Source organism: Neobacillus niacini (assembly GCF_023715785.1).
Classification (GTDB): Bacteria; Bacillota; Bacilli; order Bacillales; family Cytobacillaceae; genus Neobacillus; species Neobacillus niacini_E.
This window is the reverse complement of the sequence record NZ_JAMBOX010000009.1, coordinates 1-112,857: the sequence shown is the minus strand read 5'-3', so window position 1 is coordinate 112,857 and position 112,857 is coordinate 1. Positions and strand designations below refer to the sequence as shown.

The window sequence follows — 112,857 nt, the reverse complement described above, 5'->3', positions numbered from 1 at the left end:
CTATGGTGAATTGTACCAAGGCATCTTTCTTTTTATCATGGGCAATCAGTGCAATATTCATCTTGTGGCTCCTACTCCAATATATTTTCAAGACCGTACACAAAGGTATTTTGTTTCATAACCGTTTCAACGGCCAATTTGACTCCTGACATAAACGATCCCCTGTTGTAGGAATCATGGCGAATCGTCAACGTTTGTCCATCAGAACCGAACAACACCTGTTGATGGGCAATTAAACCAGGCAATCGGACAGAATGAATGTGCATCCCATCTATATCAGCACCTCTAGAGCCCGGTAATGTTTCCTTTTCATTTGGATGCCCCTGCTTCTTAGGGTCCCTGACTGAAGAAATCAATTCGGCGGTTTTTACGGCAGTTCCAGATGGTGCATCCAGCTTTTGATCATGATGCAGTTCAATAATTTCGATATCCGTAAAGTATTTTGCGGCCATTTGCGAGAATTTCATCATTAGGACAGCACCTATTGCAAAATTGGGCGCAATGATACAGCCAAGCTCTTTTTCACGACAAACCTGTTCAAGCTCAGCCAGATTTTCCTTTGTAAAACCTGTTGTCCCGACAACTGGACGGACATTGTATTCCAACGCAGTTTTTGCATGTCGCATGCCTGTTTCAGGCACGGTTAAATCAATCAGTACATCAGCAGTTACATTTTCGAGGCAGTCTTTAATGTCGCCATAGATTGGGACATTGCCGACTGTTTGAAAGCCAGGCAAATCGCTCAGCATTATTCCGTCGTGCTTATAGTCGACAGTGCCAACAAGCTCAAAATGTTCTGTACTGGTTACTAGTTTGACTGCCTCGCTGCCCATACGACCCCTAGGACCGGCAATAATAATTTTAATGGTTTCCAACATATTCACTCCTAGCTTTCTTGATCAATTTTTGTCCAACGATCCTTGTCTCTGGTGTTGAATTTGTTCATCACAAGATCATGGGCCTGTTCCAAATCAATATGTAAGGAATTTGCCAGACAAATGACGACAAACAGGAGATCCCCCAATTCTTCCTCAATGGCCTTTTCCGTCTCAGAAGACTTCTTTGGTTTTTCCCCATAATGGTGGTTTATTTCCCTTGCCAGCTCGCCAAGTTCTTCAGTAAGCCGCGCGAGCATGGCCAAAGGGCTGAAATATCCTTCTTTAAATTGACCTATATATGTATCAACCTCTGACTGAAGCTGTTTCATGGTTTTCCCGTCTTTCGCCATATGCATCACCTCAAAACTATCGATTTTGTTCCATTTTTCTCTATTAAAGCCGAAGCTTTTCTCTTTTACATGTTAGCTAAAAAAAAGGCGATTTACAAATGTTTTCAATTAAACGACAAGTTTTTGCCGACAATTGCCCATCATTACATTATTCGATATAATTAATTTCGCTGTGGATGTGAAAAATATGGAAAAGGGGGGAATTTAAGTGATTTTGGGACTGAAGATAAAAAATATTTTATTTATATTATTGGGTACTGCCATATTTTCTTTTGGCCTGGTTCATTTTAATATGCAAAACAAGCTTGCGGAAGGAGGATTTACGGGAATCACACTCCTGCTTTATTTCTTGTGGAAATGGGACCCTTCCTATAGCAACTTGATTCTTAATATCCCTTTATTTTTTCTAGGATGGAAATGGTTAGGCCGTAATGCTTTTTTCTATACAATTATTGGAACGATAGGGGTTTCCATTTTTTTATGGATCTTCCAGCGGTATTCAATTGTAATGCCACTAGAACATGATTTGGCTCTTGCTGCATTATTTGCCGGTGTGTTTGCCGGAATTGGCCTCGGAATTATTTTTCGTTACGGCGGTACAACTGGTGGTGTAGACATTATCGCCAAATTGGTGCAAAAGTTTATCGGCTGGAACATTGGAAAAACCTTTTTCATTTTTGATGCATGCGTCATTACTTTGTCTTTACTGACATATCTAAATTATAAACAGGCGATGTACACCCTTGTGGCTGTCTTTGTCGGGGCAAAGGTGATAGATTTTATTCAAGAAGGAGCCTATTCGGCACGGGGAGCGATGATTATATCTGAAAAAAATGAGCAAATCGCCCAAAAAATTATGGAAGAAATGGACCGCGGCGTAACTGCACTCAGGAGCTATGGTTTCTATACAAAAAAAGAACGGGATGTACTGTATTGTGTTGTTGCCAAAAATGAAATCATGCGGTTAAAAACGATCATCACCTCTGTCGACCCACATGCATTTATCTCGATTTCCATTGTCCATGATGTTCTAGGCGAAGGCTTTACCCTTGATGAAAATAAAATGCCGATAAAGGAATAGAGAAAAAAAAGACGCGATTTGCGTCTTTTTTAGTCCTCGCTCCTATTCATTCCTGTAAAGATCAACACCAGTCTTAACAATTCAAGAACGGCTACAGCGGCCGCGGCCACATAGGTCAAGGCTGCTGCGTTTAAAACTTTGCGGGCCTCCCGTTCTTCCCGATTGGCAATAAGACCAAGTGAAATAACCTGATCCATTGCGCGGCTTGATGCATTAAATTCAACCGGCAGGGTGACCACTTGAAATAGGACGGCTGCCGCCATAAAGATAATTCCTAATAACAACATGCCGCTCGCATGAAAAACTATCCCTAACATAATCAGGATCCATGAAGCATTTGATCCCAAGTTTGCGACGGGAACAAGCGCATGGCGAAACCGTAAAAACGCATATCCTTCACCGTCTTGAATGGCATGTCCGACTTCATGAGCCGCAACTGCGGCAGCAGCAATCGAATGTCCATGATAATTTTCCGGTGACAACCGAACCGTTTTTGTCCGGGGATCATAATGGTCACTTAAAAACCCCCGCCCTTCCTCAACACCGACATGAAACAACCCGTTTGCGTTCAAAATTTCTCTGGCTACTTCAGCACCGCGGCGATGTGTCGATGTAGGGACCTGGGAATACTTTTTAAATGTGCCTTTTACTTTCATTTGGGCCCATAAAGGTATCAGCACGATGACAGCAAAATAAAGTAAAAACAGCATAATGAAACCTCCTTGGAGCTCGTGTTGTATAACATTTTAGTAAAGCCGCCAGACCAGAGTCAATCTTTATGCTCTCTAGACCAATCCTTCCTCATGTCTTTTTCACCCTTGTATTTTCTCCAGCCGACATACGATAGTGTGGCGATAATAATGCTTCCAGTTGAAATGATTACCCACCATAGCGATGGGTCCGCTTCATCATCTTCAATATTGGAAAAAAGATTTTTCAAATCCTGATCAAGGTTGTCCAGTTCCTGCTGTCCCCCCAAATCAGTCAATACCTGGGAGCGGTATTCATCGATAAATTTAATCCGGGCATCTAATCTTTGTATATTTTCTACTGGCACATCAATTTTCATACTAGGATAAATAACATTATATAAGGATAAAAAAGTATTAAAGTTTGAATGAAAATGGGCTGAATCGCCATTTACCGCAGCTTCTTTGGCCTGATGAAACGCCATCATGATCTGGTCTTCCATTTCAGTCCACAATGGCTGATGGCTGGTGGCGATGGCATCTATGACAAGGCGGAACTTTGTCAGTTTATTGATTCGTTCCTCATGTTTCATGTCGGGACTAACCGCCGCTTCCATTGCTTCATCATGCGAGGTGGTTATAATCCTTACCTCATCAAGCGTTAATTTCCGCTCTGTACCTGTCACTGTTTTAAATTGATTGGAAAAATAATCGAGCAGTTTTTTTGCATCCTCATATCTATGAAACTTTACCATCTGGAGAGCCTCATCGGAAATATCATCAAGCCTCTCTATAGGTGATTGAGTTTGAGCATTTACTGAGATGGGAATAAGCAAAAAGATCATTGCAAATAAAAGGAACCGCCTTAATTTCAATCCTTGTCCCCCCTTTCGGTACTAATAAAATGTATGAAGGGGTGGACAAGGTTAGACCATGTTTTCTATCAAATCTAGTTAATTTCCAGTTTAAACCGATTTTTCCTCACGACTAAGTAGTAGGCAATTCCAATCGAAACGAGCGATAGCCAGAACGTAAAATAGCCAATCTGCGGTATAAACTTGTCCAGCATATGATAGCTGGGCAGCATGAAAAAGACGTAATCAATGATATCGTTATGTAAAGTCCAGATTGCCGCAATAAGCAAATGTTTTATTTTAAATCGATAAAACGGTGCATATAACAGCCCCTCCACAGCCATCGCAAAATGTGAGAGGATTAGCATGAAACCGACTGGATCCAGACTCCCCTGGACAATAAACACGAGGATATTCATCACGACAGCCCAGATGCCATATTTGAAGAGAGTGACAATCGCCAACGCTTCTAGCAGCGGCCAGTTTTTCTTAAGTAAAAAAGCCATCAGAACCAATACAAAAAAAAGACTTGCAGTTGGACTGTCTGGCACAAAGGGCAAAAAGATGGCCGGGGTTTTCTTCAGCTGCCAGCCATACCAATAATAGCCATAAATGGTTCCCGCAATATTGACAATCAGTAATAACCATAAAATCGACCGATTCGCAAGTATAGGATAAATCCAGCGCACATAAACACTCCTTCCTTTAACCAAAAAAGCTGACGAGTACCCGTCAGCTTTTTATCGTCATTATTTTTTGCTAAGGCCTGCAATGAATTCAGAAAGCTTTTTCAGCTGTTCGTCATCACCTTTAAAGACACCTGCTGGCATTTTGCCTTTACCTTCTTTAGCGATTTTGGCAATTTCCTCAGGTTTTAACTCAACATTTGTTAAGTTAGGTCCTGCAGAACCGCCTTGGAAGCTGTCGCCATGACATGTGAGACATGTATTTTCACTGGCAATCTTGTAGCCTTCTGCACTTTTATCGACTTCCACTTTTTCAACGATTTGCCCCTGTCGCTCCGCTGCCTCCCAGTCGTGAGTTGCAACAGATTGCCAGGTTAAAAATGTGATAGCGGCAATCGCTAATAGCATAAATCCGGTAGCCAATGGACGTTTGCTTGGGCGGCGTTCAGGTCCCCGGTCAAGAAATGGCGCCAACAGCAGGGCACCAAATGCAAGACCTGGAATAACCATTGCACCTACCACTGTATATGGACCAGAAGCATAAGTATATTTAAGCAATTGATATAAGAATAAGAAATACCAGTCTGGTAACGGAATGTATCCCGTATCGGTCGGGTCCGCAATTCTTTCAAGCGGGCTCGGATGTGCAATTGTCAAACACAAGTAACCAACAAGGAAAACCGCACCTACCATCCATTCTTTTAATAGGAAGTTAGGCCAGAACGCCTCTGTTTTACCAGGGTATTCCGAGTAATCCTTCGGAAGCATTTTTTTGCGCAATTCAGGCGCCACAACACGCGAGTCGCCTACAAACTTCATACCTTTACCGCGATGCATCGAGCAATCCCCCTCCTTTTTCCGCAGTAATGAGAAAAATCGTACAATTCCAACTAATCATTAGATCATAGTGGTCCTGAAATACCCTGTCTGCGAATCATCACAAAGTGTGCAGCCATTAATCCAAATAATACCGCAGGCAAGAAGAATACGTGGATTGCAAAGAAACGTGATAAAGTTTGCGCGCCAACTATGTGTTCGTGACCTGCCATTAATGTTTTAAGGTAAGGACCCGCAAAAGGAACTGATTCTACAATTTGCAGTGTAACTTTTGTTGCAAATAGCGCTTTCATATCCCATGGCAGCAGGTAACCTGTCAACCCTAATCCCAGCATGACGAAGAAGATGAGTACTCCGACAATCCAGTTTAGTTCACGAGGTTTTTTATAAGCACCTTGGAAAAAGACGCGTAGTGTATGTAAAAACATCATTACAATAACTAGACTTGCCCCCCAGTGGTGCATACCGCGGACAATTTGTCCGAAAGCAACCTGGTTTTGCAGATAAAATACTGATTCCCATGCATTTTTGATATCCGGCACATAATACATGGTCAAAAACATACCAGAAAGAATTTGAATAACTGTAATGAAGAAAGTCAGACCGCCAAAGCAGTATACAAACGCCGAAAAATGATGCGCCGGGTTAACATGCTCAGGCACCTCATGGTCTGCGATATCGCGCCACATAGGCGTAATATCTAAACGTTCATCTACCCAATCGTAAATTTTGTTTAACAATGATTACGCCTCCTTCCGTGGTTTAGCTTTACCTAAATAAAGGAAACCGTCTTTTTCTTTGTATGGATATACATCAAGTGGTGCTAAAGGCGGTGTGCCTTTAACGTTTGTTCCATCCTTTGTATACCGGCCATAGTGACACGGGCAGAAGAATTGGTCGGGATGCTCTTTATCGCCACCCCAGTTAACCGTACAGCCCAGATGCTTACAAACAGGAGACAGGGCTACAATCTTATCCCCTTCCTTATAAACCCAGGCAGTATTAGTAACCTCGGACTCATACCAGGCATCCTTTTGCTTAAAGGTAAAGTCCACCCGTACTGGTTTGTCAGTAAGGTCTGCTACCTTTTGGCTTGTTGCGATGAAATCTCCGCCTTCCTCAGCTCTTAAAACAGGATCAACAGCAAATCTAACCATTGGCATTAACATTCCTGCAGCCATGAAACCGCCAACGCCTGTTAATGTGTAGCTTAAGAATTGACGTCTTGAAACGCGCTCTTTGCTCATGCTTATCCCCCCCTCTGTTCACAAATTTAAGTCCAGCGGACATAAATATACACATATAAAACTAGGACATAACAATGATATATCAATCTTCCAGCAAGGTCAATATCAATACTATTTTAAAAATAAGTATTATGAATTGTTTAATGAATTTTCATGCCATTTTTTCGTAAAGAGACTTAGCAGCTGCTTTACCTGGCGATCAATGACAGTCACTTTTTGGGAATCATTCATTCCTTCGAACGGCATAGATGGAAGCCAAATGACGGTGCCATTCAGTTCCTCCTCATGGTTTCGCCACTCCAAATCACAGGTAATATAAAAGATATGTTTAAATCCTGCACCCGCAATCTCGTTTTCCCATGCTTGCAGTTTTTGTGAGACGACTTCGCTAGCATCTTTAGTTAAGTATGTAAATGGCGGGAATAGTAGAAGTCTTCCGGTAAATTGCCGTTCCAGATAATTTGTCAGCAAGGTTATAAATTCTGCCGCTTCCGCTGATTCTTTCATTTGTCCGCCTATGTCAACTAAATATAAGGGTACAACAGCCGTATCGACATATTCCTTGGCGGAAAGGTATGTTTCAATCTCTCGTGGTATCCATTTCATATTTTGCACCTATCCTTTATATATCACTCCCTACTATAATATCATTATCTCCAAAAACTAAAAAGAAAAAGTGCTCTTTAAAACTAACGTAAAAAGAAGTTTGCTCAGCGCAAACTTCCTTTTTTTTCAGCCTTTGTCAGGCTATTCAATTTCTCCGTTAACATTTGGAATGCCTGCCGGTCTTGTTTATCCAACGCCTCATCAATCATTTTTAACAGTTTATCGCGTTGAAAACGATCGATGCTGCCTTGAAGAAATTGCTCGGCAATGATTCCATCCTTTTCGTTAATTTGAAGATGTTTTGGAACATAAGGATTCTCCTCCAGAACAGCAGCATATTGGTGCGCCTGATTGGAGGCATGGAAGTTTAATTGGATATAGATGTCTTCATCTCGATTTAAGCGGATATCGTGAAAGGATTTCTCAGCGTCGGTCGTCATGACATTTTCCTTATAGAAGCGGAACGGGACTTTATCGACACAATGGGTTGACATAATCAAGCCGCGCGGGCAATATTGTGCCTGTTCAACAAAGTGAACCTTTTCCATCAATTGGTCATGACTCATCAGGTAATTGAGAATCCACACACATTCTCTTCTTTTTAATTGATAATGATTTAAAAACCAGCGAATAAAATCCTTCTTCTCGTTGACAGAAACAGGGGTTGCCATAAAAGTTTCCCTCCTCTGCAAATTCAGCTTTTTAAGCTTTATTTATCATTTACATCCAAATCGGTTAAACGTTCAAGCACATCCAAATATTCGTCATTGGTTGGGTCAAAATTTAGCAGCTGTTTAAAAATTTCGGCAGCGCGGCCCTTTTTTCCTTCCTCAATTAAAAAATATCCATAATCGTTCAAAAAGTCTTCGTTATTATTAAAAAAAGTATATGCACTTTCGTATTTGTCCAATGCGAGTGAATATTCCTCCAACTTGTGGCAGCTGACCGCTGCATCCCATAAAAACTGCGGCTCTTCATCTTCGATAACATCCAGTTCAGAGATTAATTCCAATACATCCTCATAACGTTCCTGCTGAAGGAACAGCTGATTTAGAACGTGGGCTGCTTCGGCAAATCCCGGATCCAAAACGAGAGACTCACGTAAATACTGCTCTGCCTCGGTTATTTTCCCCAGTTTCATTGCTATTTTTCCACCATAGTAAAATAAATCTTTATTAAACTCATCCTGTTTCAATCCTTCTTGAACAGACTGTAAACTGCTTTCCAATTCTTCTTCCCGTTCATAGGCCTGAGCAAGATACAAATATAACGAGTGGTATTCAGGGTCCAGCTCTTTCAATTCAGTAAATTTTTCAATGGCTGTACGATTATACCCTGCTTGAAGTGCAGTAAAGGCATAGCCAAAAAGAATATTAATCTCGAGTTTTTCCTCAAGTGCCTTGTCATAATAAACCAGTGATTCTTCAAAAGCACCTGAGGAGCTTAACAGTTCTGCAAGCCGCCCATGAATGTTAATCCCGGCCATTTCATTCGTTTCTTCCAATACCTTTTCATACGCTTCCATTGCCTTTCTTATTTCCCCTCGTTCACTGTAAAGCTCACCTAACGCAAAATCAATAATGATTTCATGGGGTAATAGTTCCTTTGCCCTCAACAGTTTGCTTTCACATACTTCATAAAGCCCCTGCATTTGATAAAGGTCGGCTAGCAGCAATAATGCCTGGCCATAATGGGTATCTTGCTCGGAAATTCGTTCGAGGACAAGGATTGCCTTCTCTTCTTCGCTCGCCTCCATTAAAATCTCCGCCAACAGGACAAGCAGTTCACCTTCCTCAGGATATATAGCCAGCAAATTTTCAACCAGAGCCTTGGCTTCGTCAAGGAATCCATACTGGAACAATCCTTCTCCCAACAGGAATTTCTCTTCAGGCATGCCGTTTTTTAATACAACAATATATTCAGCTATGGCCTCTTTATGTTGGCCGTTTTCCAACAGTGCCATAATTCTTTCGATTTTGTCCATTGACCGTTACCTCGAATTCATTAAATTACAAAGAAAAATAGGATGGGGTTAGCACCTTTACATGTTCACCAAATCCAGGCTTAAATAAAACCTCTGCTCCGGAACGAACTATTTTTCCTTTGTGTATTGTTAAAACAAGTCTATCACCATGATAATGAAATAACTCGAGTTCATCAACATTCATGATTTCTCTTGATTTACGATACAAATTGTAACTTAATTCCGAGCCAATCATCAGACTTGCTTTTTTGGGATAAACGCCAATTTTATTTAATACAGGTACGGACAAAGGCTGATTTTCGGCAACTTCTTCATAAATGGCCGGAATTTTTTCTCTCATCGTAATATCTTTCCATTTCGACAAAAGGGTCTTCGCTTCCTTCTTTTTATCAGAGGAAATAATAGGAATGAGCGGACAATTATACGGAAATAACGCTTCCCTGATCCAGCCCCATGGTACTTTTGTCAGTTCTTCTTGGCTTGATAGTTCCAAGAATATAGCCGGAATTTTTTCCTTTTTGCATTTTCTGATAAAACTGGGGGTAATCAGCCGAGTCGGAATTTTTATCCCGATGATAAAATCAATCGGGCTGCTCATCAGGGCCGTGGCCATCTCAGATATTTTCCCTTCCAACTCTTCCTCAAAAGAAACGGCTGCATACGTAATCAGGGTGGTGCACCCCTTTATTAATACTTGTTCAATCATACTTTTTTTCATTTCCTGAAAGGAGCCATTCGCGGGGATTACAGAATTGAGCATCACATAAGACGGATTCATAATAAAGGGTTCCAAATTCATTTTTATTAGGCGATAGCGATTAAACCTGCTTCTGATTCCAGCGATACGGTCACCATGAATTAATAACGAACTGGTTGTCAGCCCTTTATTTTTAAGGATATTGGCATTCTCGATAATATATGCCACCCAACCACCCTTTTCTTATTCTTCTTAAGACAAGCTATGCAGTTTTTCAAAAAACTATGACTTATCATTGATAACTAAAAAATAAAGCTGCCTGTAACGGCAGCTTTTACGACATAAGACTATTTAAATGGCTGAAAAAGTTGGGATAGGAAACAGCGATTGATTCTGGATTTTCGAGAATTACCTCGCCATCACAAAGCAGGGCGGCTATTGCCAGCATCATGCCAATCCGGTGGTCACCGTGACTTGAGACCGTCCCGCCATGCAGCTTGGCCTTCCCGTGAATAATCATGCCGTCTTCGGTGGCCTCAATGGAGGCGCCCAATTTTTTCAGTTCATTGACAACCGTGTCTATCCGGTTTGTTTCTTTTACTTTTAATTCTTCCGCATTTTTTATGATCGTGGTACCCTCAGCCTGTGTTGCCATTAACGCGATGATTGGAATTTCATCGATTAATTTCGGAATTAATCCGCCTTCGATGACAGTGCCCTTAAGATTAGTTGTTTTAATGACAAGGTCTCCTGATGGTTCAAAGGCGTTTTTGTCATTTACGCTAATCTCTAGGTTTGCACCCATATTCGTTAAGACCTCGATAATGCCAGTCCTGGTTGGGTTCAATCCAACATTCTTAAGGACAATTTTACTATTTGGCAGAATGGCACCAGCAACTAGGAAAAATGCCGCGGAGGATATATCCCCGGGAACGTGAACGTCTGCCGCGGTAAGCCTTTGTCCGCCTGTAACGGAAATAACATGACCATCCTTATGAATTTCACCGCCAAATTGGCGTATCATTCGTTCTGTATGATCTCGTGTGTCAGCAGGCTCTACGATAGTCGTATCCCCTTTGGCTTGTAGACCTGCAAGGATCAATGCCGACTTAACCTGGGCACTGGCGACCGGAAGTTCATAATGAAATGAATTCAGCTTGCCGCCGCGAATGGAGATTGGTGTAAAGGCACCATTTTTTCGACCATCTATGGCGGCACCCATTTCGGTTAACGGACCAGTAACCCGTGTCATCGGTCTTTTGGCAATCGACTCGTCACCGGCAAGTATTGAAAAGAATGGCCGGCCAGCCAAAATTCCCATTAACAGCCGGATTGTGGTTCCGGAATTGCCGACATCTAAAACTTCATTGGGCTCAGTCAGCCCTTCGAACCCTTTTCCATAGATAATAAGCTGGCCATCTTCTTCATCTATAGTTACGCCGAGCTTGCGAAAACAGGCAATGGTACTTAAACAATCGTCACCAGGCAGGAAGTTAGTTACTCTCGTAATGCCATGGGCAATCGAGCCAAACATAACAGAGCGATGCGATATCGATTTATCCCCCGGAATTGTGAGTTCGCCATGTAAACTGTTGATATTTGTTTTTAAATTTAATGATGCCATTTTATCACCTTTTATTATTTAAATCTGTCAGGAACCGTTGGAGGTTGAATAGCTTGTATAAGTCAGGATGCATTTTTCGGCACGCTGCCGGTCCTGTTCGGTCTGAAAGCTGATGACCAGGACCCCATTTATGTCTTCGCGTGTCTCCAGGATACGAATGTTTACGATGCTGATGTTTTCCTGTGCCAAATATCCGGTTACTTCAGAAATAATCCCCGGAACGTCAGGAATGTCCACATACAAATCATAAAAAGCCGGAATGGCTCCCTTCTCCTTGCTGGGCAGTTCATCACGGAATTGTTTAGCCTGCTGAAAATATTCATAAATGTCTTCCGCGTTGCCGCTTTCCAGCATCGCTTTAACCCCTTGCATTTCTTCGCTCCACTGGTCCAGCAGGGAAATCAAATTTTTTCGGTTATGCAATAAGATATCCTTCCACATCTGCGGGCTGCTCGAAGCAATTCGGGTAATGTCCCGGAAACCGCCGGCAGCAAGCCTTGGGATCAACGACTCTGACCCAGATAATTTTTCAGTTTGCCTGACAATCGAAGCGGCAATGATATGGGGAAAGTGGCTTACAATCCCTGTTAAATAATCATGATTTTCCGCTGTAATCGTCAAAAATTTGGCCTTAGTCCCTTTTAACCAATCCTTCAATATCTCCACTTTTGTGCTTTCAACCTGTTCTTCAGGTGTCAACAAATAAAAAGCATTTTCAAATAGGATGTCTCTTGCTGCCGACACGCCGGTCTTATGGGAACCGGCCATCGGATGGCCGCCAATAAACGTAATTCCCCGCTCTTTTAAGCTGCTGGCCGTATCGACAATTGTTGTTTTGGTGCTGCCTGTATCAGTAACAATGACTCCTGGCTTTAACGGCTGCCCAGAGAGGGCCCGAATGATCGATTTCGTGTCGTTTACAGGCGCCGAAACAATAATCAAGTCGGCATCTTTGGCACCAACCGGGATATTCTCTGCCGCTTCATCAATCACACCAAGCATTTTTGCCAGTCTTGATTGTTCCCTGTTTATATCAAAGCCAACAATCACGGATGCGGGATGTTCTTTCTTAATACAAAGCGCCAAAGATCCTCCGATTAATCCTAACCCGATAATAAATACACGGCCTTCCAATGAAACTCCTCCTAGTTTTGTTCCAAGAACTCTTTCAGCGCTGCCAGCACACCTTCGTTTTCTTCAGCGGAACCTACCGTAATTCTTACTGCTGTCGGGAAACCGAGCGCTTTTCCAGACCGGACAATGAATCCTCTTTCCAGCAAAAATTGAAACATCCGATCGGCATCCACTTTAAAATCTATTAAAATAAAATTTGTTTGGGTCGGAAAATAGCTTAAATTATGGACAGCGCAAAAATCATAAAATTGCGCCACTCCTTGTCGGTTTTTATTCCGGCATTGTTCGACAAATTCCTGATCCTCGATTGCTGCAGTTGCTGCGATTTGAGCCAATGCATTCACATTAAATGGTTCTCTAGCGGGTTCAAGTGCTTTGATAATAGACCGGTTGGCCACCCCGTAGCCAACTCTTAGTGCGGCAAGGCCATAAATTTTTGAAAAAGTCCTTAACACAATTAAATTTGGATATTTGCGGGTCAATTGAATGGAATCATAGTAATCATCCGCTATTACATATTCAAAGTAAGCCTCATCCAAAACAACCAAAACATGCGGTGGAACTTTTTCAAGGAATGATATTAATTTGCCCTCTGGTATATATGTACCTGTTGGATTGTTGGGACTGCAGACCCAAACGACGTTCGTTTGTTCATCAATTGCCTCAAGCATCGCTGGCAGATCATGCTCACCGTTCACGTCAGGTACTTCCTTGATTATAGCCCCTTCAATGACTGCGTTATGCTTATATTGTGAAAAGGTGTTCCGTGACATAACAGTACTAGCTTCCGGATGCAGCAGGGCCCTTGAAATCATCTGAATCAAATTATCTGAGCCGTTTCCAAAAATCAATTCATCCCCATCGACTTGTAAAAACGAGGCAAGTTTCTCTCTTAAAATAGTCGCGTAGCCATCCGGATAAATAGCTAAGCTAGAAATATTCCCCTGAAGTGCTAATTGTGCGTTTTTTGAACAGCCAAACGGGTTTTCGTTTGAGGCAAGTTTGACGATCTTTTCAAGATTATATTGCCTTTTTACCGATTCAATTGACTTTCCCGGTTGATAGGGTGTCAATTGCAATAATTGCTGTTTCCATCTCATTTTACTCATCCCTTCGGTTATTGGTCTTTTTCGAAAAGATTTATGCCATTATGCCGGATTGCCGCCCAGGTCTGGCCGTAAGACGACAGCATTCCCTAAATAAATGTGTTTGATTTCCTCCTGGGATACACTGGTATTGACGTGCATCATGATCCTGACGCACATTTTAAGCGAACCCGGCACCGGAATTTCGCGCATACACATAACAGGAACATACGTCCACCCCGCAAACTTTCGCAATGCCCTCGCCGGGAAAGCTGCATCGATATCTTCAGTTGTGGAGATTAAAACGGATGCGACGGATTCAGGTTGAATTTGATTTGCCTCGATTACTTTCGCCAACAGTTCTTCTGTCGCGGCAAGTATTTCTGCTTCCGAATTAACGCTGACCGTTGTCGCTCCTCTCACCCCTCTAAACATCATTATTCCCCCTTGTTAATAGTCCTTCAGCTTTTCCAATAAATCAGAATCGGAGATTGTTTGAACGATAGGCTCCCCTACCTTTTCAAGCAATACAAAGCGAACCGACTCGCCGACTGACTTTTTATCCTGTTTCATTTTTCTCAGTAACTTTTCGTGTGAAAGGCTGGCTGGAACTTCACTGATATACCCAAGTCGGGTTATCCAATCAATAAATTCTTCCAATTTAAATGCCAGCCCTGCCCTTTCAATACTTAGCTTTAAAGCAAATACCATTCCAATCATGACGGACTCTCCATGGGTAAAGTTACCGTAGCCCATTTCAGCCTCAATGGCATGTCCCAATGTATGCCCAAAATTGAGGTAGGCGCGAACTCCTTGTTCCCGTTCATCGCGGCTGACAAATTCATTTTTAATCAAAATCCCTTTTATCAGACACTGTGATAATTGCTCCATGCTGATCTTATTCAGGTCAGCAATATTCGCATTAAGCCAATCATAAAAATCAGGATCAAAAATCAACGCATGTTTAATTACTTCCGCGAAGCCGGAGCGAACTTCTTGGGGCGGGAGTGTTTTAAGAAAGTCCAAATCATAAAACACTGCCTCAGGCTGATAAAAAGCACCGATCATATTCTTGCCCAGCGGGTGATTGATGGCTGTCTTGCCGCCGATAGCACTGTCATGAGCAAGAATAGTCGTTGGAATTTGAATAAACGGAATTCCCCTCATGTAAGTCGCTGCCACAAATCCGGCCAAATCTCCAACCGCCCCGCCGCCTAATGACAAAATAACCGACTTCCGGTCAAGCCGGCTTTCAAGAGCGGTCGATAAAGCGTCATAGTAAACATCAAAGGTTTTGGCATTTTCTCCGCCTGGTGCGGTAAAAACAAGCGGCCTTAATGGGTCCAGTGCTGCCAATAATCTCTCCAGATGCAGCTTAGAGACCGTTTCATCCGTAATAATTAATATTCTAGTCAGTGCGGGAAAATGATTGGTTAAAAACGAGCGAATATCGTTTCGAACCCCTTCTTCGACAAAGACCTGATATTGTTTGGACTCAGTTTGGATTTCTAGCGTTGCCATTTAAAATTCCCTCGCATAGGCACGATGCTTTTTAATTTCCTCGGCAAAGGCGGAAAATCGGTCGCTGTTGAATTGATCAACTAAGGCACTGGCAAGCTCCCATGCGACAACAGCTTCCGCGACTACGGCCGCTGCCGGCACTGCACAGCTGTCGGAACGTTCAACACTTGCTGAAAACGGCTCCTTTGTGTCAATATCTACACTCATTAACGGCTTATAAAGCGTAGGAATCGGCTTCATCACACCCCTTACTACAACAGGCATGCCGGTAGTCATACCGCCTTCAAAACCGCCAAGGCGGTTGGTTTTCCGGTAATACCCCTCGGCAGGATCCCATGCGATCTCATCATGGACTTCACTGCCAGGTTTGCGTGCCGCCTCAAAACCAATGCCAATCTCAACCCCTTTAAAGGCGTTGATGCTCACGATGGCTGCAGCCAATTTCGCATCCAATTTGCGGTCATAATGAACATAGCTGCCAACTCCGGCAGGCATGCCTTCCGCAATAACTTCGACAACACCGCCAATGGAATCTCCGTTTTGCTTGGCCTCATCAATGGCTTTCATCATTTCCTGTTCGACATTCAAGTCGACCGTTCGGACTGGCGAGTTTTCCGATCGCTCCTTTAACTCTTCCAAACTTAAGGAGGGATCCACGCTTGCTTTAATCCCGCCAATCTCGACAACATAGGACGTAATATTGACACCGACTAATGACAGGAGTTTTTTTGCGGCCGCACCTGCAGCAACCCTGACGGTTGTCTCGCGGGCTGATGAACGTTCAAGGACGTTTCTCATATCTCGGTGGCCATATTTAATCGCCCCATTTAAATCCGCATGTCCCGGACGGGGACGGCTGACTTTGCGTTTTACTTCATCCGCTTCTACATCTTCAAGTGGTTCTTGTCCCATGATCTTAGTCCAATGCTTCCAGTCATTGTTTTTTACAACAAGAGCAATCGGGGAACCGAGTGTAGACCCATGTCTTACGCCTGACATGATTTCAACGGTATCTTTTTCAATTTGCATTCTTCTTCCCCGGCCATACCCTTTTTGCCGTCTGGAAAGTTCATTGTTGATATCTTCCGCGACTAACGGCATCCCTGCAGGGAATCCCTCCAAAATGGTCGTCAGCTGCGGTCCATGAGATTCACCGGCTGTCAAATATCTTAAACCCATTCTCTTTCCCCCTTCAACTCATTAAAGAATTATGTATCAATATAACATATTTTAAGGGCATTAACATAGTGGAATAATTCAGAAAAGCGAAATTAATTTTTGTATCCGCATACAAAAAGACACCTGTATTAAGAATACAAGTGCCTTGTGAATAGGATTAATAAATCCATTCATTCACTAACTTTGAATACTCAACCAACTCAGACTCATTAAAGAATAGGCCGATTTCGCGGGTTGCGCTTGCAGGTGAGTCAGAACCGTGAATGACGTTTTTGCCGACTGTTAGGCCAAAGTCACCACGAATGGTTCCCGGTGCAGCATCTTTAGGGTTAGTCGATCCCATCATTTGCCGTGCAGTTGCAATTACGTTTTCCCCCTGCCAGACCATCGCAAATACCGGACCGGAAGTGATAAAGTCAACCAGCTCGCCAAAGAATGGACGCTCTTTATGCTCACCATAATGCTCCTGGGCAAGCTCAGTTGGAATTTGCATTAATTTTGCCCCAACAAGCTGGAAACCTTTTTTTTCAAAACGAGCTACAATTTCCCCAATTAGGTTGCGCTGAACGCCATCCGGTTTAACCATTAAAAATGTTCTTTCCATTCATCCCACTCCTAAACAATTATGTATATGATTGTTTACTAAGAACAATCCACGAAAATAGTAACATTGTTTAGAATATTTTACAAGGATGTTGAAAAGTGGAAGCGCATCAGAATTTGCGTCTTCCGATATATTTGGCGATATCGCGGAGCGCTTTTCTGGCCTTATTAGCCGGGAGCTCTTCCAAGATAGCAATCGCTTTGGATAAATATAAGTCGCTGAGTTCAACAGACCTTGCGATGGCATCCGTTTCCTTAATCAGGGAGATGATATTTTTTATGTCTGAGGGGGAGGTATGGTCGTTTACTTTTTCAATTACTTTCCTTGCCGCTTCATTTTCCATGGCTAACAATGCCGGGAGCGTAATATTCCCTTGCAGGAGGTCGCTTCCTGCCGGTTTCCCGAGTTCCTCTTCGGTAGCCGTAAAATCGAGAATATCATCGGTAATTTGAAACGACATCCCAACATAATAACCAAAGCGAAACAGCTTCCGATGAATCGATTCCTCGACATCCGCGGCAATTGCCCCCAACTGGCAGCTCGCAGCTATTAGCAAGGCGGTTTTTCGTTTGATTCTTCTGAGATAATCCCTCAAATTTTGATTAAAGCGGTATTTATCTTTAAATTGTTGAATTTCTCCCACCGAAACTTCAACAATCGTATCAGCAAGGATTTTATGGGCTAACGGTTTATTAATATTGGTCATTAATTCAATGGCGAGAGCAAACACGTAATCCCCCGTGTACATGGCCACTTTATTATCCCATTTTGATTTAACAGTTGGCTGGCCTCTGCGCAAATCAGCATCATCTATTACATCATCATGGACGAGCGAGGCCATATGAATTAATTCAAGTGCCACTGCAACATTTTTCATTACGTTGATATCATAATGGCCAAATTTACCGGCAAGCAAAACAAAAACAGGACGAATTCTCTTTCCCCCGGCTTGTAATGTATGCATGGAAGCCTGTTGCAAAAGCAGAGACTCAGGTTGAATTGTCTCTTCAAGTTTTTTCTCAATTAAGTTAATATCCGAATTCAAAAATGAATACATCATTTTTAATTTCATTTGTATTCACCCTGCTTTTTTCCTGTCAAGTTTTAAATTATTTTTTGCCGATATGAACAGCTGCTGCACCGCCGCTGTACGGTCTATATTTCACATTTTTAAACCCAGCCTGCTCAAACATCCGGGCTAATTCTTTCATACCAGGAAAATCGCGCGCTGATTCTTGGAGCCATGAATATTCCCCGTAACTTTTTGCAAATAATTTTCCAAATATAGGCATAATATAGCGGAAATAGAAAAAGAATAATTGCCGGTATCCAATTAAGGTAGGCTGAGATGTTTCAAGGCATACGGCAAGTCCTCCAGGCTTCACCACCCGGTGCATTTCCTTTAGAACCTGGAGATAGTCCGGAACATTTCTTAACCCGAAACCGATGGTGACATAATCAAAGCTATTATCGGGAAACGGGAGCTCCATCGCATTTCCATGGATTAATTTCACTTGATTCAACCCAAGACGGGTAACCTTTTCCTTTCCAACATTAAGCATATTTTGGCTAAAGTCCAGTCCTGTCACTTCACCGTAAGGGCCTACAGCCTCTGCGAGGGCAATAGTCCAATCAGCAGTACCACAGCAGACATCAAGTGCTTTTGACCCTGGCTGGACATTCATACGGTTCATCGTATCCTTCCGCCATCTTATATGCTGCTGAAAACTGATCACTGAGTTCATTTTGTCGTAGTCTTCGGAGATTTTTTCAAACACTTTATGAACTCGCTGTTCTTTTGACTGTTGCATTATTTTACCCTTCTTCCACAAAAGATTTCGCATATGGCTGATATTGGTTTAACAGGCCGGTTATTTTGCTTTCAAGAAACGGATTTAAGAACGGGTTAATGGAAATACCTTTCTCAACCGTACTCTTTGACCGCTCAATTTGCAGACCGCAAATGCTTAACAGCTGATTTTTTTGTCCGCTGGTGAGTTCTGTAAAAGTGAATTCAGAGGAAGGAAACAGTATTTTCTTCATGGCATCAAATAGAAATGAACTTCCGGTCTGTATAAATTGGCTCTGTTCTTTTACTAACCGCTTAAACAGCAGGAAGTTTGTAATAACCTCGTTCCAATGATCGGTGGTAAAGTACGCAGAAAGCTTTGTTATTAATGAACTTTCAATCATCATCATGCTTGTCATCAACTTCTCTAAATCTGCCGTCTCCTTGTAATAAACTGTTATTTTATGCTCATTGATTTCTTTAATTCCTTGAGATAGAACATTAATAACGAGTATATCCTCCGACTCAGCAAGGAGCTTATAATAAAGGCCGCTATAATAATCACCGGCTAGAACAGTAAGCTGACGGCTTTTTTCATCTGTAATTTCAGATATTTGTTCATGAGTGTCAAGAGCAGTTTGAACCAGCATGGTTGATAAAACGTAATTTTCCATTACATCAAAAGGCAAATCAAGCCGGTCCAGAAGGGAGATGAGGATAAGAAGCTTATCCTCGTCAATGACCGGTGTTTCAATATAATTTAGCAAGTACGTGTCAAAAACACTATGTTCGACTTTCTGTTTAATTGTTGAAAATTTTTGTCGAATATCCTGCATTCTCATCACCCTTGCTTCACCTAAGTAAAAAATGTCTTTATGTATTCTTATTTCCTAATTGATAAGGAAAATTCTCGCCTATTAAAAATAAAACACGCAAACACCATTATAGCATAAATGCAAATATGTGGGCAGGATTTCACAAATAAATAATATTTTGTGCTCCCCATTTAAATGGTGGTTTACAGTTTATGTTTCACTTCGCTGTCAATTTCCCCATATTGGGTAAGAATCTTTGCATTTCCTCTAATCTTGATGGCAGAGGTATGCTCGGTAAACTGAGCAATGAGCACTTCCCCCTTATCCAGCTTTTCCGAATGGTGAAATCTGGTGTCAGAGCCTCTTGTCAAGCCGATGACACTAACACCGTCATCAATTGCTTTTATGACTACATAATCATTATTTTGCTGTTGCTTTTTCTCCAACCTCAACACCCCATGTTCAATTAGTTTTTTATCAAAGATAGGATTTCGGAACGGGCGCTTGTATCGTCGGCAAGTGTTCCTCTTACTGCGGTCGTAACTGTTTTGGCTCCTGGCTTTTTAACGCCCCGCATCGTCATGCACATATGCTCTGCTTCAACAACGATCATGACACCGTGTGGCTCCAATTTTTCCATGATGCTGTCTGCAATGGTTGCTGTAATCCGCTCTTGCAGCTGCGGTCTTTTAGCCACGGCCTCGACAGCACGTGCCAGCTTGCTTAACCCGGTAACCCGGCCATTTTGGGGGATATAGGCTACATGCGCCTTGCCATAGAAAGGAACCAGGTGGTGTTCACACATCGAATAAAACGGGATATCCTTTACAAGGACCAGTTCTTCATGATCCTCACTGAAAATGGTCTCAAAGTGTTGTTTCGGATCCTCATTTAATCCGCTGAATACTTCCTCATACATTTTCGCAACACGTTTAGGTGTATCAAGCAGTCCTTCTCGGCTGGGATCTTCCCCTATTGCTTCTAATATTAAACGTACCGCCTCTTCGATTTGGGCACGATTTACCTCTGGCATGTGCAATTCCTCCTAATGTCCAAACAAGTATAATTAACAAATACATCTTAGCATAACCTTTTCTGACCAAGCAAAAAAAGAAGAGCGGAAGCTGCTAAAAAAGAAAAAAGGCCATGGACTATGGCCATGACCTTTTTTGCCTAAGCGTTCGCTTAAAGCAATAATTTATGTAATTATTTTACTGCGTCTTTAAGCGCTTTGCCTGGTTTGAAAGCAGGAACCTTGCTTGCACCGATTTCGATTTCCTCACCTGTTTGAGGGTTGCGACCTTTACGTGCTGCACGCTCACGTACTTCAAAGTTACCAAAACCGATAAGTTGTACCTTATCACCATTTTTCAAAGCATCTAAAATCGCATCAAAAACAGCATCAACTGCTTTTGTAGCGTCCTTTTTAGAAAGTTCGCTAGCCTCTGCTACTGCATTAATAAGTTCTGTCTTGTTCATGCCTTTCACCTCCTCCCAAAGAAATGTACGAGATAATAACAATACTTATCTACATTTCTAAACAATTTTTCTAATTTCTATACGTCAGAGCGCGGTTTTATTGCAAAAGCGGTCCAAATTTGTCACTTTGGCAATAATTCCCATTACTAGGTGAAACCCTACAGAATAAAGGGTTTGGCGCTATTACGTAAGTCTGTTAAAAGATTATCACAATCAATACAGCATATCAAGAAGAATTCAAGAAATTATGGTAATCTTTTCTTTTGTTCGTCAAAATTCTACCATTATTGCCCTGACATGTAAAAAAAAGACCCCTTTTAGGAGTCTTCACTTATAGTATTATGGCAATTAATCCGCCTGAACCTTCATTAATGATTCTTTCAAGTGTTTCTTTTAATTTATATCTGGCATTCTCAGGCATGAGCGAGAGTTTGGCCTGGATCCCTTCACGGACGATAGAGCTGAGGCTGCGGCCAAAAATGTCCGAATTCCAGATTGACAGCGGGTCATCCTCAAAGTCCTGCATCAAATAGCGGACAAGTTCTTCACTCTGCTTTTCGGTGCCGATAATTGGAGCAAACTCTGATTCAACATCAACCTTAATCATATGGATGGACGGAGCGACCGCTTTGAGCCTTACACCAAAACGAGCGCCCTGGCGAATAATTTCCGGTTCCTCAAGGCTCATATCGGACAATGTCGGCGAGGCAATTCCATATCCGGTTTGTTTGACCATTTTCAGTGCATCAGCAATATGGTCGTACTCTGCTTTAGCATGGGCAAAGTCCTGCATGAGCTCCAGGAGATGGTCTTTCCCCCTGATTTCCACCCCAACGATTTCTTTTAATATATCATCATATAATTCATCCGGAGCAACCAAATCAATTTCAGCGACGCCTGAACCCATTTCAACCCCGGCAAGACCAGCTCTTTCAATGAATTCATACTCGCTGAATTGCTGGACAACCTGATCAACATCTCTTAATCTCTTGATATCTTTAACCGTTTCCTTCACGGCTTCTTGATAACTTTCCCGAAGCCAATGATTTTCTCTTAATACCATTACCCAGCTAGGCAGGTTGACATTGACTTCAAGAACCGGGAATTCATAAAGGGCTTCACGAAGGACATTAAGGACATCGCTTTCGCGCATGCTCTCAACACTCATAGCTAAAACAGGAATGTCATACTTTTCCGCCAAGCCCGACCTTAATGTTTCGGTGCTTGGGTGATATGGCTGGGCGCTGTTGACCACCATAATAAACGGCTTGCCAACTTCCTTCAGCTCTTCAATAACCCGTTCCTCAGCCTCAATATAATTGCTTCTCGGAATCTCGCCAATTGTACCATCTGTAGTGACAACAACCCCAATGGTAGAATGCTCCTGGATGACCTTCCTCGTGCCAATTTCAGCGGCTTCATGGAAAGGAATAGGCTCTTCATACCAAGGCGTATTGATCATTCTCGGGCCATTTTCATCCTCATATCCTTTGGCCCCAGGTACGGTATAGCCCACGCAATCAACGAGCCTAATATTGACATTCAACCCCTCATCGACATGAACGGTCGCAGCTTGATTTGGCACAAATTTAGGCTCTGTGGTCATGATGGTCTTTCCGGCAGCGCTTTGCGGCAATTCATCCTGGGCCCGGGATCTTTCAGCCTCACTGCCTATATTCGGTAAAACGACAAGCTCCATAAATTTTTTAATAAACGTTGATTTTCCGGTTCTTACTGCCCCAACTACTCCCAAATAAATATCGCCGCCGGTTCTCTCGGCAATATCTTTAAAAATATCTACCTTTTCCAAGTGATCCCCTCCTGATCATAGAGTAAAGTGGGATAATTTCATCCATTTAGGTATTTTTGGACAATATATGTTTATGATGTTGTCCTATTGTGTTATGACACTTTTATCGAAATTTTTTACCTCCTTGATTAAATTTCATTGTTTCTGCTATCTCATGATCCATTTGATTTATTTGGCATGCAGGGTTTCTATCTATGTTTTCGCTAGGGAGACCCGAGTTCAAATTTATGCATAAAAAAAACCCTTCTCCTACAATATATTTCGCAGGAAAAGGGTTATGACTAAAAATAAAAGCGGAGGCGCCGGAGCTGGATCAAATTAAAAGCCAAAGCGCTAGGAGTTTTTCGCTGGAAGCATTTAGTCTTCCATAAAAACAGGTTCTTTCGTTTCGGATTTCACTGTGTATGGCAGGGAATAGGCGGGAACAAACATCGAATCCTTCACCAAGATGGGCCGAATATCCTCACCCGGCTTCAAATGTTGCTCCGTATTTTTAAGAACCTGATAAAGGTCCGGACGATAATCAACAAACACTTCGGCATGCCCCGATATCACAAACGATAGATTTTGATTAGAGTAAGGGCTTACCGCTACAGGGGCTTCCTTATAACCAAGCTGTTTATAATCAAGGGTATAAACATTTTTGGCCACTTCCTCCTTATAAGGAGGATAGCCTGTTGATTTAATTCGCAGATTAATTTCACGAATCGTTTCAGCTATCCTTAAATCGAAAACTTTTACCGTCGGATTCGTCTCCACATCGACAAGCACATATTGGAAAACGCCGCCGCTTTCAAACGCATTACCCGGAGGCTCCGCCAAGTATTTTGGGGAGATTTTTTTAAAATCAATTAGATATTTTTGATATATTGGCGTATCGGCTTCCTTTGTCTTAATCGGCAGAATTCCCCCATTGTCCTCTCTAAATTGATCCACCGCTGTTTGAACGGACTGGATTTGATCCTTATACGGAATTTTATTTTGTGCCAAATCTTCTTTCGGGTATAGGCAGCCGGACAAGAGTACTATCGTAATGGCCAATAATATTCCGAGTATGTTCCGTTTCATATCATCACACCTATATTTTTTATGGAAATTCTTCATGTTAGGAAAACAATTAGCAGCGTAAATCCGGCTGCTATCAAAAATATGTACGCAACAACGGCACTTATAAATTTTAGGACTCCCGTCAACTTGTATCTGCTAAAATATATGGCGGCAATTGCAAGAAACATAAACCCGATTCCGGCAATTGAGATCCACATTTTAATCATTCCTGGTGACAACACAATTCCCCCTTTTTCGACTGTCATTATACCATAACTCCCCGATGATAGACCATTATCTATAGCTGTCCCTTCTCCACACAAAAAAAACTGAAGTAAAGAGGGGCGAATTCTTTACTTCAGTCAGGTCAGGACTAAATAACCCATACTCCTGGCGTCATACTACCAAGTTACTTCGTTGCATTGTATGCATAGAGGCTTAAAAGCGTATCATGTGAATGCCCATTTTCTTGGCGCTCCACCAAAATTTTCCTTTAAAAATTTCTTTCGTCAAGGATATTTACTAATTCTTCCATTTCATGTGTTTTGCCTCGTGCCATTAATACGTCCACAGCATCTTTAGGATCCTTGCCATTAAACAAGACATCATAAAGAACATAGGTAATCGGCATGCTGACATTATATTTCTTTGCCAACTGGTAGGCAGCCTTTGTGGTCCGAACCCCTTCGACCACCATACCCATGTTGTCTAGAACTTCATCAAGCGTTTTGCCTTTCCCTAACAGGTTTCCTGCTCTCCAGTTACGAGAATGGACACTAGTACAGGTAACAATTAAATCGCCGATTCCAGTCAGGCCGGAAAATGTCAGCGGATTGGCCCCCATTTTGACACCAAGCCTGGCGATTTCCGCTAACCCTCTGGTAATTAAAGCTGCTTTGGCATTATCCCCATACCCAAGACCGTCCGTAATTCCGGCGGCCAAAGCGATTATATTTTTCAAGGCACCGCCAATTTCCACGCCCACGACATCAGAATTTGTATAAACGCGAAAATTTTGATTGATAAACAAGTCTTGGATTTTCTCCGCTTCGCTCATGTCCTCCGATGCCACTGTAACTGTCGTTGGGTGACGCAGACTCACTTCTTCCGCATGGCTTGGACCAGATAGCACGACAACCGCCTTCAAAAGGCTTGCCGGCATTTCTTGTCTAATAATCTCGGTAATCCTTAAGAGAGAATCAGGTTCAATTCCTTTGCTGACATGAGTAATCGTAACCGGCCAGCTGATGACAGTCCTAATTTTTCCCAGGACCTCTCGAATTGCCTTTGTCGGTACAGCTAAAACAATCGACTCATTTTTGTCTAAAGCCTCTGCTAATGATGCATGGCTGACAATTAACTCTGGCAGGACAATACCTGGCAAATATTTTTCGTTTGTGTGCAATTGATTAATTTCGTTGACCTGGGCCTCATTATGGCTCCAGAGGCGAACCTCATGGCCATTGTCAGCCAAGACCATCGCCAATGCCGTGCCCCAGCTTCCTGCCCCGACAACAGCTACTGTTTTCTTGCTCATCATTTACACCGCCTTTAGCTTATTTTCTTTCCCTTGCATATATTCTAATTGGTGTTCCTTCAAATCCAAATGCATCCCTGATTCGATTTTCAAGAAACCGCTCGTAAGAAAAATGAAGCAATTCCGGCTCATTTACAAAAATAACAAAGGTAGGGGGCTTGACCGCTACTTGGGTAGCGTAATAGATTTTCAAGCGTCTGCCTTTATCGGTCGGAGTTGGGTTCATCGCCACCGCATCCATAATAATATCATTCAGAACACTTGTTTCAACCCGCATCGAGTGACTCTCGCTGGCCATATTGATCATTGGCAGCAATGTATGAATGCGTTTCTTTGTCTTGGCCGACAGATATACGATTGGCGCATAAGATAGGAATTTAAAATGATCACGAATTTTCTCTTCGAACTCCTTCATGGTCTTTTCATCTTTTTCGATGGCATCCCATTTATTCACCACTATGACAACGGCACGCCCCGCCTCGTGGGCATAACCAGCAATATTTTTGTCCTGTTCAATAATTCCCTCTTCGGCATTGATGACAACTAAAACCACATCGGAGCGCTCAATTGCTCTAAGGGCTCGGAGGACGCTATATTTTTCGGTGCTCTCATATACCTTGCCTTTTTTTCTGATTCCCGCTGTATCGATAATGACATATTTATCCCCATTGTATGTATAAGGAGAATCAATGGCGTCACGGGTTGTCCCAGCGATGTTGCTGACAATCACCCTTTCTTCACCCAATATGGCGTTGACAAGTGAGGATTTCCCCACATTTGGCCGGCCGATTAAAGAGAACTTAATGACATCATCATCATAATCAGCCTGATTATTTTTCGGAAAATGCTTAGCCGCCTCGTCCAATAAATCACCAAGGCCAAGCCCATGGGATCCGGAAATTGGGATTGGCTCCCCAAATCCAAGCGCATAAAAATCGTAGATATTCTCGCGCATTTCCGGATTATCAATCTTATTTACTCCGAGTACAATCGGTTTTTTCGATTTATATAAGATTTTTGCCACTTCTTCATCGGCTGCCGTGACACCTTCGCGGCCGTTTGTCAAAAAGATGATCACATCCGCCTCATCAATCGCCACTTCAGCTTGCTGTCTGATTTGCTCCAAAAACGGCTCATCGCCAATATCAATGCCGCCCGTATCAATAATATTGAATTCATGGGTCAGCCATTCTCCTGAACTGTATATCCTGTCGCGGGTTACCCCCGGAATATCCTCGACAATCGAAATTCGCTCTCCGACAATTCGGTTGAAAATTGTCGATTTTCCAACATTCGGTCTTCCAACAATGGCAATAACGGGTTTTACCATTCTGATCGCCATCCTTTCTCTTCTATATTACACATTAATATTATATTTTCCCACAAAATCAATAAGGCGTTATACACAACAATATCTATGGAAAATATTACATAGAACCAAACCTTGCCAATAAAGGCGGTGTGAGCAGAGCAAGACTAAACTTTATACAATCTCAAAACAATTAATTCCTCTCAACTTGTCAAAAAAATCTATTTCATGCGGCGCTCCGCCCCTTTCCTCATAATAAATGATCTTATGAAGAAAGAAACCCTTCCATTGGTAAGAAGGGCCTACATTATATCTTAGCAAAAGTTAATCCTTCCCTGCAACGGAAAGGAATAGAATTGTGTTAAGAGGATTTTTGTTTTGTTTTTTCTGAAAAATGAAAATGTTGCTGAAGGACCGCTCCGGCATTTTCGAGAAAGCTCCAGCCCGCGATAATCGCAACAATGAGTGCGCATACATCCAGAAACGCCAGGGCTCCGACTTGATAGGGCATTTGGATGGTTTGGAGTGTATAGGCATACATAAACTCTCCTTGCACCAATCCGCAAACAACAATTAAAAGCCTGCCCTTTAAGGTCTTTTGCAATAATAGGCTCAAATAACCTATGACAATTCCCATCATCCATTCCCTATTAAGAATCATCCAAATCGGGTCAAAAATTTCAAATAATTGGATTGTTACATAGGCAATCGAAATGGTCAACGAACAAATGCAAAGATAAAAAATAGTTCTCCTTTTTTCCTGACTTAAAATGGTATAAGAAAATAGCAGCAATAACAATCCGCTTACAAAAATATCAAATGGTCCTATAATAAAATGGCTTGTGGAAAAGATGATAACAAGAAGAACCATTATGGCCAGTTTGAGACGATATGGGTGATTTTTTTGCAAAAAAAAGGTAAGGTAAACCCAATATATCCAAAACGTCCAATAGAACACTGCCCCTTCCAACCGACACACCTCCAATCTTTATCATTATTGGTAATTTGCAGGGTTTCATACTTCCTCGAATAATATTTCCTTCGGGAATCATCTTATAAACAGGAGGTGTGGATAATGGGAAGAGACCGCCAGGAGAAAAAATTGAAAGCAACCCGCCGTGTGGCGTCTGATCGAGATCAGGCACTGCATTATAATGGCGCAACCAAGCTTTCCGGCCCAGATGAAGCAAGGGGATTAAATGATGGGAAGGACGACTACTAAACAGCATACAAAAAGCTCCTGCGGATGCAGGAGCTTTATTTTATGGAGCGCTGGCTATATTTTTTCGTATCAATTCCCCGCTCTTGCAGCCAATGGTATGTATCACCAGAGATAACCAGCGGGGCCTGCTTTAATTGGGCGATTGTTTTTGCCCCAAGTGCAGTCATGATCATGGAGATTTCTTCATGCAACGTATGAATTTCTTCAACAACTGACCCGATTCCTTCTTCGATAAGAATTCTCAAGAAATAACCAGCAATCCCGACAGCATCGGCGCCTAATGCCAGACCCTTGACAATGTCATGACCATCCTTGAAACCTCCCGAACCCACGATCGAGATATCGGCTGAAACCGAGGATGCTTCGATAAGGGAGACCGGTGTGGGAATGCCCCAATCAGTAAAAAAAGATAGGGCTTTTTCCCGGCGCTTATTCTCTATAGCCGCAAAATTTGTTCCACCAAATCCGCCGACATCCACTACAGATACTCCCGCGGATGCGAGCTGTTGAACTGTTTCTTTTGACATACCGAAACCAACTTCCTTCACGATCAGCGGAACAGGAAGCTCTTTTGCCAGAGTCTCAATTCTATTTATGGCATTGGTAAAATCACGGTCCCCTTCAGGCATGGTCAGTTCCTGAATGACATTTAAATGAATCTGTAGGGCATTTGCCTCTATGATTTCAATGGCCGCCTTGGCTTGATCAAGAGTTGCCTCGCTGCCAAGATTAGCTATCAAGATTCCCGACGGATTTTCCTTTCGTACCACTTCATAGGTGTACCTCTGCGACCGATCCTTCAGTGCTGCCATTTGTGAACCGACAGCCATTGCCACACCTGTTTCTTTGGCTACTGTTGCCAGTCCCTGATTAATTTGGTACGTTTTCTCACCGCCGCCACCTGTCATCGCATTGATAAAAATTGGCGAACTTAAATAAAGTCCGCCAATGGAATGATCTAATCGAACATCGGATACACTGCAATTTGGTAAGCTTTGGTGAACAAATTTGATGTCATCTAAAGCTGTATTCCGTTTTGGGCCATTTTCAACCGCAAAGCGAATATGGTCCCATTTCCGTTTCGATCTCGACAAGATATATCACCGTTATTTTCCTAGATTCTTTAATTTATCCCCTATGACTTCACCAAGCTGGAATCCTTTTGATTCCTCAGGAAGTTCATAGTCATGAGTTTCTTCAGCCTCTTTTTCAAGAAGCTCTTTAATGCTTAGCGATAGACGCTGATCGTTTTCATTTGCATCTAATACCTTAACTTTTACTTCTTGTCCTTCTTTCAACACTTCATGAGGCGTTGCGATATGCTTATGGGCAATCTGGGAAATATGAACAAGACCTTCCACTCCAGGGAAAACTTCTACAAATGCCCCGTAAGAAACCAATCGTTTAACTGTACCAGTCAATTCGCTGCCTTTAGGTGCCTTTTCTGAAATATTTGCCCATGGTCCAGGAAGAGTTTCTTTGATGGATAAAGAAATTCTTTCATTATCACGGTCAACACTTAGAACCTTTACCTGTACCTTTTGGCCTTCTTGAACAACGTCGGTTGGTTTGCTCACATGTTCGTGCGATAATTGGGAAATATGAACAAGTCCATCAATTCCACCAATATCAACGAATGCACCGAAATCGGTAATTCTTTGCACAGTACCTTCAATGACCTGGCCAGCCTTTAGTTCATCAAGGCGGTTAAATTTCTGTTTTTCCTTTTCTTCCTCGACAACCGCGCGGTGAGAAAGGATTACACGATTCTTTTCCTTGTCAAGCTCAACAATTTTAAAGGAAAGTGTACGTCCTTTGTAATCGCTGAAATCTTCGACAAAATGAGGTTCAACAAGTGAAGCAGGAACAAAGCCGCGGACACCAAGGTCAACCACAAGACCGCCCTTTACCACATCTTTTACCTCAGTTTCGAATACCTCTCCGCTCTGGAATTTTTGCTCCAGGCTTTCCCAGGCTTTTTCTGCATCGACTTTTCGTTTTGAGAGAATCAATGCCTCTTCCTCAACCTTCAATACTTCTAGTTCCAATTCATCGCCTTCCACCACAGCATCGGATGCTTTTTCAATGTGCAGGCTGGATAGCTCGCTAATTGGAATGATTCCGTCAAGTTTACTGTCTTGAATATTGACAAGAACCTGCTTTTCTTCCACTTTTGTAACTTGTCCAGTAACTTTGTCTCCCACTTCAAAGGTTTTGACTTCTACTTGATTTAATTCCTCAGACATATGTAATCCTCCTTAATCCATTGACTCGCAAAATCTATATTTATCTATAAATTCTGATTAGCAAAAAAAGAATCTCATTTATTAAGTTCTTATAAATAGTGAATTTTGTCAAGCAGAACCTATCGATACTCTTTAATAAGTTTATGAATTTCCGACATAATTAATTCAGTCACTTCTTCGGCGGAAGCTTTGGCAGCTCTAAGCGGGTCCATATTAATCGGCTTTCCATAAACTACTTTTAATTTTTGAAAATTTTTATAAGGGCCAATAACGGCACATGGAACGACGGCGCAATTCGTTTTGAGGGCAAAAAAACCGGCACCGGCCAAACCTTTGCCAAGCTCTCCCGTTTTACTTCTTGTTCCTTCCGGGAATAGCCCTAACACATTCCCTTCCTTGAGGACGCTCATGCCCATTCTTAATGCTTCTCTGTCGCTCATTCCCCGTTTAACAGGAAACGCATTGCACTTTCTGACGATTCCCCCTAAAATAGGGACACGAAAAATTTCCTCCTTGGCCATAAAATGAACCGGCCTCTTCATATTAATCCCGACAACAATCGGATCGAAATTATGAATGTGATTGGAGCAGAGCAGAACTCCGCCTTCTTTAGGAATGTTCTCCTCACCAATCGCTTCAATCCGATACCACGGTTTAAAAACGGCGGAAGCCACTGATCTTGCAAAAGAATAAAACGTCACACTTTTCCAATCCTTTCGTATGCCAGCTCCAAAATCCTTTCGACTACATCAGGAATTGTCATTGAAGTTGTGTCGATTTCAATTGCGTTTTCGGCTTTTTTCAGCGGGGCTACTTCTCGTTCAGAGTCAATTTTATCCCGTCTGGCAATATCCAGTTTCAATTTTTCAAGATCGGAAGGAAAACCCTTTTGGAGATTCTCGGTATGTCTTCTCATGGCACGTTCTTCAACGCTTGCCAGCAGGAACACTTTAACCTCCGCATTCGGCAGAACATGGGTTCCAATGTCACGTCCGTCCATGACCACTCCGCCACCTGTGGCAAACTCTTGCTGACGTCTGACCATTTCCTCCCGAACCTGCTGATGTTTGGAAACAATCGAAACGGAATTGGTTACAGCAGCAGAGCGGATTTCGCTTGTTACATCGCGGCCGTCTAAAAATACCAATTGTCCGTTTTCCGAGGGATAAAGTTCAATTTTAGTGGAGAACAGGCAGGTTGATAACGCCGCTTCATCCTCGAGATTGAAATGATTCGCAATTGCTTTATAAGTCAAGGCCCTGTACATGGCACCTGTGTCAATATAAATGTAACCCAGACTTTCTGCCACAATTTTGGCTACGGTACTTTTCCCCGCTGCCGCCGGGCCATCAATTGCGATTGAGATTTTCTTGTTCATAAATCCTCCTAATACTATGATTGTCGCATAAGCTGTCTACTGTTTATTTTACCATAAGATCACACAAACTCTCTTATTTTTATGTTTTTAATTAATAAAAATAAAGCAGGGATCCCTGCTTTATGCCTGTCTCTGCTCCAGCGCAGTGAACATGGCGCTTTCGCTTTTCTAGTTAATTTCCTTGAAAGGTCTGAAGGATTTCTGTCAAGGTATTTTCATTTACCCCTTCATATTTTGTGAGTTGGTTTAATTCCGGCCAAACATCTAGTTGATGAAAAAAGAATTGAGAAAATAATAAGAATAAAAGTTGAATGATAATAACCTTGATTAACAATCGTTCCATAATTTTCATCCGCTTCACCCCGCAAAAACATTATTCCTATTATTGGAAACTAGAGTGTCTTTTATTCTTTCAGAATAGGGAACAAACAGATTGTCGAGAAAGGGTATATTTCTCGGCAATTTTTTATTTTAATGGAAATTGAATGGCCGATTTTATTAAAATTGCCCCTGCTAGGGGGCCTGTTGATTTCCGTTCCAGGTGCTTCGCTTTCCGCGGGCGGTTCGGGAAGCCTCCTCAGCGCGTTCCGCGCCTGCGGGGTCTCCCCTGTCCCGTACTCCCGCAGGAGTCTTCGCACCTTCCGCTCCAATCAACAGGAGATAATCAACCTGAAGTATTGCAACACACCTTTTCCAACCTGAATAAATGTGTCGCAATCTTTTTCATGTTCTGGCAAGCTGCGGTTAGAAGCGCTTGCTCACTTGCTTTTTTTATTCCCCGCAGCCGGCAGTAGCGAAGCCCATGCAGCTCTTTTGAGTATGCGAAGCTTCGCTCAATTTTTTCCTTTCTAATTTATAAAGTTCTTATCCTGATTTAGATAAGCGATTTACTCTTATCTTTTCCTTGTACTCCTCCCAAACATGTCGTGTTACTACTTTGACCTTATTTTTTGAACGTGTGCATTCGGATAAAAATGGGCAGCTTTCACATTTTTTCGAATCAGATTTGTATTTATAAGGGGATCAGATGGACGGCCGTTATCATCACTATAAAATGGACGTACTTTTTCAAGAAGAAATGAAAAGTCTACATATTTATCAATTAAACGAAGAAGGTGATCATCCGGAACTAATTCATCAATAGACACAAATTCAAATTCACTTTGGCTAGACTCTTTAGGCTTAAACATTGAATTCATCACTTATTTTTAATAATTATTGGTTGAACTTCTTAACTTATTAATAACACCTGTTGATTTGCGCGGAAGGCACGAAGACTCCTGCGGGAGTACGGGGCATTGGGAGACCCCGCAGGCGCTTGCGCCGAGGAGGCTCCCAGGCACGCCCGCGGAAAGCGAAGTGCCTGGAGCGCAAATCAACAGACATATCGAATAGTTTTTGATTAATATCATCATAACAAATTAACGCGGTGAATTGTTAAAGTAGTTATATAAAATAAAGGCTGTCGAAAGTTTCTCGACAGCCTGCAAGGGAAAGCATATGCTTTCCCTTAAAGAACATCTTCGTACATTTTTTCCGCGTCTTTCAATTTCTCTACTTCTTCTTCGACGCCGGTTTTTGCATTAATGAAAATTCGGTACGTTTCGTCACCCAATGTCCCCAGGAATTCATAACATAGCACTTCCTCATTTAAATCGTTGATAATCATCGCCTGGCGGTCTTCCATTACCTTTAGATTCGGATTGACCTTGCCTCGCGCTTCCTCCAATGTAATGGCCGGTTTTTCGATTTCCCTAGTTTGGAACGATTTTAAATACTCTTCCGCCGACACCCCAACAATGTCCCCATTGTCTAAAGCAACCTTTACCTTTACAGCTTCGGGGTAAATTCTGATGCCATTGATAGTGGTAACGAAATTGAAGACACCGATATTGTCATATTGGGTGCTTTCAAATACCTCTAGATTTTTAAATCCAGTTTCTTTTAGAAAGGACAATGCTTTATTGGTTGCGTCATTTAAACTGATTTTTTGCTGTGAAACCTCACGATTGTTGATAAACCAAATCGGATGACCAGCTTTTTTTGTAATGTCCATACTGGCTTCTTGGTTGGTTTGTTTATTGCGGATCGATACACTATAAAAACCATAATCGGAGCCCTTGCCATTTTTCGTCACTTTTACCTCGGCATTGCCATCAAATTTCATGTATTTCTTGGCAATGTTAATGGCTTCATTTTTGGAAATGGTTTTCCCTTTTATCTTTTTGAAATTTTCATCCTTTTTTTGGAGGTTTGCAAATGTGACACCGTGATCCGATTCCTCATAGCCGGTTACCGTTTTCTCAACCGTTTTAAAACCATCAATAATTGTATTGTCGGTCGTTTCCTTCCCGGAAGCAAGGGCAAGCTCTACATCCATCCACCGCAAATTATTCTTTAATACCATGTGTTGAACTTTTCTTAGTTCATTCTGAATTTCACCAGATTGAGAGTAGAGTTTTTTTAAGGTTTCATATTCCTGGTCGGATAACGGATCCTTATCCAAATCTCTGGCGGCTGTCCGATAGGAAAATTTGCCGATGTTCGCTAGAAATTCCTCTGTCTTGTTGAATGGCAATAACGTTAATGGCAATTGCCCGACATCACTATGGGCTTGGGAAGTGAGACGCCATACTTCTAGTAACGAAGGAGACAGGGATTCCCTGGAATTCATTGCCAAAGTGGTGCCGATTTTATCATTCAATAAATCCATTCGATAGGTTAGATTGTGGAATGCCCGCTGATAATTATTTTCTGCGTTTAACAAAACGGCATTTTTATCCTGGTGCTCCTGGTAGCCCCAATAGGCCGTTCCCGCAACGGCAATGGCGAGAACGCCTAATAATATTCCTCTAATCAATTTGTTTCACCTCTACTTACAAAAAATATGTTGTCCAATTTTCTTGATTTGCGGTCTTGACCATATCCAGCTGCTTGTGGCGGTTGCCGGATTAAAGTAATACAGCGCTTCACCGGTCGGGTCCCAGCCATTAATGGCATCTATAACCGCTTTTTTGGATGTTTCATTTGGCGTCAGCCAAATCTGTCCATCAGCTACAGCCGTAAATGCTCCTGGCTCAAAGATGACTCCCGAAACAGTATTTGGGAATGTGGAGCTGTTAACGCGGTTCAAAATAACAGCAGCAACCGCTACCTGGCCAATATATGGCTCACCCCTTGATTCACCGTGAACTGCATTCGCCATTAAGCGGATATCATTTTGTGAAAAACCCTTTGGTGTATTGGATGCCGTTGGCTTTGGAGCAGCCGCTTTTGGCGGCTGTGCTTTGGCCGCTCCGCCTTGACCCGCACCTCCATACTTAGGAGTTGCCTTCACAAGTTTTGACTTCGTAGCTTGTCCTGCCAACCCATCAATCGGCAGGCCAAATTCGTATTGAAAATTTCGTAATGCCCAATAGGTCCCCCAGCCGAACGCACCATCAACGTTTCCCGTGTAAAAGCCCAGATGCTTCAGCCTTCCTTGCAATTCAATTACATCATCCCCAACTGCCCCTTGTTGAATGACCTGATTGGAAAAGGCATGGCCTGTCATTGGGTTCACGATTTGGAATGTTCCCAGCAAAAAACAAAGCAGCACGAAAGATCTTATAAGGATTCTTTTCTTATGCATGAAATAATACCCCCAAAGTCAATCATTTTTACAGTAATCCTATTTTTTGCCACGAAGTTGATTTTATTCCCAAAAAAGAAAAAACCCTCCATTAGGAATGGAGAGTTTCTTGAATCGCATATTGTTTTTTCATATGATTGGCACTGAGTATTTTGGCCTTTTTCACCTTTCTTAACCCTAACCACCAAAGGAAGATCATAAACGGAAAAATAATAAATAACCAATGTTCCAGAGATAACAGGATAAAATCATAGGAGCCATGTAGAACTACCGGCAGAAATAACGACAAGGTCACCCATTTGGCTTTATTCCCTTCGGTAAACTTGGCTTTTCCAATGTAAAAGCCCATAATCACGCCAAATAGGGCATGGCTCGAGACCGGCAATAACGCCCTAGCCATCGCATGTTGGATTCCGTTGGCAATTAAATAAAAGATATTTTCAACCGTGGCAAACCCCAGTGATACGGCCACACCATAAACAATGCCATCAAACGGTTCATCAAATTCCACATGCTGGTAGACCACATAAAAGAGGATAAACCATTTAAAGAATTCCTCGAGAAGACCTGTACTTAAGAAAGCATTCACCAGATGGGAAGAAAGCAAATGCTCCGTTTCAAGGACATGCTGGATAAACATGATGGGAAATACCAGCAGCGCCCCGTACATAAACGTGCGAAGCACAAAGGAAATTGGCTCTGAGTCATATTCATCTTTTAAATAAAAATAACTTAATAAGGCCAGGCCAGGTGCAATTCCGGCAGATAATATTCCCAGCATGACAAACCTCTTTTCAAATCCGTTTCTTATATAGTAACACGGGAGTCTCCAATTGAAAACCAGCCCGGAGGCTGGTCTGTGATTAAAATTTAATTGTCTCCAAGCCGGCCGCTAGAGCAACGGCCAGCTTAATCCTTGCTTTTTTGGCGTCATTGTCACTGCCAAGAATGACTCCTTTTTTATATAAATCATAGGCACTGCCCTCATAATCGTAGGTAGTATAAACAGAACCTTCCTCAGCACTTGTCGTGATCACCAATTTAATTCCAGCTTTCATCGCTTCCTCAATTTCTGTCATCATTTTTGGAGCAACCTGTCCGCGCCCGACCCCTTCAAGGACAATTCCTTTCACTCCAGCCTCCCTGGCTGCCTTAATAAACTTGCCGTCTGCTCCAATATAGCATTTAATAATGTCGACATGAGGTACTGGCCTTACTATGTCAAAATGCTCCCGTTTAATTGGTTTCTGATAAATTTGAACCTCGTCGTTGTCAATAATCCCCAGATAGCCAAAGCCAAAGACATCAAATCCTTGAATATTGGAAGCATGCTCTTTTTTCACGTACCGCGCCGCAAAAATTCGCTCATTAAACACCACAACGGTTCCGGCATCGTGCAAATCACGGGAACAAGCAGAATAAATGGCATGCCTCAGGTTGATATAGACATCACTGCCTAAATCCTCCGGGGACCGTTGCGAACCTGTAACCACCACCGGTCTGGAATCTTTAATCGTTAAATCAAGGAAATAAGCAGTTTCTTCCATTGTATCGGTTCCATGGGTAACGACCACGCCGCAAACTGTATCATCTTTATAGTAATGTTCAATTTTGGACTTTAAAACGACTAAATCCTCAAAGGTAATATGAATACTGGCTTTTTGAAAGACAGATTCGACAATTACCTCAATGTCATTCGGTAATTGGCACATTGCGGCAAGTTCTTCACCCGTCATGGCCCCAGAGGCCAATTTTCCGGAATCCTTATTCGGCTTGCTAGCAATTGTTCCGCCTGTAGTCAGCAATACCACTTTTTTCATCGTTTATTCTCCCTTTTGCTCTTTCGCCAAGATGGAACCAGCAATGAGACCGCCATGGAACCTGCCATTTTCAATAAAAATCTCGTTGGCATTGTTTCCAGCCGCAATCACCCCGGCAATATAAATTCCGTTCACATTAGTCTCCATTGTTTCCGAATTGAATACCGGTCTTCCCGACTCCGCATCAATGTCAACACCCATATTTTTCAAGAACTGATGATCGGGATGATACCCTGTCATTGCAAACACAAAATCATTCTCTATGGTGATTTCGTTTCCATCTTTCAAATAAATTACCTTATCCTCCGTTATTTCCTTTAAATGGGCATTGAACTCCATTTTAATGACATTGTTTCGGACCAACGATTCAAATTCGGGCAGAATCCATGGTTTGATGCTTGGAGAATATTCCTTTCCACGATAAAGAACGGTGACTCTTGCGTTTGCTTTGACGAGTTCTAGGGCCGCATCCACACTGGAGTTTTTCCCGCCGATGACACATACATCTTTATCGAAGTAAGGATGAGCCTCCTTAAAATAGTGGAAAACCTTCGGAAGGTCCTCACCCGGAACATTCATATCATTCGGATTGTCATAGTATCCGGTCGCAATGATGACGTACCTGGCATTATAGCTATTTTTATTCGTCACCACTTCAAAAAAAGTCCCCTGTTTCGAAACTTTAAGAACCTGTTCAAAGGCATTTACCCTCAGCCGCTTTCGCTTCGCAACTTCGCGGTAATAAACAAGGGCCTGATTCCGTTTTGGTTTATAGTTATCTGTTACAAATGGGACATCGCCAATTTCCAACTTTTCGCTGGTGCTAAAAAATGTTTGATGGGTCGGATAATGATAAATAGAATTAACGATATTCCCCTTTTCAATGATTAACGGTTTTTTCCCAATTTCCTGTAAGGCGATTGCCGCTGCCATGCCACAGGGACCGCCGCCGATGATTATAATCTCTTCTGATCGCACTTTTCTTTACACTTCCTTAACAGAAAAACTCCTATCCTGTTTATGATAGGAGTTTTTTTATTATTTTTCAATAAAAGTAATTAAATCCAGCCTCTGAAGCGGCTTGCTTCGGCCATTTTTCGAACACCGACCATATAGGCGGCCAGGCGCATGTCGACACGGCGTGTTTGGGCTGTATCATAAATGTTTTTAAATGATTTAACCATAACCTTTTCCAGCTTTTCTTCCACTTCTTCTTCGGACCAATAATAACCTTGGTTATTTTGAACCCATTCAAAATAAGAAACAGTTACTCCACCCGCAGACGCAAGCACGTCCGGAACAAGGAGAATTCCGCGTTCTGTCAGAATCTCGGTTGCCTCAAGGGTTGTCGGGCCGTTCGCAGCCTCAACCACAATTTGTGCCCTGATATTATGGGCATTTTCTTCCGTAATCTGGTTCTCGATTGCTGCCGGAACAAGTATATCACAATCGAGCTCAAGCAGCTCTTTATTGGTAATCGTGTTGTTAAACAATTTTGTGACCGTTCCGAAGCTATCCCGTCTGTCCAACAGGTAATCAATATCGAGCCCATTTGGATCGTAAAGGGCACCGTAGGCATCAGAAATGCCGATTACCTTCGCACCTGCATCATGCATAAATTTTGACAGATAACTTCCGGCATTTCCGAATCCTTGAACCACCACTCTTGCACCTTCAATAGAAATGCCTCTCTTTTTGGCAGCCTCACCTATACAAATGGTTACGCCTTTTGCAGTTGCCGATTCACGGCCATGTGATCCGCCTAGAACAAGCGGCTTGCCTGTAATAAAACCAGGAGAATTAAATTCATCTATACGGCTGTATTCATCCATCATCCATGCCATAATTTGCGAATTAGTGAATACGTCCGGAGCAGGTATATCTTTAGTCGGTCCAACAATTTGGCTGATAGCCCGTACATATCCTCGGCTCAATCTCTCAAGCTCTCTAAATGACATGTCACGCGGGTCACAAACAATGCCACCCTTACCGCCTCCATATGGAAGGTCAACGATACCGCATTTTAAACTCATCCAAATCGAAAGGGCCTTGACTTCAGTCTCGGTCACACCAGGATGGAACCGAATTCCGCCTTTCGTAGGGCCCACCGCATCGTTATGTTGGGCACGATACCCAGTAAATATTTTAACTGAACCGTCATCCATTCGGACGGGAATTTTAACTGTCATCATCCGTAATGGCTCTTTTAAGAGCTCGTATACCTCTTCAGGATAACCTAATTTTTCAAGGGCTTTATGAATGACAGTCTGTGTTGATTTTAACACATCATGTGTTGCCCCCTGATTCGTTTTCTCAGCACCTTTATCGGCTACCATTAGTAAACCTCCTATGAATCACTTTTACGAATGTTGTCCGCTTTCAGTCACAAGTATACACCTTTACTTAATTAATGCAAGAAGAAAAAACCGTTTTCACCCCATTAGACTATTAATATGTAACCGTTGCCATTGGCTTTATTGCTGATCATTTTCTTCTCTCGCTTCCTTATGGCCAAACTGCTCCCCCTACAATGAGAAGAAGCGGCTTGGCCCCTCCTTTTAATGAAGTATGAATTTTCAGTTAATCAAAATACTGAAGAATCCTGCTGATTGCTTTCTCTTTTATGATTAATTTGCCATACTCGGCAAGTACAAATCGACTAAGAATAGAGGCATTTCCATATTCCGCAAGCATTGAGGCAATGATAGATGTCTTATCGGCTTCCAATTCATTCATCAAAAGATAGTACCGACCGTTCATCGAATAAATGCTTCCTTCATTTATGTTTAAGGGGCCGAGCCTTTTGGACAGCTGAATCAGGTCCTCGAAATCCTCAAATTCATACAAAAGTTCCCGGGATGCTCCGACACTGACTTGCATTTCAATGATTCCCTCATCCAATATCTCTTCATCTTCTTTTACTTCGTTTACCGTAATGATCATGATGATGCCTTGAGCATACAGCGAGAAAACCTCAACGGCTACCGAGCCTCTGATATCAACATCAAATTCATCACTTGCTTCTTCAAGCATATCATGAAAGAGTTGATTCCATTTCCCTGAATCCTTCCAGATATCTTCGTTGGAAAGGCCTCTTTCAAACAAATCATCAGAGGTTAGAAATATTTTTATTTTGTTTGCTGCCAAGCGTTCTAAGCGCATGTTTTTGCCCCCTGCTTATGATAACTCTTGGTTTAGAGTATGAAAGCAGGGCTGGGTTTGTGAATTGTCTTCCCTCGCCAAACTATCCTATCCCCGTCTAAGTGTAATCATGTGGCACTCAGCAGGGGCCCCTAGCCTTAATGGGATGGCCGTTGTTCCGTAACCATTGCTTACAAGCAGTGTCGTATTTATAAGCTTTTCAATTCCACCCCGTTTATATGGTCCATATCCAAAAATACGAATTTGACCTCCGTGAGTATGTCCGCTTAACACCAATCGAATCCCATGCTCAGGCAAAATTTTGTTGATGATGCTGGGGTAATGACTGACCAAGATTTTAAAGCTTTCTGCTGTTGCCCCATTTAGCGCAAGGTCTAGTCTGTCCTGATTTTGATTCATTTCTTTTACGCCCAGTAAACTTATAGTATCACCAGCATTGGACTTAAGTTCAATGGCCCTGTTGTCTAATATGGTTATTTGCAGCTCCTTCATTAGCGCCGTTAGTTTATTACTGTCAATTTCATAGTCATTATTGCCCCAAACAAAGTATACCGGAGCAATTTCCTTTAGTTTCTGCAAATTTATCTTCACACGTTGAATGGGGACTCCTTTTTCTGCAAGGTCCCCGCCAATAATGACCAAGTTTGCTTTGCCTTTGGCATAAGAAATGATCTTATCCGAGACAGTCCGCTTATGAATATCCGAAATAAAAAAAATGTTGAGCTCCCCGAACGATGACGGAAAGTCGGAAAAACATAACTCATTCCATGTCACTTTATTTTGAAAAGCTTCCTTTATCATGTACAGTAAAAGGCCTGCCCCAATTAACATCAGGATAACGAAATAAACTAACATTCCCTTTGCCCCTTTAAATTTAAAAATAATACCGAAATCATATCATATATCATGTTATTACATAAAAAAACAGACCAATAATATGAGCATACAAAATCCCTCCCATATCAACGTATGAGAGGGATCCCCTTATTTCCCTAGTCTTCTTGGATACTCAAGACCCTGAAACCGTGTTCTTCAAGCTTTTTGACAAATTTATCGATATTATCCTTCTTCTCAATCTTCATCACAATCCTGCGGACGAGTTTATCGGTTTCATCAAACGTGACAAGCGAAATAATATGCTCATGAAAGTGATGGGCAATTTCCGATAACCGGGCAATCCGTCCTTCCGTCTCAACCGATGTAAACGCAATCCTGACACCAGGGCGATTGACTCCGAAAGCACTCTCAAACTGTCCCAACACATCGGATCGAGTAACCACACCAAGAAATGTTTTATTTTCATCAACCACCGCCAATAACGGGAAGTCCTTTAAATCGAGCATCGTCTTTTCAAATAACTCTGCACCCTTTAAATACTTATCTTGATGGACGGCGATTTCTTTTACACTTGTAGCAGTCAAATAGTCTTCCTTTGATTGATTGGAGTTGAAAAAGTTCAAGTAGATATTATATCTTGTGACAACACCGAGATACTTGTCCCCAGCAAGAACCGGAATCCCGTCGATTTGGTTAGCCTCCAATTTTTCCAGCGCTGCCTTTAGCGTTTCATTTTCTTGCAATGTTATGCATTCATGCTTTGGTATCATAATATTTTTGACAAACAATTCCCATCACCTCAAATGATAATCCTTCCTCCTTAATTATAATTCTATACGGGTAGTAAAAAACCTTTAATATATTAAAGAATTATGTCATGTCTGAACATATTTTTCATAAGATTAATTGATGTTGAATAAAGGGAGGGATTCTATGCACACACGATTAAAAACCTGGCACCCTTATGCTAGCCCGTTTGACCCTTGCAAGCCTATGCTTGAAAAGACATATTCCACGCCACCTCATCTATACATGGGTTTTCAACCGCCAAATCTGCCACAATTCACGCCTCTCGAGGCTCTTAAAACGGGGACACTCTGGAAGGCCTTCTATGACCCTTGGTATTCTCCTTCCGAGCCTAAAAGAGGAGGGGAACAGGAATGAAGCAGGTGCCAGCCGAGTATTATCAATTGATGGAACAGCTTCAGGCAGTTGATTTTGTCCTTGTTGAACTCACCCTCTATCTCGATACCCATAACGACGATCTTGAAGCCATTAATCAGTTTAATCATTATGCAAAGGAAAGAAAACGGCTGAAAAAGGCATTTGAAAGTCAATTCGGACCATTGCAGCAATTCGGGAACAGCTATTCCGGCTACCCATGGAACTGGGACGACACGCCATGGCCTTGGCAAGTATAGACTGGAGGATATTAATAAGGGAGGGAAAAGGCTCATGTGGTTATACGAAAAAAAACTGCAATATCCGGTTAGAGTGAGTTCATGCAATCCGATGCTGGCCAAATTCTTAATTGAACAGTATGGCGGCGCCGATGGTGAGCTTGCCGCCGCACTGCGCTATTTAAACCAGCGTTATACGATTCCTGATAAAGTAATCGGTCTCCTGACGGATATCGGAACAGAGGAGTTCGCTCACCTGGAAATGATCGCGACAATGGTGTATAAACTCACGAAAGACGCCACACCGGAGCAAATGAAAGCAGCGGGCCTCGACGGCCATTATGCTGACCATGACAAAGCATTGTTTTACCATAATGCTGCCGGAGTACCTTTTACCGCGACTTATATCCAGGCCAAGGGCGATCCAATCACCGACCTTTACGAGGATATCGCCGCAGAGGAAAAAGCAAGAGCCACATACCAATGGATCATTAATATGAGCGATGACCCGGATTTAAATGACGGCTTGCGGTTTTTGCGGGAACGAGAAATCATCCACTCCCAGCGCTTCCGTGAAGCTGTTGAAATATTGAAGGATGAAAGGGGAAAGAAGAAAATATTTTGATTGTATATTAGAAGCAGCCAAACGGTCTGCTTCTTATTATTTGTTTTCGTGGTAAAGGTTAATATCATAATGTTTTTTCATCAATTCAAAAACATGATGACGGTTTTTCCAATCGTCTTCCCTTTTCCATAAATCCTTGCTTTTATCGACGATTTCCTTCCTTAATTCCTGATACTCCTTTTCCTTTTTATCTTTCTGCTGTTTTAACACATTCATGGCCCCGTAGCCAATGAGCGTCAATGCAAACATGTAAACAGTCAGCAAATCATTAAGCGCCGCAGAAAACATCGCGAAAAAAGAGTAGGAATACTGCTTGGCGATCGCAAAATAGAAATGCCCAAAAAAGATGAACGCAAAAATAAGCGTGAGATAGATTGCTAAAAAATGCCGTTTCTCTGCAATGTCAAACTTTTCCTTCCGCTTTCTCACATTTTCAAGCATTTGCTTTGTTGCTTCATCTGTATGGTTTAGTGACCGGATTGGAACATCCATTTTTATCCCTCCACTTCTCCGTATATACTTATGAACTTGTCCCAGGGAATATGAATTTGCCGTAAAAAAAACCGGCCTTGAAAAGGTCGGCTCGGTAATTTATCGCGGGATTTTTAGAACCTGACCAACGTAAATATCCTCATTTTTGAGGCCATTGGCTTTCTTGATTGTCTCCATCCCTTTTTGACTATTATAATAGTTCATCGCCAGCCTGAATAATGTTTCCTTAGGCTGAACTTTATGATAAATGACTGTTTGGCTTTTTGGCGGATTGGTTGTTGCAGTATTTGTTGTTTGTGTCTGCGGCAGCGGACTGTTTTTATCGGTAGAAACTCCACTGACTGGCTCCGTTTCATTACTTGTACTCTGCACTTCCGGTGCATTATGAGTCGTATCGGCAGGCTGGGAATCGGTTGTGTTTTCTTCCGCTTTTTCCGCTTCCTGATTTTCCTGCTCAACTTCGGCCTGAACCGGCTCCACTTCTTCGGCTTTATTCACTTCTTCCGATTTTGTTTTTTCAAGATTAATAGTTTCATAGTTGACAGAATCGGTGCTTGCGGGTCGTGATGCGGGACCTTTTTTGCCATCAAGATAGGAAATGGCACTAAAGATGATCACCGGCAAAAGAATAAAAAATAATACCAAGATTCGAATGACCGGATATTTCAGCTTCCACTTCACTTTTGCTTTTTTTTCACGATGAAGCTGCTCCCTTGGCGGCAGTTCATCACTGGACACTTCAATTGATTCATTAATTTTCTCAATCCGTCTTTTTAATCGTTCTGCTTGTTCTCTGTATGGTTCTTCTCTATTCAAAAGGCTCAGCTCCTTCCCTAGGGTCAATCATTTTCGTATGTCTAAAGTTTATATAGATCCCCAATAGAAAATCTATGACAAAATGCATTATGATCGTTACTGCAAGATTGTCAGTCCATTCATATATCACTCCAATGACAAAACTGAGTGTGACAATGTTGGTAAATAAAAACCAATTAAACAGATAACGATAATGAATCATAGCAAAAATCAAACTGGCAAAAATAAGGCCAACCTTGGTCTGGATGACCCCGCGGAACAATAGTTCTTCGCTAAAAGCAACAAAGGCAGCAATGAACAGGATATGAAGAGTTTTACGGTTCTTAAATATCCGTTCATTTAATCCGCCATCGTCATAATAGTGAGCAGGCAGCCATCTCATCAGGATTATATCGAGCAAAACCACCGCTAAGCCAGCGGGGATGCCAATTATGACAATACTCTTGTCATGTAAGCGAATTTGATTTAAATAGGAAAAATGGTCAAAGAAAATCAATCCCAAAATGAATGAAACCACTAGAAGGATAATTTGCGTCATATATAAATGGAATAAAAGCTCTTTATCAGATAAACTTTTAATTAGTTCATTGTATTTTTGTTTCATTCACTCAACCCACTGTTGATTAAAATTTTGGCAAGATATTGATTCCAGGTCACATCACTTGGTTTACTCTTGAAATGACCGCTTACTTTAAAAAATTGGTTGAGCTGCACTCCGCAGCGGTCACAGCAAGGCTGAACCTGATCGGACAACATTTCCCCAAAATAGTTTAAGAGATGCTCCCTCCGGCAAGAAGCCGAATCAAGCCATTGCTTCAATTGAAAAATATTTGTTTTCTTGGTGGTCAGCCTGCCAGCGACAAATTCCTTAACGGATTTATTCATTTGTTGCATGGGGACGGTACGATGCATTTGATGGATTAATCCTTCAATGAATCGCCATTGAACATCGGTAAAACCCCCTTGCTCCTTTAAATCCTTGTGAAGTCGAAGCTGTTCATTCAATACCCGTGGTTCCCCAGCAATACTAGCGAACAACCAGTCAATTTGCTGTTCCGAAGGCAGTTCACCCTCAGCTAGCTGCAATGGAAGAAGCTCATCTCCGGGAGAGTATAACAAGATAGCTACACTCTGATTGCCATCACGACCGGCTCTGCCAATCTCCTGCAGATAAGATTCTATTTGCATCGGCATGTGATAGTGAATGACAAAGCGAATATTTTCCTTATTAATTCCCATTCCAAAAGCGCTTGTTGCACAGATGACTTCAAGCTGGTTATGGATAAATTGTTCTTGGATTAACACCCTGGTACTAGGGTCCATTCCTCCGTGATAATAACCTGCCTGACATATCTCTTTTTCCACGAGCAGGGCAGCCATTTGTTCAGCTGCTTTTTTGCTGGTGAAATAAATTACCCCTGGTTTTTCAAGCTGTTGAACTAAATCCAAAATCCTGGCTTCCTTTTCATGATAGTCTGCAAGTTCTTCAATGCAGATAGCAATATTGGGTCTGTCAACGGAAGATTCCACCTTTGTTACATTACTCAAACCCAAGGATTGAATAATGTCTTCCCGTACCTGATAAGTAGCAGTTGCCGTTAGCGCCAAGGTCAACGGATTTCCTAATGCACTTCGGATTTCTCCCAACTTTGAATAATCAGGACGAAAATCAAAGCCCCACTGGGAGATGCAATGGGCCTCATCCACAACAAACATGGAAAGCTTAAGCTTTCCCAGGATTCCCAGAATATAAGGAACCCGCAACATTTCTGGCGAAATAAATATAAATTTATATTCGTTTATGTGGCGCAGAACTTGATTTTTTTCCTCCAAAGTCAGAAAGGAATTTAACGCGACAACCCGCTTTTCGCCAAATCGCTTAAATTGCTCCACCTGGTCCTGCATAAGAGAAAGCAGCGGGGATACTATTAAAACATGCCCGTCCAGCATATATCCCGGAAGTTGATAGCATAGTGATTTCCCAGTTCCGGTTGGAAGCATGGCCAATGTGTGGCACCCCGACAATAGAGAGGAAATGACTTCTTTTTGTCCGGTTTTAAAAGAATGAAAACCAAAATGTTTTAATAAGAGATCTTCTAATTCCATGATTGCTCACCATATTTCGCAAGTACTAATCTAATTTGAAAATAACTGGCATTTTTCACCTTGTCCTTAATTACCTTTAGCTGTTTTGTCCCTTGTTGACGGGATGTATCCAATATTTTGGACTGCAGTCCATTATCTACATATTCATCGATTTGGAAATGATTTATATTTAAGGCAAATTCGACAAGATGATCTTCTATTGTACTTACCCTCAGTCGTCTTAGACTGGCAATCATTTCAGGGGAATACCCCTGTAACAAAAGGTTCCAGGTTTTTCTTGCGGATAGGGTTAACTCTTCATTTTCGGTAAATCCTTGAATCAAATAAGCCAGTAAAGGAAATTGCTCATTATTGTCTTTTATATTTTGAATCATATAGTGCAATGTATTGGTAAATTGAAGATGATAGTCGAGAGCTTCCAGATCCAGTTTCTTAGCCGCCTGCTCTGCGGTTAAGCCAATTTGCTGAAATCCGGTTAACCGAAACACAATGACTGACGGATTAATTCCGTCTGCATTACAAAAGCATTTCGTCAATTCGTTGTATAATTTCCGGCCCATTTCCCTTTTAGAGATGTTGGAGACTTTTATAACCGTTTTCACCCATGAATGAACGGCCTGATTTTTTTGGATTGGAATATAATTCGTCTCGCCATATTCCAGATGCGAAGCAACCTGAACCAGCAAGGTTAACCGCTCCCAAACCGGTCCTGTGATCTGGTGATAGTCCCACCCATTGATAAAGATGGGTAATCGATTATTTTGTAAAAGGGACTCGCCCAATAAGGCAGGGACAAATCGCTGGCCCCCACAGTCAATGATCAGGTTATTTTGCAGCATGGCAGCAATTTTCCTATCAAAGAGCTCCCTTGTCATCGGCTCCAAGATACCGAAAAATGGTTTAAGAGAAAATAAATGGGCATCTTGTATCGTCTGTGATGACTTTTTTCCTTTAAGAAGGTGAAAAATAGAATAAATGGTTCTTTCATTCTTAATGCTTTGTAAACAATGCAAAATAATTAATTCTATATGCAGCATTGGCGCCACCACTTTTCAAATCGACAAATTCCCTTTTATTTTAACACGAAATGACGCTATTGGCTGTCCCAAATTGTAGAAGTTTCAGAAATAACCGATTCAAAAGGTCCAGAGGCATTTTTTCTATTGAAAAGTTATCGGTTCAGTCTTACAATAGATATGGGAAAAGCGTTTTCTCACAAGTGAGAAAATGAGCAACAATAATTCTTGTTATTCACTGGGAGGTATTTTTTTCATGGCAAAGTATACGATTGTTGATAAGGAAACATGTATCGCTTGTGGTGCATGCGGTGCGGCTGCTCCGGATATTTATGATTACGATGATGAGGGTATTGCCTTTGTAACCCTTGACGATAACGAAGGAATCGTCGAAATTCCGGATGTATTAATTGACGACATGATGGACGCATTCGAAGGCTGCCCAACTGATTCGATTAAAGTTGCTGATGAGCCATTTGATGGCAACCCAACTAAATTCGAATAATTTCTTTTAAAAAATGAAATACTTAAGCTACTGAATTCCCGTCTCTTGGTAAGACGGGTTTTTCTTTTCTTCAAAAAATAAACAGAGGCCGCTATTTTGAAGCAGCCTCTGTTTCTATTTATGCGCCTTTTATCACTGTGTTTTTATTAAGCCATGCCTGCATTCGAACGAATACGAGCATAAAAATCATCGACATCATGACACCTTTTAGGATATTAAACGGCAGGATGGCAGGGACGACAAGATTGCGCATGTCCGGGAAACCCATAAGGACAGTATAGGCAGGCAAGATGAACAAGTAGTTTAAAGCACTCATAATTACTGCCATTGTAACGGTCCCGGCTACCAAAGCCATGGTCATGCCTTTTCTTGTTTTTAACTTATTATAAATATAATACACAGGCAAAATATAAGTAATTCCCGCTAAGAAATTGGCGATGTGTCCGACTGGAATTCCTGTTTGGCTTCCTGTCATAATAAAATCAAGCAGGTTCTTAAAAAACTCAACTAATATCCCGGCTGCCGGGCCAAAAACTAGCGCAGCAATCAATACCGGTATGTCGCTGAAATCCACAAATAAGAAATTCGGGAATCCCGGAAGCGGAAATTGCAGCAGCATTAATAAATAGGCGATGCTGCTAAGCATTCCAATTGAAACCATTGCCTTTACTTTTGTGTTCTTCATTTTCTTCACTCTTCCTCTCTCCTTTTTTGATCCATCACGTTAGGAAGAGAGGTTCAGCAGCATGCACACCTAAAAATAAAACTCCCTCAAGAAACATCGCTTGAGGGAGCAAATAAAAGGCATGCTTAATAAACATCTGAAAAGATAATATTTTTCAAATGTTTGCAGAACCTCCATCTTCTCCCATCCAGACTATACTGTCGGCTTTGGAATCGCACCAAATCCTGCCTAAAAGGCTCGCGGGCTCAAGAGTTAACCTCTAATACCGCCGGTCGGGAATTACACCCTGCCCCGAAGATAGATCGATATGAAATTACAACATTATTATACTAGAGATATGCAGATTTGTTAAGTAAAATATTCTGTTCGTTTCCTCACATGTTGAATTTGTCACTAAATTGAAAAAAACGGAGGGTCGAAACACCTCCGGTAAAAGGGATTATTAGCGAATAATCAGGATTTGATTTGGTCTGATCACATCGGAATTCAGGTGATTAAGCTCTTTTATTCTAGCGACCGAAACATTTACTTTCAAAGCAATAGCAGACAAGGTATCCCCTTTTTTCACCCTGTACTGTTCTGTCACTGGGTCAGAAAACTTTTCTTCAAGCAGCGGCCGTAACTGGGCGCTTGCCTCAAGCACATCCCTGCCCATGGCAGCAATTCCGCCTTGGACTGTTTCGCCGACGGCCATCCTTCCTAATAGCATTTCAGGGTTAAAGGCGAATCTCTTATCATAGCGCCATTCAAGCTGGTGGGCTTCAAAATGAAGATGGATGCCGGTAGCACGTCCGGTTTTTCCCATGTACCCGATCATGTCACCCTGCCTAATGGGTTGTCCTACTGAAACAAGACGCTTGTTCAAGTGGGCGTACACGGTGACAAAATGGCTTGGGTGCTTGATAAAAACCACATTTCCATAAGTAGTAGAGTAGTATGATTTTACGACATGGCCATCTTCAACGGCAAGAATCGGTGTATCCATTTTTCCGGCTATATCGATTCCTTTGTGATTGCCATGCCTTGTTCCATATGTATCGGAGATCACTCCGTCTGCCGGCCACACCCAGTGTTCCCTTTCTTTCAATTCTTCTGGTGCTGCAGCTTGCGAGTGTCGGCCACCCAAAAATAATAAGCTGACGCAAATTGCCATAATGATGGCAATTAAAAATCTCCTTAAATAATCACGCATTCTTCTAAAATCCTCCTTATAACTTATCCTCTCATCACCATATGTGGCATTGCCAGGGTTTAGAACAAATGGTCCGGGAGAGGAACGGTCCAACCATACTTGTTATAATTTGGATTTGATTGTTATTTTATACATAAAAAAAAATCAACCAAAGCGGTTGATTTGATTGTTATTTTGTTTCCCGTAGATTCGGGGCTATAGGCACCTTAATTTCTTGGGTTAGGTCAAATGGACCGAGTTTATCAATAGGTGGATTATTGACAATCACTTTTTCAAAACCAAATTCCTTTGCGGTTAGCAAGATGGCTTCGAAAGACCAGACAGTTTGCTGATCATTGTTCATGCTTGAATTTTCATTAAACGAAATCGTCAATGTTTGACCGCTTGATGACACATCATTAATCCCAAGCGTTATGCCGTGCAATTGATGTGTTTCGATTGATGCCCCCATTGCTTGTAGTGCAGATTTGATATCTTTAAATGGTTCCGGCGAGGGAACTAGGAACGGTACTTCACTGCCGTTTGGATAATAAAAGAAGTAAGCATGATTTTTTACCGGGCTAACGTCCAATTCCTCATAGAAATTGTTTCCCGCCTCAAGGCCGAGTTGACCATTTGTCTTAAACCTAAGTTTTTTAGCCGTGCTATTGGAAGCAACAAGATTCTTTAACGTATTGATAAAAATAACTTCAGATGTGCTTCCTTGAGCGTATGGGTGATCTGCAGGCACATCGACAATGACCGTCTCGCCCACTTTATCATAGCTTAATGTTGCCTTAAGGGGGTAATAATCAGTCAATCGCCATTCAGTTTCTCTTAAGTTTGCCATATTTTCATTGAAAAGAGTAAGCCAGTCTTTCCCTTCAGCATTGTTGACGATCGTTGAAACAGGAACAAGATTTTGTGCCTGGTCATCGGGCACCCAGTATGTCAGCACGGTCTCGCCATTGGCTGCATCATCATAAATGGCGGTCGCAGCAATTTTCTCATTGCTTAGCTCTGCCTTTTTCATGATGGTTGCCTGGTCCTTCTGCGGATCCCCGTTTGCCGTACCGCTTGAATCATTATCCTCTTTGGCAACCTTTGCTTCTTGTGTGGATTCCTGTTTTGCATGATCTAACGAAAATTGATTGCCATCCATGAGCTTGGGAATTAAAATGAAAAACAGTAATAAGGCCGCGGCCGTGGCAAGACCGGGTAAAAGCCATGGCATTTTCTTGCGCCGTTTAATCGGCAGGTTTTGGTAAATGTCGCGCGGGTGACGATAGTCTTCGATTTTCGGCATTTCCTTTAGCAGTTCCATGAGTTCTTTATCGCTCCACTCCGACTTTTTCATTCGCTTCTCCCTCCTTTGCATGGAAATTTTCCATCTGCTTCTTCAACACCTTTAAAGCACGATGCTGCGTTGTTTTGACTTTACTTTCGGTCCAACCTAAGGATTCCGCTGTTTCAGAAATGGATAAATCATGAATAAAACGAAGGATGATGACAGCACGCTGATCAACTGTACAATAGTCCAAACATTGATACACCCATTTAATTTCCTCCCGTTGAATTGCAATTTCCTCCGGAATAGGATAATCGTCCTTCACCTGGTTTGTCGACCAATCAAATTTTTCAAGAATTTTTTCCTTCCAGCCCTTTTGCTTTCGGAAGAAGTCAATTGCTACATTTCTGGCTATTGAAAACAGCCACGTCTTCTCACTGCTTTTTCCTTCAAAGCGGTGATATGACTTAAAAACTCTTATATAGACTTCCTGGACAAGATCTTCTGCCTGTTCTCTGTTTCTAACCATGTAAAATAAAAATTGAAAAACGTCATGATGATACTTTTGGTATAGTTCATCGAAAACGGAGTCCATTCCATTCTCCTCCCCGTTCAATAATATAGTCGAGGTTTATGTATAAAAGGTTACACCTTAAATAAATATAGACTTTTTTAACATAAAAGTGAAGGTATTTAGTGGAATCAATTTTTAATTACAAAGAAAAGAAAAAACCCATCCGAGATTGGATGAGTTTGTTTCGTATTGTTTCCCGTGAATCAAGAGAAATCGGGATAAAAGTGGCAGTTTTTACGATTTTCGAGGCAAAACAAAGGAAAATGTCGTTCCTTGGCCAATTTTGCTTTGAGCCGAAATGTGTCCGCGGTGAGCATCTATAATATTTTTGGCAATAGCTAGTCCAAGCCCCGTTCCAGACCTGCCCCTCGTTCGAGCTTTATCCGCTTTATAAAAACGTTCAAATACAAATGGCAAATCTTCTTCCGGGATGCCGGAACCGGAATCTTTTACTTCCATCCTGATTCCTTTTTCATCTTGAGAAACCACCAACGTGACAGAACCACCCGACGGGGTATGCCTAATCGCGTTGTCAATCAGATTCGTCAGCACCTGTTCAATGCGGTCAGGATCCATGGTGATTGGCTCCATCTCTTCTTCGATTTCCGCGTGCAAATGTATGCCATTATCCTTGGCCAACCCCTGAAACTTATGGATAATCCGGTTAATGAAGATTTCAAGATTCACTTCTTCCAGCGTCAATTGAATATGACCGGCTTCCATCCGTGCCAAATCAAGCAGTTCATTGACAAGGCGCCCCATGCGCAGCGATTCGTCATAGATGACCTTGGCCATTTCCCGTTTTTCTTCCTGTGATTGGGCAATATCATCGACAATCGCTTCACTGTATCCTTGCAGCATTGAAATTGGAGTACGCAGTTCATGAGATACATTTGCGATAAAGTCTTTTCTCATTTTTTCCAGTTTTCTTTCTTCGGTCATATCCCTCAGAACCGCAACGGCACCCCGAATAAACTGATTGCTGTAAAGAGGGCTGACGAGAATCACCCAATGGCGCCCTTGAAGGGTAACTTCACCAATTTGCTCTTTTTCGGTATCAACGGCTTTTTGAAACAGCTCCATCGCCTCCGATGGAATTTCTTCGGCTTCCGTTTCAAAACCGCCTTTTTCATAATACCAATATTGCAAAAACCGGTCCGCCGGCGGATTGGTAATCAGAATCGTTCCATCCCGGTTAAAGGTGATAACGCCATCGGCCATACTGCTTAGGATGCTCGCAAGCTGCTCCTTTTCTTGATTGAGGGCATTCATATTGAATTTTAGTTGTCTGCCCATCTGATTAAAGGCTGTTGCCAATTCGCCAATTTCATCATGTGTCAGAATCGGTACCTTCGTATCGAATTTACCTCGTGCCACCTCGAATGCCGCTTCCCGCATCTTTCGGAGCGGCGCCGTAATTCTTGTAGACAAGAAAAAGGCAAAAATAGTAGTCAAAATGATGGCAACTCCCGCGACCAACAGGATAAATTTTGTGGCTTCTCGGGATGTTTGCTGCATGACTTCCAAGGATTGATAAATAAATACCGCCCCGGTTTCTTCACCTGGAAGATGAAGCGGCACGCCAATAATTGAAAAGCTGGCATCGCTCGTCTTACCGTTCTTATTTGAAGCCAGGTTTGAAATTTTTTCAACCTTTTTGTTGTCGTGGAATACCTTTGATAATTCAGAATCCTGTTTGATATCTTTCAGCGAAAGTTTGATCCCATTTTCCGTATTGGGTGAATAATAAACCTCGTGCTCATTTTTAACGACGACCACTTTTGTTACCTGGTCGACTATTTCCCATGATATTTCTAACCCGAGCGGCAACTGCTCTTTTGGATGTTCCTTGAGAACATTAGCGATTTTTTCGGCTGTATGTGTCAGCTCTTCTTTCGTTTCCTGAATGTTATAATTTTGAAAAAACTCAAGGAGCATGACTGTTAAAATAAACAGCACAAATGAAACAAGTAGAATGATGGTAAACCAAAGTTTACCTACTACGCTTCGTAAAAAGGTCATTCATTTGTTACCTCGAATTTGTAGCCTACTCCCCAAACTGTAACAATCATTCTGGCTGCCTGTTCGGATACCTTATTCAATTTCTCGCGGAGTCGCTTGACATGGGTATCAACCGTGCGCAAATCTCCAAAAAACTCATAATGCCAAACTTCTTTTAGCAGCTGTTCCCGATCGAATACTTTATCCGGCGCTTTTGCCAGAAAATATAACAGTTCATATTCTTTTGGTGTCAGGCTGACTTCCTTGCCATCTGCAGTAACCCTGTGCGCATCATTGTCGATGGTTAAGTGCGGGAACACGATGACATCCTTGGTGGTTGTTTCTGTTTGCAAATAAGTGGTTTGTGATGATCTTCTGAGAATGGCCTTTACCCTTAGGACAACTTCCCGCGGGCTAAATGGCTTGACGATATAATCATCTGTTCCAACTTCAAAGCCCTGAACACGGTTTACTTCTTCTCCCTTTGCCGTTAACATGATAACAGGAGTAGCCTTCTTTTCACGCAGTTCGCGGCAAACCTCAATCCCGTCCTTGCCAGGCATCATTAGGTCAAGGAGTATAACATCGTAATCATTATTCAACGCTTTAGTTAAAGCTTCATTTCCGTCTTCTGCTTCATCAATAATAAAATCTTCTCGCTCAAGGTACATTTTTAATAAGCGGCGAATTCTTTCTTCATCGTCAACTACCAAAATTTTTACGGCTTTTTCCATTATTAATCCCCCCATGTTGTTTATTTTACAAAATGGTATCGTATTTTGCTATATGTTGAAAGCTAATAACTGACTTAAAAAGTGTCAATAATTTGACAATGTGAATAAAAGTGGAGATTATTTCTTGATTTTCTTAAAAAGCCTCCACTATTTTAGTGGAGGCTGTATTTTTTTATTATGAACCGGCATAGGAATGCAAGCCAGCAATAACAAGGTTAACCGCTACCAGGTTAAACATGATAATGACAAAACCGATAACGGCGAGCCAGGCTGATTTTTCGCCATGCCAGCCTTTGGATAAACGAAGATGCATGAAGGCCGCGTAGAATAACCAGGTAATCAACGCCCAAACCTCTTTTGGGTCCCAGCCCCAAAAACGAGACCAAGCTTCGTGTGCCCAAATCATCGCAAAAATTAACGCGCCAAGTGTAAATACCGGGAACCCAATTAAAACAGAGCGATAGCTTATTTCATCAACAAAATCGAGTTTAATGTTTTTTACCAGCGGTTTGAGTGACGCGGCAATCCGTTTCCTTAAGATTAATCGAATCAAACCGTATAGGATAAAACCACCTATGAATGACCAAATGACAGTATTCATTTTTTTTGCATTGATATAAGCCGGCATTTGAATTAATGGTTTAAACCCATTTTCCGTCACCAATTCCCAGTCATTAGGCCCAGTAATTGCCGGCATTGTGTATTCAACAGCAGCCTCATTTCCGTGTTTATCAATCCACGTGAATTTTTCTTGGTAGCCCGCAGCAGAGAATACGGTCGAAACGGCTACAAAGCCCAGCACCGTAACAAGGGAAAACATGATGGTTTCTAGCCAAAATGTTCGTTTGCTTGCTTTCGATTGATCAATCGCCTTCACGAGATAAATCAGGCCAGCAGCAAAGCTAATTGCCAAGATAGCCTCTCCCAACGCAGCGGTTGTAACATGGATTTGAAGCCAATAGCTTTGCAATGCTGGTATTAAAGGAGTGATTTCCCTTGGGAACATGCTGGCATAGGCTATGACTATAAGCGCTACAGGTATCGTAAATAATCCCAACAGGGTTGTCCGATAAATAAAATAAATAACAATAAATGCACCTACTAGAGCCATGCCAAAGAAGGTTGTGAATTCATACATATTACTTACAGGGGCATGTCCGGCTGCAATCCATCTTGTGACAAAATACCCCAACTGCGAAACAAAACCGACAATGGTTAAAAACACAGCGATTTTCCCCCATTTGTTCGTACCTTGTTTCTCGTTAAATTCTTTTTTTGCTTTAATCGATCCGCCAAAGAACAGGGTTGCGACTAAATATAGAATAAAAGATATAAACAATAAATTACTGCTTAGTGTTGCCACTTACGCTTCCTCCTTATCCCCATCATCTTCCTTTTGAAGCTGATCTTCAGGCATCGTTAGCTTGGTATTCGCAAGAATCGTTTCCAGTTCACGCTTAAGGCCATACCAATTCTTATTCGTATGGGCAGCGATCCATATCTGGCCATTTTTGTTCTGAACCCAAATCCGCCGATGGTTCCAATAGGCACCCTGAACGACACCAATCATAAAAATAATCCCGCCCAAAATAATCGCCCATAATGAAGAATCTTTTCGCACAATAAAACCGGAAACATTTTGGGTTTCAATTCCTTTGAAGGCCACCTTGTAGACATTATCGCCAAATGGTTCAATCGTTTGTCTAATGGCTACGAAACTTGTTTCTCCCTTTGGCTTATCAGGTGTGATCATCGTAAATACAAAGGCCGGATTGTTTGGTACTCTTGATTTGGTGCTCGGCTCCCCGTTTTTATCAAATTCAAAGTCCGGAAAGAAATTCAAAATTTTGACAACATAGCCATTTCCCAAATCATACTCTGATTTTGGAGCTTTTAGGTCGATTGTAAAATCGCCAAACGTTTGGCCGCTCTCTTTATTAGCCAACGAGAATGACATAGCCGTCATTTCACTTCTAAAGGAAGACTGATAAACAGAATAACCATCGAAGGTAAGCGGATGATTGACACGAACCTTGTATTCCTTCAGTTTTTTCAGTTCAGGTTTCTCTCCTGGAAGATTCTCGCTAACGCGCTCATAAAGCACAACATTGGATTGGTAATTTTGTACGACTTGGCCGGCTCGCTCAAGTGCTTTTTCAAATTTTTTATTTTCTTCCTTATCATAGTGTTCGAGAATAAATTGGTTGTTTTGGATATAGTATTTCTCCCCCGTTTCCGGGACCAATGCTGTTTCCCCTTCCCGAACCCATAAGTTTTCTTCCACATAATAACCAGGTATAAACCTTAGCATCCCGCCAAAAAGGAATATAATTAAACCGACATGGTTTACATATGGACCCCAGCGGGAAAATCGGCCTTTTTCCGCTAAAATATCGCCATTTTCCTCGCGAATCTGGTAACGCTTTTGTATTAAATGCTGTTTTACCAGGTCCTGATCACCTTGGTCAAAAGCCTCGTTTATGCCAAACAGACGCTGACGCTTTAAAAACCCTTCATGTCTTGTTACCCGTTGCGCCTTTAAGGCCTTGTAAAGCGGAACAACCCGATCAAGACTGCAAATAACCAAAGAAATACCAATCATCGCAATCAGCAGCAAATACCACCATGAACCGTACAAATCATGAAAACCCAATTGGTAGTACAGCTTGCCAAACCAGCCATGCTCCTGCTCGTAATAGACTTCCGGGGGAAGATTGATATACATTTCCTGCGGCAGAATGGTCCCAATTATCGAGGCTAATAGGGTAATGACAATTAACCACACGCCAACCTTAACAGAAGAAAAAAAGTTCCAAATTTTATCAATAACCGTTTTGTTGTAGGTTTGTGAGCGACGCGCACTGCCCTCATAGCGCATATCCAGCAATTTGCCGCTTTGGTCTCTCTCGTCAAGCACCTTTCCGCACGCTTCGCACAAAACGGTGCCATGTGGATTGACGTGGCCGCATTCACATTTTACATCGTTCATTTTAAAAAACTCCCTGTATCCCCTAAGGTTTTATTTTCTCCATAAATTCCCGAATTTTGTTCTCCGTCAACTCCCCGGTATGATACTTCACAACATTCCCATTTTTATCAATCAGGAAGGTAGCCGGGAGCAGATCGACACCATAGGCTGTCATAACTTCCTTATCCTGATCAATCATAATGGGAAAATTGAGTTTTAGCCTCTCGGCAAATTGGTTGACGGCGAGTTCCGATTCCTGGATATCAACCGATAAAACCTTAACCCCTTTGTCTTTAAATTGATGATATTGATTATTGATATAGGGCATTTCCTTTTTACAAGGCGGACACCATGTTCCCCAAAAATTGAGGAAAACCCCCTGGCCCCGATAATCGGACAACCGATGCTTGTTTCCCTGCATATCGACCAAAACAAAATCGGGTGCGGGATCCCCCTCTGCCACCTTTTGCCTGTGGTCCTTCGTGAAGTTCGCATAAAGTGTATAAACAACGGCAGCTGCCAGAACAAACAAAATAATTGTTCTCATGATCAAACGCCGTTTTTTCATGAAAAACCCTCCCCAATGCTTTGTTAACACAGTTAATCTAAATTATATCATTTCACACTGTGGCAACATTGTTAACTCAAGATGTAAATTGTGACAGTTCTATGAATTTTTTTTAGTTTCTTCAAGCGCATGGGCTCTTAATTGTTTTACTTCATGAACGGTCAGTTCCCTTGCTTCCCCTGCTTTAAGTCCATTTAAAGTTAAAAATGCGTACCTTTCACGCTTTAATTTCAGAACTTCATGGCCAATGGCCTCAAACATCCTTCTGACCTGGCGATTTTTGCCCTCATGTATCGTAATTTCTACGATAGAGCTCTGTTTTTTCTTGTCTGTCGACAGCAGTTTCACTTTAGCCGGAGCGGTTTTGCCATCTTCAAGGCGTATCCCTCTCTCAAGCTTTTTTAAATTTTCCCTTAATGGAATGCCTTTAATTTTTGCGACATATACCTTTTCAATTTCATTTCTCGGGTGCATAAGGATGTTCGCGAACTCTCCGTCGTTCGTAAGCAGTAACAGCCCGGAAGTATCATAATCAAGTCTGCCGACCGGAAAGATTCTTTCCTTAATTCCCGAGAAATAATCGGTCACTACCTTTCTGCCTTTCTCATCACTTACACTAGAGATGACCCCTCTTGGTTTGTAGAGAAGGAAGTATACTGGCACCTCCTTTTCCAACGGTATTTCATTTACCTCTACTTTATCGGAAGGCGACACCTTAATACCTAGCTCGGTAATTACCTTTCCATTTACTTTCACCTGGCCTTGTTTAATCAGTTCTTCGGCTTTCCGTCTCGAAGCAATCCCGGCCCGGGCTATAATTTTTTGCAATCTTTCCATTCTTTCACCTCATAGAAATATCCTAATATAGGGTTATTCGGCAACAAATTTTATTTTTGCAAACAAGAAAATGATTCTACTTTCCCAACTGCATTATGACACAAATCCGTCACTTTTCAAAGTTTAAGACATACAAAAAACAGGCCCTATTCCGAGCCTGCTTACGTCCATACTATTTTGTTCCAAAAATAATTGACACCACTACGATGGCGACGATAATTCCGACGACATCTGCCAATAGTCCGACCTTTAGGGCATCCCCCATCTTTTTTATCCCAACTGCTCCGAAATAAACGGTTAACACATAAAAGGTGGTGTCTGTACTTCCCTGCAAAACAGAAGCCAGTCGGCCAATGAACGAATCGGGTCCGTATACAGCGATTAAATCACTTGTCATTCCGAGCGCAGCCGTACCAGAAATCGGACGAATCAGTAATAATGGTACGATTTCGGATGGTACGCCAATCATGTTCATAAATGGGCGAATCCAATTCATGAGCGCTTCCAATGCCCCAGAGGCCCGAAAGATTGAAATCGCCACGAGCATCCCGACAAGGAAGGGGATGATGGAAACGGCTATTTTAATCCCCTCTTTCCCCCCCTCGACAAAGCTTTCATAGGTTGGCACTTTCTTAAAAGTCCCATATAGGAGAATAAAACCAATTAATATAGGAATAAAGGTTAGTGAAATTACCGAAATCAACGCCATATATCCTCACCCTTTTCGGCTTCTGCGGTAATAAAAATAGCGATCGATAAGAATGGCCCCAATTGCCGAAAGAATTGTTGCGATAATGGTCGGAACAACGATCTCCGTGGGGGATGCGGAATTGTACGTCATTCTTATCGCTATCACAGTAGTCGGTATTATCGTGATACTGGCGGTATTGATTGCCAAAAAGGTAACCATCGACCGCGATGCCGAGTTTTTTCCGCCATTTAATTTTTTCAGTTCCTCCATAGCTTTAATTCCCATCGGCGTGGCTGCGTTACCCAACCCAAACATGTTTGAAATCATGTTCGACAGCATATAGCCCATTGCAGGGTGGTTGGCCGGCACATCAGGAAAAAGCCGTTTGACAAGCGGCCGGAATAATTTCGAGAGCTTTTCAAGAAGCCCCGATTCTTCAGCGATGCGCATCATCCCCAGCCAGAAAACAAGAACACTGATCAGCCCGATACACAATGTGACTGCTTCTTTGGCACCATTAAAAACGGCTTTGTTTACAGCTTCCATCGTTCCATTAAATAATGCAAACACGATTCCGATTACGGTCATAGCCACCCAGATATAATTAACCATTGGCGTTCACACCAATGACCGAGGAAAAGATTTCTTTCAGACGATCCAACAAACCCTTCTTTTTCTTCGGACCGTATTGATAATAGATAGGTGTTTCCTTGACAGCTCGTCCATCCAAATAAACAATCGCTTTTCCGGCCACTTTTTCGACCGCTTCCGATGTTCTCAAGTTCTTATCGGGCTTGGTCAATTTATATTTGACAGAAAATAAATCGATTTCCTTACTTGTCGCAGGGTAAACGATCGATTTTTTTAAATATAGATGGTTTTGATATTGTTTTGGTTTTGGCAGGTCAATTTTCCCTTTGGTCAATACCTCGACCATATCAAACTGATTAAAACCTGATTCATACAGTGAAATGTGATCATTCCAATCATCCGGGGCATTCAAAGTGACTGCAATCAAATTCATATCCCCTTTTGAAGCAGTCGTGACAAGGGTTCGCTTTGCCCGTTTAGTGTAGCCTGTTTTCCCGCCGGTAGTGTACTTATATTTTGTGAGCAGACGATTTTTATTTTTCCACACCCTGTCCCAATTTTCCGTTGGATTTGGAGCACGATGCACCTTCGTACCTGCGATTTTTTGATAGGTTTTGTTTTGCATGGCATAACGGGTCAAAACGGCCATATCATAGGCGGTAGAAAAATGAGCCTCATGATCGTCAAGCCCGTGCGGATTGGCAAAATGCGTGTTGACCATGCCGATTTCCCTTGCCTTTTGATTCATCAAATAGACAAAGCCATCCAGACTGCCGCCGACATATTCGGCAATTGCGACTGCTGTGTCATTTCCGGAGCGCAGCATCAGCCCATAGACAAGATCTTCCAGCTTTATTTTTTCTCCAGGCTTTAAATATACCGATGACCCTTCTGCCCGGGTCGCCTGTTCGCTCACTGTTACATACTGATTCAATTTTCCAGATTCAATCGCAAGAATCGCAGTCATGATTTTGGTAATACTGGCAATTCTCATCCTCTTATGGGCATCTTTTTCAAAAAGAATTCGCCCGGATTTTTGCTCTATCAGTACGGCACTCACTGCACTTACCCCAGGCGCCGCTGCCGCCCTTTGCGGAATATTCGCCATGATTAACGAAACTATCAGGGAAAAAATAATCAGCTTCCATATTTTTTTCATAGATAAACCTCGTCCCTCTCTTTAGTTACTAAAAGTTTATGCGGGACAAGGTCTGATATGACAAAAAAGAAAATGGGTGCGAACGGCTTACCCAACGATCATCGGCCAGGCCAATTCTTATCGGCAGCCCTTTCAAGTCTCATGGTAACATCATGCCAGTTTACGAGATTCCACCAATTCCTGACATAGTCACCCCGATTATTTTTATATTGCAGATAATAGGCATGCTCCCAAACATCAAGCACCAGAAGCGGGAAGGTATCCCATTGGGTTAACAGCATATGGCGTTCCGATTGCAGGATTTCTAAATGTCTAGCCTGCGGCGCCCAGACCAACAAGGCCCAGCCGACCCCCTCTACTTGTTTGGCCGCCTCGGTAAATTGGTTTTTAAAAGCGGCAAAGCTGCCAAAATAGCGATCAATTTCAGCTTTCAATAATCCGTACGGTTCTCCGCCGCCTTGTGGATTCATGTTTTTCCAAAAAATCGAATGGAGATAGTGGCCGGAGCCATGAAAGGCAAGTTCCCGCGACCAATGCTTGATTAGTGCAAAATCAGATGACTCCCTTGCTTTCTTTAAATTCAACTCCGCCTTGTTTAAACCATCCACATAACCGCGATGATGTTTATCGTGATGCAGCCTCATGATTTCCTCTGAAATATAGGGCTCCAAAGCATGATACGGATAGGGCAGCTCTGGAAGCGTATGGCCTCCCGTCGGAATTGGTTTCTCCAGCACCCAGATGGACCCGATTTCATTTTCCCGTTTTTGATGAAAATAATGCTCCAGCTTCCTATGGATGGATTCTGCTTTCACTTGAAGGCCAAGCATTTCTTCATTCGATAATTCACGGCTCGTTGTTTCAATCATATCGGTAAATTCATCCAGCTGTTCCCATAACTCCGAGTTTTCTCTGACATTTTCGGAGTGGAGAAATCTCCTCATCTCTTCATTCCATTTAAATAATTCATTGACATACCCGTGAAACCGGTCCATCGTATCCCCCTTTCCAGAAATCCTTATAAAAGGTATGAAAAAATGAGAAATTTAGAACACAGAAAAGGCCGCCTCCAAGGGAGACAGCCTCTGCCATTTGCTTATTTTGATTGTGCCATTTTGGTCCGATAGTCTGTTTCATAGTATTCCAATTCTTCTCTAATGCGTTGAAAATCTCCTTCCAAACCTTTAAGTAATTGAACAATTTGTTCGGAAACTTTTTGATAGAACTTAATTGCATTTCTCCCAGTATAAGCGGAGCGGCTATTTTCAAACCAGGCATCATTTTTCGGCGAGAAAAATTCTTCGATACATTGATGAAAAATTTTATATAATGTTTTTTCTGCAGCACCCTTTAGGAAAGTCTCACTTTGCAAGATAATTTTGCAAGCTTCATAACCTTCTTCACTACAGACAAGCAGTTTCCGCAAGTTGGAAAGGATCAATTTGTGATAGTTGCGTTCTTCTTCACCTTCAGGACTTAACTCTGATAAAGTGGTTTCATTTAAAAACTCTTCAATGGTTGAAGTGGTTTTAGCTAAAAAGCTTTTGACATCATGAACCTGAGTCTCAACTAACGAATTCCCCATTTGACTCCCTCCGGATCTGTAACATTATTGCGGCTGCATAATGTACTCAAGCGGTGACCTGAGCTCGTAGCCGTTCTTTTGCTTAAGGCTTGAAAATATCTCCGGCAGCTTTGAAAAATTAATATCCTGGAAATAGGTTGCAAACTCCTGCTTGGAATTAATATATAGACGTTTGCGGGCCCGCAGTCCTGGATTTTTCAAGAGACAAACAAGGGCCACAATATCCCTAAAGAAAATCTCCTTGCCATCCTGGACGAAAATTGGGTCCTCTTGAAATGGAGTAAATTCAGGGAAAATTTGATCAAAATATCTCACATATAATACATGCAATGTTTTCTCTGTGCCATCTTCGACAAATGTAATCTCACTTCTGTTAAAAAAATCCTCTGATGTGTTGGATTTTTCCTTTTCCAACTCATACCCTTTGCATTCTTTAATTAGCAATTTAATCACGCTCCTTATTGACATGCTCTCATTTCATAGAAGTTTTTAGCCTAACTTACAGCTTAATAGTACCATAATTTGCTGGATTTAGTTGATGGATTATGAGTTCAAAGTTTCCTGGAATTTTTCAAAAAATAAATCCGCTTCTTCCTGTATGTACTCTTCCTCTGGCTTTTCCGGAAGCGCCGGAAGTTCTTCCAGGCTTTTGAGGCCAAAATAATCAAGGAATTCCTTTGTAGTGCCGTATAAATAGGCCCTCCCTGTCCCTTCGGCCCGTCCCACATCTTTAATTAATGCTTTGGCCATCAGCGTATTTAACGGCCTTTCCGTTTTTACACCGCGAATCTCCTCAATTTCAGCACGAGTGATTGGCTGTTTATAAGCTATAATTGCCAAGGTTTCCAGTGCAGCTTGGGATAACGTCGATGTATGCGGGGAATCGACCAGTTTTTTTAAGTAATCTGCATTTTCTTTTTTAGTGGCAAGCTGATAATTTCCTGCGAGCTGCACCACCATAATCCCACGGTTTTTATTGTTCCTGTATTCTTCTGTTAATGAATCGATGATTTCAATTGCATGAAGTTCGGTCACTTCCAATACCTCAGCGATTTGCTTTAGGGAGAGACCTTCATCTCCGGCAGCAAATAACAGGCTTTCAAGTATGCTCGTCCAATTAATGATTTCCAAAGTGATCAGTTCCTTCCTTTACAGCCTCAATAAAGATGTCACTAAAGTTTCCCTGTTGGTGGACCTCAACTTCTTTTCTTTTCATTAATTCCAGTATCGCCAAAAAGGTGACCACAATATGGCCTTTTGTCCGGCTGGGAAATAAATTGTTAAAATTTGTCCGGCCCTTCAACTGTTTCAATTCAACTAATATTTCCGTCATTCTTGTTTCAATTGAGATTTCCTGCCGGGTAATTTTTGTTGCCAACGGCCGCTGCAGTTTTTTACGGCGCAATAATTTTTGAAAGGCCGCAAGCATATCGTAAAGGGAAACATTTAAATCGGTCTTAATTGGCTTTACTTCTTTTGCAAAATCGGATAAGTCGCTAGGAGGCTTCGTAAACATGAGCCCACGTTCTTCCTCCATTGTTTTTAAATCATGGGCCGCTTCCTTGTACTTACGGTATTCAATTAATCGCTCGACAAGCTCATCCCGAGGGTCCTCCTCATAAGCGATTTCCGGATCTGTCTCGACATCAACTTCTTCATGCTTGGGAAGAAGCATTTTACTCTTGATTGCCAGCAAAGTTGCTGCCATGACCAAATATTCACTGGCAACATCGAGTTTTAAATCGTTCATTGTATGGATATATACAAAGTATTGTTCCGTAATTTGGGCGACAGGAATATCATAAATATCGATTTCCAGCCTGTTGATCAGATGGAGGAGCAAATCAAGCGGTCCCTCAAAAGCATCTATCTTAACCTCATAAGGCATTCACACTCACCAAAATTCCTATTTAAGTTGACTATTATTAGTATAGAGGATTCATTTTGCTTGTCCAATAGAAAAATATATGAAATCAGCCATTTCCCCCGTTATTGGGACGAATGCCTATAACATTGGACAAAATCCTTACATATGATGGCAGAGTAAAGACAATAAATTTTAGGAGGTAATATTTATGGCTGATGGTGCAGGTTTCGGTTTTGGAGGCGGATTTGCATTAATTGTCGTATTGTTCATTTTGTTAGTTATCGTTGGTGCTGCTTGGATTTGGTAACCCAATAAAGAAGTCTGGTTCAATATATGCCACAACAAAATGATGAACCTGTAATTGGATAAAGGCCTGCCATTATGGCGGGCCTTTTGCATTATTAAAGGTTTTTTTTAAAGAAGTATAATAAATATGATACACTGTAGCTAACAATTTAGATCAGGGGTGAAGGCGTTGTACCCAAAAGAATATGTCCAATATCTAGTCCATTTCCATGGCGACAGGGATTATTTTGAATGTCATGAAATTCTCGAAGAGTATTGGAAAGAGACCGATCCCGGAAACAAGGAGTCGGTATGGGTCGGACTTATTTTATTGGCCGTTTCTGCTTATCATCATCGGCGAGGCAACTTTTCAGGTGCAAAACGAACGCTGGAAAAAGCGGAAAAAATTTTTAAGCATCAGGCTGAATCTTTAACAAGGATTGGGTTGCATGTAAACCAGCTTTTCATGCTGGTAAGTGGGCGTTTGCAGGAAATAAGCGCAAATTCACCATACAGAAGCCATAATTTGCCAATTAGTGACCCGCTATTACTGAAACAATGCTCTGAGAGATGCGTAGAACAAGGTTTCACATGGGGGCAGGAAAGTGATCTTTCTGAAAATGGCATTGTGCATCGCCATAAGCTGCGAGATCGGTCTGATGTGATAGAGGAAAGGATTAAAGCTTTAGCGGCAAAAAAAGACAGCGTATAAATTAGTCATTATGCGCTGCCTTACTGCATTAGCATACATCGCATTTTTCGATGAACGCCGTTGTATGTTCATTAGGGACAATGTTCTTGTCCGGATACATTTCCTTTAGTGCTTTTACCATTTGTTTCCCTATCCCTTGAAAACGGTGTGAGGGATTGACAGAAATATGCTGCACTTCAAGGTCATTCGTGTCTTGATGGTATTTGACGCCAACTAAACCAATAATGTCTTCTTCTTTCCAAAGGAACAGCTGCCAGCTTTGGTCAGTTTCATAGTCCTTCATCGTTTGCTGCAGTTTCTTTAAATCCTTTTCCGTCGGCATAAACGACATTAAGCCCATGGCAATCTTTTCGAATGTTTTCTTATAACGAATTAACATACTGATCCCTCATTATATAAATGTAAACTCGCCGAGTGGCAAGTCCGTTAGGACGAAGACAGAGGCGTAGTTGAATTTATGCGTGCGAAACTTAGCTAAATAACCTTCAAATCGGTATAACATATCGTATATTTTTTTCGAATTTATATGTAATTATTATATGTTTGTGGAATAATCTTGTTCACTAAACCATCATACCGAATAAATGTTTAATGGGCAACGACAAAATTTTATTGTCCGGGTGCAATAAACATCCAATAAACAATTCCCCAAATAACGGCAATACCAACAAGCGATCCGAATAATATCCAATTGCTCTTCCCCATGTACATCCTCCATAAAAGTGGTTGCATATCCTACATTCTACACCAAAACACAAAAATAATCCATGTTCGTTTTATTTCCGCTTCATCTGACATTATATTGCCTATGAAACTTCTAAATTGTTTTTTTCGTTAATATTATGGGAATCGGTTATGATATATAAGAGCAATAATTTTTGATTATCACATTAAGGAGGCAAACATGAAAAAGCTTTTGATTCTGTTAATGGCAATGATTTTATTCGCGGGGCCGGCCCGCAGTTTTGCGGATATGGCTGAAGGCGATATGATTGTGACCTTGGGAGAAAGTTTAACCGAGGCCCAGAAAAATACTCTTTTATCCGAAATGGGGGCACCAAAAGATGTTCAGATCGTTACCGTTTCAAATAAAGAAGAACATCAATATTTAGGAAAATATGTGGCGAAATCCCTAATAGGGACGAAAGCCATTTCCTCATCCGCGATTACCGCTGCAGCTAAAGGTGCCGGAATCACCGTCAAAACGAAAAACATTAATTGGGTGACCGATGAAATGTATGTAAATGCCCTCATCACTGCAGGGGTGAAGGATGCAGATATTTATGTGACCGCCCCGATTGCCGTTTCCGGCACAGCAGCCTTGACAGGGATTATTAAAGCATACGAAATATCAGCTGATAAGACGATTCCTGAAGAGGTCAAACAAGCGGCCAACCAGGAGATGGTAGAAACAGCGAAACTTGGCGATTCGATTGGGGCAGAAAACGCTGCCGCACTAATTGCCAAGGTGAAGGAAGAAATAGCCAAAAATAAACCAAAAAACGATCAAGAACTGCGGGCGATTATCGAGCAGGCAGCAAAAGAACTGAATGTTAAGCTGTCCGAAGCGGAAATTCAAAGGCTGATTGATTTATTTAATAAATTGAAGGACTTAAATATTGACTGGAACCAAGTCAGCGATCAACTAAATAAAGCGAAGGACCGCATCTCCAAATTCCTGACATCAGAGGAAGGCCAGGGGTTTCTAGAAAAGGTTAAGCAATTTTTCATTTGGCTCATTGATACGGTAAAGGCGATGTTCTCCTAAAATAATAAAAGCTGCCGCAAATTTGCGGCAGCTTGTTTATTTTAATGGCAAATCAAGCCTTACCAGGTCTTCATAAGTTTCCCGTTTAACGACGAGCACAGCCGTGCTGTTTTCCACGAATACAACAGCGGGACGCGGCAAACGATTGTAGTTGTTCGCCATCGAATAACCATAGGCACCTGTACAGAACACAGCAAGAATATCTTCCTCCACCGTCTCCGGCAAAGGTAAATCCCAAATCAACATATCGCCAGATTCACAGCATTTCCCGGCGATTGACACGGTTTCTCTCGTTTGGGCTAGCGGCCTGTTGGCCAGAACCGCTTCATACTTGGCCTGGTATAAAGCCGGCCGGATATTGTCGCTCATCCCGCCATCTACCGCCAAATATTTGCGCACCCCCGGGACCTCCTTGGAAGATCCGGCTTTATATAAAGTAATCCCGGCATCACCGACAAGCGAGCGGCCTGGTTCAATCCAAATCTCAGGCATTTTCAGTTCATGTTGCTCAGCCAAATTCTTAACCTCTTTAATGATTTCACGAACATATTGCGCCGGAGAGATTGGCTCATCCTCTTTTGTATAGCGAATGCCAAAACCGCCACCCAAATTCAGCACGGTTGCCTCAAAACCGAACTTCTGCTTCCACTGTGCCATTCTTTCAACTATCTTTTGGGCGGCCAGCAAAAATCCGGTTGTTTCAAAAATTTGCGAACCAATATGGCAATGAAGCCCAAGTACGTAAAAATATTCATATCCCAGAACTGAAGTCAGCGCTTTTTCCGCCTGGCCATTTTGCAGGTCAAAGCCAAATTTTGAATCCTCTTGTCCTGTCATGATATAGTCGTGAGTATGGGCTTCAATTCCCGGTGTAACGCGCAGCAGGATATTCGCCTTTACTTTTTTTTCATGGCAAATGGCCTTTAATAATTCGATTTCATAAAAATTATCGATTACGATACAGCCAATTTCGTGTTGGAGTGCCATTTCTAATTCTTCTCTGCTTTTATTGTTTCCGTGGAAATGGATTTTCTCTGGCGGAAAACCTGCTTGTATGGCCGTGTATAATTCACCGCCCGATACAACATCAAGCGACAGTCCTTCCTCTTCTGCAAGCTGGACCATGGCTACGGTAGAAAATGCTTTGCTGGCATAAGCTACCTGAGCAGAGATATGCTCTTCTTCAAATGCCTGTCTAAATCCTCTGGCCCGCTCTCTGATCAATGCGACGTCGTAAACATACAAGGGTGTTCCAAATTCCTTCGCCAGGCTGACTGCGTCAACGCCGCCAATTTCCAAATGCCCGTCTTTATTTACACCTGTTGTCCCGTAGAAATACATTCCTTTCCCTCTCTCCGTAACGACTCCCTACAGTGTATGTAGACAATCTTAAAAAATAATAAACAAATAGACAGAATCCGCTTTAGACACTGCCTATTTTGATTTTCGGAATTCTTTATTTAATTAAAAATACTTTAGCACACCTGTCCTAATTCTGCAATTTTTTATTGTTGATTAGGGGGCTGTCGGTAGCGATTTCTAGGATGTACAATGCTTGGTCTGAGAATGGATCCCGGAACTGCCCGGCGGAAAATAATCTGTAAAAACCCTTTAGGCTCAAACGGAAGGAACGGCCACAAATATGGTGTATTAAGAGCCCGCATTTGGACAAGGTAGATTAGCAAAAAAGTTGTGCCAATAACAAACCCAGGGGTATGGAAAAATGCCACCAACAGCATTAACATCATTCTCGCTATCTTATTGGCGATGCTAAGCTCATAGCTTGGCGTGGTAAACGTTCCGATTCCTGTCACTGCCACATAGAGAATGACCTCAGGAACAAAGAGACCTACGTCAATGGCAATTTGTCCAATCAATACTGCTGCAACTAATCCCATTGCCGTCGACAGCGGGGTCGGAGTATGTATGGCGGCAATCCGCAAAAATTCAATTCCAAAGTCCGCCAAAAACAGCTGGATGATTAATGGAATATTTGTTTCCTCATTGGGTCCAATAAACTCAAGCTTTTCGGGCAACAGTGACGGATCCAGAACCATTAACAACCAAAACGGCAATAAAAAGATGGACGCTAACACGCCCAAAAACCGAGTCCAGCGGACAAAAGTACCCATCGCAGGCGCCTCGCGGAATTCCTCGGCATGCTGAACATGATGAAAATAAGTCGTTGGTGAGATAATGACACTTGGCGAGGTATCACAATAAATGACAACATGTCCTTCCAATATATGGGCTGCGGCCACATCTGCCCGTTCCGTATATCTGACAATCGGATATGGATTCCATCCCTGCTTTACGATAAATTCTTCAAGTGTCTTATCCGCCATTGGAATCCCGTCGATATTGATTGCCTTCAATTCTTTGCGAATAATATTCAGCAAATCGGGATCGGCGACGTCCTGCAAATAGCCGAGGGCTACATCGGACTTCGACCTTTTCCCCACTTTTAACATTTCAAACCGGAGCCGTTCATCACGGATCCTTCGTCTAGTTAACGCTGTGTTCATGATGATATTTTCAACAAATCCATCCCGTGAACCCCTAACCACTTTTTCCGTATCGGGTTCCTGAGGGGAACGGCCGGGATAGCTTCGTACATCAATGACAAACGCGGTACTTTCTCCTTCAATCACAATCCCAATCAACCCGGAAAGGACCTGATCCACCACTTTATCAAGTGTTTTAACCCTCTCTACCGATTGATTCACCAGTTTATTCTCAATGATTGTAAATAAATCAGTCGACACTTTTTCTTTATTGTTAATACCAACTAACTCTTTCATCAGCTGGATAATATACATGGTGTCGCACAAGCCATTTACATAATAAATGTGGACACCCCTTTTTAATATGGATAGTTTCCGAACCCCGAAATCAAAGCTGATCCCTAGTCCTACCCGATGCTTCATATAATTCTCGATTTCATTCACAGATTCCGGAATCGGCCATTGCTGCGCCAGTTTCTCAGTCAAGATAACCACTCCTTTCAAGGATAAGTTCTACGGCTTTTTCCGTTATCGGAGAACCTAGCTCGCTGGAATCTCGTCTTGCCATCTTTCCGACATCCCCGATGCCGACAATAATCGGAACATTTAACTCATCAAGACAGTACACAGTATCTCCATTTATTCTGCCAAGTTCCAGTTCAGCTATACCATTCTTATCGACACCATATGGCGTAATCTCTCCCTCGCGGTCAATGCTGACATCGACCCTCGTCCACTCAGCATTCCTTGTTTTGGCGGCCACCGCCACAATGCCGAGAACATTTATTTCCTCATGTGAGGCTACATATTTCAGGGCTTTTTCACCTGCCCCTTCCCCAATAATGCCGCTGTCATCAAACATAACCAAGACAGGATCATATGGCGCCGCTTTAATTAAACTGACAAGTTCCGGTCCGGTCAATCTGGACGGATTGCCCTTGGATCGTGAAATACACCGGCCGCCAATTTTTTTGGCGACTTGCTCTAATGCCCTTTTTGTATATTCATCACCGTCTGTAACTAAAATGACATTCCTGCGATTGCTCATAGGGTCATGTTCCTTTCAAGCAAAGATCAATGATGAACGAAAAATATCCATTGAAAAATCGAACCGAATATTTTCCCAAACACCATGGCCATGATTAAGATGACAATTTTTCCATCCAAATTAATTCGTTTCGCCAAAATCGGAAAGACATTCAAGGCCTCGGTAAGACCAGCTGCCAGCATCCCCACAAATACACCGCCAGTCAGCCCAAGCGGGACTAAAACAAATGCCGAAATCCCGAGTTCCGGATCTCTCAGACTTGCACAAACTCCGGTCAACGCCCCAAAGACGACACCCCATTCGTAGTGATGGATCATTTTCATCGTTTTTGACAGCTGTGTTAACCTGGGAATCACGCCAAGCACGGTCAGAAATGCAACAAATCCTGCCCCAACTGCCAACCCACTTGCCAAACCTACAAAAATAACGGCTAAAATTTTAATCGTCATGGACTCGTTTCATACTTTCTTTATTTTCATGTAAAATAACATAGTTATCCAAATCCATTTGATAGTTAAACATCTCGACCTCAAGCGGGCTCGGTTCATCGTTTATCCGCTTTTTAAATACATGATTAAAAAACAGGATCATCCCCAGCCCAAGTCCAATGGAATAGGGGATTTGAAACAATAACGGCTTGGCATCATGCTTCCCTGTGATGATGGTATATATTTTTTCCTGGACACTCTTCATGCTGACATCATCATGGAAATTCATTAGTGTCATAGCCGAACCGAAAAATAATAAAAACCATATTAAAAGAAAAAAAGGAATGGAAACTCCCTTTTTCTTGGCGACAACTTCAATAATCGTTTGCGCAGGGCCGATGGTTTGCACCTCGAGATCTCCAAACTGTTTCGTGATCCTGCCAATGACGTTCATAATATCAATGACCACAATATTTCCGTCTTCTTCACTTAATTGATGAATCTGCAATAATTTTAAATCTGGAAGAATTGTTTCGGGAGCAATGATTTGTGCTGCATCCTTTAGTAATATGATTCCGTTTGGAGGGGATTGGACACGATTCCGCATCCGAATGTAGATCGTCGTTTCCAAAACATTCACTTCCAACACAAAGATTTCATGTGTAGTTAGTATGGGTAATAAATTGTTTTTTATGAAAAACTCCATAAAAAAAGGACAAAATGGACTAGAGGTCCATTCGATCCTTCATTTGCTGCAATATCTTTTTTTCAAGCCTTGAGACTTGAACCTGTGAGATACCAAGTCTGACGGCCACTTCAGATTGTGTTTGATCCTTGTAATACCGCAAATAGACAATCAGCCTCTCCCGCTCATCCAACTCGCGAATGGCCTCTTTTAAGGCAATTTTATCGAACCATTTCCCATCATTGCCGTCATCAATTTGGTCCAATAGGGTGATGGGGTCGCCATCATTTTCATATACCGTTTCATGTATCGATGACGGTGACCTGCTCGCTTCTTGGGCAAGGATGACATCCTCAGGCGACAGTTCAAGAAACTCGGAAATTTCATTAACAGTCGGAATTCGGCCAAGCGTCTTGGATAACTCATCCTTGGCTTTACGGATTTTATTGCCCATTTCCTTTAATGACCGGCTGACCTTTACAGTGCCATCATCGCGGATAAAACGCTGGATTTCCCCAATTATCATTGGAACAGCATAGGTGGAAAATTTCACATCATAGGAAAGGTCAAATTTATCAACCGATTTTAACAGTCCGATACAACCAATTTGAAACAGGTCATCCGGGTCGTACCCTCTGTTTAGAAACCTTTGCACAACTGACCATACAAGCCGCATATTTTTCTCGACGATTAAATCTCGTGCTTCCTGGTCCCCTGCTTGGCTTTTTTGGATAAGCTCTTTGACTTCATGATCCTTTAGAAACGTCTGTTTATTGTCGTTCTTGACCTCCACATCCATTGGCAAGTCTCCTTAATTGCAAAGCATTTTGCTGGATTTTAAATGCTTTCGTAGTCTGACCTCGGTTCCGCTGCCAGGTTGTGTGAGAACCTCTACCTCATCCATAAAGTTTTCCATGATAGTGAAACCCATTCCGGATCTTTCAAGTTCCGGCTTTGTTGTAAATAATGGCTGACGAGCTTCCTCCACATCAATAATTCCTATTCCTTTATCCCTGATTGATAAATCAATGACATTGTCTTCAATTGTCACCGAAATATAAACATACCCATTTGGATCGTTCTCATAGCCGTGAATGATGGCGTTTGTTACGGCCTCCGACACGACCGTTTTAATCTCTGTCAGTTCATCCATGGTGGGGTCTAACTGGGCGATAAAAGCAGCAACAGTTACACGGGCAAACGATTCATTTTGACTCAATGCACGAAACTGCAGACTCATCTCGTTCTTCATATTAGGCAACCCCCAATCTTTGCAATGCGAATTCTTCAGTCGGTTCCATTTTAATAATTTTAAATAGACCAGACATATCGAATAATCTTTGCACTGCCGGGGAAATTGCGCATACGACCATTTCGCCGTGCACTTGTTTGATTTGCTTGTATCTTCCTAAAATAACTCCCAAACCGGAGCTGTCCATAAAGGAGAGTTGTTCCAGATTCAAGACAATATGGCGAATTTCATTTTCTTCTATTAACGCGGTCGCTTTTTCACGGAGTTCATCCGCTGTGTGATGATCCAATTCACCGCTTAAACGAATGCATAATACGTCATGTTTGATTTCAAATTCAATGTTAAGACTCACTATTTCCGTCCTCCTTAATCTTGTCTAGCTTCAGCGCCTAGGCGCTTCCGCTTTTCTGGGTATAGTGAGTCAATTCGCCTCTGGTCCGTTAATCTCCTTCTCTGCAAACAAAACTAGTTGTTTTTCGCTAAAAGTAGTGAAACTGCTCTAGTATTCGACAATGTTAATTAATGTTATTTTCCCGCTTTTGTAAACATACCGAATGAACGTTTATAAAGAGTCCACCAGCCTGCTTCCTTAACATCCTTGCCGGCCACCAGCGGGCTTTCTAAGAGCACTTTACCGTCCTTAACCAATTTAATGGTTCCAACCTTGTCCCCTTTTTTAATCGGAGCCTTCAGTTTTTTCTCAAGAATAACCTTTTGTTCCACATCAGCCATTTTTTCTCCTTTTTTGGTCAACAGGGATAACGGCTCGCTAGTAAGGGCCGCCACCCTCTTGTCCTCACCCTTGCTTATCTTTGCCTCGCCAATCGCTTGGTTTCGTTTTAGTACCGGATGGGTCTGATATTGGGCAAAAGCATAATTAAGCATTTTGGTCACCTGGGCATTGCGATCCTTTGAAGTTGACGCGCCAAAAACAACCGCGATTACGCGCATGCCATCTTTTTGGGCTGTTGCGGTCAGGCAGTATTTTGCCTCTGCCGTGAATCCCGTTTTCAAGCCGTCAACACCTGGATAAAAACGAACTAATTTATTTGTGTTCACCAGCCAGAATTTTTTATCTGTATTTTCACGGAGGTAAGATTCATACATCCCTGTAAACTTTGTAATGTCTTCATATTTCAAGAGCTCTTTTGCCATAATCGCCATGTCATGGGCAGAGCTATAGTGACCGCTTTCTGGGAGACCGGTTGTGTTTTTAAAGACAGTATTTTTTAAGCCAAGTTCCTTTACTTTCGCATTCATCATGTCGATAAAGGCTTCTTCTGAACCAGCGATATGTTCTGCCATGGCCACAGAAGCGTCATTGCCTGAACCAATGGCGATTCCCTGCATCATTTCCTTGGCGGTCATTTCTTCTCCCGGCTCAAGAAAAATTTGCGAACCTCCCATAGAAGCAGCGTGCTCACTTGTACGGATTTTTGTATTCCAAGTCAATTTCCCTTCATCAATCGCTTCCATAATCAACAGCATCGTCATTACCTTCGTCATGCTTGCAGGCGGCAATTCTTCCTTGCTGTTCTTTTCATAAAGCACTTTACCTGTATCTCTTTCAATTAAAATAGCCGACCGGACATCGGTAACGATTTCGGTGGTTTTATTTTCTTCTTTCTTTTTTTCCTCGGCTGCCAAGGCAGTTGGGGAGCCAAAACTTGTAAATAATAATAATGTCACTATCAAATAAGCTATTCTCTTCACTCGCATAACCCTCCATTCTTAATAGTCACCATTTTTTCCAAATTCAATAACTTTATACAAATATTACCTGTTAAATAAAATAAAAAATGGTGTCAGGCACCATGTGAAATATTCACATGGTGCCTGACACCTATTATGACCTGCACTTACTCGGTAACTTCCCCGTGAATGAGGATTGGTGCATCCACTTTTGCAGTGGAGATTTTAATATTTTCATACAGTTTTTCTTTTACTTCACTGACGTCTTCAAAGTTGCTGTAAATGGTAACCAATGATTCTCCTTTTTTTACCTGGTCACCAATTTTCTTTCTTAGCACAAGACCGACAGCCAAATCAATCACTGACTCTTTTGTTGCTCTGCCGGCGCCAAGCAGCATGGCTGCCGTTCCAACTTCATCAGCAATGATTTCAGCTACATAGCCGTCTTCTTTTGCTTCCAGTTCAAATGTATATTTTGCCTGCGGCAATTTGGATGGATCGTCCACAACCGAAGCATCACCGCCTTGAGAGCTTAAAAATACCTTCAGCTTTTCAAGAGCCGAACCATCTTTAATGGCCTGTTCCAACATTGCGCGTGCTTCCTGAAGCGAGCCCGCCTTCTGCGCCAAGAATACCATATGACTGCCTAGCGTTAAGCAAAGCTCGGTTAAATCTTCAGGACCTTCCCCTTTTAATGTGTCGATTGCTTCCTTTACCTCAAGCGCATTTCCAATCGCAAACCCGAGCGGCTGACTCATATCGGAGATGACAGCCATGGTCCGGCGGCCGACATTGTTGCCAATCCGAACCATGGCATGGGCCAATTCCTGTGAATGCTCAAGTGTTTTCATAAATGCGCCGGCCCCTGTTTTAACATCGAGGACAATCGCATCTGCTCCGGCGGCAATTTTTTTACTCATAATCGAACTGGCGATGAGCGGAATGCTTTCAACTGTCCCGGTAACATCCCTAAGTGCATACAGCTTTTTATCTGCTGGGGTTAGGTTTCCACTCTGACCAATAACGGCGATTTTATTTTTATTAACTAATTCAATAAATTCTTCATTGTCAATCTCAACATGGAATCCTGCAACAGCTTCCAATTTATCAATTGTACCTCCGGTATGGCCAAGCCCTCGGCCTGACATTTTCGCAATTGGAACCCCGACAGCGGCAACGAGTGGCCCCAGGACGAGCGTGGTTGTGTCTCCGACGCCCCCGGTTGAATGCTTGTCAACCTTAATGCCTTCTATTTGCGTTAAGTCAATTTGGTCACCGGATTCCACCATTGCCATTGTAATATCGGCCCGTTCTTTTTCGGTCATGCCGCGAAACACAACCGCCATCGTAAAGGCACTTACTTGGTAATCCGGAATCGAACCTACTGTATATCCCTTAATAATGTAATTAATCTCTTCGGTTGTTAGTTCATGTCCGTCGCGCTTTTTTTCAATTAAATCGACCATTCTCATTTACATTCACCACTTTATCATCCCAAATTTCTGTTACGCCAAGCTTTTTACTATTTCTTTCACATAAAGAAGAAAGTTTGATTTTACTTTTTCGGTTGTTTCGATAACCTCATCATGGGTTAATGGCTGGTCAAGGATTCCGGCTGCCATGTTGGAAATGCAGGAGATCCCGAGCACCTTCATTCCGCTGTGGCGGGCAACGATCACCTCGGGTACGGTCGACATTCCGACAGCATCACCGCCTAGAACTCGAATCATCCGGATCTCCGCTGGTGTTTCATAAACTGGGCCGGGATTGCCGAAATAAACCCCTTCCTTAACATTCATGTTTAAGCGGGCGGCAATATCTTTGGCCATTGACCGCAATTCTTTCGTATACGCTTCCGACATATCCGGAAAGCGAACGCCCAGTTTGGAATCATTAGGGCCAATTAGCGGATTGGTGCCCATATTATTGATATGGTCCGTAATGATCATCAAATCGCCGGGCTCAAAGCTTTCATTGACGCCGCCGGCAGCATTGGTGACGATTAAAATCTCTACTCCCAATTCCTTCATGACACGAACCGGGAACGTCACTTTTTCCATTAAGTAGCCTTCGTAAAAATGGAAGCGGCCCTGCATTGCGACAACCTCCACACCATTCAGCAAGCCAAATACCAGTTGGCCGGCATGCCCTTCCACGGTCGAAACCGGAAAATCGGGAATCTCGTTGTAAGGGATTTTCACCGGGTTTTCGATTTCATCGGCCAATACTCCAAGGCCGGAGCCTAGTATGAGGCCAATTTTCGGCGTATTATGATACTTTCCTTTTAAGAACTGCGCGCCTTTTTGGATTTGTTCAAGATTCATGTTTTTACTCCCCTCTATTCAATTTCATTTAAAAAGCTTTTTCCGTAATTCGGCATTTTCACCTTAAAGTTTTCGGCAACCGTTGCCCCTAAATCGGCAAACGTTTCCCTTAGCGGCAGTTCCTTGCCTTCAGTCATTCGCTTCGAGTAAACAAGTAATGGTACATATTCACGCGTATGGTCGGTTCCCGGTGCCACCGGGTCATTCCCGTGGTCTGCCGTGATCATCAACAGGTCGTCATCTCTCATTTTTGCGAACACTTCCGGGAGTCTGGCATCATACTCTTCAAGTGCTTTTCCGTAGCCTTCTGGGTCACGGCGATGTCCGTACATGGCATCAAAGTCAACCAGGTTCAAGAAACTGATCCCGTTAAAGTCGATGTCAAATGTCTCGACCAATTTATCCATGCCATCCATATTTGAAACAGTTCTTAACGACTTGGTTACACCTTCACCATCGTAAATATCAGAAATTTTTCCGATGGCAATTACATCATAACCGGCATCCTTCAATTCGCTCATGACCGTTCTGTCAAATGGCTTCAATGCATAATCATGCCGGTTTGGCGTGCGTTTGAAGTTACCCGGTTCGCCGACAAATGGACGGGCAATGACGCGGCCAACCATGTATTTCTCGTCAAGCGTCAATTCGCGGGCAATTTTGCAGATGGAATATAACTCATCAAGCGGGACGATTTCTTCATGGGCAGCGATTTGCAGCACTGAATCCGCCGATGTATAAACAATCAATGCACCGGTCTTCATATGTTCTTCGCCAAGTTCATCGAGAATTGCTGTTCCGCTTGCCGGTTTATTGCCGATAATTTTTCGGCCTGTGCGCTGTTCCAATTGTGAAAGCAGTTCATCCGGAAAGCCTTCAGGAAAAACACGAAACGGCGTTTGAATATTAAGTCCCATGATTTCCCAGTGCCCAGTCATGGTATCTTTACCATTTGATGCTTCCATCATTTTCGTATAATAAGCGAGCGGTCTTTCGGCCTTTTCAATTCCTTTCAGTTCGCGGATATTGCTTAAGCCTAATTTCCCCATGTTCGGCATATGCAAGCCATTCATATGGTCGGCAATATGGCCGAGTGTATCCGCGCCTTTATCGCCAAACCGTTCTGCATCAGGAGCCTCGCCTATACCAACCGAGTCCATGACAATAATAAAAATCCGTTTATATATATTCGAAACCATTCTATGATTCCTCCTTCTTGAATTGTTACCGTTTTCATTAATAAGAAAATATCACACCTATATGTTTCCCCTTTTGGAATTGGAATAAACTTTACGGCAACATGCTGAACGTCAGAAGTCTGACATCTATATTTTACTACATGGCAAAAAAATTACAAGAAAAAAGCTGTCCTTTTAAGGGCAGCCTTTGACAATTATGTGAAAAATTCTGGTATTCTATTAATCTATCAAGGACGGGGATGAAATTTGTTGTAAACATCCTTTAAGCGAATTTTGGTTACATTGGCATAGATCTGTGTCGTCGAAATATCTGCATGACCGAGCATTTCCTGAACCGCCCTTAGGTCGGCGCCATTTTCCAGCAGATGCACCGCAAACGAGTGGCGCAATGTATGCGGCGTCATGTCTTGGGCGATCCCCGCTTCCCGTGCCAGTTTCTTTAAAATTTTCCAGAATCCCTGCCGCGTCAGCCGTTTCCCTTGGTGATTCAGGAACAGGGCCTGGTCCTGATCAGTTTTCGCTTCAAACAACGGCCTGCTTTCCGTTATATAATGCCTGAGCGCATTCGATGCGGTATGGCTAATCGGAATAATCCGTTCTTTATTGGCTTTGCCAGTACAGCGGACAAAACCCATATCCAAATGGATATCGCCAACATTAATGCCCACCAGCTCGCTGACGCGAATTCCCGTTGCGTAAAGCAGCTCAAGCATTGCCTTGTCCCTAATCCCGTAATGGTCGACTAATTTTGGAGCGTCCAGCAGTCGCTCGACTTCTGTCAGACTTAATACCTTGGGTAAGGACCGTTCCATTTTCGGGGCTTCCAAATGGACAGATGGATCATTTTCTGCGAATTTGGTTCTCAATAAATATTGATGAAACGCCCGCAGTGAGGCAATATGTCTTGCGATCGTTTTCGGAGATTTCCCGTTATCCCGTAGAGTATTTAAAAATTGAACAAGATGCACACGCTGGACATCATTCCACGTTCGCTTTGATTCTATTGTTTTCAAATAGTGGAGATAACCTTTTAAATCCCGCTCATAGGAAAGAAGGGTATTTTTGGCCATTTCACGTTCTATCTGTAAGTAGTGGATAAATCCATTTATTTGCTCTTCCATTGTTTACTCCCCATTTAAATAAAAAAATATTAGCCGATCCAACAAGGAAGAATCCTTTCCATCCAGACCATTTGAAACTTTAACAGCTGTTCCTTGCGGTTCATCATAGCGATGATAGTTTTGATACTCCTCTGATACCCACATGATACCATAATAAAAAAGAATCGTGCATCCGGTGAAAATAATAAAAACCTTCAATGTTTGCCAAATTAATTTTAAAAAAGAGAACATCTTGAATCCCCCTGCTACCTATCTATTAATAAAAGGTATGCCAAAAAGGACAAGTTTTATACCTGATCCAAGTAAATCAAGGGATTAGTTCCTTAAAAAAGAAAAGCCCTTTTGGCGAAAAAGGACCGTTCTGTCATTATTATTATTCTTCCGCTTTACCTTTGTCCTGACAACGGTGGCAAATGCCATGAAAGGTAAGGCGGTGATCTTTTATTTTAAAATTCCATTTCTGTTCGACAATTGCTTCCACATCTTCTAGCAAATCTTCCTGAATTTCATCAACGGCACCGCATTCAATGCAAACAAGATGATGGTGAAAATGCGCCGCCCCTTCCTGTCTAAGGTCATAGCGGGATACACCGTCACCAAAATTTATTTTATCGACAATTTTTAATTCCGTTAATAATTCCAAGGTCCGGTATACAGTAGCCAACCCAATTTCAGGCGATTTTTCTTTTACAAGGAGGTATACATCTTCGGCACTTAAATGATCCTCTTCATTTTCCAGCAAAACTCTGACGGTCGCTTCACGCTGTGGTGTCAATTTATAGCTGGCTGAATGCAATTGTTTCTTTATTCTCTCAATTCTGGTTTCCATCCTGAAGTCCCTCCCTCGCCACTGTTAATTCTCATTATAACAGATGACTTGAGAGATTCAAAATAAAATTATTATAAATAACAGTTTAAAGTTAATATCATATAAAAATTATTATAATCCAGCTGATCCAACTATTGATTTCATTAACACCGGTGATAGATACGCTTCAATTCCGGATGCCGCTGAAATAAAGATGACTGCTGCGATCAGGGCAAAAATATACCCCTTGAACAGCGGAATGATTGGCTGGGAATATGTTTTCATAAACTGCCGTTTGATCATTCTAATTGAAAAAATAACCGATAATGCGGCCATAATGATGAAAACGGGAATGATAATCAAGTTTTGCGGCAAAATCGAGGCAATTGCCAGTGTAAACCCCTTCCATTTCATTTGACTGACAAGAAAGCCGACTGTAAACCCGACAACCATCCCCTTTAAAAATAAGAGAATGAGAATCACTGGAAGGCCGATAATCGAGATTCCAAGTATCCAGATTAATCCTATGAATTTGCTGTTATGAAAAAAGCTTTGCAGAAATAAATCTTTGTTTTCCGCTACTTTTTCTTCTGAAATTTGTCCAAAAAACTGTGACAAATAGTAGAATAAATCTTCCTTTTGGGTAAAGCTCATGCTGTTGACGACAATCGCCCCAAAAATGACGCCCATAAAAAATAGCACGATAATGAATAAGAAAATTGAGGAATGCTCACGGAAACTTGCGGCAGTGGACTGGTACAAACGTTTTTTCATTTGGCGGCTCCTCCTGTTTTTGCAATGGTTTGTACATTCTATGCGAGTCTAGCTTTTCTATGATTAAAATTACTAGATTGCATTAAAAAACCCGACATTCCATATTGGATGTCGGGTTATACCCTATTGGTCGGCAATTTTTCCGTATTTTCCGCCGCCGCCTGCCGCCAGATTGACTTTTCCTTCTCGTGCCTGCATGATGAGTGCGGCAATTTTCGCCGGTACGACTTCTTTTAATGCTTCAAATGGCACCTCGTGCAAAATCGCCATTTCGCTGCCGAAGTGATCAATCAATTTCCCCAGCATTCTCGGCCCGAGGCCAGGGATAAATTCAAGCGGGACTTGATGAACATATGGCGGACGACCTTCCGGACCTTCATCCGCGGTTTTCAATTCGAAAATTCGATCGGCCACTCCTTTAATAATTTTTGGATGGCCGCACAAGGTGCAGACTTGGTCGTTTTCATTCACCTGGTTCAAGCACTCCGCACAGACTGTTTTGTGGTATTTGCCGAGCAGCGGGTCAAGGCCATAATTGGCGACGATTTTGCGGCCGTCCTCCCCTTTTAATGCTTTGTGTAATTCCTTGAATGTTGGCTCCTGCATCGCCACCACCTGATATTCACGAGCAATTTTTGCCAGCGAATGGGCATCGGAGTTGGTCACAAAGGTATACTTATGCAATTCCCCCAATTGGTCAGCCATCTGTGTATCAGAACTCAAACCAAGCTCGATTCCATCTATAAGATTCGGGTCGAGCACTTCTGTAAGCGACCTATTTACCCCTCTTCCATAAAGACTCTTAAACGGAGTAAACACATGCGCTGGAATGAAGATGCCCCCTAGTTCTTTTACTCTTTTTTGCAATTCCATACCGGTAATATAAACTCGCTGCGAACTCAGCTGAATATTTTTCAAATGGGCCGATAGCCAATTCGAAAACTCCCGCATAATGGTCAGGTTTGGAAAGTAGCAAAGCAGGTGAATGGGGCCATTGCATTGTTCATCATAAATTTCCAGCTCTGAGCCCGGAATCACGGTCAAATCACCAAACACGAGACCGCCATCCTCGTGTTCATACACATCGCCGCTTTGGATTAAGCTTTCCATTTCCAGTATGACTTCGGGCGAATGGCTGTCGATGATTCCGACCATGTTGAGACCTTTTTCATGACGAGCATGCTCAATGATGTTGGTAAAAGTCAACGACTTGGCCCCGGTAATTTTAACAGGCTTGCCGGTCCATGTCCGGCCAATATGAATATGTAAATCGACATAGTAGCGATTCATTATTTTTTCAACGCCTCTTGTAGTTGTAAGTATTGGACAGCATAGATCGTTTTTGCATCATAAATTTTTTGTTCTTTTACATATTGCAAAGCTTCTTCTAGTGTTAATTCTTCCAAATTAACGAATTCATCCTCATCCAAAGCAGCGGAATTTTCCTTTTTCGTTAATCCTTTAGCCAAAAACACATGGACAATTTCATCGGCAAATCCCGGTGAGGTATAAAAAGAAGTTAACAGCTCAAGGCTTTCGCATTCGTAGCCTGTCTCCTCCTCCAGTTCGCGGCGGGCGCAGCTAGCCGGTTCTTCGCCTTTTTCCAGCTTTCCAGCAGGAATTTCGACAATTGCTCGTTCCAACGCTTTGCGGTATTGCTCGACCATGATAATTTTATTCTCGTTCGTCACGGCAATAATTGCCACTGCTCCCGGGTGCTTGATAATTTCTCGTTTCGACGTCTTTCCGTTCGGTAGCTCCACCTCCTGCAGGTGAAGGCTGACAATTTTTCCTGAAAAAATTTCTTCGCTCTTAATTGTTTTTTCGTCAAGCTTGTTCATTTATTATTCAACTCCTGTTCTAGTCCGGTTCATTCCCGTCATACATTTTACCATACTTTATTTGGAGGGGTATCGGATGAAGGTGTATGTGCATGAGAAGGGAATCGTTCTTGTCGGAAAGGGCTGGGAAGTTCTGCAAAAACTAAAGGAATATAATAGAAAATTTGAAACTGTTTCTGACTGGACTGCCAATATCACGAAAAAATAAGACCTGCTGTTTGTAGTCTTTCCTGTTCTTGATTAAAATTATAAGAAAAGCGCAAGCGCCCTGGTCAGCGGCGTATGGCCTGGAGCGCTCCAACCGAGATAAAGGAAACACGAAGAGCCGGAGGCGATTCGATGTTGACTTATCGTAGGGCGGAGAGCGAAGGACACTAGCCGCTAGGGCGCTGGAGCTGGACAATGTAAAAGAACGGGGGGATTTTTTTGAAGAAAAGAAAATTAGGGCATTCCGATTTGTACGTAACTGAGCTTGGACTCGGCTGCATGTCGCTTGGCACCGATGAGCGAAAAGCGCAAAGTATCATTGAAGCCGCCCTTGAGGAAGGCATCAATTATTTTGATACTGCGGATTTATATGATTTTGGGGTCAATGAAGAAATTGTCGGAAAGGCGTTAAAAAATGTCCGGGAACACGTGATAATCGCCACGAAGGCAGGGAATCGCTGGAATCAAGACCGTTCCGGCTGGACCTGGGACCCATCGAAGGCATATATCAAAGAGGCCGTCAAACAAAGCTTGAAGCGGCTTGGCACCGATTATATCGATCTTTATCAATTGCACGGGGGCACGATAGATGACCCGATAGATGAGACGATTGAAGCTTTCGAGGATTTAGTTTCTGAAGGGTTCATCCGCTATTACGGGATTTCTTCCATTCGTTCAAATGTAATTCGTGAATATGTGACGAAGTCACATATCATCTCTGTGATGATGCAGTACAGCATTCTTGACCGCCGGCCGGAGGAAGTGGCATTGCCGCTGTTGGCCGAACATGGGGTAAGCGTCGTGACCCGCGGATCGTTGGCCAAGGGGCTGTTAAGTGATAGAGTGCTGGATAAGGCTACTGGGAAAGGGTATTTGGATTATAGCTACGAAGAATTGCTTGATGTGCTGCCACGGCTTAAAGAGAGTGTGGGTGCTGGGCGTTCATTTACGGAGGTAGCGCTCCAATACAACCTGGCAAACCCTGCGGTGGCTTCGGTTGTTGCCGGGGCGAGCAGTGTGGAGCAGATTCGGAGCAATGCTGCAGCGGTAAGGAGCCGGGCGCTGACTGATGAAGAGGTGGCGCTGATTAAAGAATTGACGAAGGCTAGTGTTTATGGGGAGCATCGATAAAAGGAGAGCCATTGGCTCTCCCAGGTCTATTTAAACTCCTGCCAATTCATCCCGCTCTCATTTAATAGTTCTTCAAACGTTTTATTTTTCTCTTTTAATCTTCTTTCCTCACGCTTCCGCTGCTCTTCTGTCTCTTTTCTTTTTTCCTCTTCTGCCTTAAGCTGCTCCTGTTGCGCCTTTAATTGTTTCATTAAATCGGGATTGATGATATCCTTCAGCGTTACCGCAGCATCGTCTTTTTGGGGTTTGGCTTTTTGGTGTTTCTTCTTCATGTCATTGACGCTCCTTAATGACTTTTTTTCTAATTATAGCAAAAATATAAAAAGGCAGGCTATCCCAAGAATAGTCTGCCGCCTTGAATCCTATTAAACCAATTCCACTACCGTCGCAACACCTTGGCCACCGCCAATGCAAAGTGTCGCCAGTCCTAAACGAGCATTTCTCCGCTTCATTTCGTGAATCAGCGTGACGAGAATCCTCGCGCCGCTTGCGCCAATCGGATGCCCCAGAGCGATCGCGCCGCCGTTTACGTTCAAAATTTCTTTATTAAAATGAAGCTCCCGATCAACCGCAAGCGATTGTGCCGCAAACGCTTCATTCGCTTCAATCAACTCAATCTCATCCAAGGAAAGAGAAGCCTTCTCCAGCGCTTTCTTAACTGCAGGTACAGGACCAATTCCCATAATGCTCGGATCCACCCCGGCGCTGGCATTTGCCTTAATCGACACAATCGGCTTTACTCCCAATTCCTCGGCCTTTTTCCTGCTCATCACCACCACAGCGGCAGCTCCATCATTGATGCCTGATGCATTTCCGGCGGTGACCGTGCCATCCTTTTTAAATGCCGGACGCAGGCCTGCCAATTTTTCTACGGTTGTGCCCTTCTTCGGATATTCGTCTACCGCAAATACAACTGGGTCGCCTTTGCGCTGCGGAATCACAACCGGAACGATTTCCGCTTCAAACCTGCCCGCCTCAATCGCCTTCACCGCTTTTTCCTGGCTCCAGGCCGAAAATTGGTCCTGTTCTTCTCTTGTAATACTATATTTTTCCGCCAAATTTTCCGCGGTAACGCCCATATGGTAATCGTTAAAAACACAAGTCAGGCCGTCTGCCGTCATTGTATCGATTAATTTTTGGTCGCCCATCCGGAAACCTTCGCGGGCATTTTTCAATATGTATGGAGCCTGACTCATATTTTCCATTCCGCCTGCAACCACAACTTCAGCATCTCCCGCCAAAATCGCTTGTGCCGCCAGATGGACCGCTTTTAAACCTGAGCCGCATACCTTGTTAATTGTCAGCGATGAAACGCTTTCAGGAATTCCCGCTTTAATGGCCGTTTGGCGTGCCGGGTTTTGTCCAAGCCCTGCCTGAAGAACGTTCCCCATGATCACTTCGTCTACCTGTTCAGGCTTTATCCCCGCTTGCTCCAACGCCCCTTTGATCACGGCTGCACCCAATTCAGGAGCGGAAACACTTTTTAATCCTCCGTTAAAGCTTCCAAGCGCCGTTCTGACAGCACTGACAATCACTACCTCGGTTTGGTTCATGAACTCTCCCCCTTTAAAATATTAATCACTCATAATTGTATCACAGTTTTATGAAAATTCCCTTTATTCTTGATTTTTTGAAATCAACACCTCTACAATGGAATGAGGAAAACATGAGGGGGACTATCCATGTTTAAATTGCCTGAAAAAGTCACCATAATTGAAGTGGGTCCGCGTGACGGATTGCAGAATGAAAAATTATTCGTTCCGACAGAAAAAAAGAAACAGTTTATTGCCGCACTAAGAGAGGCCGGATTAAGGGAAATGGAATTGACCTCATTTGTGTCCCCAAAATGGGTGCCGCAAATGGCGGATGCTGCGGAAATTGTCTTTGACAGCCTAGATGAGCGAACCAGAAACATTGTCCTTGCTCCTAACCGCAAAGGCGTCGATCGGGTCTACTCAACCAATTGCAAGGCGGTCGCGGTGTTTGTCGGGGTCAGCAACAGCTTTAATTTAAAAAATATCAACAAAACGACAGCCGACTGCATGGCGGAATTAAAGCCCATCATCAAAGAACTGAAGGAAAAAAATTACTTTGTTCGTGCCTGCATCTCGACAGCGTTTTATTGCCCCTATGAAGGAAAAATCGCCGACACGGATACATTAAAGCTGTGCCGCGAATTTGTCTCTGCCGGGGTTGATGAACTGAGTGTTGCCGACACCATCGGAATGGCGGCACCAACCGAGTCTTACTCGCTTTTTTCAAAATTAAAAGCGGAGTTTTGCCATACGCTCCTCACAGCCCATTTTCATGACACCCGTAAGCTCGGCCTCGCCAATATTTTGGCGGCCTTACAGGCTGGAATTGATCGTTTTGACACCTCGGCCGGCGGGCTTGGCGGATGTCCGTTCGCACCCGGCGCGAGCGGAAATGTCGCGACAGAGGATGTCGTTTATATGCTTGAAAGAATGGGGATTGAAACAGGTGTCGATTTGCAGAAACTGGTGGGTGCCATAGAAATTGTCTCCCCCCATCTTTCACGTGAAATCGAAACCGGTTACTTTCGGCTTCACGCCAAGACAGTTCGTGAATAAACGATTCTCTATTTAAGCATCTTATTAGATGATACGACCTTCGAAGGGAGATTTGTTCATGAGTCAAAAACGGGATAAAGGAAACAGCATGGCAGGGAAGAACTATTCGGATTCAGCTGGAGGCGGCAAACGAATGATGGCTGCCGAAGAAATGGAAAAAGCCCTCCACCCAACAAAGCGACAAAATTCTGAACAATAATTCAAGCCCAAAGCCGCTCATTGGAATAAGCGGCTTTTCTTATGGTAAAATTAACAATGTTAATTTATGTAAATATCCTCTTGGAGGTGCCGTTTTTGAAAAAGGCATTTCGAATCTTGTTCTCTGTATTATTTTTTTGGCTTGCAATCGGTTTATATTTTACCAATCGAATCATGTATATCAAAAAGAAGGATGAGGAGTTTATCTTAAACCGGGAAAAGCAGGCGGGCCGGTTTAATCCTGATGAGTACGACTCTCTACCGAAACGGGATGTGACGATTCGGTCGCCGTTTGGCTACAACATTAAGGCTGTGCTTGCGGAGCCTCATGAAACGAACCGCTATGTTATTATTTCCCACGGTGTCACCGAAAACAAAATCAATTCGGTTAAATATGCGAACCTGTTCTTAGAGCGCGGTTTTAACACCCTGCTTTACGACCATCGCCGCCACGGTGAATCCGGAGGCAAAACCACGAGCTATGGATATTATGAAAAATTTGATTTAAAAGCGGTGGTCGACTGGCTAAAAAAAGAGAAGGGGCCGGACTTGGTCCTGGGAATTCACGGAGTTTCTATGGGGGCGGCAACGATGCTGTTGTATGCCGGACTCCTGGAGGACGGGGCTGATTTTTACATTGCGGACTGCCCGTTTTCCGATTTTAAACAACAGCTTGCCCACGTAATTAAAAGGGATTTTAAAATTTTCCCCGGGCTGTTATTGCCGATTGGGGATGCGTTTCTTAGGCTGCGTGACAAGTATTCAATCCGCCATGTCTCACCGATTTCAGTTATTGAGAACATTAAACATCCGGTGTTGTTTATCCACAGCCGCGACGATGATTTCATCCTGCCATCAATGACCCATGATTTATTTGAACACAAAAAGGGGCCTAAAATGCTGTACATCGCGGAAAATGGCGTCCATGCCCAAGCCTTTGATGAAAACCCTGATGACTACAAACGGGTCGTGGACGAATTTTTGGATAAATACACACAATATGCTTATTAAAACAGACTGCCCACTACTGGGATCAGTCTGTTTTTTCTTTGATAATGAAACTCATGCGGGCGTTTAAAATTTGCTGCGGACTCTTTAGCTGAAAACTATTCGTACTGCTGGAAAAATCAATTTTCATCTGCTCGTCAAAGAAAACGAGCTTTTGTTTCTCCATATAAACCGGCCGATTATTCGTGCTGATTTCAACTTCGTCACTATCTATTTCCCCTGTGAACCACAGGGCTGCTACACCGCTGACCGCTCAGCCACAGCCGTCTGTATCGTATATCAGCTTTAAAAAGCCTTTGCGCCCTGCTGTTTTCTCGTCAATCTTTTTTGCCGCTTCTTCTGTAATGAAAATTTCCATCTTTTTAACACTCCCCTCTTATAGGAATATCATGATTGTAGCATATGTTGAATTGGGCTGTTTTTATTTTGCCTGCAACCTATTGGTTGCATTTTCCTGTTAAACCAGTTATTCTCATGATTAATATGAATTTTTTTAAAGGGGTGCTTGGGGATGTCAAAGGTAACAATCAAGGTTAATGATAATGGATCGCTTAGAATTACCGGTGATGTGGAATTGCTGGATGGCGAGGGCAATGTGTATACAACCAAACCTTCCTTTTCGCTATGCCGCTGTGGCATGAGCAAGAACAAACCATTCTGCGATGGCTCCCATAAAGGGAATTTTGAGTCGCAGGTACGGGTGCCAAAAGAGGATTAAGGTTCAAAGGTTATTAAAAAAACGGCTCAGTTCACTGTGAACTGAGCCATTTTTTTATGCCTAAAGCCAGTTCTTCACAATCCCCAGGAAATTATGATCCTGAGCCGTCATTCTAATGATTGAAATGGCCAAAAAATTCTTTACCGAACGTTCTAATAATGATACAATCTTTTGAAAAGGAGGAAAAAAATGGCTAGACCCAAAGAATTTGATGAAGCCAAAGTTTTGCTTAAAGCAATGGTGCTTTTTTGGCGGAATGGATATGAAAAAACATCCATGCAGGATTTAGTAGACTTTATGAATATACACCGCAGAAGTATTTATGACACATTTGGCGATAAACAGACGCTGTTTCTAAAAGCTTTGCAACTCTTCGAGGAAATTACCGAGAAAACAATCGAACAACAAATTAGACCGAAAAGTTCAGTTAAGTCTGCGATAAGGGGATTATTTGAAATGACCATTTCCTCTACTGATGAAAAACCACCAGGATGTTTAATTATCAATACGGCAGTAGAATTAACATTACATAACCAGGAAATTGCTGACAGGATAAGTAAAAACTTTAGTAAGACAGAAGCATTCATATATGAGCTATTATTGCAGGGGCAACAAAACGGCGAATTGTCCGGACAGCTTGATTTGGAAAAATTAGCTCAATTTATTCATAATTCATTCATTGGGATAAGAGTATTAGTCAAAACCACAGATGATAGGCAAAAGCTTCAAAATATCATTGATTGCACTTTAGCTGTACTCGATTAATCCTTTTCGAATGAACGTTCTAAAAATTCGATTTTAATAGGAAAGGTGAAAATATGAACAAATTAGAAGGTTTAAAGAAAATGATCACGGGTGAAACACCTGGCCCTCCAGTAGCCGAGGTACTTGGTTTTAAAGTGATAGAGGTTGAAGAAGGCAGAGTTGTTATAGAATTGGAAGCAACTGAACGACTTCATAATCCGATGGGTACATTACACGGCGGAATCTTGTGTGATATAGCTGATGCTGCGATGGGATATGCTTTTTCCAGTACGCTTGCCGATGATGAACTTTTTACAACCGTAGAAATTAAACTAAATTTCCTTAAACCTGTTTTTCATTCGAAGCTTCGAGCTGAGGGGAGATTAATTAAAAAAGGTTCCTCAGTTGGATTGCTGGAATGTCAAATATTTGATGAACGACAAAGTCTCGTGGCGCATTCCACAAGCACATGTATGGTTTTGAAAGGAATCTCCGCAGGAAAAAGATTAAAAAAAGATTAATTTTATTAAGCAAGGAGGAATATAATGCCGTCTATTTCAATTGCTTCTTCCCAAACTGAAAGCAAGGTGGATTTACCAGAGAATAAACTCATTCTTATATGGAGTATTACCACCTTGCTGGTAGTGATGAATACGACAATGTTTAATGTTGCCTTGCCCTCCGTACTTAAAGACTTTTCCTTAAATTCATCAACGGCATCATGGCTTGTTTCCGGTTATTCCATCATGTTTGCCATTTCAACGTTGACTTTCGGCAGACTATCCGATTTTATCCCTCTATCGAGACTGCTGCTCTATGGAATTAGCATTTTAGGAATCGCATCGGTGATCGGTTTCTTTTCAACTCATTTTTTTATCTTATTAGGAGCCCGCATTCTTCAGGCCGCCGGGGCAGGCGCAGTTATGGGACTCTCGATGATCATGGCCGGACGCTATATACCTCTCTCAAGGCGAGGAAAAGCAATGGCCATGATTGCTTCTGCTGCCTCATTGGCATTTGGCCTAGGTCCTGTAATAGGTGGAGTCATTACTCAATATTTAGGATGGAAGTATCTTTTCGCTGTCACTGGCATTTCAGTCCTTTCTCTCCCTTTTTTCCAAAAGCTATTGCCTAAAGAGGTAATTACAAAAGGGCGTTTCGATTTATATGGTGCTATTCTAACGGGACTTAGCGTTACAGGACTGCTGGTTTTTCTATCCACATTTTCATACGGCATTTTATTAGGGACGGTTGTTCTTTTTGTAATCTGGTGGCTCTATCTTCACAGGGTGGAAAAGCCGTTTATTCCACCAGCACTCCTCAGAAATAAACAATATTTAAAACTGCTTTTTATTGGTTGTTCAGCCTTTTTCATAAATTTTTCAAATTTGTTTTTAATGCCAATTATTCTTACAACTGTATTCGTAAAAGAACCTGCACAGGTAGGGATGATTATTTTTCCAGGCGCCATTTTTGCGGTGATTGCCGGGCAATTTATAGGAAGACTCATTGACCGTTTTGGGAATGCACCATTCATTATTTTTGGGCAATTATTTTTAGTAAGCGCCACTGCCCTATTTGCATGGTTATCCACCCTAAATCCCACTTTCATTCTTTCAATATATATGTTCGCAAGCATTGGCTTCACTGCACTTTCAACGAGCATTTCCAACGAGATAACGAGGATCCTGCCAATGACTGAAATCGGTTCGGGAATAGGAATCGCCCAATTAATCCAATTTTTTGGCGGCGGGCTAGGAGTGACAATTTCCGGATTATTGCTAACCATTCAAGATGGTTTACCTTTAGAAATTGTTTATCGGAATATTTATATTTGCCTATCCTTTGTGATCATTTTAGCGGTATTAATGTACGGTTTATATGATCGAAGGGCTGGGTTAAAGCAGCCGAATTGAAAAAATAAGACTTAATAACACCGTCGCACACATGCAGGCATTTGGACAATCACAAACCTTAACTCATAATAAAATAGGGTAAGGACGGTGATGGACATGTCACACTCGATCAATATCGGTCGATTTAAGGTACAAGCACTTTCTCATAACGCCAACATTAATTCTGGCGGAACCACTCAAAACAGCCATACTTCCAACGTTACCATGGTTGGCGGCAATTTTAGTTTCGGCGATGGCTGCCGAAATTCCTTCACAACTATTAATTGCGGTACTATAGCGACCTCAAATGAAAACTCTGCCGAAGATTCCTAGGCAACGAAATTAGTTATTGGACTGCTCATTTTATTTATCAGTCAGCCGGATGTCGGCAATTGTCTTAATCGGAATCCGGTGTACTTCCTGAAATCTATCGATGACATGCAGCTTATGTGCGAGTTCATCCCAGTAATGGATTTTTCCAATCACGATTTCATAATTTCGGTGCCGATAATGGGTAATCGTCACGTATTGGTCGAATTCAATGGCTTCGGATAAGGTTTCATTCATCATCTCAAGCTGCTGTTCATCCATTTCCTTTTGTTGTTCATACTGGTCTTCCTTGACCCAATCCCTGAGCATTTTTACATGCTCTGGGAGCATCATCGACGTCCATTTGATTCTTCCGCGGTCGCGAATCATTTGCTTTCCCCCTTCCTACATCTTATGCCCGCCCACAAGTGAAGCCCGGTGCTTGGCCGTGCCTCCAGCCGTGTAGGAAACAGCCCGCAGCAAGGAGCCGGGGCCGAAGCGGCGGCGGACCGAGTCGACGACATAGCCAAGCTCCCGCCGTTTGTAGGCACCCTGATCAAACAGATCAAGTTGTAGTTCGCAATCATCGACAATGTTGGCAAGTGAAATTGAAATTTGCCGGACCGTTTTGCCGCTGTAATGCTCATGAAACAGCTCCAGACAGACTTGGTAGAGGTCCATCGTGACGTTGGTCGGCTGCTCAATCGACCGGGAGCGGTGAAAGCCGCCGCCAAATTCATCCTGACTGTAGCCGATGCCAAGGCTGATGGTCCGCCCTGCCTTTCGCCGTGTTCTAGCCCGCTTGGCTACCTCCTCACACATCTCCAAAATGACATGCTTGATTTCCTCTACATCTTTATAATCGCGTAATAGAATTTGACTTTTGCCAAAACTGATCTGCCCTTCAATAATCGGTGCCCCTAAATCGGACAGGTCGACTCCCCAGGCGTGATAATAAAGCTGATTGCCCATGATGCCGAATTTTTTTTCCAGTTGTTTCAAATCATAACGGGCCAACTGGCCGACCGTAAAAATGCCCATACCGTTTAATGTTTTCTCGACACTCCTGCCGATGCCCCACATTTCCCGAAGCGGCGACACCTTCCACAGCTTTGTTTGGACATCATCATAGGTCCACTCGGCAACTCCATGGTTCTTGGCCTCCAGATCGAGACAAAGCTTTGCCAACAGCATATTCGGGCCGATGCCGACGGCGCATGGAAGCTGAAACTCGCGTTCAATATCATTCCGGATTTTTTCCCCAATCGTCCGGGCATCGCCCCATATTTCCATCGCGCCGTCCACTTTAATAAAGCTTTCATCGACACTGTAGGTGTGGATTGCCTCTTTTGGCACATAGCGGTTAAACACGCGGCTGATTTCGGTTGAAATCCGCAAATAGGTGGCCATTTTCGGCTCGACCAATTGAATCCTTGGATCCTTTGGAATTTCAAAAAGCCGTGAGCCCGTTTTGATGCCAAATTCTTTTTTCAGACGAGGGGAAGCGGCTAGCACGACACTCCCCTGCCGGTCCTTGTCGCCGACAATCGCGATATAGCACTCCAATGGATCAAGCCCGAGCATGACAGCGGAGCAGCTGGCATAGAAACTCTTCATGTCGACACATAAAATTTTATTGTGCGGTAACGTGCTGTAATCGACCATGATTAATCCCTCACAGTTTTAATTTCGAACATTTGTTCTTTATTAGTATATTTATTATCATAAGCGAATATTCGTTCGCATTCAATGGAAATTTTTTGAGGATTACCAAATATGGCTAATCCGCGAAAAAAGGCTATAATGGGGGTGAGGTGCATGGTTATGGAGAAAAAGCTGGTCGTGAAGATGATAAAAAATTGCTTTAAACAATATTATAGGGGTGATTCCCTGCCAGTTGACGATCAAGAAATGGAGGAACTGGTCAAGCGGATTCTCCAAACGAAACACGAAGAACCGGCGGCGGATTTGTATGAGGTTGTCAATGATATGGTGTATGAATATTTAACAGGCTCATAGTTGAGTCATATTTTTATGGCAGAGTACATATTTTTCGAGTTCAGAAATAAATATTTCTTTTTTTTCTCAATCGGTAGTAAGATATGGATATAAAAATTTACCAGTTTCATTGTAAAGGAGAATTTTATGAGTCAAACTGCCGTGCTGTCCCAACAAGCACCAAAAGCATCCCAAGCAACCATATACAAAATCCTATTTATTATTGGGCTTTGCCATATGTTGAACGATGCGATTCAAGCCGTTGTCCCGGCAATGTTTCCAATTCTTGAAAAATCAATGAGATTATCCTTCACCCAACTTGGTATCATCGCCTTTTCCCTGAACATGGTTTCGTCCGTCATGCAACCTGTCGTCGGCATGTTCACTGATAAAAAACCGATGCCCTACGCCCTGCCAATAGGTTTAACCTTTACGTTGTTTGGCGTCCTTGGTTTGGGGTTTGCGCCATCGTTTGGAATGGTCGTGTTATCAGTCCTGTTCATCGGGCTTGGTTCAGCCGTGTTCCATCCGGAAGGGTCAAGGGTGGCCTATATGGCTGCCGGTAACCGAAGAGGGCTTGCCCAATCGATTTATCAGGTCGGCGGCAATACCGGCCAGGCGTTTGCACCGTTGATTACTGCTTTAATCTTAGTACCGCTGGGGCAAATTGGCGCCTCATGGTTTTCGATTGTGGCCGCGCTTGCCGTCATCCTATTAATCTATATCGCGAATTGGTATAGTCAGAGACTACTGGCTGCCCCAATTAAGAAAAAGCAAAGCAGTGCCAGCCAACAAACTGGTGTGTCTAAAGAGGTTAAACGTGCATTAGTCTTAATCCTGTTGCTGATTTTTGCAAGGTCTTGGTATATTTCCGGAATGACCAACTTTTATGCTTTTTATGGAATAAAGGAGTATGCTCTTACCATTAAAGAATCGCAGCTTTTCTTGTTTGCCTTTTTAGTGGCAGGCGCATTTGGCACCTTTTTTGGTGGACCGCTTGCCGACCGCTTCGGAAAGAAATCTGTCATTTCATTTTCAATGCTGGCGACAGTGCCGTTTTCCATCCTAATTCCGAATGTGCCCCAAGTGGTGGCGTTTATTTTGCTTATTTTGACAGGGTTTATCTTGATGACGAGTTTTTCTGTTACAGTCGTTTATGCGCAGGAACTCGTACCTGGTAAAATTGGCTTGATGTCCGGCCTGACCGTAGGACTCGCCTTTGGGATGGGAGCGATTGGCTCCGTCGGACTCGGGCTTATTGCGGACTTGATTGGACTTCAATCAATGATTATTGCGCTAGGCGTCCTTCCGCTAATAGGATTAACCGCCTTTCTTCTGCCAGCCGACCAGAAGGTACGGGAGTGGAATCAGGTTTAAAGAGATAAATGAAAACTCGCCGATTGGCGAGTCCGTTAGGACGATGACAGAGGCGTAGTTGAATTTGTGCGACATAGGAAAGTGTAAAATTTGGTAAAAATTTTATACTTTCCTATTAGCTAAAAAACAGGCCCCCGGTAACGTTACTCGCTGCCGGGGGCTTTGCTATCCAAGTTTTTTATCAATATCTGACGTATCGACATGATCTCCAAACCAGTCTGCTAATTTTTCTTTTGCTTTATTTTTAATTTCATCATCAATATGCATGGCCACTTGCAAAAGGGCTATTCCCAATGCCCCCAGGTCATCTGTGTAACCGACCCCGATCGCAAAATCAGGAATTAAATCCAATGGTAGGATGAAATAACCCAAAGCTCCTATAATGACGGCTTTTGTTTTAGCCGGCACTTCCGGTTTTTGCAGAGTAAAATAAAGAAGCAAAACTGCATAAACAACAGACGAACCCGCTTTTTTAGCAAATTTTTTTAGTTTGTCCCAAAATTTTTCATCAGAAAAGTTTTTACTAGAGGCTTCCATAGCCTTTTCCAATTCTTCTTCATTTATTGCCATTTTAAACCATCCTTTCCTAAGAGGCAGGATTAAAACATTTTAAACTCTATGGTAAAAAAGTAACGACTTTTACTTTTTATTTAATACCCTCTTGCCAATCCGCTCAAACAGCCGCGGGAACAAAACGTAAACCACACTGCCCATGTTCATCCACCGCGGCAGGTTAATCTCCCGCGTTTTTGTCAGCATGCTGCTGACAACCTTATGTGCGACATATTCCGGTTTCAGCATGAATTTCTGGACATTTTTTACATACGTGCCCTTTTCATCAGCGATCGTAAAGAAGTTGGTCGCAATTGGACCCGGGTTTACGGAAGTTACTCCAACATTGAAATCATCAAGTTCCATCCTTAGTGAATTTGTATAGCCAAGGACCGCATGCTTGGAAGCCGAATAGACACTTGATTTCGGGGTGGCAATTTTTCCAGCCTGCGATGCAATGTTGATAATATGACCAAAGCGCCGTGCACGCATTTTCGGAAGGACCATGCTTGTACAGGCCATCAGCCCGACAACATTGACCTCAAACATCCCTTTAATTTCATTAATGGTAGCCTCATGCGCCTCGCGGAACACCCCAAATCCGGCATTATTGACAAGAACGTCGACATCTCCAACTGATGCAAAAATTTGCTCGAATACCTGCTTTACCTGATCCGTATTCGCGACATCCAACTGAAAAACTTCGACGTTTATTTGATATTTTTGCTCAAGCTCGCTTTCAAGCTGCTGCAATTTATCGATGCTGCGGGCAAGCAGGACGAGATTGGCCCCGCTTGCGGCACAAAGTCGAGCAATCTCCGCCCCAATTCCCCCAGAAGCGCCGGTAATCACAATATTTTTCCCTTTTACTCTTTCATTCACTATTTGAGCACCTCATCTAGTCGGCCTTGCTTATTTTGCTTGATAAAGCACAGGCAGTGTATCATTACTTATAATTTCACCGATGGATGCCAAATAGTCAAGCTGGGCGACCGTCTCCGAGATGGTCAGCATCAATTCCCGCTTATACACTTTCGGAAATAGACGTTTGCAGATTTCAAACACTGTCATATGTTCTTCCTTCAGCCAACTGTTGACGGTCATCGCTCGGTCATGCTGGCGGATAAGCCTTTTTTCCACCAATTCCGCAAGCTGATAGACCTCCTCGCCATGCCCGGAATAAACTAATTTAATTGGATATGACAACAGCTTTTGCATCGAATGATTATGCTGCAGCTGCGGTTTTGGCCGTTCGGTTTCCCCAGGTGCATGCGGCTCCAGCAATGGGTTTGGCGAAATATGCGCAATAATGACATCGCCGCCAATCAGTGTTCCATCTTGCTCGCGGAACAGTGCAATTTGGCTTTGGGCGTGACCCGGTGTTTCAATCACTTGCCACTCGGAAAGTCCAGGCGGACGCATGCCTTCTGACATCCTGCCTGTTAGCGGGCGATTGCCCAGTTGCGACGCAGCCTTTTTAAAATTTTCCAAAGACTTCAAAAATTCCCCCGGCAATCCAAACTCTTGAAACAGTTCAAGGAAAAAATTCTTCTGTTCCTGAAAGAAGTCTTCGGTCGGCTGAAGCCAGCGCTCATTCAGCTGGTGGCCGTACACCTCAAGTGAATCAGGGAAAAAATCAAGCAGCCCAGAATGGTCCGGATGATGGTGGGTCAAGACGACCTGTTCAATATCCTTCGGCGCTAAATTTAACTGTGCTAATTGCGAAGTCAGCGAATTCCAGGCTTCCTCCGTTTTCGGACCGGCATCAACAAGCGTCAACCGCTCGCCTTTGACCAAATAAACATTCACATCTCCTACTGGAAACGGAGTCGGGAGACTGATTTTGGCAATTCCATTTTTCCATTCTGTCATTTTTTTTAAGCTCCTAACGTTATAGTTAAATAAAGAAACCATATTCGGCAATTGTGAATATTATGTGTCAAATGGTATATAAACTTAAGTGTAGCGATTTTTGGAAGAATTGTCATTATTTCTGCATAGTGTTTCTGGAAAAATTTAAAAATTCTATAAATTTTCCACTTGACAGACAGGCTGTTTTTCAAGCATAATCACTATTAAAAATTTGAATCATTTCATGCAATGAATAAGGCCAGTAGATGGGAAATGGCGAAAGAGAGTGAAGTCCAAAGGCTGAAAGGCTTCACCGCCCGCTTGAGCATTGAACCTACCTTATGAGCATTTAGGCAAACCTAACGTATTCCGGCGTTAACGGTGTTAGAGTGAATCCTTGAATGGTTAAGGATTCAATGAAGGTGGTACCACGGAAGATCAGACCTTTCGTCCTTTGCGGATGAGAGGTCTTTTTGTTTTTTCATAAATATAATGGAGGTAATTTTCATGAACAAAATAGCAATTGTTGGCGCGGGTTCGATGGCGGAAGCATTCATTTCCGGAATTCTTGAAAATGGATTGATAAATAGAAATAATGTGTGGGTGACGAATAACTCAAATAAAGCGCGGTTGGCTGCACTGGAAGAACGTTATGGAATCCATGGCACGTATGATTTGGACGCTGTTTTTGCAGGTGCGGATATTGTGATGTTATCCATGAAGCCAAAAGATGCGGCCTCGGCGATTGAGTCTATTCGTCAGTATATAACTGAGGGAATGCTCATCGTGTCCGTTCTTGCCGGGGTTTCAATGAATAGTATTGAGGCGCTTGCAGGAAAATCGCTTTCGATTGCCCGGGCGATGCCAAACACATCGGCTGCGGTCGGAAAATCAGCAACGGCGATTGCCGTGAATCAACGTGTTTCCGAGCAACAGCTGGAAATGACAAAGCAGCTGTTTGGCACGGTTGGATTGGCAGCGTTTGTGGAGGAGTCGCAGCTGGATGCGGTAACAGGCCTGTCCGGAAGCGGACCTGCCTACATCTATTATCTGATTGAAACGATGGAAAAAAGCGCAGTCGAAATTGGCCTTGAAAAAGGGATGGCCAAGGAACTGATTGTCCAAACGTTGATTGGCGCAGCGGAGATGGTGAAGAATTCCTCGAAATCACCGGAGCAATTGCGGCGGGAAGTGACTAGCCCAGGCGGGACCACAGAAGCTGGCATCCGCGTCCTTGAGGAGCACGGCATGCAGCAGGCATTCATTTCATGCATCAAAGCCGCCACAGCCCAATCGAAACGAATGGGCGAGGCGTTGTGTTCAACGTTAAAGGTTGGCAATTAGTTTCAATAGAGCTCCTGAAACGAAACGATCATATAAATAGCTAAATGGAAACTCGCCGATTGGCGAGTCCGTTAGGACGAAGACAGAGGCGTAGTTGAATTTATGCGTTAGGAAATTATAAAATTTGGTAAAAATTTTATAATTTCCTATTAGCGAAAAAGGGCTGGGGCTTATGGAAACCGTATTAATCATTTTGTTTACATTAGGAATCATTGTTTGGATCGTGTTTGTGATTGATGCAGCGATTGGTTTAAGAAGGATTGACTCTTTGCAACAGGAACCTGTACTTTCGAATGGTCCGTTGCTGTCAGTAATCGTCGCTGCCAGAAATGAGGAGAACCACCTTAGAGCAAGCATTCTTAGTCAACTGGGGCAAACCTATGAAAATGTGGAATGGATTCTTGTGAACGACCGCTCAGATGATGGTACCGGTGATATTATGGATGAACTTACGAAACAGGATTTGCGAATTAAAGTAATCCATATTCGTGATTTGCCGGAGGGCTGGCTTGGGAAAAATTTTGCCTTATATACTGGTTCGCAGGCAGCGGCTGGCAAGTGGCTGTTGTTCACAGATGCCGATGTCAGGTATCAGGACGAAACCTTTGCCAAAGCCCTTCATTATTTTGAGAAACATCAGCTAGACCATTTGACTGCTGCCCCTAATCTACATGCCAAGAAATTTTGGCTGAGGACGTTTGTCGCCTTTTTTCTATTTGGTTTTTCCTATTTTAAGCGGCCTTGGCAGGCAAATAATCCAAAGTCGAAAATGGGAACGGGAATCGGCGCATTTAACCTGATGTCAAAGAAAGCTTATGAAGCATTCGGCACCCATGAACGGATTAAAATGCGGCCGGATGACGATTTACAATTGGGAATGAGACTGAAGCAGGAAGGGTATCGCCAAAGAATTGTGACTGCCCTCGAATGTATCGAAGTCGAATGGTATGGCAGTTTAAGGGAGGCTTTTGTCGGCCTTGAAAAAAATACATTTGCAGGGTTAAACTATCAGGTCGGCATGATCTTTTTTTCAATATTTGGCGTATTTGTCACAAACGTCCTTCCCTTTATCATGCTATTTTCCGAAAGCAGCACCATCGCCTTGCTTAGCCTTGGAAATATTCTTGTAAGCGGAATTCATTATGTCATGATTATTAAACGGATGACCGTATTCTCTCCGATTCTATATCTTGTCCTGCCTATAACCGCGTTGCTATTCATCTATTCGATTATCAGGGCCAGCTATTTAACGTTTAGACGGGGAGGCATTGTTTGGCGCGGTACCACCTACCGCTTGAGCGAGCTTAAGGACCGTGACTAGCAGGCGGGATCTCACATGATTTTGCAACCTTTTGCTATACTATTAGATGTTAGAATGTCAGGAGGGTTAGCAAATGGCAAAATTATTTTCTCCCTATACGATTAAGGGAGTAACATTAAAAAACCGGATTGTGATGGCGCCGATGTGCATGTATTCCAGCCATAACGAGGACGGAAAGGTTCAAAACTGGCACCGCACCCACTACACTTCACGAGCGGTTGGCCAGGTTGGGCTGATTATTGTGGAGGCAACAGCGGTTGTTCCCCAAGGAAGAATATCTTCCCGCGATTTGGGCATCTGGAGTGATGAGCATCTTGAGGGGTTGCGGGAGCTTGTCGAACTTATGAAAGAACATGGCGCGAAAACGGGTATTCAATTAGCCCATGCCGGCAGGAAAGCACAGTTGGAAGGAGACATTTTTGCTCCCTCTGCCATTGCTTTTAATGAAAAATATAAAACGCCTAAGGAAATGACGAAAGCGGATATCTTAGCGACGGTTAAGGCATTTAAACAAGGTGCGGTTCGTGCTGCTAGAGCCGGCTTTGATGTGATTGAAATACATGGTGCCCATGGTTATCTCATTAACGAATTCCTGTCGCCGCTTTCCAATAAACGGACTGACGAGTACGGCGGTTCTGCCGAGAATCGTTATCGATTGCTGCGTGAGGTGATTGACGCGACGAAAGAGGTTTGGAATGGTCCGTTATTTGTTCGCGTCTCCGCTCATGATTATCTTGAAGAAGGATTGACGCCCGACGATTACATAATTTTTGCCCGTTGGATGAAGGAGCAGGGTGTCGACCTGATTGATGTCAGCTCTGGCGGGGTTGCACCAGCACGTATTAATGTTTATCCCGGGTATCAGGTTAAGTATTCGGAGGCAATCAAAAATGGCGCGGAGATTCCGACAGGCGCAGTTGGGTTAATCACCAGCCCCCTACATGCTGAGGAAATTTTATCAAATGATCGCGCCGATTTAGTCTTCTTGGCCCGCGAATTGTTACGGGACCCTTATTGGCCTCGGACAGCTGCGAAAGAATTGGGTGTTGAAATTGAGGTACCTGTACAATACGATCGGGGTTGGATTTAAGTTAGGGGCGGAAAAGGCACTTACCTTTCGTGGGTAGGTGCCTTACCTATTAGAAATATGAATTTCCTTAAAATCCTCAGAGATTTCGGTATTGCGGAAAATCCCCTGGGCCTCGGCGACCAATTCCCTCCAAGCATTTCGATCATAGCGTGAGCTGATATGGGTTAAACACAACTGCTTGCACCCCGCCTTTAAGGCGATTTTTGCAGCCTGATTTGTTGTCGAATGAAAATATTCATGCGCTAGCTGCTCTTCGCCTTTTGAAAAGGTCGCCTCATGGACCAACAAATCAGCATCTTTCGCTAACACAAGCGCATTCTCGCAATATCTTGTGTCGCCAAGAATCGTGACCACCCGACCCTTTTGGGCTGGACCGAGAAACTCGCCCGGTTCGATCACCCGGCCATCTTCAAGAACGACAGACTCCCCACTTTTAATTCTTTTAAAAATCGGACCTGGCTGGACACCCGCTTCCTTCAACTTATCGGCCAACAGCGTCCCCGGTTTATCTTTTTCCACAACACGATAGCCGTAAGAAGGAATGCCGTGTTCCAATAATCGAGCCTCGACCAAAAACTGCTCATCCTCAAAAATGACACCTTCGTCAATTTCGACAACTTTCAACGAATATTTCAAATACGTTTGACTCAACGAAAGGCTGACATGAATATACTCCTTTATCCCCTTCGGTCCGTAAACGGTGACCTCCGATTCCCCGCCCTGAAACGAACGGCTGGATAAGAGCCCCGGGAGACCGTAAATATGGTCGCCATGAAGATGGGTCACAAATATTTTTTCAATTCGCCGCGGTTTAATTGACGTATGTAGTATTTGATGCTGGGTGGCTTCACCGGCATCAAACAGCCAAACCGCCCCGCGTTCCTCTAATAACTTTAACGCAATGGAAGTGACATTCCGCAGCTTTGCCGGCATGCCAGCCCCCGTTCCTAAAAAAAACACATCCACAAAGAACACCTCTCTCAACCGTTCCATTTCCATTATGGTAACTATAGCACAAACTTAATCTGTTTGCTCGATACATGCTATTGGCTAAAATAGTGAAATCTAATGTAAAATACATAAAGCAACTGTAGATTTTAGAAAAGAGGTACATAACCATGGAACAAAATTTAACTTCATTGATTATGATTTTTGGGGCAACTGGGGATTTGGCAACACGAAAACTGTTTCCATCCCTGTACAGGCTGTATGACCGGGGAAGATTACATAAATTTGCTGTCGTCGGTGTCGCAAGAAGAACCCTGTCCAATGATTCGTTTCAGCAATCTGTTAAGGATTCAGTCACCGCAGCCTTGGGCGAGAAAGATAATCTTGATGAGTTTGCTTCTCATTTTTATTACCAATCTCATGACGTGGCCGACTCGGATTCCTATATAACCTTGAAAAACTTTGCTGACGAAATCGATGCCCACTATCAGCTCGAGGGGAACCGAATTTTCTATTTGGCGATGGCACCGCAGTTTTTTGGACCCATTGCCCTGCATTTGAAGTCGGATGGACTAACCGATGTAAAAGGCTATAAAAGACTGGTCATTGAAAAACCGTTCGGCCATGATTTGGAATCGGCCAAAGTTTTAAACGAACAAATCAGAACCGCATTCGATGAAAAAGAAATTTATCGGATTGACCACTATTTAGGCAAAGAAATGGTCCGCAATATCGAAGTGATCCGTTTTGCCAACGCCATTTTTGAACCGCTGTGGAATAATCGGTACATATCCAATATACAGGTGACCTCCAGCGAAGTTCTCGGGGTCGAAGAGCGGGGCCGGTACTATGAATCAAGCGGCGCATTAAGGGATATGCTGCAAAACCATATGCTGCAGATGGTCGCGCTGCTGGCGATGGAACCGCCAATCAGCCTAACGACGGACGAGGTTCGTTCTGAAAAGGTAAGAGTGTTCCGGTCACTTAGAACCATCGAAGGTGACGAGGTGAAAAATTATTTTGTCCGCGGCCAATACGGGGAAGGCGTGATTGAAGAGAAGGAAGTTCCTAAATATCGCGATGAACCGATGGTCGATCAAGAGTCCAATACTGAAACGTTTGTTGCCGGGAAGGTCATGATTGACAATTTCCGCTGGGCCGGGGTACCTTTTTACATCCGGACAGGAAAACGGATGACCACCAAAACAACAAAAATTGTTGTTCAATTCAAGGACATCCCGATGAATTTATATTATCAAACGGAAAAAATGTTGAATCCAAACCTGCTGGTCATTCATATCCAGCCAGAGGAAGGGATTACCCTGCACTTGAACGCGAAAAAAGCCGGCGGACATCTCGAAGCGCAAACGGTTAAGCTTAGTTTCGCCAACACCGGGATTCAGGCAATGAATACCCCTGAAGGCTATGAAAAATTGCTTTACGACTGCATGCGTGGTGACGCCACTAATTTTACCCATTGGGATGAGGTCGCCTATTCCTGGGCATTTGTCGATAAAATTTCCGCCGTTTGGGAACAAGAAAAAGCGGCATTTCCGAATTATCAATCAGGGTCGATGGGGCCAAAGGAAGCGGATGAGCTATTGGAAAAGGACGGTTTCTTCTGGTGGCCTGTTACTGACCTGGATGTTGATGTTTGTAAGTAATCATAAAAGCTCCATCTTGCTTTTTCCTAGGCAAGCTGGAGCTTTTAGTCTTCTTCATTTGTAACGGGTAAGGAACGTAGAAAATCCTTGTTAAAGCTGGTGGCTGTTCCAATTTTATGATTCGGGTCAACCTGATGGGAGCCGGCATTTTCAATAATGGTTTTACCGTACTTTTCGCGTAGTGTGGAAATCGTTTTTAGCAGCGGTTCCTTCTTGGCTTCTTTTTCAAAAGAAAATAAATCCAACTGTTTATAGGCATGGTCGTGTTCGATCAAATCATATCCGGTTATTCCCAACAAGCGTACAGGATCGCCGTTCCAATTCTTTAGAAAAAGCTCCTTGGCGAATAGCGCAAGCTCGTCTTTGCTGCCGATTGGATTTGCAGTTTTCTTGCTTCTTGTAATGGTCTTGCGGTCTTTAAAGCGGATCGTAATGCCGACTGTTGTGGCTAAAACATTTTTACGCTTTAGCCGAACGGATACGGTCTCTGCCAATGATTCAAGGACATGAAATAGTTCCTGTTGATTGGTAACGTCTCTAGGAAGAGTGGTTGAGTTGCCGATGCTTTTAAATTCCTCAATGGCCTCCGGGTCTACAGGGCGTTGGTCAATTCCATTTGCCCGCTCCTTCAAACGAGTTCCGTTTATTCCAAGCAATGTTTTTAACTGGATGTCATTTGCTTTTGCCAGTTCGCCAATTGTGTGAATCCCAATCGTTTTTAGCTTCTCGGATGTCTTTTTGCCGACCCCATGCATCTCGTTTGTGTTGAGCGGCCAGAGTTTTGCCGGAATATCCCGTTTGCGTAATATCGTGATTCCCATCGGCTTTTTCATATCGGATGCCGTTTTCGCCAAAAATTTATTGGGGGCAATGCCGATGCTGCACGGCAAATCAAGCTGTTCCAGAATCCGTTTTTGAATGCTTTGGGCAATTTCAATCGGACTGCCAAACTCAAAGCTGTCTGTAATGTCCATATAGCCCTCATCAATCGACACAGGCTCAACAAGGTGGGTATAGTGTCTAAGTATTTCAAACATCCCCATTGAGGCAGCACGATAGCGATCAAAATTAGGCGGTTTGACAATTAGTTGGGGACAAAGCTTTTTTGCTTCCCAAAGCGGCATCGTTGTTTTCACGCCAAACTTCCGCGCCTCATAGCTGCAGGTAACAATAATCCCGCGCCGTTCCTCAACATTACCGGCTATCGCAACCGGCTTCCCCTTCAGCGTTGGATCGTAAGCCATCTCCACCGAAGCATAGAAGCTGTTCATATCGACATGCAAAATGACGCGGCCGTTTTTCGGATACATTTCCTTCACCTAACAACCACCTCCTTACACTTTTAGTATATCAAAAAAAGAAGAGCCCCGCAGAAAAGGCTCCTCTTCCATGTATTATTGGTTTGTCACTTCATCGATAATCGCCAGCGTCATTTCCGCGAGCTTATATAATTCTTCAAGCGGCATCCGCTCGTTAGTCGTGTGGATTTCTTCATAGCCGACAGCAAGGTTTACGGTTGGAATGTTGAACCCATTAAATACGTTGGCGTCGCTGCCGCCGCCGCTATGCTGCAGCTCGCAGCTGCGGCCGATTTTTGTCGCTGCTTTACGGGAAACTTCGACTACATGGTCGCCTTCGCCGAACTTAAAGCCCGGGTACATGACTTGTACATCAACCTCGGCTCTGCCGCCCATTTCAGAAGCAACTGTTTCAAATGCATCCTTCATTTTCGCAACCTGGGCTTCCATTTTTTCAGGTATTAAGGAACGTGCTTCCGCTAAAATATCGACACGGTCGCAAACAATATTCGTCGCCTGCCCGCCTTCAAAACGGCCAATGTTGGCAGTTGTTTCATGGTCGATTCTGCCTAGTGGCATTTTGGCAATTGATTTAGCAGCGATTGTAATCGCGGACACGCCTTTCTCCGGTGCAACCCCGGCATGGGCGGTTTTCCCGTAAATAACCGCTTTGACTTTAGCTTGTGTTGGCGCGGCAACCACAACGTTACCGACCAATCCGTCGCTGTCAAGTGCATAACCATACTTTGCCTTCAATAACGAAGGGTCGATCGCTTTTGCGCCAAGCAGACCGGATTCTTCGCCGACAGAGATGACGAATTGAATCAAACCGTGCGGCAAATCGTTTTCCTTTAACAACCGGATGGTTTCAAGCATGACCGCAATACCGGTTTTATCATCGGCACCGAGGATTGTTGTACCATCAGTCACGACATAGCCATCTTTGATCGACGGTTTTACACCCTTCGCCGGTGTTACCGTATCCATGTGGCAGGAAAAATATATCGGGTCGACACCCTCCTTCGTCGCCGGAAGTGTACAAATTAAGTTGCCGGCGCCATGTCCTGTCACAGCCGTTGTATCGTCTTCAAAAACATCGAGACCCAAATCGGTAAATTTTTGCTTTAATACATTGGCGATTTCAGTCTCAAATTTTGTTTCTGAGTCAATTTGGACTAGCTCTAAAAATTCATTTAAAAGACGTTCTTGATTCACCATTGTGTCAAAACCTCCATTAATATGTACTACTCACTATTTTAGTATACCTTTTACTTTTCATGCCATCAATGAAGGCAGGCTAAAATAACCTGCCTTCAGAAAAATATTACAAAGGTATATTCCCATGCTTCTTATATGGACGTGACTCTTTTTTATTACGAAGCATTTCCAACGATTGAACAATTTTGATTCTCGTTTCCCGTGGGTCAATGACATCATCGACCATGCCCCGGGATGCCGCCACATACGGGTTGGCAAATTTGTCACGGTATTCCTCAATTTTTTGCTGTCTGACCAGCTCGGGATTATCGCTGTTTTGAATTTCTTTGGCAAAAATGATGTTGGCGGCACCCTGCGGACCCATCACCGCGATTTCGGCATTCGGCCAAGCAAAAACAAGGTCTGCACCGATTGACTTACTATTCAGTGCTACATAAGCACCCCCATATGCCTTTCGTAAAATAACCGTCAGCTTTGGTACGGTCGCCTCCGAATAGGCATATAAAATTTTGGCCCCGTGGCGGATGATGCCCCCATGCTCCTGCTTTACACCCGGGAAGAAACCGGTAACATCCTCAAATGTGATGATTGGTATATTAAAAGAATCACAGGTTCTAATAAACCTTGACGCTTTATCGGAGGAATCAATGTCCAAACCGCCGGCCATTACCTTAGGCTGGTTGCAAACAAGCCCGACTGTTTCACCTTTGATTCTTGCAAAGCCTACGACAATATTTCGGGCAAAATCCTTTTGGATTTCCATGAATGAACCTTGGTCGACCACCTGCTCTACAACTGTCCGAACATCATAAGGCCGAACTGCATCAAATGGAATCACATCCGTCAGATCCGGACGATAATCGTCAGCTTCAGCCACATCCAGCCGCGGTGGCTTTTCTTCATTATTTTGCGGCAAATAGCTTAATAGATTGCGAACCTGCTGTAACGCTTCCTGCTCTGTCGCAGCACTAAAGTGGGCATTACCGCTGATCGTGTTATGTACGCGCGCCCCGCCGAGGTCCTCCGCGCTGATTTTTTCACCGGTCACCGTTTCAATTACCTTTGGACCAGTAATAAACATCTGGGAGGTTTCTTCCACCATAAACACAAAATCAGTTATTGCAGGCGAATATACGGCCCCTCCGGCACAAGGCCCCATAATAACGGAAATTTGTGGAATCACGCCGGAATAAATCGAATTACGAAAAAAAATGTGGCCATAACCGTCAAGAGAGACTACCCCTTCTTGAATCCGCGCACCGCCAGAGTCATTTAGCCCAACAAACGGTGTTCCATTTTTGGCGGCCAAATCCATAACTGTGGCGATTTTCTTGGCATGCATTTCCCCCAAGGCACCGCCAAACACGGTAAAATCTTGAGAGAATAGATAAATTGGCCGGCCATTCACTTTCCCGTAGCCTGTTACAACACCATCCCCCGGCCCTTTCTGCTCATCCAATCCAAAATCATTGGTGCGGTGTTCAATAAACGGATTTAATTCAACAAAGCTGTCTTTATCCACAAGCAGTTCAATCCGTTCGCGTGCGGTCAATTTTCCCTTTTCATGCTGTTTTTCAATCCGTTCGTCCCCGCCGCCAAGCTCCACCTCTCTTCGTTTATCATACAATTCGTTAATTTTTTCATAGATGTCCATCCCATTACCCCTTCTTTCCTTTCTTTTCGCATAGTTCTACTAGGACGCCATGTGCCGACTTAGGATGCATAAAAGCAATATCAGCCCCGCCGGCACCCGGCCTTGGTGCTTCATCTATCATGCGAATGCCTTGTTCCCTCATATCTGCAATTCTTTCCTCAATGGATTCAACCCCGAGCGCCACATGATGGATGCCCTCGCCGCGTTTTTCAATAAACTTGGCAATCGTGCTGTCCGCCGACATCGGCTCAAGCAATTCAAGCTTTGTTTCGCCTGCTTGCAAAAATGCTACCTTAACCTGCTGGCTTTGCACCTCTTCAATGGCTAATAACGGCAGTTTGAGCACCTCCGTGTAAAACGGAAGTGAATCCTCTAATGACTTAACAGCAATACCGATGTGATCCACTTTTTTAATCATAGTTACCCCTCTGTTTCAATATTAACATTTATTAGACAATTATTGTATTCGGGAAAAAGTTCATAAATCCTTCCTATATTGTGAAGGTTCTTCCGTTGTTTGATTAGGCTTTTCCTAGTAAAATAAAAGAAAGCTTGTTTTAAGGGGGTTTCTTATAATGTCTAAAAAGAAACATAGAAAAATTGTTGTTTATTTAATGCTAATCGCCATGCTTGCTTCGACCCTCCTGATTGGAATTGGCCAATTTATCCGGTAAATATAAAATGGGATTGTTCACTGTGAACAATCCCTTTTGCTTTTTATTGAATGGCCCCGTGCTCACGAGCCAACAGTTCAAACGATTTTTCGGAAGATGTGATCAATATTTTTGTTCCTAATGGAATTAATGGATAAAGCGAAGTAATCACTTCATTTTGTGTACGGATACACCCTTGTGAAACATATTTTCCGATTGTAGCCGGCTGATTGGTGCCATGAATCCCGTAAGTCCTGCCGTCGGTATCCTGAGCATCAAAACCAATCCATGCTGATCCAAGCGGGTTACGGGAATCCCCTCCCGGAATGTCCTTCTTTCGATAGTATGGATTTTTCGCTTTGACGATGATGGTAAACAACCCTTCCGGCGTTAATTCCTGGGTTTTGCCAGTCCCGACACTTACGACTGTTTGGACCTTGTTATCCTCAATCAATGCCAGTTCGTTATTACTTTTATTGACAATGACAAACGGATCTCCAGGTAGAGGGTTTGGCCCGAGTGGCCAAAGCGGGGAAGCAATCAGGATTGACAAAAAGAATTTGATCATGTTTATCAACCTGCCTTTTTCCCCTTAGTATGGTTCCATCGGCCTCCTCTAATACATTTTTTAGAGCATTTTTTCCAGGAATTCCTGAGCCCGTTTGCTGTTTGGTTTTGTAAAGAATTCTTCCGGTGCAGCATCCTCCACAAGCACGCCGCCATCGAGAAACAGGACACGGTCCGCTACCTCTTTGGCAAAGCCCATTTCATGGGTTACAATCGCCATCGTCATGCCCGTATGTGCCAGTGACTTCATGACTTCCAGTACTTCTTTGACCATCTCGGGGTCCAGGGCCGAGGTTGGTTCATCAAACAGCATAACCTCCGGCTGCATGGCCAACGCTCTAGCAATGGCTACCCTTTGCTTTTGCCCGCCGGACAATCTTGTCGGATACTCATTTGCTTTATCTGATAATCCTACTCTTTCTAGCAATTCGTATGCGAATTTTTCCGCTTCCGCCTTTGCCAGTCCTTTAACCTTAATAGGGGCGTAAGTAAGATTTTGCAGAACCGTTTTATGTGGAAATAGGTGAAAATGCTGAAACACCATGCCGACATTTTGCCGTACCTTCATGATATTTGTTTTTTGGTCAGTTACCTCTTGGTCTCCAACCCAGATTCTTCCGCTAGTTGGCGCTTCAAGGAGGTTCATGCAGCGGAGAAAGGTCGATTTCCCGGAGCCCGACGGCCCAATAATCGCCACAACTTCACCTGTCTTAATTGTCGTGGAAATTCCTTTTAAAACTTTCAATTTACCGTAAGATTTATGCAAGCCTTCTACCTTAATCACTGCGTCTCATTCTCCTTTCCAGCGCTTTTCCGAGGAACGTCAGGGTAATGACCATTAAGTAATAAATCACCCCAGCGATGATTAATGGCTCAAAATAGGAATAATATTCAGCACCGACCTGATAAGAACGGCGCATAATATCCATGACCCCGATGGTTGTCACAATAGCCGATTCCTTTGTTAAGGTAATAAATTCGTTCATTAATGCCGGCAGGATATTCTTAAGCGCCTGTGGCAGGATGATATCCCACATCATTTTTCTGTACGGAACACCAAGAGCCATCGCCGCTTCCTGCTGGCCTTTGTCCACAGCAAGGATGCCGGCCCGAATAATCTCGGAAATATAAGCTGCCGAATTGAGCGCAAATGATAATACAGCCGCCGCATATGGCTCAATTTGATAGCCAAAAATTTGAGGTGAACCGTAATATATTAACATCAACTGCAATACGAGCGGTGTACCGCGGAAAATGGATGTATAAATATCGGCGAACCAGCCGAGAGCTTTAATTGAACTAATTTTAAAAAGAGATAAGATAATGCCAAAGATAAACCCCAAAACCCCTGCGAGAATAACAATTTTCAATGTAATCATTATTCCTTTTAAAATATAGGGCAAGGAGGGAATGAATTGCATAAAATCCAAATTCATCGATGTACCTTCCTTTCATAAAAAAATAGCAGAGACGCCTGGTAAAATTAGCTTTCCCAAACGTCTCCCAGTCATGTTTTTTAGTTTTCGCCGCCAAACCACCTCACTACTAATTTGTCTAGTTCACCGTTTTCTTTCATTTTCTTTAATTCAGCATTAAATTTCTCAGTCAAATCACTATTTTTCTGGAATGCAATGGCTGAACCGGCTTCCTCCGGGTCATCGCTCAATGTGAAGCCTTTTAAGTCTTTATCATTCGCGAAATAGCCTTTGGCAACAGTGTCCTCGATAATCGCAGCATCAAATCGGCCTGACTTGATCTCCTGAATCAATTCCGGAATCCGGTTGCGGTCCTGGATAGTAAGCGCTACTTTTTCATTGATTTCTTTTGCTTTTCCTTCTTGGATCGATCCAAGCTGAACACCGACAGTCTTGCCTTTTAAATCCTCAATGGACTCAATCCCGCTATCCTGCTTAGAGACGATCATGTGCTGTGCTGTATAATAAATATCGCTGAAATCCACGTTTTTCTTTCTTTTTTCGGTAGGAGTCATCCCTGCCAAAACAAAGTCTGCCTGCCCTGACTTAAGAGCTTGAACCAAGCCATTGAATTCCATATCCTTGATTTCAAGTTCATAACCAAGCTTGCTGGTGATTGCTTTTGCTAAATCAACATCAAATCCGATAATCTCGTCGCTTTTCTCTGTTTCGATATATTCAAATGGTGCATAGTCAGCAGAAGTCGCCATTACCAAAACCTTTTTATCGCCACTGGCTTTGCCAGCTTTCTCACTAGTGCCACAAGCGGCAAGTACGCCGATCGTCAACATCAAAGTTAATAATAAAATTAAACCTTTTTTCATCTCGTTTTCCCCCTGAAGTTTAGTAGATTGATAAATTAATAATTATTCAATGTAATGAATTTTAACACATGAACATAATTATGCAAATATATTTTTAAAAATTCGCCGAAATTTTTTTCGAGTAATTTTTTCCATTAAAAAACCAACCTCCAAGAAGGAGATTGGCATATTAATGGATTAGACTTCTTCACAGTATTTCTCAAATTCCTGCTGCAGCTTAGCAACGACGGTTGCCGGGTCATAGCCCTCTATTTGGTGACGTTCCACCATGGAACAAATTTTGCCGTCCTTTAACAGGGCAAATGATGGTGAGGATGGTGGGTAGCCAGTGAAATAGCTGCGTGCTGTTTCAGTTGCCTCTTTATCCTGTCCGGCAAAAACCGTGACAAGATGATCAGGGCGCTTATCATAATGTATGGCATAGGATGCCGCAGGACGGGCGATACCGCCGGCACAGCCGCAAACGGAATTAATCATGACTAAAGTTGTTCCTTTTTTCGATAAAGCTTCTTCCACCTCTTCTGGTGTCTTTAGCTCCTCATAGCCGGCAGCCGAAATTTCCTGACGTGCCTGGCGGACAACATCATTCATAAAAATATTAAAATCCATGCTCATTGAATTCACTCCTTTAAACCTCTATATAACATCATCATAACAGTTGTAATAGGTTGATTCAAATGATTATTACCGGCCGCGAAAGAAAACTGCCGGGGAACGGCAGTCAGGCTGTCGAGAAACTTTCGACAGCCTTTATTTTATATAACAACTTTAACAATTCACCGCGTTAATTTGTTATAATGGTGTTAATCAAAACTATTCGATATGTCTGTTGATTTACGCTCCAGGCACTTCGCTTTCCGCGGGCGTGCCTGGGAGCCTCCTGATATGAACGAAACTGTCAAGGCCCCAGCTCCACCCCTAGGTTTCGATCCATTTTTGACCAACTCTAAGAAGAGAAGCTATT

132 protein-coding genes, 2 pseudogenes and 1 riboswitch (1 of these 135 only partly in view) are annotated in these 112,857 nt (G+C 42.8%); of the genes and pseudogenes, 26 read left to right on the top strand and 108 right to left on the bottom strand.

All coding sequences use genetic code 11. The features are described 5' to 3' along the window. The 3 genes in view from mgsA to M3234_RS16830 are tightly spaced (at most 11 nt apart) and all read right to left on the bottom strand, a layout consistent with a single transcriptional unit that may run on beyond the window. Positions 1–61: the 5' end (the start) of a methylglyoxal synthase gene (gene mgsA, locus M3234_RS16840; RefSeq protein ID WP_262305816.1), read on the bottom strand. Its footprint begins 359 nt before the window's first position; 61 of the gene's 420 nt are visible here — the first part of the coding sequence; its start codon is at positions 59–61; the stop codon falls past the left edge of the window. A gap of 10 nt (positions 62–71) precedes the next feature. After that, positions 72–875 carry a 4-hydroxy-tetrahydrodipicolinate reductase gene (gene dapB, locus M3234_RS16835; RefSeq protein WP_262305913.1) on the bottom strand — a complete coding sequence of 268 codons (804 nt, stop codon included), beginning with the start codon at positions 873–875 and terminating at the stop codon, positions 72–74. Positions 876–886: 11 nt separating this feature from the next. Continuing rightward, positions 887–1,228 carry a nucleotide pyrophosphohydrolase gene (locus tag M3234_RS16830; RefSeq protein WP_066312930.1) on the bottom strand — a complete coding sequence of 114 codons (342 nt, stop codon included), beginning with the start codon at positions 1,226–1,228 and terminating at the stop codon, positions 887–889. Between the two features lie 208 nt (positions 1,229–1,436). Here M3234_RS16830 and M3234_RS16825 point away from each other — a divergent pair, with 208 nt between their 5' ends. Beyond that, the gene (locus tag M3234_RS16825) at positions 1,437–2,309 is read left to right on the top strand and encodes a YitT family protein (RefSeq protein ID WP_262305815.1); all 873 of its coding nucleotides are present in this window, start codon (positions 1,437–1,439) and stop codon (positions 2,307–2,309) included. A 29-nt stretch (positions 2,310–2,338) separates the two neighbouring features. On the opposite strand, the gene M3234_RS16820 is transcribed toward M3234_RS16825, so the two are convergent. The 29 genes from M3234_RS16820 to M3234_RS16680 form a co-directional block, all read right to left on the bottom strand. Beyond that, entirely contained in the window at positions 2,339–3,019 is a 681-nt protein-coding gene (locus M3234_RS16820; RefSeq protein ID WP_262305814.1) for a zinc metallopeptidase, read from the bottom strand. 59 nt (positions 3,020–3,078) lie between these two features. After that, positions 3,079–3,873: a sporulation protein YpjB gene (gene ypjB, locus M3234_RS16815; protein ID WP_262305813.1), complete on the bottom strand. Its 795-nt coding sequence runs from the start codon at positions 3,871–3,873 to the stop codon at positions 3,079–3,081. A gap of 74 nt (positions 3,874–3,947) precedes the next feature. Further along, entirely contained in the window at positions 3,948–4,541 is a 594-nt protein-coding gene (gene lhaT, locus M3234_RS16810) for a lipoprotein heptaprenylglyceryl N-acetyltransferase LhaT (RefSeq protein WP_262305812.1), read from the bottom strand. 60 nt (positions 4,542–4,601) lie between these two features. Next, positions 4,602–5,375 (bottom strand): menaquinol-cytochrome c reductase cytochrome b/c subunit, encoded by a 774-nt coding sequence (locus M3234_RS16805; protein WP_262305811.1) that lies wholly within the window; start codon positions 5,373–5,375, stop codon positions 4,602–4,604. A 65-nt stretch (positions 5,376–5,440) separates the two neighbouring features. Beyond that, entirely contained in the window at positions 5,441–6,115 is a 675-nt protein-coding gene (gene qcrB / locus M3234_RS16800) for a menaquinol-cytochrome c reductase cytochrome b subunit (protein WP_066312911.1), read from the bottom strand. A gap of 3 nt (positions 6,116–6,118) precedes the next feature. Further along, positions 6,119–6,622: a QcrA and Rieske domain-containing protein gene (locus M3234_RS16795; protein ID WP_066312908.1), complete on the bottom strand. Its 504-nt coding sequence runs from the start codon at positions 6,620–6,622 to the stop codon at positions 6,119–6,121. A 129-nt stretch (positions 6,623–6,751) separates the two neighbouring features. After that, a complete protein-coding gene (locus M3234_RS16790) occupies positions 6,752–7,228 on the bottom strand; it encodes a YpiF family protein (protein ID WP_262305810.1) in 477 nt (158 codons plus the stop codon). Between the two features lie 104 nt (positions 7,229–7,332). Next, positions 7,333–7,899, bottom strand: a complete 567-nt coding sequence (locus M3234_RS16785) for a ReoY family proteolytic degradation factor (RefSeq protein WP_262305809.1) — start codon at positions 7,897–7,899, stop codon at positions 7,333–7,335. 38 nt (positions 7,900–7,937) lie between these two features. Beyond that, positions 7,938–9,212: a tetratricopeptide repeat protein gene (locus tag M3234_RS16780; RefSeq protein ID WP_262305808.1), complete on the bottom strand. Its 1,275-nt coding sequence runs from the start codon at positions 9,210–9,212 to the stop codon at positions 7,938–7,940. Between the two features lie 25 nt (positions 9,213–9,237). After that, positions 9,238–10,137, bottom strand: a complete 900-nt coding sequence (locus M3234_RS16775; RefSeq protein WP_262305807.1) for a hypothetical protein — start codon at positions 10,135–10,137, stop codon at positions 9,238–9,240. A 106-nt stretch (positions 10,138–10,243) separates the two neighbouring features. Further along, complete coding sequence (gene aroA, locus M3234_RS16770) at positions 10,244–11,533, bottom strand: 3-phosphoshikimate 1-carboxyvinyltransferase (protein ID WP_262305806.1); 1,290 nt, start codon at positions 11,531–11,533, stop codon at positions 10,244–10,246. Between the two features lie 27 nt (positions 11,534–11,560). Continuing rightward, complete coding sequence (locus M3234_RS16765; protein WP_262305805.1) at positions 11,561–12,667, bottom strand: prephenate dehydrogenase; 1,107 nt, start codon at positions 12,665–12,667, stop codon at positions 11,561–11,563. Positions 12,668–12,678: 11 nt separating this feature from the next. Next, positions 12,679–13,767, bottom strand: coding sequence for a histidinol-phosphate transaminase (gene hisC, locus M3234_RS16760; protein ID WP_262305804.1), 1,089 nt, complete (start codon positions 13,765–13,767; stop codon positions 12,679–12,681). A 48-nt stretch (positions 13,768–13,815) separates the two neighbouring features. After that, the gene (aroH, locus tag M3234_RS16755) at positions 13,816–14,187 is read right to left on the bottom strand and encodes a chorismate mutase (RefSeq protein WP_262305912.1); all 372 of its coding nucleotides are present in this window, start codon (positions 14,185–14,187) and stop codon (positions 13,816–13,818) included. 15 nt (positions 14,188–14,202) lie between these two features. Next, positions 14,203–15,273 (bottom strand): 3-dehydroquinate synthase, encoded by a 1,071-nt coding sequence (gene aroB / locus M3234_RS16750; protein ID WP_262305803.1) that lies wholly within the window; start codon positions 15,271–15,273, stop codon positions 14,203–14,205. Beyond that, positions 15,274–16,452, bottom strand: a complete 1,179-nt coding sequence (gene aroC, locus M3234_RS16745) for a chorismate synthase (RefSeq protein ID WP_262305802.1) — start codon at positions 16,450–16,452, stop codon at positions 15,274–15,276. A 157-nt stretch (positions 16,453–16,609) separates the two neighbouring features. Beyond that, positions 16,610–17,056, bottom strand: coding sequence for a nucleoside-diphosphate kinase (gene ndk, locus M3234_RS16740; protein ID WP_066312871.1), 447 nt, complete (start codon positions 17,054–17,056; stop codon positions 16,610–16,612). 109 nt (positions 17,057–17,165) lie between these two features. After that, positions 17,166–18,128 carry a heptaprenyl diphosphate synthase component II gene (gene hepT / locus M3234_RS16735; RefSeq protein ID WP_262305801.1) on the bottom strand — a complete coding sequence of 321 codons (963 nt, stop codon included), beginning with the start codon at positions 18,126–18,128 and terminating at the stop codon, positions 17,166–17,168. A 37-nt stretch (positions 18,129–18,165) separates the two neighbouring features. Further along, entirely contained in the window at positions 18,166–18,867 is a 702-nt protein-coding gene (locus M3234_RS16730; protein WP_262305800.1) for a demethylmenaquinone methyltransferase, read from the bottom strand. 4 nt (positions 18,868–18,871) lie between these two features. Further along, positions 18,872–19,687 carry a heptaprenyl diphosphate synthase component 1 gene (locus M3234_RS16725; RefSeq protein ID WP_262305911.1) on the bottom strand — a complete coding sequence of 272 codons (816 nt, stop codon included), beginning with the start codon at positions 19,685–19,687 and terminating at the stop codon, positions 18,872–18,874. Positions 19,688–19,863: 176 nt separating this feature from the next. Next, positions 19,864–20,106 carry a trp RNA-binding attenuation protein MtrB gene (mtrB, locus tag M3234_RS16720; RefSeq protein WP_066312862.1) on the bottom strand — a complete coding sequence of 81 codons (243 nt, stop codon included), beginning with the start codon at positions 20,104–20,106 and terminating at the stop codon, positions 19,864–19,866. 20 nt (positions 20,107–20,126) lie between these two features. Continuing rightward, positions 20,127–20,693 carry a GTP cyclohydrolase I FolE gene (gene folE, locus M3234_RS16715; protein ID WP_066312854.1) on the bottom strand — a complete coding sequence of 189 codons (567 nt, stop codon included), beginning with the start codon at positions 20,691–20,693 and terminating at the stop codon, positions 20,127–20,129. A gap of 173 nt (positions 20,694–20,866) precedes the next feature. Further along, the gene (hbs, locus tag M3234_RS16710; protein WP_066060959.1) at positions 20,867–21,139 is read right to left on the bottom strand and encodes a non-specific DNA-binding protein Hbs; all 273 of its coding nucleotides are present in this window, start codon (positions 21,137–21,139) and stop codon (positions 20,867–20,869) included. A 331-nt stretch (positions 21,140–21,470) separates the two neighbouring features. Then, positions 21,471–22,949, bottom strand: coding sequence for a stage IV sporulation protein A (spoIVA, locus tag M3234_RS16705; RefSeq protein ID WP_066312850.1), 1,479 nt, complete (start codon positions 22,947–22,949; stop codon positions 21,471–21,473). 357 nt (positions 22,950–23,306) lie between these two features. Beyond that, complete coding sequence (locus M3234_RS16700; RefSeq protein WP_262305799.1) at positions 23,307–24,017, bottom strand: hypothetical protein; 711 nt, start codon at positions 24,015–24,017, stop codon at positions 23,307–23,309. A gap of 32 nt (positions 24,018–24,049) precedes the next feature. Then, positions 24,050–24,262: a DUF2768 domain-containing protein gene (locus M3234_RS16695; protein ID WP_396953962.1), complete on the bottom strand. Its 213-nt coding sequence runs from the start codon at positions 24,260–24,262 to the stop codon at positions 24,050–24,052. A 227-nt stretch (positions 24,263–24,489) separates the two neighbouring features. Next, positions 24,490–25,536 carry an NAD(P)H-dependent glycerol-3-phosphate dehydrogenase gene (locus M3234_RS16690; RefSeq protein ID WP_285858499.1) on the bottom strand — a complete coding sequence of 349 codons (1,047 nt, stop codon included), beginning with the start codon at positions 25,534–25,536 and terminating at the stop codon, positions 24,490–24,492. Positions 25,537–25,552: 16 nt separating this feature from the next. Then, positions 25,553–26,863, bottom strand: a complete 1,311-nt coding sequence (der, locus tag M3234_RS16685; RefSeq protein ID WP_262305798.1) for a ribosome biogenesis GTPase Der — start codon at positions 26,861–26,863, stop codon at positions 25,553–25,555. Between the two features lie 340 nt (positions 26,864–27,203). Continuing rightward, positions 27,204–27,812 (bottom strand): YphA family membrane protein, encoded by a 609-nt coding sequence (locus M3234_RS16680; RefSeq protein WP_262305797.1) that lies wholly within the window; start codon positions 27,810–27,812, stop codon positions 27,204–27,206. Between the two features lie 105 nt (positions 27,813–27,917). Here M3234_RS16680 and M3234_RS16675 point away from each other — a divergent pair, with 105 nt between their 5' ends. Then, on the top strand, positions 27,918–28,064 hold the full coding sequence (locus M3234_RS16675; RefSeq protein ID WP_262305796.1) for a YpzI family protein: 147 nt from the start codon (positions 27,918–27,920) through the stop codon (positions 28,062–28,064). Between the two features lie 35 nt (positions 28,065–28,099). Here M3234_RS16675 and fni read toward each other — a convergent pair whose 3' ends face one another. From fni to M3234_RS16595, 16 genes and pseudogenes are all read right to left on the bottom strand, one after another. Further along, positions 28,100–29,158 (bottom strand): type 2 isopentenyl-diphosphate Delta-isomerase, encoded by a 1,059-nt coding sequence (fni, locus tag M3234_RS16670; RefSeq protein WP_262305795.1) that lies wholly within the window; start codon positions 29,156–29,158, stop codon positions 28,100–28,102. Between the two features lie 12 nt (positions 29,159–29,170). Next, on the bottom strand, positions 29,171–30,310 hold the full coding sequence (rpsA, locus tag M3234_RS16665) for a 30S ribosomal protein S1 (protein WP_262305794.1): 1,140 nt from the start codon (positions 30,308–30,310) through the stop codon (positions 29,171–29,173). A gap of 119 nt (positions 30,311–30,429) precedes the next feature. Further along, positions 30,430–31,011, bottom strand: a complete 582-nt coding sequence (locus tag M3234_RS16660) for a lysophospholipid acyltransferase family protein (protein WP_262305793.1) — start codon at positions 31,009–31,011, stop codon at positions 30,430–30,432. Next, the gene (gene cmk / locus M3234_RS16655) at positions 31,008–31,688 is read right to left on the bottom strand and encodes a (d)CMP kinase (protein ID WP_262305792.1); all 681 of its coding nucleotides are present in this window, start codon (positions 31,686–31,688) and stop codon (positions 31,008–31,010) included. Before cmk ends, M3234_RS16660 begins: the two co-directional genes overlap by 4 nt. A gap of 172 nt (positions 31,689–31,860) precedes the next feature. Then, on the bottom strand, positions 31,861–32,031 hold the full coding sequence (locus M3234_RS16650; RefSeq protein WP_262305791.1) for a YpfB family protein: 171 nt from the start codon (positions 32,029–32,031) through the stop codon (positions 31,861–31,863). Positions 32,032–32,352: 321 nt separating this feature from the next. Continuing rightward, positions 32,353–32,702: pseudogene (locus M3234_RS16645) on the bottom strand (transposase); the annotation flags it as partial. Beyond that, positions 32,621–32,878, bottom strand: coding sequence for a transposase (locus M3234_RS16640; RefSeq protein WP_262305183.1), 258 nt, complete (start codon positions 32,876–32,878; stop codon positions 32,621–32,623). The pseudogene M3234_RS16645 and the gene M3234_RS16640, both read right to left, overlap by 82 nt. A 320-nt stretch (positions 32,879–33,198) precedes the next feature. Beyond that, complete coding sequence (gene ypeB / locus M3234_RS16635; RefSeq protein ID WP_262305790.1) at positions 33,199–34,548, bottom strand: germination protein YpeB; 1,350 nt, start codon at positions 34,546–34,548, stop codon at positions 33,199–33,201. A gap of 12 nt (positions 34,549–34,560) precedes the next feature. Beyond that, positions 34,561–35,319 (bottom strand): spore cortex-lytic enzyme, encoded by a 759-nt coding sequence (gene sleB, locus M3234_RS16630; RefSeq protein ID WP_396953961.1) that lies wholly within the window; start codon positions 35,317–35,319, stop codon positions 34,561–34,563. Between the two features lie 91 nt (positions 35,320–35,410). Beyond that, the gene (gene prsW, locus M3234_RS16625; RefSeq protein ID WP_262305789.1) at positions 35,411–36,100 is read right to left on the bottom strand and encodes a glutamic-type intramembrane protease PrsW; all 690 of its coding nucleotides are present in this window, start codon (positions 36,098–36,100) and stop codon (positions 35,411–35,413) included. 82 nt (positions 36,101–36,182) lie between these two features. Continuing rightward, entirely contained in the window at positions 36,183–37,139 is a 957-nt protein-coding gene (locus M3234_RS16620; protein ID WP_262305788.1) for an asparaginase, read from the bottom strand. Between the two features lie 3 nt (positions 37,140–37,142). Then, positions 37,143–38,117 (bottom strand): YpdA family putative bacillithiol disulfide reductase, encoded by a 975-nt coding sequence (locus M3234_RS16615; protein WP_262305787.1) that lies wholly within the window; start codon positions 38,115–38,117, stop codon positions 37,143–37,145. A gap of 80 nt (positions 38,118–38,197) precedes the next feature. Next, complete coding sequence (locus M3234_RS16610; protein WP_262305786.1) at positions 38,198–39,475, bottom strand: Glu/Leu/Phe/Val family dehydrogenase; 1,278 nt, start codon at positions 39,473–39,475, stop codon at positions 38,198–38,200. Positions 39,476–39,719: 244 nt separating this feature from the next. Beyond that, entirely contained in the window at positions 39,720–40,301 is a 582-nt protein-coding gene (locus M3234_RS16605) for a genetic competence negative regulator (RefSeq protein WP_262305785.1), read from the bottom strand. Positions 40,302–40,388: 87 nt separating this feature from the next. Then, positions 40,389–41,156: a metallophosphoesterase gene (locus M3234_RS16600; RefSeq protein ID WP_262305784.1), complete on the bottom strand. Its 768-nt coding sequence runs from the start codon at positions 41,154–41,156 to the stop codon at positions 40,389–40,391. Between the two features lie 137 nt (positions 41,157–41,293). Next, complete coding sequence (locus tag M3234_RS16595; protein WP_262305783.1) at positions 41,294–41,926, bottom strand: CBS domain-containing protein; 633 nt, start codon at positions 41,924–41,926, stop codon at positions 41,294–41,296. 145 nt (positions 41,927–42,071) lie between these two features. Between M3234_RS16595 and M3234_RS16590 the strand changes: the two genes are divergently transcribed. From M3234_RS16590 to M3234_RS16580, 3 genes are read left to right on the top strand one after another with little or no spacing between them, the layout of a single operon-like run. Next, positions 42,072–42,302, top strand: a complete 231-nt coding sequence (locus tag M3234_RS16590) for a spore coat associated protein CotJA (protein WP_262305782.1) — start codon at positions 42,072–42,074, stop codon at positions 42,300–42,302. Continuing rightward, the gene (locus M3234_RS16585) at positions 42,299–42,559 is read left to right on the top strand and encodes a spore coat protein CotJB (RefSeq protein ID WP_066312796.1); all 261 of its coding nucleotides are present in this window, start codon (positions 42,299–42,301) and stop codon (positions 42,557–42,559) included. Before M3234_RS16590 ends, M3234_RS16585 begins: the two co-directional genes overlap by 4 nt. A 34-nt stretch (positions 42,560–42,593) precedes the next feature. Next, positions 42,594–43,163 (top strand): manganese catalase family protein, encoded by a 570-nt coding sequence (locus tag M3234_RS16580; protein ID WP_262305781.1) that lies wholly within the window; start codon positions 42,594–42,596, stop codon positions 43,161–43,163. A gap of 36 nt (positions 43,164–43,199) precedes the next feature. Here the strand turns inward: M3234_RS16580 and M3234_RS16575 are convergent, their stop codons facing one another. From M3234_RS16575 to M3234_RS16555, 5 genes are all read right to left on the bottom strand, one after another. Beyond that, entirely contained in the window at positions 43,200–43,655 is a 456-nt protein-coding gene (locus tag M3234_RS16575) for a YpbF family protein (protein ID WP_262305780.1), read from the bottom strand. Positions 43,656–43,754: 99 nt separating this feature from the next. Next, positions 43,755–44,471, bottom strand: coding sequence for a LysM peptidoglycan-binding domain-containing protein (locus tag M3234_RS16570; RefSeq protein ID WP_262305779.1), 717 nt, complete (start codon positions 44,469–44,471; stop codon positions 43,755–43,757). Continuing rightward, a complete protein-coding gene (locus M3234_RS16565; RefSeq protein ID WP_262305778.1) occupies positions 44,464–45,075 on the bottom strand; it encodes a CPBP family intramembrane glutamic endopeptidase in 612 nt (203 codons plus the stop codon). Before M3234_RS16565 ends, M3234_RS16570 begins: the two co-directional genes overlap by 8 nt. Next, positions 45,072–46,577, bottom strand: a complete 1,506-nt coding sequence (locus M3234_RS16560; protein WP_262305777.1) for a RecQ family ATP-dependent DNA helicase — start codon at positions 46,575–46,577, stop codon at positions 45,072–45,074. Before M3234_RS16560 ends, M3234_RS16565 begins: the two co-directional genes overlap by 4 nt. Next, positions 46,568–47,614 (bottom strand): YpbB family protein, encoded by a 1,047-nt coding sequence (locus tag M3234_RS16555; protein WP_262305776.1) that lies wholly within the window; start codon positions 47,612–47,614, stop codon positions 46,568–46,570. Before M3234_RS16555 ends, M3234_RS16560 begins: the two co-directional genes overlap by 10 nt. A gap of 235 nt (positions 47,615–47,849) precedes the next feature. Here M3234_RS16555 and M3234_RS16550 point away from each other — a divergent pair, with 235 nt between their 5' ends. Next, positions 47,850–48,098: a ferredoxin gene (locus tag M3234_RS16550; RefSeq protein ID WP_042355233.1), complete on the top strand. Its 249-nt coding sequence runs from the start codon at positions 47,850–47,852 to the stop codon at positions 48,096–48,098. Between the two features lie 118 nt (positions 48,099–48,216). Here M3234_RS16550 and M3234_RS16545 read toward each other — a convergent pair whose 3' ends face one another. The 18 genes from M3234_RS16545 to M3234_RS16460 all read right to left on the bottom strand — a co-directional run bounded on the left by M3234_RS16545 (position 48,217) and on the right by M3234_RS16460 (position 64,838). After that, positions 48,217–48,783: an ECF transporter S component gene (locus M3234_RS16545; RefSeq protein WP_262305907.1), complete on the bottom strand. Its 567-nt coding sequence runs from the start codon at positions 48,781–48,783 to the stop codon at positions 48,217–48,219. Positions 48,784–48,954: 171 nt separating this feature from the next. Beyond that, a riboswitch (FMN riboswitch) is annotated at positions 48,955–49,086 on the bottom strand. Positions 49,087–49,225: 139 nt separating this feature from the next. Then, positions 49,226–49,975 (bottom strand): peptidoglycan DD-metalloendopeptidase family protein, encoded by a 750-nt coding sequence (locus M3234_RS16540; protein ID WP_262305775.1) that lies wholly within the window; start codon positions 49,973–49,975, stop codon positions 49,226–49,228. 169 nt (positions 49,976–50,144) lie between these two features. Beyond that, positions 50,145–51,311 carry a hypothetical protein gene (locus tag M3234_RS16535; RefSeq protein WP_262305774.1) on the bottom strand — a complete coding sequence of 389 codons (1,167 nt, stop codon included), beginning with the start codon at positions 51,309–51,311 and terminating at the stop codon, positions 50,145–50,147. After that, positions 51,286–51,837 (bottom strand): RNA polymerase sigma factor SigX, encoded by a 552-nt coding sequence (gene sigX / locus M3234_RS16530; protein WP_262305773.1) that lies wholly within the window; start codon positions 51,835–51,837, stop codon positions 51,286–51,288. Before sigX ends, M3234_RS16535 begins: the two co-directional genes overlap by 26 nt. Before the next feature lie 213 nt (positions 51,838–52,050). Next, a complete protein-coding gene (locus tag M3234_RS16525) occupies positions 52,051–53,838 on the bottom strand; it encodes a cell wall metabolism sensor histidine kinase WalK (RefSeq protein WP_262305772.1) in 1,788 nt (595 codons plus the stop codon). After that, on the bottom strand, positions 53,835–54,551 hold the full coding sequence (locus M3234_RS16520) for a response regulator transcription factor (RefSeq protein WP_262305771.1): 717 nt from the start codon (positions 54,549–54,551) through the stop codon (positions 53,835–53,837). Before M3234_RS16520 ends, M3234_RS16525 begins: the two co-directional genes overlap by 4 nt. Before the next feature lie 175 nt (positions 54,552–54,726). After that, positions 54,727–55,914 carry a c-type cytochrome biogenesis protein CcsB gene (gene ccsB, locus M3234_RS16515; RefSeq protein ID WP_262305770.1) on the bottom strand — a complete coding sequence of 396 codons (1,188 nt, stop codon included), beginning with the start codon at positions 55,912–55,914 and terminating at the stop codon, positions 54,727–54,729. Next, positions 55,915–57,540: a cytochrome c biogenesis protein ResB gene (gene resB, locus M3234_RS16510; protein ID WP_262305769.1), complete on the bottom strand. Its 1,626-nt coding sequence runs from the start codon at positions 57,538–57,540 to the stop codon at positions 55,915–55,917. It abuts the gene before it with no gap. Positions 57,541–57,562: 22 nt separating this feature from the next. Next, positions 57,563–58,087: a thiol-disulfide oxidoreductase ResA gene (gene resA, locus M3234_RS16505; RefSeq protein ID WP_262305768.1), complete on the bottom strand. Its 525-nt coding sequence runs from the start codon at positions 58,085–58,087 to the stop codon at positions 57,563–57,565. Between the two features lie 99 nt (positions 58,088–58,186). Then, entirely contained in the window at positions 58,187–58,924 is a 738-nt protein-coding gene (gene rluB / locus M3234_RS16500) for a 23S rRNA pseudouridine(2605) synthase RluB (protein ID WP_262305767.1), read from the bottom strand. 172 nt (positions 58,925–59,096) lie between these two features. After that, complete coding sequence (locus tag M3234_RS16495; protein WP_262305766.1) at positions 59,097–59,633, bottom strand: spore maturation protein; 537 nt, start codon at positions 59,631–59,633, stop codon at positions 59,097–59,099. Positions 59,634–59,639: 6 nt separating this feature from the next. After that, the gene (locus tag M3234_RS16490) at positions 59,640–60,227 is read right to left on the bottom strand and encodes a nucleoside recognition domain-containing protein (protein WP_262305765.1); all 588 of its coding nucleotides are present in this window, start codon (positions 60,225–60,227) and stop codon (positions 59,640–59,642) included. Further along, positions 60,220–61,365, bottom strand: coding sequence for a D-alanyl-D-alanine carboxypeptidase family protein (locus M3234_RS16485; protein WP_262305764.1), 1,146 nt, complete (start codon positions 61,363–61,365; stop codon positions 60,220–60,222). The genes M3234_RS16490 and M3234_RS16485 overlap by 8 nt, the downstream gene beginning before the upstream one ends. A 98-nt stretch (positions 61,366–61,463) precedes the next feature. After that, the gene (locus tag M3234_RS16480; protein WP_262305763.1) at positions 61,464–62,360 is read right to left on the bottom strand and encodes a superoxide dismutase; all 897 of its coding nucleotides are present in this window, start codon (positions 62,358–62,360) and stop codon (positions 61,464–61,466) included. Between the two features lie 101 nt (positions 62,361–62,461). Next, positions 62,462–62,950, bottom strand: coding sequence for a YpuI family protein (locus M3234_RS16475; protein WP_262305762.1), 489 nt, complete (start codon positions 62,948–62,950; stop codon positions 62,462–62,464). A 24-nt stretch (positions 62,951–62,974) separates the two neighbouring features. Next, the gene (locus M3234_RS16470) at positions 62,975–63,394 is read right to left on the bottom strand and encodes a hypothetical protein (protein WP_262305761.1); all 420 of its coding nucleotides are present in this window, start codon (positions 63,392–63,394) and stop codon (positions 62,975–62,977) included. 99 nt (positions 63,395–63,493) lie between these two features. After that, the gene (gene scpB, locus M3234_RS16465) at positions 63,494–64,081 is read right to left on the bottom strand and encodes an SMC-Scp complex subunit ScpB (protein WP_262305760.1); all 588 of its coding nucleotides are present in this window, start codon (positions 64,079–64,081) and stop codon (positions 63,494–63,496) included. After that, positions 64,068–64,838 (bottom strand): segregation/condensation protein A, encoded by a 771-nt coding sequence (locus M3234_RS16460; RefSeq protein ID WP_262305759.1) that lies wholly within the window; start codon positions 64,836–64,838, stop codon positions 64,068–64,070. Before M3234_RS16460 ends, scpB begins: the two co-directional genes overlap by 14 nt. A gap of 187 nt (positions 64,839–65,025) precedes the next feature. On the opposite strand from M3234_RS16460, the gene M3234_RS16455 reads away from it, so the two are divergent. Together M3234_RS16455 and M3234_RS16450 are read left to right on the top strand one after the other, a co-directional pair. Further along, on the top strand, positions 65,026–65,124 hold the full coding sequence (locus tag M3234_RS16455) for a YjcZ family sporulation protein (RefSeq protein WP_262305758.1): 99 nt from the start codon (positions 65,026–65,028) through the stop codon (positions 65,122–65,124). 168 nt (positions 65,125–65,292) lie between these two features. Then, positions 65,293–65,814: a DUF309 domain-containing protein gene (locus M3234_RS16450; protein ID WP_262305757.1), complete on the top strand. Its 522-nt coding sequence runs from the start codon at positions 65,293–65,295 to the stop codon at positions 65,812–65,814. 28 nt (positions 65,815–65,842) lie between these two features. On the opposite strand, the gene M3234_RS16445 is transcribed toward M3234_RS16450, so the two are convergent. Next, a complete protein-coding gene (locus M3234_RS16445; protein WP_066312706.1) occupies positions 65,843–66,193 on the bottom strand; it encodes a GNAT family N-acetyltransferase in 351 nt (116 codons plus the stop codon). Between the two features lie 525 nt (positions 66,194–66,718). Between M3234_RS16445 and M3234_RS16440 the strand changes: the two genes are divergently transcribed. Then, a complete protein-coding gene (locus M3234_RS16440) occupies positions 66,719–67,582 on the top strand; it encodes a DUF1002 domain-containing protein (RefSeq protein WP_262305756.1) in 864 nt (287 codons plus the stop codon). Between the two features lie 36 nt (positions 67,583–67,618). Here the strand turns inward: M3234_RS16440 and lysA are convergent, their stop codons facing one another. The 18 genes from lysA to M3234_RS16350 form a co-directional block, all read right to left on the bottom strand. Continuing rightward, positions 67,619–68,923 carry a diaminopimelate decarboxylase gene (lysA, locus tag M3234_RS16435; protein WP_262305755.1) on the bottom strand — a complete coding sequence of 435 codons (1,305 nt, stop codon included), beginning with the start codon at positions 68,921–68,923 and terminating at the stop codon, positions 67,619–67,621. A 164-nt stretch (positions 68,924–69,087) separates the two neighbouring features. Continuing rightward, on the bottom strand, positions 69,088–70,509 hold the full coding sequence (locus M3234_RS16430) for a spore germination protein (protein WP_262305906.1): 1,422 nt from the start codon (positions 70,507–70,509) through the stop codon (positions 69,088–69,090). A gap of 55 nt (positions 70,510–70,564) precedes the next feature. Continuing rightward, positions 70,565–71,134, bottom strand: coding sequence for a stage V sporulation protein SpoVABEA (spoVAEA, locus tag M3234_RS16425; RefSeq protein ID WP_262305754.1), 570 nt, complete (start codon positions 71,132–71,134; stop codon positions 70,565–70,567). Between the two features lie 26 nt (positions 71,135–71,160). After that, positions 71,161–71,583, bottom strand: coding sequence for a stage V sporulation protein AB (locus tag M3234_RS16420; RefSeq protein ID WP_262305753.1), 423 nt, complete (start codon positions 71,581–71,583; stop codon positions 71,161–71,163). Next, complete coding sequence (locus tag M3234_RS16415) at positions 71,573–72,193, bottom strand: stage V sporulation protein AA (RefSeq protein WP_262305752.1); 621 nt, start codon at positions 72,191–72,193, stop codon at positions 71,573–71,575. The genes M3234_RS16420 and M3234_RS16415 overlap by 11 nt, the downstream gene beginning before the upstream one ends. A 94-nt stretch (positions 72,194–72,287) precedes the next feature. Next, positions 72,288–73,046 (bottom strand): RNA polymerase sporulation sigma factor SigF, encoded by a 759-nt coding sequence (gene sigF / locus M3234_RS16410; protein WP_066312671.1) that lies wholly within the window; start codon positions 73,044–73,046, stop codon positions 72,288–72,290. Positions 73,047–73,058: 12 nt separating this feature from the next. Continuing rightward, a complete protein-coding gene (gene spoIIAB / locus M3234_RS16405; RefSeq protein ID WP_066312668.1) occupies positions 73,059–73,499 on the bottom strand; it encodes an anti-sigma F factor in 441 nt (146 codons plus the stop codon). 1 nt (position 73,500) lies between these two features. Beyond that, entirely contained in the window at positions 73,501–73,851 is a 351-nt protein-coding gene (gene spoIIAA, locus M3234_RS16400; RefSeq protein ID WP_066312666.1) for an anti-sigma F factor antagonist, read from the bottom strand. Positions 73,852–74,024: 173 nt separating this feature from the next. Further along, positions 74,025–75,218: a D-alanyl-D-alanine carboxypeptidase family protein gene (locus M3234_RS16395; protein ID WP_285858497.1), complete on the bottom strand. Its 1,194-nt coding sequence runs from the start codon at positions 75,216–75,218 to the stop codon at positions 74,025–74,027. A gap of 140 nt (positions 75,219–75,358) precedes the next feature. Continuing rightward, entirely contained in the window at positions 75,359–76,663 is a 1,305-nt protein-coding gene (locus M3234_RS16390; protein ID WP_262305750.1) for a pyrimidine-nucleoside phosphorylase, read from the bottom strand. A gap of 33 nt (positions 76,664–76,696) precedes the next feature. Next, positions 76,697–77,515: a purine-nucleoside phosphorylase gene (locus M3234_RS16385; protein ID WP_262305749.1), complete on the bottom strand. Its 819-nt coding sequence runs from the start codon at positions 77,513–77,515 to the stop codon at positions 76,697–76,699. A 14-nt stretch (positions 77,516–77,529) separates the two neighbouring features. Continuing rightward, on the bottom strand, positions 77,530–78,714 hold the full coding sequence (deoB, locus tag M3234_RS16380; RefSeq protein WP_262305748.1) for a phosphopentomutase: 1,185 nt from the start codon (positions 78,712–78,714) through the stop codon (positions 77,530–77,532). Between the two features lie 227 nt (positions 78,715–78,941). Continuing rightward, positions 78,942–79,835 (bottom strand): site-specific tyrosine recombinase XerD, encoded by an 894-nt coding sequence (gene xerD, locus M3234_RS16375; RefSeq protein ID WP_262305747.1) that lies wholly within the window; start codon positions 79,833–79,835, stop codon positions 78,942–78,944. A gap of 3 nt (positions 79,836–79,838) precedes the next feature. Beyond that, positions 79,839–80,066 (bottom strand): YqzK family protein, encoded by a 228-nt coding sequence (locus M3234_RS16370; protein ID WP_262305746.1) that lies wholly within the window; start codon positions 80,064–80,066, stop codon positions 79,839–79,841. Between the two features lie 142 nt (positions 80,067–80,208). Next, the gene (fur, locus tag M3234_RS16365) at positions 80,209–80,664 is read right to left on the bottom strand and encodes a ferric iron uptake transcriptional regulator (protein WP_066312634.1); all 456 of its coding nucleotides are present in this window, start codon (positions 80,662–80,664) and stop codon (positions 80,209–80,211) included. A gap of 111 nt (positions 80,665–80,775) precedes the next feature. Beyond that, a complete protein-coding gene (gene spoIIM / locus M3234_RS16360; protein WP_262305745.1) occupies positions 80,776–81,417 on the bottom strand; it encodes a stage II sporulation protein M in 642 nt (213 codons plus the stop codon). A 123-nt stretch (positions 81,418–81,540) separates the two neighbouring features. Further along, positions 81,541–82,707, bottom strand: a complete 1,167-nt coding sequence (locus M3234_RS16355) for an endonuclease Q family protein (protein WP_262305744.1) — start codon at positions 82,705–82,707, stop codon at positions 81,541–81,543. Then, positions 82,707–83,258 carry an NUDIX hydrolase gene (locus M3234_RS16350; RefSeq protein ID WP_262305743.1) on the bottom strand — a complete coding sequence of 184 codons (552 nt, stop codon included), beginning with the start codon at positions 83,256–83,258 and terminating at the stop codon, positions 82,707–82,709. Before M3234_RS16350 ends, M3234_RS16355 begins: the two co-directional genes overlap by 1 nt. A gap of 76 nt (positions 83,259–83,334) precedes the next feature. Between M3234_RS16350 and mciZ the strand changes: the two genes are divergently transcribed. Together mciZ and M3234_RS16340 are read left to right on the top strand one after the other, a co-directional pair. Further along, complete coding sequence (gene mciZ / locus M3234_RS16345) at positions 83,335–83,466, top strand: Z-ring formation inhibitor MciZ (protein ID WP_262305742.1); 132 nt, start codon at positions 83,335–83,337, stop codon at positions 83,464–83,466. Between the two features lie 218 nt (positions 83,467–83,684). Further along, positions 83,685–84,596, top strand: coding sequence for an aldo/keto reductase (locus M3234_RS16340; RefSeq protein WP_262305741.1), 912 nt, complete (start codon positions 83,685–83,687; stop codon positions 84,594–84,596). A 26-nt stretch (positions 84,597–84,622) separates the two neighbouring features. Here the strand turns inward: M3234_RS16340 and M3234_RS16335 are convergent, their stop codons facing one another. Together M3234_RS16335 and M3234_RS16330 are read right to left on the bottom strand one after the other, a co-directional pair. Beyond that, complete coding sequence (locus tag M3234_RS16335) at positions 84,623–84,868, bottom strand: YqkE family protein (RefSeq protein ID WP_262305740.1); 246 nt, start codon at positions 84,866–84,868, stop codon at positions 84,623–84,625. 93 nt (positions 84,869–84,961) lie between these two features. After that, complete coding sequence (locus M3234_RS16330) at positions 84,962–86,149, bottom strand: acetyl-CoA C-acetyltransferase (protein WP_262305739.1); 1,188 nt, start codon at positions 86,147–86,149, stop codon at positions 84,962–84,964. A 129-nt stretch (positions 86,150–86,278) separates the two neighbouring features. On the opposite strand from M3234_RS16330, the gene M3234_RS16325 reads away from it, so the two are divergent. The 3 genes from M3234_RS16325 (at position 86,279) to M3234_RS16315 (ending at position 88,396) form a co-directional block, all read left to right on the top strand. Further along, on the top strand, positions 86,279–87,187 hold the full coding sequence (locus M3234_RS16325) for a hydroxymethylglutaryl-CoA lyase (RefSeq protein ID WP_262305738.1): 909 nt from the start codon (positions 86,279–86,281) through the stop codon (positions 87,185–87,187). Positions 87,188–87,245: 58 nt separating this feature from the next. Then, complete coding sequence (locus M3234_RS16320; protein ID WP_172799221.1) at positions 87,246–87,386, top strand: hypothetical protein; 141 nt, start codon at positions 87,246–87,248, stop codon at positions 87,384–87,386. Positions 87,387–87,481: 95 nt separating this feature from the next. Continuing rightward, the gene (locus M3234_RS16315) at positions 87,482–88,396 is read left to right on the top strand and encodes an alpha/beta hydrolase (RefSeq protein WP_262305737.1); all 915 of its coding nucleotides are present in this window, start codon (positions 87,482–87,484) and stop codon (positions 88,394–88,396) included. Positions 88,397–88,418: 22 nt separating this feature from the next. Here the strand turns inward: M3234_RS16315 and M3234_RS29570 are convergent. After that, positions 88,419–88,628, bottom strand: a pseudogene (locus M3234_RS29570) (iron-sulfur cluster biosynthesis family protein); the annotation flags it as partial. Between the two features lie 276 nt (positions 88,629–88,904). Between M3234_RS29570 and M3234_RS16305 the strand changes: the two are divergent. The 5 genes from M3234_RS16305 (at position 88,905) to M3234_RS16285 (ending at position 92,083) form a co-directional block, all read left to right on the top strand. Then, positions 88,905–89,111, top strand: a complete 207-nt coding sequence (locus tag M3234_RS16305; protein ID WP_066312611.1) for a CDGSH iron-sulfur domain-containing protein — start codon at positions 88,905–88,907, stop codon at positions 89,109–89,111. A gap of 189 nt (positions 89,112–89,300) precedes the next feature. After that, positions 89,301–89,876 (top strand): TetR/AcrR family transcriptional regulator, encoded by a 576-nt coding sequence (locus tag M3234_RS16300; protein WP_262305736.1) that lies wholly within the window; start codon positions 89,301–89,303, stop codon positions 89,874–89,876. Between the two features lie 53 nt (positions 89,877–89,929). Then, entirely contained in the window at positions 89,930–90,376 is a 447-nt protein-coding gene (locus M3234_RS16295) for a PaaI family thioesterase (protein ID WP_262305735.1), read from the top strand. Positions 90,377–90,400: 24 nt separating this feature from the next. Beyond that, positions 90,401–91,771, top strand: a complete 1,371-nt coding sequence (locus M3234_RS16290) for an MFS transporter (protein ID WP_262305734.1) — start codon at positions 90,401–90,403, stop codon at positions 91,769–91,771. A 96-nt stretch (positions 91,772–91,867) separates the two neighbouring features. After that, positions 91,868–92,083 (top strand): spore germination protein, encoded by a 216-nt coding sequence (locus M3234_RS16285; RefSeq protein ID WP_262305733.1) that lies wholly within the window; start codon positions 91,868–91,870, stop codon positions 92,081–92,083. Between the two features lie 30 nt (positions 92,084–92,113). Here M3234_RS16285 and M3234_RS16280 read toward each other — a convergent pair whose 3' ends face one another. Next, entirely contained in the window at positions 92,114–92,449 is a 336-nt protein-coding gene (locus M3234_RS16280) for a YolD-like family protein (protein ID WP_262305732.1), read from the bottom strand. 15 nt (positions 92,450–92,464) lie between these two features. Further along, complete coding sequence (locus tag M3234_RS16275) at positions 92,465–93,724, bottom strand: Y-family DNA polymerase (protein ID WP_262305731.1); 1,260 nt, start codon at positions 93,722–93,724, stop codon at positions 92,465–92,467. 153 nt (positions 93,725–93,877) lie between these two features. Here M3234_RS16275 and M3234_RS16270 point away from each other — a divergent pair, with 153 nt between their 5' ends. Further along, positions 93,878–94,078, top strand: coding sequence for a YqzH family protein (locus M3234_RS16270; protein ID WP_253701299.1), 201 nt, complete (start codon positions 93,878–93,880; stop codon positions 94,076–94,078). Positions 94,079–94,204: 126 nt separating this feature from the next. Continuing rightward, positions 94,205–95,434 carry an MFS transporter gene (locus tag M3234_RS16265; RefSeq protein WP_262305730.1) on the top strand — a complete coding sequence of 410 codons (1,230 nt, stop codon included), beginning with the start codon at positions 94,205–94,207 and terminating at the stop codon, positions 95,432–95,434. A gap of 165 nt (positions 95,435–95,599) precedes the next feature. Here the strand turns inward: M3234_RS16265 and M3234_RS16260 are convergent, their stop codons facing one another. The 3 genes from M3234_RS16260 to M3234_RS16250 all read right to left on the bottom strand — a co-directional run bounded on the left by M3234_RS16260 (position 95,600) and on the right by M3234_RS16250 (position 97,858). After that, complete coding sequence (locus tag M3234_RS16260) at positions 95,600–96,004, bottom strand: YkvA family protein (RefSeq protein ID WP_262305729.1); 405 nt, start codon at positions 96,002–96,004, stop codon at positions 95,600–95,602. 69 nt (positions 96,005–96,073) lie between these two features. Beyond that, complete coding sequence (locus M3234_RS16255) at positions 96,074–96,871, bottom strand: SDR family NAD(P)-dependent oxidoreductase (RefSeq protein ID WP_262305905.1); 798 nt, start codon at positions 96,869–96,871, stop codon at positions 96,074–96,076. Positions 96,872–96,898: 27 nt separating this feature from the next. Continuing rightward, positions 96,899–97,858 carry an MBL fold metallo-hydrolase gene (locus tag M3234_RS16250; protein WP_262305728.1) on the bottom strand — a complete coding sequence of 320 codons (960 nt, stop codon included), beginning with the start codon at positions 97,856–97,858 and terminating at the stop codon, positions 96,899–96,901. Positions 97,859–98,344: 486 nt separating this feature from the next. Here M3234_RS16250 and proC point away from each other — a divergent pair, with 486 nt between their 5' ends. From proC to namA, 3 genes are all read left to right on the top strand, one after another. Next, entirely contained in the window at positions 98,345–99,181 is an 837-nt protein-coding gene (gene proC / locus M3234_RS16245) for a pyrroline-5-carboxylate reductase (protein ID WP_262305727.1), read from the top strand. A gap of 172 nt (positions 99,182–99,353) precedes the next feature. Further along, the gene (locus tag M3234_RS16240; protein ID WP_262305726.1) at positions 99,354–100,502 is read left to right on the top strand and encodes a glycosyltransferase family 2 protein; all 1,149 of its coding nucleotides are present in this window, start codon (positions 99,354–99,356) and stop codon (positions 100,500–100,502) included. A gap of 73 nt (positions 100,503–100,575) precedes the next feature. Next, a complete protein-coding gene (gene namA, locus M3234_RS16235) occupies positions 100,576–101,592 on the top strand; it encodes an NADPH dehydrogenase NamA (protein ID WP_262305725.1) in 1,017 nt (338 codons plus the stop codon). A gap of 42 nt (positions 101,593–101,634) precedes the next feature. On the opposite strand, the gene rnz is transcribed toward namA, so the two are convergent. Further along, positions 101,635–102,558 carry a ribonuclease Z gene (gene rnz, locus M3234_RS16230; RefSeq protein WP_262305724.1) on the bottom strand — a complete coding sequence of 308 codons (924 nt, stop codon included), beginning with the start codon at positions 102,556–102,558 and terminating at the stop codon, positions 101,635–101,637. 152 nt (positions 102,559–102,710) lie between these two features. Between rnz and zwf the strand changes: the two genes are divergently transcribed. Beyond that, entirely contained in the window at positions 102,711–104,204 is a 1,494-nt protein-coding gene (gene zwf / locus M3234_RS16225; protein WP_262305723.1) for a glucose-6-phosphate dehydrogenase, read from the top strand. 44 nt (positions 104,205–104,248) lie between these two features. Here zwf and M3234_RS16220 read toward each other — a convergent pair whose 3' ends face one another. The 4 genes from M3234_RS16220 to mce all read right to left on the bottom strand — a co-directional run bounded on the left by M3234_RS16220 (position 104,249) and on the right by mce (position 108,792). Beyond that, positions 104,249–105,523 (bottom strand): DNA polymerase IV, encoded by a 1,275-nt coding sequence (locus M3234_RS16220; protein ID WP_262305722.1) that lies wholly within the window; start codon positions 105,521–105,523, stop codon positions 104,249–104,251. 75 nt (positions 105,524–105,598) lie between these two features. Further along, positions 105,599–106,720, bottom strand: a complete 1,122-nt coding sequence (locus M3234_RS16215) for a tripeptidase T (RefSeq protein ID WP_262305721.1) — start codon at positions 106,718–106,720, stop codon at positions 105,599–105,601. Between the two features lie 106 nt (positions 106,721–106,826). After that, the gene (locus M3234_RS16210) at positions 106,827–108,374 is read right to left on the bottom strand and encodes an acyl-CoA carboxylase subunit beta (protein ID WP_262305720.1); all 1,548 of its coding nucleotides are present in this window, start codon (positions 108,372–108,374) and stop codon (positions 106,827–106,829) included. Between the two features lie 4 nt (positions 108,375–108,378). Further along, positions 108,379–108,792 (bottom strand): methylmalonyl-CoA epimerase, encoded by a 414-nt coding sequence (gene mce, locus M3234_RS16205; protein ID WP_262305719.1) that lies wholly within the window; start codon positions 108,790–108,792, stop codon positions 108,379–108,381. A gap of 157 nt (positions 108,793–108,949) precedes the next feature. Between mce and prli42 the strand changes: the two genes are divergently transcribed. Beyond that, a complete protein-coding gene (gene prli42 / locus M3234_RS16200; RefSeq protein ID WP_156431281.1) occupies positions 108,950–109,048 on the top strand; it encodes a stressosome-associated protein Prli42 in 99 nt (32 codons plus the stop codon). A 43-nt stretch (positions 109,049–109,091) separates the two neighbouring features. Here the strand turns inward: prli42 and M3234_RS16195 are convergent, their stop codons facing one another. From M3234_RS16195 to M3234_RS16175, 5 genes are all read right to left on the bottom strand, one after another. After that, on the bottom strand, positions 109,092–109,595 hold the full coding sequence (locus M3234_RS16195; protein ID WP_262305718.1) for a L,D-transpeptidase: 504 nt from the start codon (positions 109,593–109,595) through the stop codon (positions 109,092–109,094). A 60-nt stretch (positions 109,596–109,655) separates the two neighbouring features. Further along, positions 109,656–110,378 (bottom strand): amino acid ABC transporter ATP-binding protein, encoded by a 723-nt coding sequence (locus M3234_RS16190; protein WP_262305717.1) that lies wholly within the window; start codon positions 110,376–110,378, stop codon positions 109,656–109,658. Further along, positions 110,371–111,030, bottom strand: a complete 660-nt coding sequence (locus M3234_RS16185; protein WP_066312511.1) for an amino acid ABC transporter permease — start codon at positions 111,028–111,030, stop codon at positions 110,371–110,373. Before M3234_RS16185 ends, M3234_RS16190 begins: the two co-directional genes overlap by 8 nt. Positions 111,031–111,110: 80 nt before the next feature. Then, complete coding sequence (locus M3234_RS16180; RefSeq protein ID WP_262305716.1) at positions 111,111–111,893, bottom strand: transporter substrate-binding domain-containing protein; 783 nt, start codon at positions 111,891–111,893, stop codon at positions 111,111–111,113. 177 nt (positions 111,894–112,070) lie between these two features. Continuing rightward, on the bottom strand, positions 112,071–112,508 hold the full coding sequence (locus M3234_RS16175; protein WP_262305715.1) for a BrxA/BrxB family bacilliredoxin: 438 nt from the start codon (positions 112,506–112,508) through the stop codon (positions 112,071–112,073). Positions 112,509–112,857 lie beyond the last annotated feature (349 nt).

What these genes read in the sequence shown, in the direction of transcription:
- M3234_RS16830 (WP_066312930.1), bottom strand. Translation starts at nt 1,228, where the DNA reads ATGGCGAAAGACGGGAAAACCATGAAACAGCTTCAGTCAGAGGTTGAT.
- M3234_RS16820 (WP_262305814.1), bottom strand. Translation starts at nt 3,019, where the DNA reads ATGCTGTTTTTACTTTATTTTGCTGTCATCGTGCTGATACCTTTATGG.
- M3234_RS16805 (WP_262305811.1), bottom strand. Translation starts at nt 5,375, where the DNA reads ATGCATCGCGGTAAAGGTATGAAGTTTGTAGGCGACTCGCGTGTTGTG.
- M3234_RS16795 (WP_066312908.1), bottom strand. Translation starts at nt 6,622, where the DNA reads ATGAGCAAAGAGCGCGTTTCAAGACGTCAATTCTTAAGCTACACATTA.
- M3234_RS16790 (WP_262305810.1), bottom strand. Translation starts at nt 7,228, where the DNA reads ATGAAATGGATACCACGAGAGATTGAAACATACCTTTCCGCCAAGGAA.
- M3234_RS16785 (WP_262305809.1), bottom strand. Translation starts at nt 7,899, where the DNA reads ATGGCAACCCCTGTTTCTGTCAACGAGAAGAAGGATTTTATTCGCTGG.
- M3234_RS16780 (WP_262305808.1), bottom strand. Translation starts at nt 9,212, where the DNA reads ATGGACAAAATCGAAAGAATTATGGCACTGTTGGAAAACGGCCAACAT.
- aroA (WP_262305806.1), bottom strand. Translation starts at nt 11,533, where the DNA reads ATGGCATCATTAAATTTAAAAACAAATATCAACAGTTTACATGGCGAA.
- hisC (WP_262305804.1), bottom strand. Translation starts at nt 13,767, where the DNA reads ATGAGATGGAAACAGCAATTATTGCAATTGACACCCTATCAACCGGGA.
- aroH (WP_262305912.1), bottom strand. Translation starts at nt 14,187, where the DNA reads ATGTTTAGAGGGGTGAGAGGAGCGACAACGGTCAGCGTTAATTCGGAA.
- aroB (WP_262305803.1), bottom strand. Translation starts at nt 15,273, where the DNA reads ATGGCAACGCTAGAAATCCAAACTGAGTCCAAACAATATCAGGTCTTT.
- aroC (WP_262305802.1), bottom strand. Translation starts at nt 16,452, where the DNA reads ATGGGTTTAAGATATTTGACAGCCGGTGAATCTCATGGACCGCAGCTG.
- ndk (WP_066312871.1), bottom strand. Translation starts at nt 17,056, where the DNA reads ATGGAAAGAACATTTTTAATGGTTAAACCGGATGGCGTTCAGCGCAAC.
- hepT (WP_262305801.1), bottom strand. Translation starts at nt 18,128, where the DNA reads ATGAAATTAAAAATGATGTATTCATTTTTGAATTCGGATATTAACTTA.
- M3234_RS16730 (WP_262305800.1), bottom strand. Translation starts at nt 18,867, where the DNA reads ATGCAACAGTCAAAAGAACAGCGAGTTCATAAAGTGTTTGAAAAAATC.
- M3234_RS16725 (WP_262305911.1), bottom strand. Translation starts at nt 19,687, where the DNA reads ATGAGAATGCAGGATATTCGACAAAAATTTTCAACAATTAAACAGAAA.
- folE (WP_066312854.1), bottom strand. Translation starts at nt 20,693, where the DNA reads ATGCCAGAGGTAAATCGTGCCCAAATCGAAGAGGCGGTACGTTTAATA.
- hbs (WP_066060959.1), bottom strand. Translation starts at nt 21,139, where the DNA reads ATGAACAAGACAGAACTTATTAATGCAGTAGCAGAGGCTAGCGAACTT.
- M3234_RS16700 (WP_262305799.1), bottom strand. Translation starts at nt 24,017, where the DNA reads ATGAAACGGAACATACTCGGAATATTATTGGCCATTACGATAGTACTC.
- M3234_RS16695 (WP_396953962.1), bottom strand. Translation starts at nt 24,262, where the DNA reads ATGACAGTCGAAAAAGGGGGAATTGTGTTGTCACCAGGAATGATTAAA.
- M3234_RS16690 (WP_285858499.1), bottom strand. Translation starts at nt 25,536, where the DNA reads ATGATGAGCAAGAAAACAGTAGCTGTTGTCGGGGCAGGAAGCTGGGGC.
- der (WP_262305798.1), bottom strand. Translation starts at nt 26,863, where the DNA reads ATGGTAAAACCCGTTATTGCCATTGTTGGAAGACCGAATGTTGGAAAA.
- M3234_RS16675 (WP_262305796.1), top strand. Translation starts at nt 27,918, where the DNA reads ATGGGAAGAGACCGCCAGGAGAAAAAATTGAAAGCAACCCGCCGTGTG.
- rpsA (WP_262305794.1), bottom strand. Translation starts at nt 30,310, where the DNA reads ATGTCTGAGGAATTAAATCAAGTAGAAGTCAAAACCTTTGAAGTGGGA.
- cmk (WP_262305792.1), bottom strand. Translation starts at nt 31,688, where the DNA reads ATGAACAAGAAAATCTCAATCGCAATTGATGGCCCGGCGGCAGCGGGG.
- M3234_RS16650 (WP_262305791.1), bottom strand. Translation starts at nt 32,031, where the DNA reads ATGGAACGATTGTTAATCAAGGTTATTATCATTCAACTTTTATTCTTA.
- M3234_RS16640 (WP_262305183.1), bottom strand. Translation starts at nt 32,878, where the DNA reads ATGTTTAAGCCTAAAGAGTCTAGCCAAAGTGAATTTGAATTTGTGTCT.
- sleB (WP_396953961.1), bottom strand. Translation starts at nt 35,319, where the DNA reads ATGCATAAGAAAAGAATCCTTATAAGATCTTTCGTGCTGCTTTGTTTT.
- prsW (WP_262305789.1), bottom strand. Translation starts at nt 36,100, where the DNA reads ATGCTGGGAATATTATCTGCCGGAATTGCACCTGGCCTGGCCTTATTA.
- M3234_RS16620 (WP_262305788.1), bottom strand. Translation starts at nt 37,139, where the DNA reads ATGAAAAAAGTGGTATTGCTGACTACAGGCGGAACAATTGCTAGCAAG.
- M3234_RS16610 (WP_262305786.1), bottom strand. Translation starts at nt 39,475, where the DNA reads ATGGTAGCCGATAAAGGTGCTGAGAAAACGAATCAGGGGGCAACACAT.
- M3234_RS16605 (WP_262305785.1), bottom strand. Translation starts at nt 40,301, where the DNA reads ATGCGCTTAGAACGCTTGGCAGCAAACAAAATAAAAATATTTCTAACC.
- M3234_RS16600 (WP_262305784.1), bottom strand. Translation starts at nt 41,156, where the DNA reads ATGTTAGTTTATTTCGTTATCCTGATGTTAATTGGGGCAGGCCTTTTA.
- M3234_RS16590 (WP_262305782.1), top strand. Translation starts at nt 42,072, where the DNA reads ATGCACACACGATTAAAAACCTGGCACCCTTATGCTAGCCCGTTTGAC.
- M3234_RS16585 (WP_066312796.1), top strand. Translation starts at nt 42,299, where the DNA reads ATGAAGCAGGTGCCAGCCGAGTATTATCAATTGATGGAACAGCTTCAG.
- M3234_RS16580 (WP_262305781.1), top strand. Translation starts at nt 42,594, where the DNA reads ATGTGGTTATACGAAAAAAAACTGCAATATCCGGTTAGAGTGAGTTCA.
- M3234_RS16575 (WP_262305780.1), bottom strand. Translation starts at nt 43,655, where the DNA reads ATGGATGTTCCAATCCGGTCACTAAACCATACAGATGAAGCAACAAAG.
- M3234_RS16565 (WP_262305778.1), bottom strand. Translation starts at nt 45,075, where the DNA reads ATGAAACAAAAATACAATGAACTAATTAAAAGTTTATCTGATAAAGAG.
- M3234_RS16560 (WP_262305777.1), bottom strand. Translation starts at nt 46,577, where the DNA reads ATGGAATTAGAAGATCTCTTATTAAAACATTTTGGTTTTCATTCTTTT.
- M3234_RS16555 (WP_262305776.1), bottom strand. Translation starts at nt 47,614, where the DNA reads ATGCTGCATATAGAATTAATTATTTTGCATTGTTTACAAAGCATTAAG.
- M3234_RS16550 (WP_042355233.1), top strand. Translation starts at nt 47,850, where the DNA reads ATGGCAAAGTATACGATTGTTGATAAGGAAACATGTATCGCTTGTGGT.
- M3234_RS16545 (WP_262305907.1), bottom strand. Translation starts at nt 48,783, where the DNA reads ATGAAGAACACAAAAGTAAAGGCAATGGTTTCAATTGGAATGCTTAGC.
- M3234_RS16540 (WP_262305775.1), bottom strand. Translation starts at nt 49,975, where the DNA reads ATGCGTGATTATTTAAGGAGATTTTTAATTGCCATCATTATGGCAATT.
- M3234_RS16535 (WP_262305774.1), bottom strand. Translation starts at nt 51,311, where the DNA reads ATGAAAAAGTCGGAGTGGAGCGATAAAGAACTCATGGAACTGCTAAAG.
- sigX (WP_262305773.1), bottom strand. Translation starts at nt 51,837, where the DNA reads ATGGACTCCGTTTTCGATGAACTATACCAAAAGTATCATCATGACGTT.
- M3234_RS16525 (WP_262305772.1), bottom strand. Translation starts at nt 53,838, where the DNA reads ATGACCTTTTTACGAAGCGTAGTAGGTAAACTTTGGTTTACCATCATT.
- M3234_RS16520 (WP_262305771.1), bottom strand. Translation starts at nt 54,551, where the DNA reads ATGGAAAAAGCCGTAAAAATTTTGGTAGTTGACGATGAAGAAAGAATT.
- resB (WP_262305769.1), bottom strand. Translation starts at nt 57,540, where the DNA reads ATGAACGATGTAAAATGTGAATGCGGCCACGTCAATCCACATGGCACC.
- resA (WP_262305768.1), bottom strand. Translation starts at nt 58,087, where the DNA reads ATGAAAAAACGGCGTTTGATCATGAGAACAATTATTTTGTTTGTTCTG.
- rluB (WP_262305767.1), bottom strand. Translation starts at nt 58,924, where the DNA reads ATGGAAAGATTGCAAAAAATTATAGCCCGGGCCGGGATTGCTTCGAGA.
- M3234_RS16495 (WP_262305766.1), bottom strand. Translation starts at nt 59,633, where the DNA reads ATGGCGTTGATTTCGGTAATTTCACTAACCTTTATTCCTATATTAATT.
- M3234_RS16490 (WP_262305765.1), bottom strand. Translation starts at nt 60,227, where the DNA reads ATGGTTAATTATATCTGGGTGGCTATGACCGTAATCGGAATCGTGTTT.
- M3234_RS16485 (WP_262305764.1), bottom strand. Translation starts at nt 61,365, where the DNA reads ATGAAAAAAATATGGAAGCTGATTATTTTTTCCCTGATAGTTTCGTTA.
- M3234_RS16480 (WP_262305763.1), bottom strand. Translation starts at nt 62,360, where the DNA reads ATGGACCGGTTTCACGGGTATGTCAATGAATTATTTAAATGGAATGAA.
- M3234_RS16475 (WP_262305762.1), bottom strand. Translation starts at nt 62,950, where the DNA reads ATGGGGAATTCGTTAGTTGAGACTCAGGTTCATGATGTCAAAAGCTTT.
- M3234_RS16460 (WP_262305759.1), bottom strand. Translation starts at nt 64,838, where the DNA reads ATGCCTTATGAGGTTAAGATAGATGCTTTTGAGGGACCGCTTGATTTG.
- M3234_RS16455 (WP_262305758.1), top strand. Translation starts at nt 65,026, where the DNA reads ATGGCTGATGGTGCAGGTTTCGGTTTTGGAGGCGGATTTGCATTAATT.
- M3234_RS16445 (WP_066312706.1), bottom strand. Translation starts at nt 66,193, where the DNA reads ATGTTAATTCGTTATAAGAAAACATTCGAAAAGATTGCCATGGGCTTA.
- M3234_RS16440 (WP_262305756.1), top strand. Translation starts at nt 66,719, where the DNA reads ATGAAAAAGCTTTTGATTCTGTTAATGGCAATGATTTTATTCGCGGGG.
- lysA (WP_262305755.1), bottom strand. Translation starts at nt 68,923, where the DNA reads ATGTATTTCTACGGGACAACAGGTGTAAATAAAGACGGGCATTTGGAA.
- M3234_RS16430 (WP_262305906.1), bottom strand. Translation starts at nt 70,509, where the DNA reads ATGAAGCATCGGGTAGGACTAGGGATCAGCTTTGATTTCGGGGTTCGG.
- spoVAEA (WP_262305754.1), bottom strand. Translation starts at nt 71,134, where the DNA reads ATGAGCAATCGCAGGAATGTCATTTTAGTTACAGACGGTGATGAATAT.
- M3234_RS16420 (WP_262305753.1), bottom strand. Translation starts at nt 71,583, where the DNA reads ATGACGATTAAAATTTTAGCCGTTATTTTTGTAGGTTTGGCAAGTGGG.
- sigF (WP_066312671.1), bottom strand. Translation starts at nt 73,046, where the DNA reads ATGGATGTGGAGGTCAAGAACGACAATAAACAGACGTTTCTAAAGGAT.
- spoIIAB (WP_066312668.1), bottom strand. Translation starts at nt 73,499, where the DNA reads ATGAAGAACGAGATGAGTCTGCAGTTTCGTGCATTGAGTCAAAATGAA.
- M3234_RS16395 (WP_285858497.1), bottom strand. Translation starts at nt 75,218, where the DNA reads ATGCGAGTGAAGAGAATAGCTTATTTGATAGTGACATTATTATTATTT.
- M3234_RS16390 (WP_262305750.1), bottom strand. Translation starts at nt 76,663, where the DNA reads ATGAGAATGGTCGATTTAATTGAAAAAAAGCGCGACGGACATGAACTA.
- M3234_RS16385 (WP_262305749.1), bottom strand. Translation starts at nt 77,515, where the DNA reads ATGAATCTTGAACAAATCCAAAAAGGCGCGCAGTTCTTAAAAGGAAAG.
- deoB (WP_262305748.1), bottom strand. Translation starts at nt 78,714, where the DNA reads ATGGTTTCGAATATATATAAACGGATTTTTATTATTGTCATGGACTCG.
- xerD (WP_262305747.1), bottom strand. Translation starts at nt 79,835, where the DNA reads ATGGAAGAGCAAATAAATGGATTTATCCACTACTTACAGATAGAACGT.
- M3234_RS16370 (WP_262305746.1), bottom strand. Translation starts at nt 80,066, where the DNA reads ATGTTCTCTTTTTTAAAATTAATTTGGCAAACATTGAAGGTTTTTATT.
- fur (WP_066312634.1), bottom strand. Translation starts at nt 80,664, where the DNA reads ATGGAAACCAGAATTGAGAGAATAAAGAAACAATTGCATTCAGCCAGC.
- spoIIM (WP_262305745.1), bottom strand. Translation starts at nt 81,417, where the DNA reads ATGAAAAAACGTTTGTACCAGTCCACTGCCGCAAGTTTCCGTGAGCAT.
- M3234_RS16355 (WP_262305744.1), bottom strand. Translation starts at nt 82,707, where the DNA reads ATGAATCGCTACTATGTCGATTTACATATTCATATTGGCCGGACATGG.
- M3234_RS16350 (WP_262305743.1), bottom strand. Translation starts at nt 83,258, where the DNA reads ATGAACAAGCTTGACGAAAAAACAATTAAGAGCGAAGAAATTTTTTCA.
- mciZ (WP_262305742.1), top strand. Translation starts at nt 83,335, where the DNA reads ATGAAGGTGTATGTGCATGAGAAGGGAATCGTTCTTGTCGGAAAGGGC.
- M3234_RS16335 (WP_262305740.1), bottom strand. Translation starts at nt 84,868, where the DNA reads ATGAAGAAGAAACACCAAAAAGCCAAACCCCAAAAAGACGATGCTGCG.
- M3234_RS16330 (WP_262305739.1), bottom strand. Translation starts at nt 86,149, where the DNA reads ATGAACCAAACCGAGGTAGTGATTGTCAGTGCTGTCAGAACGGCGCTT.
- M3234_RS16325 (WP_262305738.1), top strand. Translation starts at nt 86,279, where the DNA reads ATGTTTAAATTGCCTGAAAAAGTCACCATAATTGAAGTGGGTCCGCGT.
- M3234_RS16320 (WP_172799221.1), top strand. Translation starts at nt 87,246, where the DNA reads ATGAGTCAAAAACGGGATAAAGGAAACAGCATGGCAGGGAAGAACTAT.
- M3234_RS16305 (WP_066312611.1), top strand. Translation starts at nt 88,905, where the DNA reads ATGTCAAAGGTAACAATCAAGGTTAATGATAATGGATCGCTTAGAATT.
- M3234_RS16300 (WP_262305736.1), top strand. Translation starts at nt 89,301, where the DNA reads ATGGCTAGACCCAAAGAATTTGATGAAGCCAAAGTTTTGCTTAAAGCA.
- M3234_RS16295 (WP_262305735.1), top strand. Translation starts at nt 89,930, where the DNA reads ATGAACAAATTAGAAGGTTTAAAGAAAATGATCACGGGTGAAACACCT.
- M3234_RS16290 (WP_262305734.1), top strand. Translation starts at nt 90,401, where the DNA reads ATGCCGTCTATTTCAATTGCTTCTTCCCAAACTGAAAGCAAGGTGGAT.
- M3234_RS16285 (WP_262305733.1), top strand. Translation starts at nt 91,868, where the DNA reads ATGTCACACTCGATCAATATCGGTCGATTTAAGGTACAAGCACTTTCT.
- M3234_RS16280 (WP_262305732.1), bottom strand. Translation starts at nt 92,449, where the DNA reads ATGATTCGCGACCGCGGAAGAATCAAATGGACGTCGATGATGCTCCCA.
- M3234_RS16275 (WP_262305731.1), bottom strand. Translation starts at nt 93,724, where the DNA reads ATGGTCGATTACAGCACGTTACCGCACAATAAAATTTTATGTGTCGAC.
- M3234_RS16270 (WP_253701299.1), top strand. Translation starts at nt 93,878, where the DNA reads ATGGTTATGGAGAAAAAGCTGGTCGTGAAGATGATAAAAAATTGCTTT.
- M3234_RS16265 (WP_262305730.1), top strand. Translation starts at nt 94,205, where the DNA reads ATGAGTCAAACTGCCGTGCTGTCCCAACAAGCACCAAAAGCATCCCAA.
- M3234_RS16260 (WP_262305729.1), bottom strand. Translation starts at nt 96,004, where the DNA reads ATGGCAATAAATGAAGAAGAATTGGAAAAGGCTATGGAAGCCTCTAGT.
- M3234_RS16250 (WP_262305728.1), bottom strand. Translation starts at nt 97,858, where the DNA reads ATGACAGAATGGAAAAATGGAATTGCCAAAATCAGTCTCCCGACTCCG.
- proC (WP_262305727.1), top strand. Translation starts at nt 98,345, where the DNA reads ATGAACAAAATAGCAATTGTTGGCGCGGGTTCGATGGCGGAAGCATTC.
- M3234_RS16240 (WP_262305726.1), top strand. Translation starts at nt 99,354, where the DNA reads ATGGAAACCGTATTAATCATTTTGTTTACATTAGGAATCATTGTTTGG.
- namA (WP_262305725.1), top strand. Translation starts at nt 100,576, where the DNA reads ATGGCAAAATTATTTTCTCCCTATACGATTAAGGGAGTAACATTAAAA.
- zwf (WP_262305723.1), top strand. Translation starts at nt 102,711, where the DNA reads ATGGAACAAAATTTAACTTCATTGATTATGATTTTTGGGGCAACTGGG.
- M3234_RS16215 (WP_262305721.1), bottom strand. Translation starts at nt 106,720, where the DNA reads ATGGTGAATCAAGAACGTCTTTTAAATGAATTTTTAGAGCTAGTCCAA.
- M3234_RS16210 (WP_262305720.1), bottom strand. Translation starts at nt 108,374, where the DNA reads ATGGACATCTATGAAAAAATTAACGAATTGTATGATAAACGAAGAGAG.
- mce (WP_262305719.1), bottom strand. Translation starts at nt 108,792, where the DNA reads ATGATTAAAAAAGTGGATCACATCGGTATTGCTGTTAAGTCATTAGAG.
- prli42 (WP_156431281.1), top strand. Translation starts at nt 108,950, where the DNA reads ATGTCTAAAAAGAAACATAGAAAAATTGTTGTTTATTTAATGCTAATC.
- M3234_RS16195 (WP_262305718.1), bottom strand. Translation starts at nt 109,595, where the DNA reads ATGATCAAATTCTTTTTGTCAATCCTGATTGCTTCCCCGCTTTGGCCA.
- M3234_RS16185 (WP_066312511.1), bottom strand. Translation starts at nt 111,030, where the DNA reads ATGAATTTGGATTTTATGCAATTCATTCCCTCCTTGCCCTATATTTTA.
- M3234_RS16180 (WP_262305716.1), bottom strand. Translation starts at nt 111,893, where the DNA reads ATGAAAAAAGGTTTAATTTTATTATTAACTTTGATGTTGACGATCGGC.
- M3234_RS16175 (WP_262305715.1), bottom strand. Translation starts at nt 112,508, where the DNA reads ATGAGCATGGATTTTAATATTTTTATGAATGATGTTGTCCGCCAGGCA.